At 57.3% G+C, this 114,401-nt stretch carries 107 protein-coding genes and 2 pseudogenes (1 of these 109 running past the window's edge); 67 read left to right on the forward strand and 42 right to left on the reverse strand.

All coding sequences use genetic code 11. From position 1 onward, the window contains the following. Positions 1-640 (reverse strand): annotated as a pseudogene (locus G7W63_RS03675) (hypothetical protein); the annotation flags it as partial. A gap of 814 nt (positions 641-1,454) precedes the next feature. Here G7W63_RS03675 and G7W63_RS03680 point away from each other — a divergent pair. The 4 genes from G7W63_RS03680 (at position 1,455) to G7W63_RS03695 (ending at position 4,627) form a co-directional block, all read left to right on the forward strand. Beyond that, positions 1,455-2,147 carry a transposase gene (locus G7W63_RS03680; RefSeq protein ID WP_166253328.1) on the forward strand — a complete coding sequence of 231 codons (693 nt, stop codon included), beginning with the start codon at positions 1,455-1,457 and terminating at the stop codon, positions 2,145-2,147. A gap of 101 nt (positions 2,148-2,248) precedes the next feature. Beyond that, positions 2,249-2,596: a DUF4174 domain-containing protein gene (locus tag G7W63_RS03685; RefSeq protein ID WP_166253331.1), complete on the forward strand. Its 348-nt coding sequence runs from the start codon at positions 2,249-2,251 to the stop codon at positions 2,594-2,596. Positions 2,597-2,923: 327 nt separating this feature from the next. Then, positions 2,924-3,400 carry a hypothetical protein gene (locus tag G7W63_RS03690; protein ID WP_166253334.1) on the forward strand — a complete coding sequence of 159 codons (477 nt, stop codon included), beginning with the start codon at positions 2,924-2,926 and terminating at the stop codon, positions 3,398-3,400. A gap of 270 nt (positions 3,401-3,670) precedes the next feature. After that, positions 3,671-4,627: a M14 family metallopeptidase gene (locus G7W63_RS03695; RefSeq protein ID WP_166253337.1), complete on the forward strand. Its 957-nt coding sequence runs from the start codon at positions 3,671-3,673 to the stop codon at positions 4,625-4,627. Here G7W63_RS03695 and G7W63_RS03700 read toward each other — a convergent pair. After that, positions 4,593-5,885 (reverse strand): lactate 2-monooxygenase, encoded by a 1,293-nt coding sequence (locus G7W63_RS03700; protein WP_166253340.1) that lies wholly within the window; start codon positions 5,883-5,885, stop codon positions 4,593-4,595. The two genes, G7W63_RS03695 and G7W63_RS03700, sit on opposite strands and share 35 nt — an antisense overlap. 141 nt (positions 5,886-6,026) lie before the next feature. Between G7W63_RS03700 and G7W63_RS03705 the strand changes: the two genes are divergently transcribed. Further along, positions 6,027-6,260, forward strand: coding sequence for a TIGR03643 family protein (locus G7W63_RS03705; protein ID WP_166253342.1), 234 nt, complete (start codon positions 6,027-6,029; stop codon positions 6,258-6,260). Positions 6,261-6,414: 154 nt separating this feature from the next. On the opposite strand, the gene G7W63_RS03710 is transcribed toward G7W63_RS03705, so the two are convergent. Then, positions 6,415-6,582, reverse strand: coding sequence for a hypothetical protein (locus G7W63_RS03710; protein ID WP_166253345.1), 168 nt, complete (start codon positions 6,580-6,582; stop codon positions 6,415-6,417). 388 nt (positions 6,583-6,970) lie between these two features. Between G7W63_RS03710 and G7W63_RS03715 the strand changes: the two genes are divergently transcribed. The 6 genes from G7W63_RS03715 to G7W63_RS03740 all read left to right on the forward strand — a co-directional run bounded on the left by G7W63_RS03715 (position 6,971) and on the right by G7W63_RS03740 (position 14,459). Beyond that, positions 6,971-8,338, forward strand: a complete 1,368-nt coding sequence (locus G7W63_RS03715) for a HipA domain-containing protein (protein ID WP_166253348.1) — start codon at positions 6,971-6,973, stop codon at positions 8,336-8,338. A 4-nt stretch (positions 8,339-8,342) separates the two neighbouring features. Further along, positions 8,343-8,651 (forward strand): helix-turn-helix transcriptional regulator, encoded by a 309-nt coding sequence (locus G7W63_RS03720; RefSeq protein ID WP_166253351.1) that lies wholly within the window; start codon positions 8,343-8,345, stop codon positions 8,649-8,651. A gap of 307 nt (positions 8,652-8,958) precedes the next feature. Continuing rightward, complete coding sequence (locus G7W63_RS03725; RefSeq protein ID WP_166253354.1) at positions 8,959-9,609, forward strand: hypothetical protein; 651 nt, start codon at positions 8,959-8,961, stop codon at positions 9,607-9,609. A gap of 682 nt (positions 9,610-10,291) precedes the next feature. Continuing rightward, positions 10,292-11,221, forward strand: coding sequence for an ABC transporter substrate-binding protein (locus G7W63_RS03730; RefSeq protein WP_166253357.1), 930 nt, complete (start codon positions 10,292-10,294; stop codon positions 11,219-11,221). 107 nt (positions 11,222-11,328) lie between these two features. Further along, entirely contained in the window at positions 11,329-12,381 is a 1,053-nt protein-coding gene (locus G7W63_RS03735; RefSeq protein ID WP_166253360.1) for a quaternary amine ABC transporter ATP-binding protein, read from the forward strand. Between the two features lie 17 nt (positions 12,382-12,398). Further along, positions 12,399-14,459 (forward strand): ABC transporter permease, encoded by a 2,061-nt coding sequence (locus tag G7W63_RS03740; protein ID WP_166253363.1) that lies wholly within the window; start codon positions 12,399-12,401, stop codon positions 14,457-14,459. Between the two features lie 150 nt (positions 14,460-14,609). Here G7W63_RS03740 and rlmF read toward each other — a convergent pair whose 3' ends face one another. From rlmF to G7W63_RS03760, 4 genes are all read right to left on the reverse strand, one after another. After that, positions 14,610-15,578: a 23S rRNA (adenine(1618)-N(6))-methyltransferase RlmF gene (rlmF, locus tag G7W63_RS03745; protein WP_166253365.1), complete on the reverse strand. Its 969-nt coding sequence runs from the start codon at positions 15,576-15,578 to the stop codon at positions 14,610-14,612. 165 nt (positions 15,579-15,743) lie between these two features. Continuing rightward, a complete protein-coding gene (locus tag G7W63_RS03750; protein WP_166253368.1) occupies positions 15,744-18,932 on the reverse strand; it encodes an efflux RND transporter permease subunit in 3,189 nt (1,062 codons plus the stop codon). Further along, positions 18,919-20,073 (reverse strand): efflux RND transporter periplasmic adaptor subunit, encoded by a 1,155-nt coding sequence (locus G7W63_RS03755; RefSeq protein ID WP_166253371.1) that lies wholly within the window; start codon positions 20,071-20,073, stop codon positions 18,919-18,921. The genes G7W63_RS03750 and G7W63_RS03755 overlap by 14 nt, the downstream gene beginning before the upstream one ends. Then, complete coding sequence (locus tag G7W63_RS03760) at positions 20,070-21,320, reverse strand: TolC family protein (RefSeq protein ID WP_166253374.1); 1,251 nt, start codon at positions 21,318-21,320, stop codon at positions 20,070-20,072. Before G7W63_RS03760 ends, G7W63_RS03755 begins: the two co-directional genes overlap by 4 nt. Before the next feature lie 642 nt (positions 21,321-21,962). Between G7W63_RS03760 and G7W63_RS03765 the strand changes: the two genes are divergently transcribed. The 4 genes from G7W63_RS03765 (at position 21,963) to G7W63_RS03780 (ending at position 25,329) form a co-directional block, all read left to right on the forward strand. Next, positions 21,963-22,442, forward strand: a complete 480-nt coding sequence (locus G7W63_RS03765; protein WP_166253377.1) for an FKBP-type peptidyl-prolyl cis-trans isomerase — start codon at positions 21,963-21,965, stop codon at positions 22,440-22,442. Beyond that, a complete protein-coding gene (locus tag G7W63_RS03770; RefSeq protein WP_242634308.1) occupies positions 22,439-24,499 on the forward strand; it encodes an alkyl/aryl-sulfatase in 2,061 nt (686 codons plus the stop codon). The genes G7W63_RS03765 and G7W63_RS03770 overlap by 4 nt, the downstream gene beginning before the upstream one ends. Positions 24,500-24,641: 142 nt before the next feature. After that, the gene (locus tag G7W63_RS03775) at positions 24,642-24,779 is read left to right on the forward strand and encodes a hypothetical protein (RefSeq protein WP_166253380.1); all 138 of its coding nucleotides are present in this window, start codon (positions 24,642-24,644) and stop codon (positions 24,777-24,779) included. Between the two features lie 202 nt (positions 24,780-24,981). Beyond that, positions 24,982-25,329, forward strand: a complete 348-nt coding sequence (locus G7W63_RS03780; protein ID WP_166253384.1) for a hypothetical protein — start codon at positions 24,982-24,984, stop codon at positions 25,327-25,329. 117 nt (positions 25,330-25,446) lie between these two features. On the opposite strand, the gene G7W63_RS03785 is transcribed toward G7W63_RS03780, so the two are convergent. The 3 genes from G7W63_RS03785 to G7W63_RS03795 are packed head-to-tail and all read right to left on the reverse strand — an operon-like array spanning position 25,447 to position 29,039. Further along, positions 25,447-25,971: an MOSC domain-containing protein gene (locus tag G7W63_RS03785; protein ID WP_166253387.1), complete on the reverse strand. Its 525-nt coding sequence runs from the start codon at positions 25,969-25,971 to the stop codon at positions 25,447-25,449. Continuing rightward, a complete protein-coding gene (locus tag G7W63_RS20105; protein WP_278185413.1) occupies positions 25,964-26,353 on the reverse strand; it encodes a nucleoside 2-deoxyribosyltransferase in 390 nt (129 codons plus the stop codon). Before G7W63_RS20105 ends, G7W63_RS03785 begins: the two co-directional genes overlap by 8 nt. After that, on the reverse strand, positions 26,328-29,039 hold the full coding sequence (locus G7W63_RS03795; protein ID WP_166253390.1) for a cation-translocating P-type ATPase: 2,712 nt from the start codon (positions 29,037-29,039) through the stop codon (positions 26,328-26,330). The genes G7W63_RS20105 and G7W63_RS03795 overlap by 26 nt, the downstream gene beginning before the upstream one ends. A gap of 644 nt (positions 29,040-29,683) precedes the next feature. Here G7W63_RS03795 and betT point away from each other — a divergent pair. From betT to G7W63_RS03815, 4 genes are all read left to right on the forward strand, one after another. Next, positions 29,684-31,720 carry a choline BCCT transporter BetT gene (betT, locus tag G7W63_RS03800; protein WP_166253393.1) on the forward strand — a complete coding sequence of 679 codons (2,037 nt, stop codon included), beginning with the start codon at positions 29,684-29,686 and terminating at the stop codon, positions 31,718-31,720. 49 nt (positions 31,721-31,769) lie between these two features. Then, positions 31,770-32,543, forward strand: a complete 774-nt coding sequence (locus G7W63_RS03805; RefSeq protein WP_166253396.1) for a TorF family putative porin — start codon at positions 31,770-31,772, stop codon at positions 32,541-32,543. Positions 32,544-32,583: 40 nt separating this feature from the next. Then, on the forward strand, positions 32,584-34,302 hold the full coding sequence (betA, locus tag G7W63_RS03810; protein WP_166253399.1) for a choline dehydrogenase: 1,719 nt from the start codon (positions 32,584-32,586) through the stop codon (positions 34,300-34,302). Positions 34,303-34,371: 69 nt separating this feature from the next. Further along, a complete protein-coding gene (locus G7W63_RS03815) occupies positions 34,372-34,740 on the forward strand; it encodes a c-type cytochrome (RefSeq protein ID WP_166253401.1) in 369 nt (122 codons plus the stop codon). Positions 34,741-34,821: 81 nt separating this feature from the next. On the opposite strand, the gene G7W63_RS03820 is transcribed toward G7W63_RS03815, so the two are convergent. Then, the gene (locus G7W63_RS03820) at positions 34,822-36,384 is read right to left on the reverse strand and encodes a hydroxymethylglutaryl-CoA reductase (RefSeq protein WP_166253404.1); all 1,563 of its coding nucleotides are present in this window, start codon (positions 36,382-36,384) and stop codon (positions 34,822-34,824) included. Positions 36,385-36,688: 304 nt separating this feature from the next. On the opposite strand from G7W63_RS03820, the gene G7W63_RS03825 reads away from it, so the two are divergent. Then, complete coding sequence (locus G7W63_RS03825) at positions 36,689-37,144, forward strand: metallophosphoesterase family protein (protein ID WP_166253407.1); 456 nt, start codon at positions 36,689-36,691, stop codon at positions 37,142-37,144. Between the two features lie 121 nt (positions 37,145-37,265). Here the strand turns inward: G7W63_RS03825 and G7W63_RS03830 are convergent, their stop codons facing one another. Both G7W63_RS03830 and G7W63_RS03835 read right to left on the reverse strand, forming a co-directional pair. Continuing rightward, positions 37,266-37,832 (reverse strand): NUDIX hydrolase, encoded by a 567-nt coding sequence (locus tag G7W63_RS03830; protein WP_166253410.1) that lies wholly within the window; start codon positions 37,830-37,832, stop codon positions 37,266-37,268. A gap of 66 nt (positions 37,833-37,898) precedes the next feature. After that, complete coding sequence (locus G7W63_RS03835) at positions 37,899-38,891, reverse strand: MBL fold metallo-hydrolase (protein ID WP_166253413.1); 993 nt, start codon at positions 38,889-38,891, stop codon at positions 37,899-37,901. Positions 38,892-39,041: 150 nt separating this feature from the next. On the opposite strand from G7W63_RS03835, the gene radD reads away from it, so the two are divergent. After that, positions 39,042-40,820: a DNA repair helicase RadD gene (gene radD / locus G7W63_RS03840; RefSeq protein WP_166253416.1), complete on the forward strand. Its 1,779-nt coding sequence runs from the start codon at positions 39,042-39,044 to the stop codon at positions 40,818-40,820. Positions 40,821-40,903: 83 nt separating this feature from the next. Further along, a complete protein-coding gene (locus tag G7W63_RS03845; protein ID WP_166253419.1) occupies positions 40,904-42,616 on the forward strand; it encodes a mechanosensitive ion channel family protein in 1,713 nt (570 codons plus the stop codon). Between the two features lie 144 nt (positions 42,617-42,760). Here G7W63_RS03845 and ggt read toward each other — a convergent pair whose 3' ends face one another. Then, the gene (gene ggt / locus G7W63_RS03850; protein ID WP_166253422.1) at positions 42,761-44,539 is read right to left on the reverse strand and encodes a gamma-glutamyltransferase; all 1,779 of its coding nucleotides are present in this window, start codon (positions 44,537-44,539) and stop codon (positions 42,761-42,763) included. Between the two features lie 297 nt (positions 44,540-44,836). Here ggt and G7W63_RS03855 point away from each other — a divergent pair, with 297 nt between their 5' ends. The 3 genes from G7W63_RS03855 to G7W63_RS03865 all read left to right on the forward strand — a co-directional run bounded on the left by G7W63_RS03855 (position 44,837) and on the right by G7W63_RS03865 (position 49,318). Continuing rightward, entirely contained in the window at positions 44,837-45,736 is a 900-nt protein-coding gene (locus G7W63_RS03855) for an alpha/beta hydrolase (RefSeq protein ID WP_166253425.1), read from the forward strand. A 389-nt stretch (positions 45,737-46,125) separates the two neighbouring features. Then, on the forward strand, positions 46,126-48,504 hold the full coding sequence (locus tag G7W63_RS03860) for a DUF6351 family protein (protein WP_166253428.1): 2,379 nt from the start codon (positions 46,126-46,128) through the stop codon (positions 48,502-48,504). Positions 48,505-48,667: 163 nt separating this feature from the next. Next, positions 48,668-49,318 (forward strand): TIGR02117 family protein, encoded by a 651-nt coding sequence (locus G7W63_RS03865; RefSeq protein ID WP_166253431.1) that lies wholly within the window; start codon positions 48,668-48,670, stop codon positions 49,316-49,318. Positions 49,319-49,406: 88 nt separating this feature from the next. On the opposite strand, the gene G7W63_RS03870 is transcribed toward G7W63_RS03865, so the two are convergent. Together G7W63_RS03870 and G7W63_RS03875 are read right to left on the reverse strand one after the other, a co-directional pair. Next, complete coding sequence (locus G7W63_RS03870; protein WP_166253434.1) at positions 49,407-50,153, reverse strand: class I SAM-dependent DNA methyltransferase; 747 nt, start codon at positions 50,151-50,153, stop codon at positions 49,407-49,409. Positions 50,154-50,268: 115 nt separating this feature from the next. Further along, entirely contained in the window at positions 50,269-51,015 is a 747-nt protein-coding gene (locus G7W63_RS03875; RefSeq protein WP_166253437.1) for an NYN domain-containing protein, read from the reverse strand. Between the two features lie 196 nt (positions 51,016-51,211). Between G7W63_RS03875 and G7W63_RS03880 the strand changes: the two genes are divergently transcribed. Beyond that, positions 51,212-51,772 (forward strand): PEP-CTERM sorting domain-containing protein, encoded by a 561-nt coding sequence (locus G7W63_RS03880; RefSeq protein ID WP_166253439.1) that lies wholly within the window; start codon positions 51,212-51,214, stop codon positions 51,770-51,772. 90 nt (positions 51,773-51,862) lie between these two features. Here G7W63_RS03880 and G7W63_RS03885 read toward each other — a convergent pair whose 3' ends face one another. Further along, complete coding sequence (locus tag G7W63_RS03885; protein WP_166253441.1) at positions 51,863-52,420, reverse strand: porin family protein; 558 nt, start codon at positions 52,418-52,420, stop codon at positions 51,863-51,865. 232 nt (positions 52,421-52,652) lie between these two features. Between G7W63_RS03885 and G7W63_RS03890 the strand changes: the two genes are divergently transcribed. From G7W63_RS03890 to G7W63_RS03915, 6 genes are all read left to right on the forward strand, one after another. Then, complete coding sequence (locus tag G7W63_RS03890) at positions 52,653-52,814, forward strand: hypothetical protein (protein WP_166253443.1); 162 nt, start codon at positions 52,653-52,655, stop codon at positions 52,812-52,814. A 431-nt stretch (positions 52,815-53,245) separates the two neighbouring features. Then, a complete protein-coding gene (katG, locus tag G7W63_RS03895; protein WP_423202274.1) occupies positions 53,246-55,435 on the forward strand; it encodes a catalase/peroxidase HPI in 2,190 nt (729 codons plus the stop codon). Positions 55,436-55,708: 273 nt separating this feature from the next. Further along, positions 55,709-56,719 (forward strand): DctP family TRAP transporter solute-binding subunit, encoded by a 1,011-nt coding sequence (locus G7W63_RS03900; protein ID WP_166253447.1) that lies wholly within the window; start codon positions 55,709-55,711, stop codon positions 56,717-56,719. 59 nt (positions 56,720-56,778) lie between these two features. Beyond that, positions 56,779-57,273 (forward strand): TRAP transporter small permease, encoded by a 495-nt coding sequence (locus tag G7W63_RS03905; RefSeq protein WP_166253449.1) that lies wholly within the window; start codon positions 56,779-56,781, stop codon positions 57,271-57,273. Then, entirely contained in the window at positions 57,263-58,567 is a 1,305-nt protein-coding gene (locus tag G7W63_RS03910) for a TRAP transporter large permease (RefSeq protein ID WP_166253451.1), read from the forward strand. The genes G7W63_RS03905 and G7W63_RS03910 overlap by 11 nt, the downstream gene beginning before the upstream one ends. Before the next feature lie 251 nt (positions 58,568-58,818). After that, entirely contained in the window at positions 58,819-60,225 is a 1,407-nt protein-coding gene (locus G7W63_RS03915) for a hydroxysqualene dehydroxylase (RefSeq protein WP_166253453.1), read from the forward strand. Positions 60,226-60,295: 70 nt separating this feature from the next. Here G7W63_RS03915 and G7W63_RS03920 read toward each other — a convergent pair whose 3' ends face one another. From G7W63_RS03920 to G7W63_RS03935, 4 genes are all read right to left on the reverse strand, one after another. Beyond that, positions 60,296-60,661 (reverse strand): hypothetical protein, encoded by a 366-nt coding sequence (locus G7W63_RS03920; RefSeq protein ID WP_166253455.1) that lies wholly within the window; start codon positions 60,659-60,661, stop codon positions 60,296-60,298. 139 nt (positions 60,662-60,800) lie between these two features. Then, entirely contained in the window at positions 60,801-62,711 is a 1,911-nt protein-coding gene (locus G7W63_RS03925; RefSeq protein WP_166253457.1) for a 3-oxoacyl-ACP synthase III family protein, read from the reverse strand. A 327-nt stretch (positions 62,712-63,038) separates the two neighbouring features. Continuing rightward, positions 63,039-63,572, reverse strand: coding sequence for a CIA30 family protein (locus G7W63_RS03930; RefSeq protein WP_166253459.1), 534 nt, complete (start codon positions 63,570-63,572; stop codon positions 63,039-63,041). Positions 63,573-63,623: 51 nt separating this feature from the next. Further along, complete coding sequence (locus tag G7W63_RS03935; RefSeq protein WP_166253461.1) at positions 63,624-63,794, reverse strand: DUF2304 domain-containing protein; 171 nt, start codon at positions 63,792-63,794, stop codon at positions 63,624-63,626. Positions 63,795-64,005: 211 nt separating this feature from the next. Between G7W63_RS03935 and G7W63_RS03940 the strand changes: the two genes are divergently transcribed. From G7W63_RS03940 to G7W63_RS03955, 4 genes are all read left to right on the forward strand, one after another. Next, entirely contained in the window at positions 64,006-65,358 is a 1,353-nt protein-coding gene (locus G7W63_RS03940; RefSeq protein ID WP_166253463.1) for a GMC oxidoreductase, read from the forward strand. Then, positions 65,351-65,734, forward strand: a complete 384-nt coding sequence (locus G7W63_RS03945) for a hypothetical protein (protein ID WP_166253465.1) — start codon at positions 65,351-65,353, stop codon at positions 65,732-65,734. Before G7W63_RS03940 ends, G7W63_RS03945 begins: the two co-directional genes overlap by 8 nt. Before the next feature lie 124 nt (positions 65,735-65,858). Further along, positions 65,859-66,053: a hypothetical protein gene (locus G7W63_RS03950; protein WP_166253467.1), complete on the forward strand. Its 195-nt coding sequence runs from the start codon at positions 65,859-65,861 to the stop codon at positions 66,051-66,053. Between the two features lie 74 nt (positions 66,054-66,127). Further along, positions 66,128-66,568, forward strand: a complete 441-nt coding sequence (locus tag G7W63_RS03955; protein WP_207308877.1) for a CAP domain-containing protein — start codon at positions 66,128-66,130, stop codon at positions 66,566-66,568. Between the two features lie 22 nt (positions 66,569-66,590). Here the strand turns inward: G7W63_RS03955 and G7W63_RS03960 are convergent, their stop codons facing one another. Continuing rightward, positions 66,591-67,373, reverse strand: coding sequence for a translation initiation factor eIF-2B alpha/beta/delta subunit family protein (locus G7W63_RS03960; RefSeq protein WP_166253471.1), 783 nt, complete (start codon positions 67,371-67,373; stop codon positions 66,591-66,593). Positions 67,374-67,540: 167 nt separating this feature from the next. On the opposite strand from G7W63_RS03960, the gene G7W63_RS03965 reads away from it, so the two are divergent. From G7W63_RS03965 to G7W63_RS03990, 6 genes are all read left to right on the forward strand, one after another. Next, the gene (locus tag G7W63_RS03965; protein ID WP_166253473.1) at positions 67,541-68,470 is read left to right on the forward strand and encodes a GGDEF domain-containing protein; all 930 of its coding nucleotides are present in this window, start codon (positions 67,541-67,543) and stop codon (positions 68,468-68,470) included. Positions 68,471-68,644: 174 nt separating this feature from the next. Beyond that, positions 68,645-69,517 (forward strand): glycine betaine ABC transporter substrate-binding protein OsmF, encoded by an 873-nt coding sequence (gene osmF / locus G7W63_RS03970; protein ID WP_166253665.1) that lies wholly within the window; start codon positions 68,645-68,647, stop codon positions 69,515-69,517. Between the two features lie 93 nt (positions 69,518-69,610). After that, positions 69,611-70,708, forward strand: a complete 1,098-nt coding sequence (locus tag G7W63_RS03975) for an ABC transporter permease (RefSeq protein WP_166253668.1) — start codon at positions 69,611-69,613, stop codon at positions 70,706-70,708. A gap of 21 nt (positions 70,709-70,729) precedes the next feature. Then, on the forward strand, positions 70,730-71,677 hold the full coding sequence (locus G7W63_RS03980; RefSeq protein WP_166253475.1) for an ABC transporter ATP-binding protein: 948 nt from the start codon (positions 70,730-70,732) through the stop codon (positions 71,675-71,677). Then, a complete protein-coding gene (locus G7W63_RS03985; RefSeq protein ID WP_166253477.1) occupies positions 71,677-72,423 on the forward strand; it encodes an ABC transporter permease in 747 nt (248 codons plus the stop codon). Before G7W63_RS03980 ends, G7W63_RS03985 begins: the two co-directional genes overlap by 1 nt. A 330-nt stretch (positions 72,424-72,753) precedes the next feature. Next, positions 72,754-73,128: a SpoIIAA family protein gene (locus G7W63_RS03990; RefSeq protein ID WP_166253479.1), complete on the forward strand. Its 375-nt coding sequence runs from the start codon at positions 72,754-72,756 to the stop codon at positions 73,126-73,128. Between the two features lie 44 nt (positions 73,129-73,172). On the opposite strand, the gene G7W63_RS03995 is transcribed toward G7W63_RS03990, so the two are convergent. The 3 genes from G7W63_RS03995 to G7W63_RS04005 are packed head-to-tail and all read right to left on the reverse strand — an operon-like array spanning position 73,173 to position 75,593. Continuing rightward, the gene (locus tag G7W63_RS03995; RefSeq protein WP_166253481.1) at positions 73,173-74,111 is read right to left on the reverse strand and encodes a 5-oxoprolinase subunit C family protein; all 939 of its coding nucleotides are present in this window, start codon (positions 74,109-74,111) and stop codon (positions 73,173-73,175) included. After that, on the reverse strand, positions 74,104-74,841 hold the full coding sequence (pxpB, locus tag G7W63_RS04000; RefSeq protein WP_166253484.1) for a 5-oxoprolinase subunit PxpB: 738 nt from the start codon (positions 74,839-74,841) through the stop codon (positions 74,104-74,106). The genes G7W63_RS03995 and pxpB overlap by 8 nt, the downstream gene beginning before the upstream one ends. After that, positions 74,838-75,593: a 5-oxoprolinase subunit PxpA gene (locus G7W63_RS04005; RefSeq protein ID WP_166253487.1), complete on the reverse strand. Its 756-nt coding sequence runs from the start codon at positions 75,591-75,593 to the stop codon at positions 74,838-74,840. Before G7W63_RS04005 ends, pxpB begins: the two co-directional genes overlap by 4 nt. Positions 75,594-75,932: 339 nt before the next feature. Here G7W63_RS04005 and G7W63_RS04010 point away from each other — a divergent pair, with 339 nt between their 5' ends. Beyond that, the gene (locus G7W63_RS04010; protein WP_166253490.1) at positions 75,933-76,388 is read left to right on the forward strand and encodes a GatB/YqeY domain-containing protein; all 456 of its coding nucleotides are present in this window, start codon (positions 75,933-75,935) and stop codon (positions 76,386-76,388) included. Between the two features lie 61 nt (positions 76,389-76,449). Here the strand turns inward: G7W63_RS04010 and G7W63_RS04015 are convergent, their stop codons facing one another. Further along, positions 76,450-77,217 (reverse strand): SDR family oxidoreductase, encoded by a 768-nt coding sequence (locus G7W63_RS04015; protein WP_166253493.1) that lies wholly within the window; start codon positions 77,215-77,217, stop codon positions 76,450-76,452. Between the two features lie 316 nt (positions 77,218-77,533). Between G7W63_RS04015 and G7W63_RS04020 the strand changes: the two genes are divergently transcribed. Beyond that, entirely contained in the window at positions 77,534-79,027 is a 1,494-nt protein-coding gene (locus G7W63_RS04020; RefSeq protein WP_166253496.1) for a M17 family metallopeptidase, read from the forward strand. A gap of 136 nt (positions 79,028-79,163) precedes the next feature. Here the strand turns inward: G7W63_RS04020 and G7W63_RS04025 are convergent, their stop codons facing one another. Continuing rightward, a complete protein-coding gene (locus G7W63_RS04025; protein ID WP_166253499.1) occupies positions 79,164-80,021 on the reverse strand; it encodes a hypothetical protein in 858 nt (285 codons plus the stop codon). Positions 80,022-80,133: 112 nt separating this feature from the next. Here G7W63_RS04025 and G7W63_RS04030 point away from each other — a divergent pair, with 112 nt between their 5' ends. Next, positions 80,134-80,772: an SDR family oxidoreductase gene (locus G7W63_RS04030; RefSeq protein WP_166253502.1), complete on the forward strand. Its 639-nt coding sequence runs from the start codon at positions 80,134-80,136 to the stop codon at positions 80,770-80,772. Positions 80,773-80,872: 100 nt separating this feature from the next. Here the strand turns inward: G7W63_RS04030 and G7W63_RS04035 are convergent, their stop codons facing one another. The 3 genes from G7W63_RS04035 to G7W63_RS04045 all read right to left on the reverse strand — a co-directional run bounded on the left by G7W63_RS04035 (position 80,873) and on the right by G7W63_RS04045 (position 83,685). Beyond that, positions 80,873-81,415 (reverse strand): DUF6160 family protein, encoded by a 543-nt coding sequence (locus tag G7W63_RS04035; protein WP_166253505.1) that lies wholly within the window; start codon positions 81,413-81,415, stop codon positions 80,873-80,875. A 10-nt stretch (positions 81,416-81,425) separates the two neighbouring features. Beyond that, positions 81,426-82,454: a hypothetical protein gene (locus tag G7W63_RS04040; protein WP_166253508.1), complete on the reverse strand. Its 1,029-nt coding sequence runs from the start codon at positions 82,452-82,454 to the stop codon at positions 81,426-81,428. Positions 82,455-82,518: 64 nt separating this feature from the next. Then, positions 82,519-83,685 (reverse strand): hypothetical protein, encoded by a 1,167-nt coding sequence (locus G7W63_RS04045; protein WP_166253510.1) that lies wholly within the window; start codon positions 83,683-83,685, stop codon positions 82,519-82,521. A 343-nt stretch (positions 83,686-84,028) separates the two neighbouring features. On the opposite strand from G7W63_RS04045, the gene G7W63_RS04050 reads away from it, so the two are divergent. After that, positions 84,029-84,640 (forward strand): class I SAM-dependent methyltransferase, encoded by a 612-nt coding sequence (locus tag G7W63_RS04050; protein ID WP_166253513.1) that lies wholly within the window; start codon positions 84,029-84,031, stop codon positions 84,638-84,640. A 79-nt stretch (positions 84,641-84,719) separates the two neighbouring features. Here G7W63_RS04050 and G7W63_RS04055 read toward each other — a convergent pair whose 3' ends face one another. Then, positions 84,720-85,082, reverse strand: a complete 363-nt coding sequence (locus tag G7W63_RS04055) for a 3D domain-containing protein (protein ID WP_242634310.1) — start codon at positions 85,080-85,082, stop codon at positions 84,720-84,722. 149 nt (positions 85,083-85,231) lie between these two features. Beyond that, a complete protein-coding gene (locus G7W63_RS04060; RefSeq protein ID WP_166253519.1) occupies positions 85,232-85,909 on the reverse strand; it encodes a hypothetical protein in 678 nt (225 codons plus the stop codon). 214 nt (positions 85,910-86,123) lie between these two features. On the opposite strand from G7W63_RS04060, the gene G7W63_RS04065 reads away from it, so the two are divergent. Further along, complete coding sequence (locus G7W63_RS04065; RefSeq protein ID WP_166253522.1) at positions 86,124-86,510, forward strand: cupin domain-containing protein; 387 nt, start codon at positions 86,124-86,126, stop codon at positions 86,508-86,510. Between the two features lie 124 nt (positions 86,511-86,634). Here the strand turns inward: G7W63_RS04065 and G7W63_RS04070 are convergent, their stop codons facing one another. The 7 genes and pseudogenes from G7W63_RS04070 to G7W63_RS04100 form a co-directional block, all read right to left on the reverse strand. Then, positions 86,635-87,027 (reverse strand): DUF1850 domain-containing protein, encoded by a 393-nt coding sequence (locus G7W63_RS04070; RefSeq protein WP_166253525.1) that lies wholly within the window; start codon positions 87,025-87,027, stop codon positions 86,635-86,637. Beyond that, the gene (locus tag G7W63_RS04075) at positions 87,024-89,123 is read right to left on the reverse strand and encodes a TRAP transporter permease (protein ID WP_166253527.1); all 2,100 of its coding nucleotides are present in this window, start codon (positions 89,121-89,123) and stop codon (positions 87,024-87,026) included. Before G7W63_RS04075 ends, G7W63_RS04070 begins: the two co-directional genes overlap by 4 nt. An 86-nt stretch (positions 89,124-89,209) precedes the next feature. Continuing rightward, entirely contained in the window at positions 89,210-90,166 is a 957-nt protein-coding gene (locus G7W63_RS04080) for a TAXI family TRAP transporter solute-binding subunit (protein WP_166253530.1), read from the reverse strand. A gap of 122 nt (positions 90,167-90,288) precedes the next feature. After that, positions 90,289-90,781, reverse strand: a pseudogene (locus tag G7W63_RS04085) (NAD-dependent malic enzyme); the annotation flags it as partial. Positions 90,782-90,804: 23 nt separating this feature from the next. Continuing rightward, positions 90,805-92,436 carry a BCCT family transporter gene (locus G7W63_RS04090; RefSeq protein ID WP_166253533.1) on the reverse strand — a complete coding sequence of 544 codons (1,632 nt, stop codon included), beginning with the start codon at positions 92,434-92,436 and terminating at the stop codon, positions 90,805-90,807. Between the two features lie 68 nt (positions 92,437-92,504). Further along, positions 92,505-93,482 carry an apolipoprotein A1/A4/E family protein gene (locus G7W63_RS04095; RefSeq protein WP_166253535.1) on the reverse strand — a complete coding sequence of 326 codons (978 nt, stop codon included), beginning with the start codon at positions 93,480-93,482 and terminating at the stop codon, positions 92,505-92,507. A gap of 620 nt (positions 93,483-94,102) precedes the next feature. Further along, a complete protein-coding gene (locus G7W63_RS04100; RefSeq protein ID WP_166253538.1) occupies positions 94,103-94,543 on the reverse strand; it encodes a universal stress protein in 441 nt (146 codons plus the stop codon). A 221-nt stretch (positions 94,544-94,764) separates the two neighbouring features. Here G7W63_RS04100 and G7W63_RS04105 point away from each other — a divergent pair, with 221 nt between their 5' ends. Next, positions 94,765-94,926 (forward strand): CCGSCS motif protein, encoded by a 162-nt coding sequence (locus tag G7W63_RS04105; RefSeq protein ID WP_166253541.1) that lies wholly within the window; start codon positions 94,765-94,767, stop codon positions 94,924-94,926. A gap of 104 nt (positions 94,927-95,030) precedes the next feature. Here the strand turns inward: G7W63_RS04105 and G7W63_RS04110 are convergent, their stop codons facing one another. Next, the gene (locus tag G7W63_RS04110; protein WP_166253543.1) at positions 95,031-95,474 is read right to left on the reverse strand and encodes a YtoQ family protein; all 444 of its coding nucleotides are present in this window, start codon (positions 95,472-95,474) and stop codon (positions 95,031-95,033) included. 157 nt (positions 95,475-95,631) lie between these two features. On the opposite strand from G7W63_RS04110, the gene G7W63_RS04115 reads away from it, so the two are divergent. After that, positions 95,632-96,447, forward strand: a complete 816-nt coding sequence (locus G7W63_RS04115) for an enoyl-CoA hydratase (RefSeq protein WP_166253546.1) — start codon at positions 95,632-95,634, stop codon at positions 96,445-96,447. 379 nt (positions 96,448-96,826) lie between these two features. On the opposite strand, the gene G7W63_RS04120 is transcribed toward G7W63_RS04115, so the two are convergent. Together G7W63_RS04120 and G7W63_RS04125 are read right to left on the reverse strand one after the other, a co-directional pair. Further along, positions 96,827-98,593 carry an extracellular catalytic domain type 1 short-chain-length polyhydroxyalkanoate depolymerase gene (locus tag G7W63_RS04120; RefSeq protein ID WP_166253549.1) on the reverse strand — a complete coding sequence of 589 codons (1,767 nt, stop codon included), beginning with the start codon at positions 98,591-98,593 and terminating at the stop codon, positions 96,827-96,829. A gap of 202 nt (positions 98,594-98,795) precedes the next feature. Further along, on the reverse strand, positions 98,796-99,362 hold the full coding sequence (locus G7W63_RS04125; protein ID WP_166253552.1) for a nucleoside 2-deoxyribosyltransferase: 567 nt from the start codon (positions 99,360-99,362) through the stop codon (positions 98,796-98,798). 103 nt (positions 99,363-99,465) lie between these two features. Between G7W63_RS04125 and G7W63_RS04130 the strand changes: the two genes are divergently transcribed. The 18 genes from G7W63_RS04130 to G7W63_RS04215 form a co-directional block, all read left to right on the forward strand. Further along, positions 99,466-99,897 (forward strand): DUF3010 family protein, encoded by a 432-nt coding sequence (locus G7W63_RS04130; RefSeq protein ID WP_166253555.1) that lies wholly within the window; start codon positions 99,466-99,468, stop codon positions 99,895-99,897. Positions 99,898-100,000: 103 nt separating this feature from the next. Further along, positions 100,001-100,219 (forward strand): hypothetical protein, encoded by a 219-nt coding sequence (locus G7W63_RS04135; protein WP_166253558.1) that lies wholly within the window; start codon positions 100,001-100,003, stop codon positions 100,217-100,219. A gap of 486 nt (positions 100,220-100,705) precedes the next feature. Next, complete coding sequence (locus tag G7W63_RS04140) at positions 100,706-100,972, forward strand: Flp family type IVb pilin (protein ID WP_166253561.1); 267 nt, start codon at positions 100,706-100,708, stop codon at positions 100,970-100,972. A 95-nt stretch (positions 100,973-101,067) separates the two neighbouring features. After that, the gene (locus tag G7W63_RS04145; RefSeq protein ID WP_166253564.1) at positions 101,068-101,547 is read left to right on the forward strand and encodes a hypothetical protein; all 480 of its coding nucleotides are present in this window, start codon (positions 101,068-101,070) and stop codon (positions 101,545-101,547) included. 71 nt (positions 101,548-101,618) lie between these two features. Further along, complete coding sequence (locus G7W63_RS04150; protein ID WP_166253567.1) at positions 101,619-103,103, forward strand: TadE/TadG family type IV pilus assembly protein; 1,485 nt, start codon at positions 101,619-101,621, stop codon at positions 103,101-103,103. Between the two features lie 120 nt (positions 103,104-103,223). Further along, entirely contained in the window at positions 103,224-104,051 is an 828-nt protein-coding gene (locus G7W63_RS04155; RefSeq protein WP_166253570.1) for a TadE/TadG family type IV pilus assembly protein, read from the forward strand. Between the two features lie 41 nt (positions 104,052-104,092). Beyond that, on the forward strand, positions 104,093-104,800 hold the full coding sequence (locus G7W63_RS04160) for a hypothetical protein (RefSeq protein WP_166253573.1): 708 nt from the start codon (positions 104,093-104,095) through the stop codon (positions 104,798-104,800). A 21-nt stretch (positions 104,801-104,821) separates the two neighbouring features. Beyond that, a complete protein-coding gene (locus G7W63_RS04165; RefSeq protein ID WP_166253576.1) occupies positions 104,822-105,019 on the forward strand; it encodes a hypothetical protein in 198 nt (65 codons plus the stop codon). 93 nt (positions 105,020-105,112) lie between these two features. Further along, the gene (gene cpaB / locus G7W63_RS04170) at positions 105,113-106,030 is read left to right on the forward strand and encodes a Flp pilus assembly protein CpaB (protein ID WP_166253579.1); all 918 of its coding nucleotides are present in this window, start codon (positions 105,113-105,115) and stop codon (positions 106,028-106,030) included. Positions 106,031-106,069: 39 nt separating this feature from the next. Further along, positions 106,070-107,389, forward strand: coding sequence for a type II and III secretion system protein family protein (locus tag G7W63_RS04175; RefSeq protein ID WP_166253582.1), 1,320 nt, complete (start codon positions 106,070-106,072; stop codon positions 107,387-107,389). Between the two features lie 3 nt (positions 107,390-107,392). Continuing rightward, complete coding sequence (locus G7W63_RS04180; RefSeq protein WP_166253585.1) at positions 107,393-109,123, forward strand: TadA family conjugal transfer-associated ATPase; 1,731 nt, start codon at positions 107,393-107,395, stop codon at positions 109,121-109,123. After that, positions 109,116-109,970, forward strand: a complete 855-nt coding sequence (locus tag G7W63_RS04185) for a type II secretion system F family protein (protein ID WP_166253588.1) — start codon at positions 109,116-109,118, stop codon at positions 109,968-109,970. Before G7W63_RS04180 ends, G7W63_RS04185 begins: the two co-directional genes overlap by 8 nt. Before the next feature lie 11 nt (positions 109,971-109,981). Then, complete coding sequence (locus G7W63_RS04190) at positions 109,982-110,851, forward strand: type II secretion system F family protein (RefSeq protein WP_207308878.1); 870 nt, start codon at positions 109,982-109,984, stop codon at positions 110,849-110,851. Between the two features lie 53 nt (positions 110,852-110,904). Continuing rightward, positions 110,905-111,378: a DUF192 domain-containing protein gene (locus G7W63_RS04195; protein ID WP_207308879.1), complete on the forward strand. Its 474-nt coding sequence runs from the start codon at positions 110,905-110,907 to the stop codon at positions 111,376-111,378. Between the two features lie 101 nt (positions 111,379-111,479). After that, positions 111,480-111,920, forward strand: a complete 441-nt coding sequence (locus tag G7W63_RS04200; RefSeq protein ID WP_166253594.1) for a tetratricopeptide repeat protein — start codon at positions 111,480-111,482, stop codon at positions 111,918-111,920. 65 nt (positions 111,921-111,985) lie between these two features. Continuing rightward, positions 111,986-112,735 (forward strand): TadE/TadG family type IV pilus assembly protein, encoded by a 750-nt coding sequence (locus tag G7W63_RS04205; protein WP_166253597.1) that lies wholly within the window; start codon positions 111,986-111,988, stop codon positions 112,733-112,735. A gap of 50 nt (positions 112,736-112,785) precedes the next feature. Then, a complete protein-coding gene (locus G7W63_RS04210) occupies positions 112,786-113,790 on the forward strand; it encodes an OmpA family protein (RefSeq protein WP_166253600.1) in 1,005 nt (334 codons plus the stop codon). Between the two features lie 60 nt (positions 113,791-113,850). Then, on the forward strand, positions 113,851-114,401 hold the start of the coding sequence (locus G7W63_RS04215) for an OmpA family protein (RefSeq protein ID WP_166253603.1). 940 nt of this gene lie beyond the right edge of the window; the window shows 551 of its 1,491 coding nt (coding positions 1-551); the start codon lies at positions 113,851-113,853; its stop codon lies beyond the right edge, outside the window.

Genomic DNA, 114,401 nt, shown 5'->3' on the forward strand with positions numbered 1-114,401 from the left:
GCTCTTTTTCCTCCAGGCCGGTACTCAATTGCGCCCGGATCAAGTGATCAGAAAGTAGCTTGATGGACGCAGCCTCTTCCGGGGACGGTTCGGATTCTCCTGCAGCTGGCGCCGGAAGGGAGTCGGGCTCTATCGACGACTCCGGTTCGCTCGCCCGACGGGCCGACTGACTGGGCGACTGAAGGGAGGCGGGTTCTGGACTGGATTCACTCGACGCGGTTTCGGCAGTTTCGGGCATGGAGCCAGTTTCGGACACCGAGGCAGGCGGCTCGGCAACGTCTGCCTGAACTGAATCTGTCTGGTCTGGCATGGGAGGGCTCGCGCCTACTTCCGGTTCTTCTCGTGCTGCGGTCTTCGGTAACTCGATAGATGGAGGCTCGGACTCGGACTCATCGATAAATACTGACGGGAGAGAAGGCTCCTCAACGCTCTGATTCTCTACCAGCGCTTCCTTTTGTTCCCCGGTGCCAAAGATCTCAACGGCGCCCCATATTATGCCCCCCACCACCAGAACTAATACGAAGAGCGCAGCGAAGATGCGCCCCCAGTGATATACAACAATTTCTTGGGGTTCTGCGGGCTCGCGTAGGCTTGAGGCCTGAGCTGAAAAAGGTCGCTTTTTCGGTATCGCTGTTTTCACTGGTTGTTCTTCCTTGAAACGGGCAAAGGGTGATTAAAATTTGCGCAACAGCTTCACGTTGCGGATTGCGAAGGTGTCAGACGAAAAGAAAGGGGTAAACTTGCCAGTACGGGAGACAAAATTATTAACAACACACTATAGCAAACTGGTGGAAGTATGAGGTTACCGTGCCGTTAATTCACTCTCGAGGGAGCTACCAGTTTGTTTTCTGGCTGGTGGCCCTGCTCAATCTGGGCGCCCTGGGGTGGCTGCTTGTGGCACCGGAGGCGATGAGTTGGCGACAACAATCGGGTTTTGATCTATCGAAATCGTTGCAGCTGCTTGGCCGGTAACTGGCCAAAAAACTGAACGGATTTATTTATGCGTTATCGGGTCCATAGAACATATTATGGGCGGCAGTTTTACTCGAACATTGTTTTGCCCGGAGCCCGAAATGATCAAGCCTGGTTGCTACAGTTGTCGGAAAAAGTTTGAGCCATCTGAGCTGAGGGTTTCTTACTCAACAAATTACTGTGAGGGCTGTGGCGTGGGGCTATTTGGTGAAGATTATTTCAGTTTCGCCAGAAAGCCCGAGCCAACGACCCGGACGAACCTGGCTGCCCATTTTGCAGTGGTTCTTTTCGGGGGTGCCTGCTGGCTGTTATGGCTTTCGACTGGCGGGTCGTGAGGAGGGAAAACCGGGACAGATCTATTTTCGCAGCTTTTCAATGGCTCAGAGCTAATTTTAGCCACTACCGACCGGCTCCACACTTCGGTTAACATCGTCTGCCAGTGCACAGAATGGATTCTGTGTTTCAAAAGCAAGGAGACGCTGATGCCTAGACAGGCCAGGGTGATCGTGCCCGGTTTTCCCCACCACATTGTCCAACGCGGCCATAACCGTCAGCCGGTTTTCGTCGAACGTCGGGATTTTGAGTATTACCTGGCAAACCTTCAGGAATGGAAGCAGGTCTATGAGCTGGAGGTGTTCAGTTATTGCCTGATGACGAACCATGTTCATCTGGTCGTTCAGGCGAACGACAACCTGACTGCTATTCCTCAATTGATGAAGCGTCTGGCTGGTCGTCAGACACGCTTTGTGAATGCCCTTGAAAAACGCAGTGGTTCGCTCTGGGAAGGGCGCTACAAGATTAGCCCGATAGATACTGATGCCTACCTGCTGGCTTGTTGTCGCTATGTAGAACTCAACCCTGTGAAAGCAGGGATGGTGGATAAGCCTGAGTGTTATGAGTGGTCCAGCTATTCTTCGCGGGTAGGGATCTCACATTGCCCCTGGCTGGATGAGCCCGGCACTTTTCGGGCACTGGCAGGCAGTTACCAGGAGAGGATCGACGCCTTCCGGCACTTCGTTGAGCAGGAAAATGGTTCGGCAGCAGATGAATTGATTCGCACGGCGATCAATAGCAACAAGCTGACTGGTGGCAACAAGTTCGTCGATGAAATTGAGAACCGCATTGGTATCAGGGTTGAAGCTCGTAAGCCGGGGAGGCCTGTCGCGGGAAAATAGGTCTGTCCCGGTTTCGCGCACACTTTTACGTTGCGGCTCATGGAGGGCGCTTTCTGGCAGTGCTGCTATTACTTATTTCGCTGACGGTATACGGAGCGAAGATGAACAACCTGAGCGACTACCAGTGGAAAAACAGGCTGATCCTGGTGCAGGCAGGCGCTGAAACAGAGGGCGCTATTGATGCCCTCAGGGATGCGCGGGTTGAAGTCGATGACCGTGACATTATCTGGTTCGTGAACACCGGGTCGGGTCTGATTTCAAATCAGGCAACGGTGTCCGGCGGCGTTGAAAGAGATGTGACAGAGTTGCTCGCCAAGGCCCGCTCTGAGGATCGGGTGCTGCTGATTGGAAAAGACGGCGGCATCAAGAGCCGCGAACCCGGCCTCAATCTCGACGGAATTTTCCGCCGGATCGATACCATGCCGATGCGTAGGCGCGAGATGGAATAAAACCGGGACAGATTTATTTTCGCAGTCCCGGATTCCCGTCTGCGGTGAGAGCAAAATGCTCTTCGTTATGCCCAGACCGATTCCTCGGATGATCGCTTACTCACGGGCCAAATATGCCAGATTTTCCGGTTTAAACAGTTAATTGTCCTAAGTCAGGGTCAAATTTTTTCCGGGCATTGGGAAACCGGCACAGCAATGCCGTTGGTTTTATATTCTTTGATATTTAAGGCACTTATTTTTACAAACTGATTCAGGAATACGAGGGAGTTGTCAGGGAACGTGTGCTTTTATAGCTGGGCATATGATGTTTTTCATACGGAGGTGCAGATGCTTGGCAAGTTGAAAGCGCAGAAAGAAAGACTGGCGGGAAGCGTGAAAGCTGCATACCCAACAGAGGGCCTTCGGACATTGAAGGAGTCATCACAACAGAAACTCAAGAGCGGGTCCGAGAGGGTTAATGAGAGTTTCAGAAAAGTTTCTCAAGATACCTCGAAAAGCTTTTCTGAACAGAAGAGGAAGACCTCAGAGGTGATGCAAAAGCATTGGCCAGTGGTTGAAAAGCTTCTTGTTGAGGGCTTGCTCGGCACTGCAGAAGAGAAGCTTCGAGATACTGAATCGGTTGTGTATGTTTTCGACAAGGTTTACGAAGCTCTCCCTATGGCTATACGCCTGCTGGTGGGGAGGGATAAATTCATCGGTTACTGCGTAAGTCACCAGGCTCCGCTGCTTGAGAAAATTGATGGCTATCGGGCGGAAAAAGAAGCAGCGGGTCTTAATGACCTTGCTTTGGAAGGGCCTATGTGAAAACCGGGGCAGGCCTATTTCCTGGGGGCTCTTGATTTATAGATCTATTTTCGCAGCTCAGACTCATTTGACGAGATCCGGGAACAGCCAGGGCTCAGCGTGCTCAGGGATAGGAATCGCCCAGCTAAGCGGTGCTGACTTGGTGTCGGACCCCAGCAAGCCTGCCTCTCTAAACCGAAACACGGGACAGATTTGTTTTCTCCACTACAAAATCGATCTGTCCCGGTTTTGGCAGTTTTGATTTGGTACTGACCGAAAGGGAAAAGCGATATGAACACAGCTTCAACAGCCTATCCAATCGGTACGCCCGGCACCCCCTGGGGCGACGTGGAACGGGCGGAGTGGCTGTCACGGCAGACCCGTCAACGCAGTTACGAGTCCGACGTGTTGAGGGTGATCGAGCGGCTGCGTTCGCGCTTCGACGTAGAAGAGTATGGCCGTCTGGACTATGGCGCGGACATTTATCCGCTGATGGCCATCCGCAGCCGTGACTGGCGTGCCGATCGGCCGGTGGCGCTGATTACGGGCGGCGTGCATGGCTATGAAACAAGCGGTGTCCATGGTGCGCTGCAGTTCATTGAACAACATGCCGCGGATTATGCCGGTCGGGTAAACCTGCTGGTCGCACCTTGCGTCAGCCCCTGGGCTTACGAGCGCATCCATCGCTGGAACGCGAACGCGATTGATCCCAACCGCTCGTTTCGTGATGACGGCCAGGCCGGGGAGTCAGTGGCGCTCATGCAACTGGTCGCTTCGACAGACGAGCCAATACTGCTGCACATCGACCTGCACGAGACCACCGATACCGACGAAACCGAGTTCCGCCCGGTGCTTGCGGCCCGTGATGGCAAACCGTTTGAGCCGGGGGAGATTCCGGATGGTTTCTACCTGGTGGACGACACCGAGTGCCCGCACCCGGAATTCCAGCAGGCGTTAATCAAGGCGGTGGAAAAGATCACCCATATCGCGGCGGCGGATGACAACGGCGAAATCCTCGGCTCACCGGCAGCCGCTCGCGGTGTTATTCAGTACCCGCTGGCGCAGCTTGGCCTTTGTACTGGCATGACCAACGCCCGCTACAGGACCACCACCGAGGTCTACCCGGACAGCGACCGGGGGACCCCCGAGCAATGCAACGCCGCGCAGGTTGCCGCCGTGTGTGCGGCGATCGACTATGCGCTGTCAGAGCATCTTACAAGTCCGCACGGCGCAGTGCCTCAGGCGTAATCTCGCTGATGGACTTGCAACCAGAAAGCCCCATGGTGAGCTCGAAATCCGTTTTCAGGTTGGCGATCACTTCCCGAACCCCGGCTTCGCCAGCAATCGCCAGCCCGTAGACCCAGGGACGTCCCAGGCCAACGGCGGTGGCGCCCAATGCCAGTGCCTTGAAAATGTCAGCGCCGGTGCGGATGCCGCTGTCCATGATTACCGGCACCCGGCCGGCAACGGCTTCAACCACCTCTGGCAGGGCCTCGAGGCTGCCGATGGCCCCGTCCACCTGGCGCCCGCCGTGGTTGGAGACAATGATGCCGTCCATGCCATAGTCCACCGCTTTGCGGCCGTCGTCCGGATGTTGGATGCCTTTCAGCACGATCGGCAGGCGGGTGTGGTCGCGCAGCATCTTCAGGTCGTCCCAGGTTAATGAGGTTTTGGAATAAACCGCGATGAATTCCTGTACCGCCGCCATGGCCTTGCCAGAACTGATGCCGTCCAGGGCGCCACCGGGCCAGGATTGGCCGATCTGCTTTAGGTTTTTGAGCGTTTCCAGCGACAGCTTGGGCCTGGTCGAGCTGCCCCGCCGGCTCGGGTTTTTCAGGCTTTCCAGAAAGACAGGGTCGCTGGTGTACTGGGCAATGCCTTTGCCCCGCAGAAAGGGTAGGTAGGCCAGATCCAGGTCCCGGGTGCGCCAGCCCAGCATGGTGGTATCCAGGGTGACCACGATAGCCTCGCATCCACAATTCTCGGCCCGGCTGACCAGGCTTCGCACCAGATCGTCGGATTTGCTCCAGTACAGCTGGAACCAGCGTGCGCCGTCCCCCATGGCGTCGGCTACCTTCTCCATGGGCTGCGATGCCTGGTTGGAAAAGATCATCGGTATGCCCTCGGCCGCGGCGGCGCGGCCAACGGCCTGGTCAGCGTCCCCGTGGGCCATTTCCAGCACGCCGATCGGGCTTAGCAGGAAGGGGCTGGGCAGGGAGCGACCGAAGAGGTTAACGGTGGTATCCCGCCTGGATACGTCGTTAAGCATGCGCGGAACAATACGCTGGCGCTCAAAGGCGTTCCGGTTCGCACGCATGGTGCTTTCCAGACCGGCCCCGCCGGCGATGTAGGCATAGGCCTCCGGGCTCATGGCGGCGCAGCCCTTGCGCTCGAGCTCGTGAAAATCCACCGGTACCAGTGGTTTTTCTCCGCTCAGGCCTTTGCTGTATATGTCCTGCTGGCGGTTAATGGTCGGTGCTCGGCGACCGGCGGGGCTTTTGTCCATGGTGGTGGCACTCCTTGTGGCATTATGTAGTTTTTATGGGGTCCCACTATAGCTCTGGTGGAAAGGGCCTGTAAAAAAGCCCGGAATCTTTTGCCCAACAACCACAAGAATCGGGACAGTCCCATTTTTCAGGGACTCTGGATGTACACCCGAATCATTGAAATGGCTTGGGAAGACAGGACGCCATTTGAAGCAATTACCTTGCAGTTTGGGCTCAGAGAGTCTGAAGTCATCCGTCTGATGCGCCGATGTTTGAAACGCGGCAGTTTTAACCTTTGGCGCTCGAGGGTTGCTGGACGTGCAACGAAACATCTGAAATTACGGAGCCCAGAAGTAGCTAGAGGCTATTGCCCAACCCAGTATAAACATCGGTAATTTACAGCACGCATGGGCAGGCGTTTCCGAGAAAACTGCCTTCCTGCTGAGGTATTTCGATTTGCGAATCCTTTTTGTAATGAAGGTATAAGCATAGGGCGAAAATTAGATCTTTCCCGGTTTTTCCAGGACAAGTGAGGAAACCGGGACCGTTTCAGTTCCCCTTTTTGAATTTTGCTTTGCAATTGCCACTCATGCACATCGTACAGTAGTGCTCACGGTCCTCGTGTTTGCCGTCCTCTGCGATAGTGATGCCGCAGCCGTTGCAGCGCAGGATGGCAACGTCTTCGTCAAACTCTACAATCGCGTGTTCGTAATTCATAAGCCAGTTCGTGAGAAACCCCATCCTTCGATGTGGGGAGGGATAGCTTGTCGGCTAAAGCCGACCCGGCTCTCACACTCCTTTCGACTGAGCTATCAAACGTGAATGGTAAGTGCTGTCCGCGCCTGGCTGTCTCGCACTTTCATCAGAATACGACTCCCGCGCCGGCTCAGACTGCTGGTTAGCGATCACTCTGGGTAAGCTGTTATGAATCCATTGTAATTCAGGGAGTTTTTGTTGGTAGTAGTTGTTAGCTGGCCGGTCTTATGGCCGCTTGATTGGCCGGGCTCGGGCTATTTGCCGCGAATTTCTAAAAATACAAGTAGAATTGTAATAAGGCTGGAGCGTGCTAATATAATTACAATTAAACTTGTAATTAGAGATGACAATGAACCTCACCTTACAAATCCATTGGGAAAATGAATGGCATGACGCAGGGACCGTCCGGTTCGACGAGCCGGAAAAAGGCCTTCTTGGTAGACCAAGCTTTTCCTACGAAACCCAGTACACGCTCAAAGCCCTGGAACGATTAGGCGATTTCGCCATGGAAAACCTGATCGACAAAACGGCAGTTGGAGTGAATTTGCCTTGCCATTTCGGTGGCGATTACTTCAACGGTGAGATTGCCCCGGTACTCCGAGACATCATTCCACAGGGAGCGGGCAGGAGGCTATGGGTGAAGATGATGGGGTACGACCGTGATCCCGAACAGGCCATCGACACACGACTGCTTGCGGAAGGATGCGTTGCGCCGATCGGCAATCTGCGTATCAAGGAAGCCGCCGATGCGTTCGCCAAGCGCCTGGGTAAAGAAACCCATGTCCATCGATTTACCCGCGAAGAGGTCTGTCGGCGTGCCGACACCCTGATTGAGTACGCGCATAATCTTGGCCTTGCCATTGGCGGCGCCACTGGCGCTGGTGGTGACGCGCCCAAGCTACTCATGGTCGAAACGAAAAAGGGCGCGTTTGCCCTTGAGGGGACCGTAGCGGACAGCGAGATAAAGGAACACTGGCTGGTTAAATTCCCTCGCGGAAGAAAGACCGAAGCCGATATCGACGTGCTCAAAGGCGAAGCTGCGATATATCGGACTCTTGAGAAGCGTGGCTTTGATTCAATTCCAAGGACCCACCTTGACGAGTCTCACGGACAATACGCCCTATGGATGCCTCGTTTCGATAGGGAAGTGGTTAACGGTGCCGTTGTGCGCAATGGGGTGGAGTCTATTTACTCCTTGATGGGGACAGTTGGCAATGGATCTGCCCTTTACCACACAGATATTCTGGCGCGCCTGAGACAGAAAACCACCAGGCCGGAGGTTAAGGACGCCCTACTGGCGGATTACCTGGCTCGTGATCTTCTGAACTATGCGGTTGGTAACAAGGACAACCACGGCAGGAACACCGCCATCATTAAACGCGAAAAAGACATTGAGCTGTCCCCGGCCTACGACGTTGCACCAATGATCCTGGACCCCGAGGGGATTGCCCGGATGACTCGCTGGCCAAGGCAATTCCAGAGAGACAATGGTGATCCGGATTATGTCGGCATCATCGATGCCTATGCCGGCGATATCGGATTGGCTGCGACCCTGCTTGGCGACCACTTGGTTAAACTGCAGAACATGGTGGACGATCTGAGATATTTTGGAGCGCCGGAAGCAATGCTTGAGGCTCCTGGACTAAAGTTGGATCTGGTTGGTGAGGTACTCGCGGATATGGATAACTTGCAGCGAACCGACCCGGCACAGAGGTAACCTTATGCCAAAGCTTATGCGGCCTATTAGCAGCGAAGAAAGAATCAAAGCGCGTGAAAAATTGCTGGCTGCGCTGGACCGTGGCGACATCGATCTTGGTACTGCGATCCGCCGTATGCGCGTTGAATGGACAGGGCTGAGCCAGGGTAGGTTCGGTAAGATTGCCGGGGTGTCGGCCAATACCATGTCAGCCATAGAACGTGATGCAGAAAGCGCGACCGTGAAGACGTTGAACCAGATTCTACGTCGCTTCGGCATGCGTCTAACACTGAGACATATTTCAATGGTCGCCAATGAGCAGTCAGAAGAATGACTAAGAGGAAGGCAGGAGAAGATCGAAGCCCGGGCCAGGCCTGTTTTTTGATCTGTTTTTACAGGGGTCAACTTCCCGAGCGGATGCTGGCTGGCCTCAGCAGTTCTTGGCGCCCCACGGATTCCCCGGAAAATAAATCTCTCCCGGATTCCCGATCCTCGGGACAGATTGAACCCCCAATCGCGGTCCCGCTATACCCTGGCCCCCAAGGTTGAAACCAGAAGCACTGACCACACAGTAAAACCTAGGTCACCCGGAGAACCCGCTTCGGCACATTCTGATACTGGACAGCGCGGAAGGAGACATCATGAACAGGCTACCTTTGAGCTTCGCTATCGCATCCGTTCTCGTGGCTGGGACCTCCCTCGCAGAAGAAGGCCCCAACCTTCACCCTGATGACTCATGGATATCACTGAAAGGCACCGTGGTTGAGGTTGATGAGCAGGGTTTTACTCTCGATTATGGCCGCAACACCGTTGAAGTGGAGATGGACAACTGGAACTGGTTTACCGCCACCGGTGAAGCGCTTCAGGGCGATCGGGTCATTGTCTATGGTGAGATTGACGCCGACACCTTCGAAAAATCCACGATTGAGGCGAACAGCCTCTATGTCGAGAGTATGGGGACCTACTTCTATGAGGCCAGTGTGGCGGGCAAAAAGGGCATACAGGCCGTCGACACCGTGCCTCAGACCCCGATTGATGTGGGCGACACCGTTGTGACAGGCACGGTCACGAGCACTGATGCCAGCGAATTCACCCTCAACACCGGGAGCAAAAAAATCACGGTGGATACCAGCGAAATGATCTACAACCCAATGGATGACAAAGGTTATCAGCAAATCGACAAGGGTGAGCAGGTGACGGTGACCGGTGTGATGGAGAGCGACCTGATGGAAACCCGGCAATTGGTCGCGGACAACGTAGTCACGCTTTCTGACGACTCAGCGGAAAAATAGATCTGTCCCGGATTCCCCTAGTTTCCACCAGCAGCACTGATAAAGAGCCCGTTGGAGAACGTCCTCGGACACCAGCAAAAAACGCGCTGCTCTGATATGTGTTAGGCTCTATCCCTGTGATGCGAGTTCCCAAGCGTTTTTCCAATGCTTGGGCCATTCGAGCGCTTCCCTCTGGCGTTATCTCGAAATCTCGTGTTCAGACTGGTGGCCCGCCCGCCCTCGGCCTTCTGTTTCTCCCCGCAGATGTTGCTTTCACGTTATCGCACAACCAGTTAACCCGAGTTTGGGAACGCCTCACTTCGGAGTCTCTTGGCTTGACTGTTACCGGCTAGAGCGGCGCCATGCCTGATTTTTGGTCGTCGCGAACAGCTCTCTCTGTTGCATGAAACGTTGCATGAAATACAGGTGCACGAACTCTGGTGCGCGACAGAAGGTTTAGCCTGGATCAGCTTTGTGTTTTGCCGCTCGAAATTCCGACCGATTCGGAAATGGTGCAACCTGCAAGGTGGTCTTCGGCTGCCCATCGGAAGATGGAGAGTGCCTGAAAAAGATTGTGAGAGGCAATCCCAGTTACCCACAGAACCTCGTCGTAGCTCAGAAATTAACCAAACCGGGTTCGCCACGTACCCAAAGGAAGTAGGTCATTACTAATCAGGGACAGTAAAATTCTCAGGAGATAAAAATGAAATTCTTAAACAAAATCGCTACTGCTGCTGCAGTAGGCTCACTCGCACTCGGCGCTACCATAGCCCAGGCAGACTCGAAAGAGCCTATTGTGATTCCTACCCATAACTGGACCAGCCAGATCACCATGGCCTACGTTATCGGCGGGATTTTTGAAAGCATCGGCAATAATGTCTCCTACGTACCTGCTGACAGCCAGGCGGTCTACGAGTCAATTCGTAACGGCGACGTCACGATTTCCCACGAGGTCTGGCAGTCTACTTTTTCCAAGTCCTTTAATAACGCGCTAGACGCTGGCGGTATCATCGACGTCGGTACGCACGCTTCTGTTACTCAAGAAGAGTGGTGGTACCCGGCGTATGTTGGCGAACTATGCCCCGGCCTACCGTCGTGGGAAGCACTGAACGATTGCGCTGATATTTTCGCGACTGCGGGCAGTGGTGGCAAAGGCCGCTATCTGGATGGCCCGATGGACTGGCATGGCCAGGAAACGCTGGACCGCATCGAAGCGTTGGACATGGATTTTACCGCTAAATTTGCCGGGTCTTCCGGTGCACTTTGGGCTGAACTGGAATCTGCGGCCAAAGACAACCGGGCAGTCGTTGTCTTTAACTGGTCACCCAACTTCACCGATGCCGGTGACGGTGGCAGCTTCGTTGAATTCCCCGAATACACTGACGGCTGCAAAAAGGCAGATGGCGGTGATGGAAAATGCGGTTCGCCACCAGCCGGTTGGTTGAAGAAGGCTGCCCATTATCAGATGCCTAAAAAATGGCCAGAAGCTTATAAAATCTTCAACAACGTTTCCTTTACAAAAGGCGATATCGGCAACATGGCGGCGTTGGTTGATATTGATGGCATGAGCCACGAAGCCGCCGCTGCCAAGTGGCTCGAAGACAACGAAGCAACCTGGAAAGCCTGGCTTTAAGCCATACCCTCTGCCCTGGATGCGCTGCATCCAGGGCACACCTGGTGAATCCTTACTGACCCACCAAACACATCGCTTCGCACCCCTTTTACTATAGGGATTTATATATGTCGACATCAACTCAGCCGGTTATCAAGTGCGAGTCTGTCTATAAAATTTTTGGTGAAAACGCTGCAAGAATTATTGAACAGTCAGGCGGAAAAGTAGAGACAGCCGCACTGCTTGAAGCAGGCTGTGTCATCGGTGTTAACAACGCCTCCTTTGAGGTGCACGAGGGTGAACTACTCGTGGTCATGGGCCTGTCAGGGTCCGGAAAATCGACCCTCTTGCGCTGTATCTCACGCCTGATCGAAACCACTGCCGGTAACATTCACATTGATGGCGACGACCTGCTTGCCATGAATGACAAAGAACTCATCGACATTCGCCGTAACAAGATGGGCATGGTATTCCAGAATTTTGCTCTGCTGCCCCATAAAACGGTGCTGGAGAATATCGCTTTGCCCTTGCAGGTAAAGGGCATGAGCACCAGCGACAGCATGGACCGCGCGCTCGATATGGTGAACCTGGTAGAGCTTGCGGGTCGCGAAAACTACTTTCCGCGCCAGCTCTCGGGCGGGCAACAACAACGCGTCGGCATCGCTCGTTCATTGGCTGTGGAGCCTGATATCTGGTTCCTCGACGAGCCATTCTCCGCCCTGGATCCACTGATTCGCAGGGAAATGCAGGATGAGTTTCTACGCATACAGAGTGCCCTGAAGAAAACCATCCTGTTCGTTACCCACGACTTTGATGAAGCGATACGGCTTGCCGACCGCATCGCCATCATGAAAGACGGTGTCATTGAACAGATTGATACCCCGGCCAACATCATACTCAGCCCGGCCACCGAGTACGTGGCCAGGTTTACCCGCGAAGTTCCACGTGAGCGGGTGCTCTCTTGCCAGACCATTATGGGCAAATACGACGATTCCCAGGATATGAGCGACCTCACTGTATCTCAGGAGGCCATCATTGAATCTGTCGCCAAGCCGATCCTGACTCAGCAAAAACCCGTGGGAGTCACTGACAGTGAAGGCGAGATTGTGGGTGTGTTAAACAGCAAAATCATGGCAAACGTCTTATTTGGGGACGCTAACAGCTTGCCAGTAAATAACTAAGCAGTGAGCCAAACCTGATGCAATATTTTATCAAACATAAATGGGCGCAGTTTGCCGTGTTACTGGCCGTGTTCTATGTCCTTGCAACGGTCATCGATCCCGCCACAGGTGGCAACTGGTGGCGTATACAGGAGACCAGGTTTTGGCTTCTTCCGGACGTCGTTAACAACGCCCTCAGGTTCCTCATCGACGACTTCTGGGTCGTCGATGTTTACGATTCCGAGTTGGACATAACGGAAGAATCGACCGTGGTGAAAGAGTTTACCCGCACAGTGTCAGGTGTGGTTCTCTTTAGCATTAACCTGATTCGTGAGCTTCTGTTAGGGGGCGTCAAAACCGTTGTCGCGTTTACCAGCTGGGAGTTTATCAGCGAACACAAATGGGCCCGGATTCCGGCACTGCCCTGGCCAGCTGTGGCTGCTGGTGCTTTTATAGTGGGCCATTGTCTTGGTGGTCGAAACCTGTCTGTTCTGGCCGGCGCCAGCACCATTTACATTGCTGTATTTGGTCAGTGGACGCCCGCCATGCAGACCCTGTCATTCGTTCTGGTGGCCGTTCCCATATCGTGCTTCCTGGGGTTAATGCTGGGCGCCATCGCCTACAAGAGCAAAGCCTTCGAGACCATTCTGGCACCCCTGCTAAACGTCGCGCAATCGATGCCTCACTTCGCTTACCTGATCCCGGTGGTGATTTTCTTTGGCATTGGTGACCACGCTGGTGCTATCTCAACGGTTATTTTTGCGACCCCTCCGATGATTCGCCTGACCCTCCTGGGCCTGAAAAAGGTACCGCCGGAGGTACTGGAGGCTGGCACGATGAGTGGCTGCAACTCCCGCCAGCTCATGTTCAGGGTGCTGATTCCCTCAGCACGTCACGATATTCTGATTGGTGTTAACCAGGTCATCATGCAGTGCCTGGCCATGGCCGTCATCGCGTCTTTTATTGGAGCAAAGGGCCTGGGCTACGAATTACTTGTGTCCCTGAATATGCTCAAGATAGGCCAGGCCCTCGAGCTTGGTGTGTCTATCGTGTTGATTGCGGTGGTCCTGGATAGGCTGTCCCTGGCCTGGGCCAATAAGCAGGCCGACTACCTTGCGGATTTACCCTTTCATTTGCGCCACAAACACTCGTTGGCGTTCCTGGGAATTCTGATTTTCACCTCTGTTATCGCCTACGTTGCGTCGATGGTCTTCCCGGACAAGGTTAACTACCTTTATTTTATCGATGAAGCACAAGGCTTCAGCACCGAGAAATTCTGGGACGTTATGGTTGATTGGCTCATCACCAACACCTATCAGGGCGTGCAAGGCTTCAACTTCTTCATGATCACCTCTGTCCTGATGCCCATGAAAGAGGCGTTCTTGTCGATGCCAGTCGCGGCAACCCTGTTTCTGGTGGCGGGCACAGGTTATATCGTCGGTGGCCTGCGCTCGGCTGTTATCGTGACTGCTTTTATCGCCTTTATCGCGTTAACCCCCTGGTGGGATCGCGCGCTCATCACGGCCTACATGGCCACGTTTGCAGTGGTCGTGTCTGTCATTATCGGTTGCAGTATGGGCATTCTGTGCTCCCGGAGTCCGCGGGCAACCAGGGTTATATTGCTGGTGTGCGACACGTTCCAGACGTTCCCTTCGTTCGTCTACCTGATTCCGGTCATCATGCTCTTCGGTGTGAGTGATCTGTCGGTGCTTATCGCGGTGATTGTTTATGCCACGATCCCTGCCACACGTTACACCGTGGAAGGGTTGACCAATGTGCCTCAGGCCTTGCAGGACGCTGGCTCCATGTCCGGGGTTAATCGCTTGCAGAGATTATTGAAAATAGAGCTGCCGTTGGCCTTTCCACACATCATGTTGGGCATAAACCAGACGGTCATTTTTGCCTTGTTCATGATTATCATCGGCGCCTTTATCGGAACCGACGACCTGGGCCAGCTCATCATGCAATCGTTGTCGGAAGCCAATGGAATGGGCCAGGGCATTATTCTCGGGTTATGCGTTGCCTTTATCGGTCTCGCAGTGGACCATCTGATACATACTTGGGCGGAGCAGCGTAAACAGGTGTTAGGAATCGCCTGACCGTCGGGTAAAGCTCTGGTGAGACAGAGCGGGACGGGTGTTGCAGAATCGGGACAAACTATTTCCCCTTGAGTCGAGGAGCGAGCCTCGCAAGGAATTTCGTGAAAAAATATGTCTGTCCCGGTTTCTTCGTCTGTTCCCGTTAGCGACTCAGATAAATGTCCAGGCCAACACCCTCGTAATCTTGTTGCCCTGCTTCATCTCTATTTCCCGTAGATCGACTGCACCGATCTTATGAATTAACTTCTTTGCAGGCTTAACATTGTCGGCTTTTGAAACCAGGCTGGTAAACCAGCGGCATTGGGCTGAATACACCTGGCTTTCTCTTATCAGCTTTTTCAGAAACAGCTGTTCACCCCCCTTACACCAGAGCTCTGCGCCCAGCCCGCCAAAATTCAGAGTGGGGGATTCGGTTTTTGCTTTTTGTTCGCTGCGGCTACGAGCAAGGTTATTGAGTTTAAGCTGGCTGCCTTTACGTGCTTCATCGGGCGAGGCATGAAAGGGTGGGTTGCATACGCTGACGTCGAAGAACTCCCCGGTTTGAATGATCCCTTCAAAGATGTGGTTTTTATCGGACTGCATACGCAGCGTGAAACGTTCTTTAAGTGCGGGGTTGCTGGCGATAATCCTGGCCACGTTCTCAAGCGACTGAGCGTTAATGTCGCTGCCGACACACTCCCAGCCGTAAATCTGGCAGGCCAGTAGCGGGTAGATTCCATTTGCTCCAGTCCCTATATCGAGCAGCTTGATGCTGGGCTGCTCAAGCCCGGGCCCAACTTCGGTCCCAAGCCCGGTCTTAATCCCAAGCAGGTCCGCCACGTAATGAATATAGTCGGCTCTGCCCGGGATTGGAGGGCAAAGCGCACCCTCTGGAATGTCCCAATCGGCAATGTTGTAGTATCGCTTCAATAACGCGGCGTTGAGTGTCTTTACGGCCAATGGGTCGGCGAAATCAATGGAAAGGTCGCCATGAGCGTTCGGTTTCACATGAGGCGCTAGTGCGGGGTGGCTTTTTACCAGAGCTGGGAAGTCATAGCCTTGGTTGTGCAGGTTCCTCGGGTGTAAACCTTTGCGAACAGGCTTGGCTTGTTTTTTTTCACGTCGATGGAAGGTGCTCACAGTTATAGGCCCGAGGCTTGGGGTTCAAAGTAGAGTGGAAAAACCGGGGCAGATTTATTTTCAGCTTCTCTATGGCTCAGATCTAACTTGAGTCATTACCGCCCAGTTCCACAATTCGTTTAGCATCGCCTGACCGCACAGAATGGATTCTGTGTTTCGTTTACCTTAATCTGCTGATCTGCCACTGGCGGCATGGAAATAGAGTAATGGAATCAGTACCAGGGTGAGCAGGGTGGAGACAAGAACCCCGCTCGCCAGGGTAAGGCCCAGTGGTTCGAGTGAGGGCTCGAAAATGAGGACCCCACTTCCGAACATGACGGTGGCGGCAGTCAGGATTATGGGGCGTGTGCGCTGTGCGCCTGCCTGGACGACGGCTTCTTTGAGATCCATGCCTTCGTCCAGCCTCTTCTCGATGAAGTCCACCAGCAGGATGGCATTGCGGGTCACTATGCCACCCAATGCGATAACGCCAAGCACGCCCGTGCCGGCGATGTTGATGCCCCAGGCCCAGTGTGCGGGAATCACACCGATGAAGATCAGGGGGATAGGCAGCATGATCAACAGGGGCAGCCGGTAGGAGCGGAACCAGCCGGCCAGCAATACGTAAATCAGGATCATGACAACAAGCGCTGCCACCCCGAGGTCCCGGTAAACATCCCGTGTCATCTCCCATTCCCCTGACCAGTAGAGCAGCGGTTCGCTGGCTTCATCCGGTGGGGCAAGCCAGCGTACCTCGGTGTTTTCGACGCTGACGGGAGACTCCAGTTGTACCGTCAGGGGTTGCGCCTGGGAACGGTCCAGATCGGCAAACACCGTTGTTACCGGCATAAGCCCACGGCGGAAGAGCGCGGGTTCCCCATCGGTGTAGTTGAAATCGACGATGGACTCCAGGGATACCGGCTGGCCGTCAACGCTCATGACGTACAGGCTTTTGATGGCCCGCTCCGTTTCCCTGTCCGGCTTTGCCAGCCTCAGTATGATCGGAATTGGCTCCCGCGAATTCGTCTGTCCGGCCCAGTTGGCGAGTGTTTCTCCCTGGATGGCCAGATAAAGGCTACGGGTCACTTCTGCAGGGATGACGCCGAATGTTGCTGCCCGTTCGGGATTCACCTCCAGATTAAGAGTGGGGAGAGGTTGTGAGGGGCTTTGATCGGTGGCGATGACGCCCTTCTGTTCACCGAGCCATTGCTCAACCTGCCTTGCGACCGAGCGGCGAGTTTCCGGGTCCGGCCCATAGATTTCGGCTGTGATGGCCCGGTCGCTGCTGGGACCGGATGGAATGCGGCTGATATGACCTTTTCCGCCGTAGGGTGCCAGCCAATCACTGAGCTCATGTGCAATTTCCCGGCTGACTTCATAACTCTGACGGTCCCGCTGCTGTTCCGGGACCAGTATCACGTGCAGCGTCAGGTCGCTGGGGGCCTTTTGCTCCGGTGGGGAAAGTGTTTCGGGTGGATAGATCAGCGGGGCTGACAGACCCGAATAAATAGTGACCCCGCTCACTTCCGGAACCGCGCGCAGGTGGCGGTTGATTTCCGAGGCGACCGTGAGAGACTCGGTCAGAGTCGAGGCTGGCGGCAGCTCAATATTAACGGCAAAAAGGTTGCGGTCCAGCAAAGGGGTCAGGCCAATCTGGACGGTTCGAAAAGCAACCAGGGAAAAGCTGGCTATAAGCAGAATGACAAGCCCCAGGTAGAACGCCCAGCGCAGCCAGGAGGCAGCCAGGAACGGGCCCAGGATTCGGCGATAGCGGGCAACGAAAGGTGGTTCGTCGGGTTCCTGATTTCTGGAAGGACCGTTGTCCCCGCTGTCTTCGCTGTTAGTAGTATTACGATTTACCTTCAGCAAACGAAAACCAAAATAGGGCGTGATGGTAAGAGCAATCAGGAGCGAAAACAGGACGGCCGCTGAGGCGCCTATGGGAATTGCGCGAACATACTGGCCCATTTCTCCGGTGATGTAGGCGGTGGGCAGTAGTGTGGCCACGACCAGAAGGTCTGCCAGGATCGTCGGATTGCCCACCTCGTTTACGGCTCTGACCGTTAACTCGCGGGTTTTTTCTCCCGCACGCTGAAAGTGACGGGACACGTTTTCTAGCATGACCACCGCATCGTCCGAGAGAATGCCGATGGCCAGAATCATGGCGGCTATGGATACCGGGTTCAGGGTAAAGTCGAGATGGTGATAGAGGTAGGGAACGACTGAAAGTGAGGCCGGCATCATGATGGCAATAATCACGGCAGCGCGCCAGCCAAGTCCCAGCCAGATGATACCTACAACAACCAACGTGCCGGTCAGTAGCTGGAACAGCACATTGTAAACACGCTCTGTAGCATCTCTGCCGGCATCGTGGGTGATATCCAGCTGGACATCAGCAGGCAGGGTGGTATCGGCAAATTTCGTCAGTCTCTCCTGTACCTGGCGGGTAATGTCGCTGACATTCATGCCTTCGAGTGTGGTCACCGCCAAGGTGACCGCAGGAAAAGGGACCGATTGCCCCTGTTGCCAGTGCAGAACCGCCTGATTTTTCTCCACCCGGCCCATTCGGATGTCCGCCACTTCGTCCAGATACACAGGTCCGCCGCTGTCATTGCCTACGGGTATGCGGCCAAGCTGGGCCGTGCTGGTAAAAACCATCCCCGCCTGCAGGTCTGTCACTGGCTTGCCTTCCAGTCTGCCTGCCGGCACCTGACGGGTTGCGCCGGCAACGGCTTCGGCCAGCTGGTTCAGGGGGATTTTCCGGGCAGCCAGATCCGTTGGGCTGGGCATGATCTCGATCGCTGCCCGGTCACCACCAAAGCGCCCGATATCCCGTACGCCGGGGATAGTGAGAAGGTCCGTTGCGAGTTCGCCGGCTATGTCTTCAAGACGGCCCGGGTCCAGGGTCTTGCTGGAGATAGTGGCCAGAAGAACCACCAGTCTCGCCTCTCCAAAGGTCTGGATTTTTGCCGGGCCGGCCATTTCGGGCAGATCGTTTGCCCGGGCCTCAAAGACTTCACTGAGTCTGGAATAGGCCGTTGTTTTTGCAGTCCCGGCCTCGAATTCAACGGAGAGAAGCGCTGCATGATCGGAACTGCTGCTTCGCACTTCGGTGACTGACGCAATTTCACGGACCCAACTGGCCGTCCGGCGGGCTAGCTGCTCATCAACCCGTTCCACACCGGCGCCTGGCCAGGGAAGGAGCACCAGGGCTGTAGGAACGTCAATGTCCGGCCGGTCTTCACGGGGGGTGATCAGGAGCGCATAACCGCCCAGCAGGAAACAGGCGATAATGAACAAGGGCACTACCGGGGAGTCCAGCAACCGGTTGGCAATATGCCCCGCCAGACCCAGGCGTACCTTATCTTTCTCCATGGACTGCACCCGGGTTATCAATGATCACTGGCTGGCCGTCCTGAAGATCGGGAGATGGATTCAGAACCACCAGATCGCCCACCTCAAGTCCCTGAGTCACTGGAATCAGGCCACTTATGTTCGCCGGGATGGTGGCTGTTTTGACCCATCTCAAATTGATGACTGCTGATTCGCCGGAAGCCTGGTCATCCGGCCTTTTCACCACCAGCGTTCCGGTCAGCTGCCCCCGCTGGATGAGAGCCTCTTGCGGCAAGCCTACCCAGCCAGCGCCCTGCTGTTGCCGGTCCGGGTCGGCAGCTGGCACGATCACCGAGACAACCTGCCCCGGCGCGAGGGTGGATGTGTCTGGGTCGAGGGCAAGCCTCAGCCGCTGACCGGTGCTCTTGTTGTCCAGCGCGGGTATCACGCTGACCAGTCGTGCCTCGAGCATTTCCCCCTCTGGTCCCGCGATGACTGAGAGGGATTGTCCCTGGGCCAGAGCGGCGGCCTGGTTACTGGAGACGGGTACCTCTATCCTCATTGTATGGCGGTCCTCCAGAACCAGCAGCGGCTGCCCGGGGCCGACAAAACTGCCAGTGTCTACCAGCTTTTCGGCTACCAGGCCGTCAAACGGAGCTGTCAATCGGGTATAGCTGAGATTGGTCTGCTGGGCTTTGAGTTCAGATTGCGCTGCCTTTTGCTGTGCCTCTAGTTCCCTGAGTCTGACACTGGCCCGTTCGGTGCGTACCCGGGCGATCAGATCCTCTTCGTACAGCCTCTGGAGCCGCTCATTGTCCAGTCGCGCCTGCTCAACCGCGGCCTCCGTTGCCGTGATCTTTTCCCGGGCAGCGGCAATGGCCGCTTGTATGTCTCTGGCGTCGATGGTGGCAAGCAAATCGCCTGCTGCTACCTGGTCCCCCGGTTCCCGGGTAACGGATGTCAGGGTGCCGGCAATTCGGGTACTCAGTATTGCGCGGCCACCCGGTCGGACAATACCTGGCAACTGGCGGGTTGTCGGGTAATCCCACTCACTGATTTCAGCCACGGTAACCGGCTGGCTTTCCGGCATTTCTTCCGGGCCGGGTGGCGCCTGGTCAGAACAACCTGTTATTGCCCAGAAAAAGACAGGAAACAGGGCCAGAAAGCGAGGAACAGCAGTCATGGCAATTGCTCCTGAACAGCCAGAATCGGATCGTAACCGTTCTGAAGATGATAATTCATGCCGGCAAGGACAGCCTGGTACCGTGCTTCGATAAGGGCTATGCGTTGACGGTCTAGCCGCGCCTGGGCCGCAAGCAGGTCGGTCATCGAGCCAATGCCCTCTTCATAGCGCCGTAATGCGAGCTGTTCCGCCCGGCTGGCGGCTTTGGTCGCCTTGCCAGCGGCATGCCAGCCGGCCCAGCTGGCTTGCCAGCGGCTCATGGCAACGGCCTGCTCCCGCTGAATCCGGCGTCTAACTCCCTCCAGCTCCACCTGTGCGTGCTGCTCCTTCGCCCTGGATTCAGCAATTCGGCCCTGACGGCCAAAGCCATCAAAAAGGGTCCACTGAATGTTGATGGCGACGAACCAGCCATCTTCCGCTCCATCGAGGGGCTCGTTGCCTTCAACCCACTGTTGCCTTGCCAGCAGGTTTACACTGGGGATCCACTCCGCCTCAGACGCGCGGGTGTCTGCCCTGGCTGCCTTGACAGCTGTTTCTCTTGCCTTCAGGTCTTTCCGGGCGAGACCCGCATCGAGGCTAACCGGAGGTGAGGGCTGGGGCAGGGATGTTGAGAGCTCCAGCTCCTCCTCCGCAGGCATTCCCAACAGCGCTTTCAGTTCAAGCCTTGCTTGCTGCCTGTTTGCGTATGACTGTTCCAGGCGCGCGCCCATTGCCGCCAGCTCGGCATCTGCCTGTTCCGTATCCAGTCGTGACGCCAGACCTTCCCGATAACTGCTATGTGCCAGGGCGGCCGCCTTCCTGGCCGCATCACGGGTCGTGCGGGTGGCTTCCACATGTTCCTGCGCTCGAAGGATATTGAAATAAAGCCGGGATACTTCCAGGCGAATAGCCTGGCGCCCCCACTGTTCAGTCTGACGCCTGGCATCCACTTTCAATGATGCCGCCTGGCGCAACCGGATGGCATCGGCATTGAACAGGGGCTGAACCACCTGCACGCCGGTCACGGTGCCTTCCACTGGCCCAAAATCCATGCGCTGGATAGTGGGAGGGATGCCCAGAGTAGGCACCGGGACCCCGGTAATCAGGGACGAATCCGCTCGCAGCCAGGAGGCATCGGTGCTGATGGAGGGAAGATAGGCCTGGCTGGACTGCTGATGAACAGCTTCTGCCTGCCGGGTTTCAGCTGCAAGAGCCTGCAGCGTGATCGCTTCCTGGCTCGCAATCTCCAGCGCCTGGGTCAGTGACATGGCACTGGTGGCCGCCGGAACCAGAAGGCTTACCAGTGTTAAAGTCCATTTATAAAACAACGGAGCTCCCTTTTCGCCGTTTTACTTCGGATCTACGTTGGTTTCTGTGTTTTCGAAATTCAGTGTGGAAATCCGTGTTGCAACAAAGGGTATCAATTTTTGGGGTTAGCATCACCGCTACCCGGTGTTTAACTATACTTGGCGAGCCATGAGAAAATCGGGACACCCATTAGCCAGCCGCAGGCAATAGGCCGCACCAAGCCCTTGGCAGGTATTCTGCCTTTTAAACTCAGCGGCTCACTGCTGCACACCCTTGCTTTCAGTTTGTGTATACCGATCAATCCGCTCCAGACACCTATCAGGATCAAGGCAGAGCGAATACAACGGTTGCTCCTGCCCCTGGCATTGCTGCCCCAGAAAATATCGTTGGGTCCCGTGTTCATGCGTTACAGAATCAGTGATTCACCTTTCGCTACCAGCCTGCCCCGGATGATCGGCTATGGGAGGCTGGCCGCTATCGGAATTCCTGAGGCTCGAACGATTATAAAGATTTGCTAGACAGATCGAGACAATTTCGAAGCCCCTGGAGTCAGCCCCACTACCGGCTATAATGGCGTACTTTTAACTTTCCCAGAGAACTCTATGCCAATCGAAAAGAACCAAGTAGTCCTGTTCCACTACAGCGTCAGTGATGACCAGGGCACGGTCGTTGAAGACTCCCGTGGCGGCGAGCCGAACGCTTACCTGCATGGCCATGGCGGCATTATCCCGGGTCTGGAAGAAGCCCTGGAAGGTCGCGAGGCGGGCGAAAGCTTCAGTGTTACGGTCAGCCCGGAAAAGGGCTACGGTCCCCGCAAGGCCGATGCCATGCAGCGTGTGCCGATCAAGCATTTAACGGGTGCCAAACGCTGGAAGCCGGGCATGATTGCCCAGGTGAAAACCGAGCAGGGCCCGCGCCATGTGCTCGTCGTCAAGGTCGGCCACAAATTTGCCGATGTCGACACCAACCATCCGATGGCAGGTAAAACCCTGGTCTTCGATATCGACATCGTCGACGTACGCGCCGCCGAGCCGGAAGAGATAGCCCACGGCCACGCCCATGGGCCGGGTGGGAACCATTGAAGGCTTCTCTTCAGGGGAAAACCAAAACCTGGGCTGTCTTCGGACAGGTCCTCCTTGTCGTCAGTGTTGCGCTGGCGGTCGCCAGCTGTGATGTCCGGCCGGGTCCGTCGTCCGAAGCTAACCCTGCCGGCCACAGCGCGCCAACGGCCAGCACAGCCAAGGCCAATCAGCAGGTGCTCGATCAGCGGCCGTTTGAGAACCGTAGCGATTTTGCCAACGCCCGGCGCGGACTTGTTGCCCAGGACCCGGAGCTGGTGATTGAGCAGCCCGGCGGCGGTGAGGTCTGGAACATGCAGAGTGATGCCTTCATCGACAGTGAGGGCGAGAACGCCCCGGCTTCGGTGAACCCCAGTCTCTGGCGACAGGCGGCCCTCAACAACATCCACGGCCTGTTCGAGGTGACCGGGGGGCTCTACCAGATCCGGGGATATGATCTGGCCAACATGTCGATCATCGAGAGCGATACCGGCTGGATCCTGGTGGACCCGCTGACTGCCCGGGAAACCGCCAGCAAGGCTTTTCTCTTTGCCCGGGAGCATCTGGGTGAAAAACCGGTTCGGGCCATCCTGTTCACTCACAGTCACATTGACCACTTTGGCGGCGTACAGGGCATTCTTCAGCATCTCTCGGATGAAGAGAAAGCCAATCTGCGGATCGTCGCACCCGCCGGCTTCGAGGAAGAAGCTACCAGTGAGAACATCATCGCCGGCCCGGCCATGACCCGTCGCGCCATGTACATGTATGGCAAGCGGCTCGGGCGGGATGAGCGCGGTCATGTTGGCACCGGCCTGGGCAAGGGGCCGGCTTTCGGTACCTTTGGCTTCGCCCGTCCCACTGAGCTGATCCGTGAAACCGGCACCGAGCTGACGGTGGACGGTGTTCCGATGGTGTTCCAGATCGTGTCCGGCTCCGAGGCGCCGGCTGAGTTCACTTTTTACCTGCCCGAGCAGAAGGCCTTCGGCGGCGCCGAGCTGGTCAGCCGGAACATGCACAACCTTTACACCCTGCGGGGCGCGAAGGTTCGTGATGCCCGGCTCTGGAGTGGCTTTATTGACGATGCCAGAAGCCGGTTTTCCGAAGCCGAGGTGTACTTTGGCAGCCACCACTGGCCGCTCTGGGGACAGCAGGAGATTCAGGAATTTCTGGCGGTGCAGCGGGACACCTACAAGTTCATTCATGACCAGACCGTGCGCCTGATGAACCAGGGCGCCACACCCCGCGAGATCGCCGACCAGCTGCAGTTACCACCGGAGCTGAATCGGGATTTCCACAATCAGGGTTACTACGGCACGGTGTCCCACAATGCCAAGGCCGTGTACCAGCATTACCTGGGCTGGTTCACCGGCAACCCGGCCCAGCTCAACCCGTTGCCGGAGCGTGAATCGGCAACGCGGACAGTCGAGATGATGGGCGGCGCTGAAAGAGTCCTGGAAACTGCCCGGCGGGATTTCGACTCGGCTGTGGACATGAATGCGGAAGACGGCCGGAGCACCTATCGCTGGCTGGCGGAGCTACTGAACCAGGTGGTTTTCGCCGAGCCGAACAACGAGGACGCCAAAGCGCTGCTTGCCAGTGTCTATGACCAGCTTGGTTACCAGGCGGAGTCGGCTCCCTGGCGGGATTTCTACCTGACCGGCGCTTACGAATTGCGCCATGGCGCGCCGGAGGAAGGCCTCAAGCCCGCCATGATGAGAGATGTGCTGCTGAATACGCCGGTGGCGCTGTTCTTCGACAGCATGGCGGTGCGCCTGAAAGCCGAGGAGGCGGCAGGGGAAAATACCACCATCAAGATCACCTTCACGGACCTCAACGAGAGCTATCTGCTGACCCTACAGAATTCGGTTTTACACAACCGTCTGGTCAGGGCGGACACGCCGGCAGACGCCACTCTGACACTCACACGCCCGCTGTTCGTGGACCTTCTGGTGGGCAATGCCGGCTTGAAGGAGCTTCTGTTCAGCGACGACATCAGCTTTGCGGGCAGCCGGCTCGACCTGATCGGATTTTTCAGTATGCTGGAAAAACCCGAGGGCCGGTTCAACATCGTGCTGCCGTGATCATCACGACCCATTAGCCATCCGCGGGTAATGGGCAGCACCAAGCCCTTGGCAGTTTCAAACTCAGCGGCTCAGTGCTGCACATCCTTGCTTTCAGTTATTGGATACGGACAATGGTGTTAACCGGGGTTGGGGGTGAAAGATGAGAGCACTAATTCTGGTGGTGAGTTTCCGTTTTGCATCCGCGGCACTGGCCGACTGTACCTATAACGGCCGGTCCTACCCGGTTGGCACGGTGATAGGCCCTCTCGTGTGTCAGCCGGATGGCACCTGGAAATAGGTTTCCGTATGCGGGAGCCGGAGCAATGAAAAACTCTCAACTGTGTCCGCGCGCCTGCAAACCCTGCTGAACGCCAACCTGGTCGTCAGACAAAGGGAACGAGGCATCTCTACTACAGGCTGGCGGATCAACACGTTGTTGAACTGATCGAAAACGCTCTCGAGCACGCGAAAGAGGCCAACATTACGGAAGGAGGACTAACATGAGCTGCAATACTCATCAAGACCACCCACATGAACATGGTCCTGGCTGTGGCCATACGGCCATTGAGCATGGCGATCACGTTGATTACCTACATGATGGCCATTTGCACCACCCCCATGATGATCATGTCGATGAGCACAAGATCGAGTTATCCGATGCCAATCCGGATGCCTGCACACCAAACCACACCTGTGCGGGGCACGATCAGGATCACGTTCACGGTCCGGACTGCGGTCACGAGGCGGTGCCCCATGGTGACCATGTCGATTACCTGGTGGATGGTCACTTGCATCATCCCCATGGGGATCATTGCGACGACCATGGACCGGTAAACGTCACAGGTTAAGTACGGCTGGACTAAAAATTACATCCATACCGGAGCGGGCCATTACAGCATATCTTTTGATGACAGCTCGCTTCGGTCGACCATCTCGCCCACAATCGTGACTATGGCATCTCACCATCAGGACCAAAAGTGACCAGGCGAATTCGCCAATTCATCAGCAGCCTGAACCTCGTCCCCAAGAGCAATGTCACCCGCTTCAAGCACTCGCGTTGTAATACCCTCATGCCCGCGCATGGCGTTGTAACCGCCGGGGCCCAGCGATGTTTCCATTTTACTGCAGGGGTGGCAGAGGCCTGTGTATTCCAGCACCACATGTCCGATGCGGAATCGCTTGCCTTTCAGGGCGAGCAGGTTCAGGCCAGATACCACAATGTTGCGCCGGAAAACCTCGGGTTCGATGCTCTCCCGTTGCAGGCAGGAGGCGATGACGAGCAGGTGCTCTTTCTGGATCAGGGTCACTTGACGCTTGCTGGTCTCGCGGCCATTGAATCGATCGCCTTGCAGGCCTTTGCCGGGTGTGACTGATACGCTTTGGAGCGTTTTCATGGCCTCATCACGAGCGGGGCGGATGCCGATCCATTCAACCCGGCCGGTTTGGGGTAGGGTGTCGAACAGGATCTGAAGGGAAGTCTGTTCAGGCATTGGCCAGCGCCCGCACACAGCGGCGGAACAGTTCCGCCGAGAAGAACCGGTGTTCCCTTGACGGCTCCGCCACGAATAACTGACCACCGGAATCGCTGATTCCCCCTTCGATCATCAGGTTGTCACTCATCTCAAAGTCCTCAATGGTGTGGCCCAGTTCGTCCAGACCGGTTGAGCCCGCCCGTTCCTGGTAGAGACGACTATCCAGGCTGAATCCGAAGGCGGGCTTGCCCTGTCCGATCATGTAGCCTTTTTCGTATACGGTGCCCGGGTCGAGGCGGGCACAATCATCCCGAGAATCATCGGGTCTGGCCGGAAGCCCTGCGCAAAGCGGGTAGGCCGTTGAACTAAGCCTGCTATTTCTGGATAGGAGGTGAGGCATCCTGCGCGTACCCCACTGAGCCGGCACGGGCTCGCCGCTTCCTGATCAGGATCTTATGCAGCTCCTCCACAACGAGAAGGCTCATAGCGAATGCGAGCAACTGCAACCATTCGTCCACTGAAATTGGCTGAATCTGCAGGACATCGGAAAGCCCCGGTGTGTACATGGCGCCAATGTGGGCCAGTTGCGCGAGGGGAACAGCCAGCATCAGGAACGGATTACCAAGCAGGGAGATACTGAAAAGGGAGCGGAACTCCGAGCGGCTGTTCAGCGCGTGGATGTTGCCGAAGAGCACCATCAGCATCAGTGTCAGATTACGGGCTTCCTCAATACTCTGACCCTGATCGAGTGTCCATTGGAAGTTGAGGAATGCAACGAGACCCATCCATGATCCCACCACCAGGACATGCTCAATAAGTGGTTTATCGAACACGGGCTCCTGAGGCGAACGCGGCTTTACGGACAGTTCGCCGCCTTCTTTCGGTTCGAATGCCAGGGCCACGTCCTGGAAGCCGTTGGCAACAAGGTTAAGCCAGAGTAACTGTACCGCGATCATGGGCATGGGCAGACCGGCCAGTACACAGAAGAAAAAAAGCAGGATCGCCGAGAAACCGGTGGCAACCAGCAGCCCGATAACCTTGCGGATATTGTTGTAAACCACCCGCCCCTGCTCAATGCCCGCGACAATGGAGGAAAAATTGTCGTCGGTAACGATCAGGTCCGCGGTTTCCTTGGCCACATCGGTACCGCGCTTGCCCATGGCTATGCCCGCATGGGCCTGCCGCATGGCCGGAGCATCGTTGACGCCATCACCGGTGACCGCGACAAAATGTCCGTCCCGCATGAAGCTGTCCACAATCTGGGCTTTCCTGGCGGGTTCTATGCGGGCGAATACCCGGGCCGGACGAATGAGCTGGTCCACCACCTCCTGGCCCCGGGCAGTGGCTTCGTCAAGCATTGGGCCCGTCACAACCGTGGCGTCCGCTTCACACAGGCCCAGTTCCAGGGCGATCGATTTTGCAGTTGCAGGGTGGTCGCCCGTGACCATGGCCACTTCAATGCCGCCGGTGCGGCATTTTTCGATGGCGTCAAAGGCCTCATGGCGGAGCGGGTCGATCATGGCGACCATGCCGAGAAAGATCATATCGACCATTTCATGGTCGCCGGCTGACGAGGTTTTCTTCGCCAGGGCGATAATCCGATAGCCCCGGGAAGCGAGCTCGGTGAACTGGCTTTCGAGGGCTGGTTTGTCGATTTCTACAGAGTCGTCACTGGTTGCCATGCGGTTGCACATGGCCAGCATTTTTTCAGGGCTGCCTTTGGCATAGATGACGGCTTGATCGCCAATGCGGTTGACCACAGCGCTGTAGGCCTTCTCTGACTCATAGGGGATCAGGGCCAACTGTTCCTGCCGGGTTCGCAGGTCAGTGATGGACATACCCAGCTTCTTGGCCATGACCAGGAAGGCAATGTCCACGATATCACCCTGGGAAACCCACTCGCCGCCGCTGTAGTCCAGATGGCTTTCATTGGCGAGGACGCCTGCGACACAGAGCTCCCTGAGGGCATGCGGCCCCGTCGTTTCCACCTGGGCTCCGGCAGGGCCTGTGACTTCCCCGCCCGGGGCCACGCCCTCGCCAGTGACCTCGAACTGGCGTCCATCAGGCAGCATCAGCTTGCGAATGGTGAGCTCGTTGACGGTCAGGGTGCCGGTCTTGTCGGAGCAGATGAGAGTGCAGGACCCCAGGGCTTCCACAGCCACAAGCTTGCGGATGATCACATTGCGCTTTGCCATCCGGCTCATACCGATGGCGAGGGCCACGGTCAGTGCCGCAGGCAGACCCTCGGGAATCACTGAAACCGCCAGGCCGATGGTCATCAGAACCATGTCTTCCATGGAATAGCCGCCATCCAGGATCATCAGGCCGGCCAGCGCGGCAATGGCCACCAGAATGCCGAAGGCAACAGAGTAGGTGAACTTGCGGATCCGGATCATCAGAGGCGGTTCGGCAGATGTTTTGCCGGTGACTCCCTTGGCAATCTTGCCAAGCTGGGTATCCGAGGCGGTAGCGATCACCCGGCCACGTCCGCGTCCATGGGTGACAATGCTGCCCGCAAAACACTGGTCAACGCGCTCTGTGAGCGGCGTGCTGTCGTCGCTAGCCGCACCGGCATTCTTGGCGACCGCCAGGGATTCCCCTGTCAGCATGGACTCATCCACCGCCAGGCTACTGGCGCTGAGCAATTGGATATCAGCCGGTACCTTGTCGCCTGAGGAGAGCAAGACAACATCGCCTGGAACGATCTCTTCAACTTCAACGGTTACAATCTGGCCGTCCCGAAGCACATGCGCCGTACCTTTTATCATTTGCTTCAACGCGGCGGCCGCCTGCTGGGCCGAAAACTCCTGGACTGTGCCGATAATTGCATTGATCAGCAGGACGATCAGGATGAAAACCCCGCTTGGGGTCTGGCCGAGCACAAATGAAACTGCCGAAGCGATCAGCAGGATGTAAATGAAAGGGCTGAGGAATTGCCGCGCAAAAAGCTTTACCACACCCGGCATGGGAGGGGCGGGCAGCCGGTTGTAACCAAATTTCTCCAGGCGTGCACTGGCTTCCTGGCGGGACAGTCCGCTGTCAGCGGAATCCGGTGTGGTGGGTGGCTCTGGCGCTGCACTGTTCATAGGGAAAACCGTGACAGATTTATGGTTCAGCTTACAGGTAACGGCAACAGCATTTGCCAGTATGGCCGGCTTTTCATCCTGAAACGATTAAGCACTGAAAAATAAAAGACTTGCTTTAAGCTGGGGCGCCTTATCGGCAGCCTGAAAAATTATGATGCACCTTATTCAACATTGACAGACTTCCCCATCTTGCCAAAGATTAAAAAAGGAATGGCAGGGAATGACTCGGTGGCTTTTTCGCCGTAACGGTTGGGAGGGCCTGGAATGGAAAATCTTGGCGATGCTTCTGCCATTACACCGGAGGGTTTGCACAGCCTTCTTGAAGTACTGACCGAGCGCGGCTACGAGGTGGTCGGGCCAAGAATCCGTGACGGGGCTATCATTTATGACCAGCTCTCCTGTGTTGACGATCTCCCCTCCGGCTGGACCGATGAGCAGGACGGGGGGGGGATATGCCTTTTACTGAAGGCAGGCAGTTCGGTCCGAGCATCGAGAACAGGTGGCGGGCGCTTGATGACCAACCCGTCTGAACACTGTCTGTCTTCACGGCAGATGTCGAGGTTCCGAACCCGACAGGCCGTCGCCGCCATAAACGGGGTCGTTTCCCGAGCACTGGCGGGCAGCGACAACAAGGGGGCTCCACCATGGAAGAGCAGGCGCCGGCGGAAGGAACCCGCGACCGACTCAATCCCATTGTATTCTACGGCTCAGTCATTGGCATTGTGCTTTTTGCCCTCTGGACCATGTTCTTCACGGACATGGCGGAAGGCGTTATCAACACGGTGTTGGGCTGGGTATCCAATACCTTCGGCTGGTACTACTTTCTCACGGTAGTGGCCTATCTGGCATTCGTGATCATTATCGCCAGCTCTCGCTTCGGTGATATCCGGCTGGGCCCGGACCATTCCAGACCCGAATTCAATATCGTCTCCTGGGCCTCCATGCTCTTTGCCGCCGGCATTGGCATCGATCTGCTGTTCTTCTGCATTGCCGAACCGGTGACACAGTTCCTGGCGCCACCCCAGGGGGAAGGCGGCACCGTTGAGGCGGCCCGCCACGCCATGGAACTGACCTTCCTGCACTGGGGCGTCTCCGGCTGGGGCATCTATACCCTCGTGGGGATGTCCCTGGCCTACTTCAGCTATCGGCACCAGCTGCCGCTGACCATTCGCTCCGCCCTGTATCCCATTTTCGGCCGGGGCATCCATGGCCCCATTGGCCATGTGGTGGACATCGCCGCGGTGCTGGGCACGGTCTTTGGTATTGCCACGAGCCTGGGCATAGGCGTCATCCAGCTGAACTATGGGTTGTCTACCCTGTTCGATCTGCCCGAAAGCACCTGGGTCCAGGCCGTGCTGGTACTGATGATTGTGGTCTTCGCCACCCTGTCGGCGGTGAGCGGCGTGGAGAAAGGCATCCGCCGGCTATCCGAGTTCAATATGCTGCTTGCCGCCTGTCTGGTCATCTTCGTGCTGATTGCGGGACCCACACTCTTCCTGCTCAATGCGCTGGTGATGAACGTCGGCGATTACATCACCGGCTTCATCGACCTGTCGTTCAACACCTACGCCTATGACCAGCCCACGGAGTGGCTCAACGGCTGGACCATCTTCTTCTGGGCCTGGTGGATTGCCTGGGGGCCCTTCGTGGGGCTCTTCCTGGCCCGTATTTCCCGCGGGCGCACCATCCGCCAGTTCACAATAGGCACCCTTATTCTGCCCATGACCTTCATGATGGTGTGGATGTCCATCATGGGTAACAGTGCCATCGATATGGTCATGGATGGCGCCGAGTCCTTCGGCGAACAGGCCATGAGCAACCCGGCGTCGTCCATCTACCTGTTCATGGAAAGCCTGCCTCTGGCGAGCATCACCACCATCGTCGTCTCCATCCTGGCGCTTGTATTCTTCGTCACGTCCGGGGATTCAGGTGCGCTGGTGCTGTCGAACTTCACCTCCATTCTCACGGATGTGAACCATGACGCTCCGGTCTGGATGCGCATTCTCTGGGCCACGGTTATAGGCCTGCTCACCCTGGCCCTGCTGATGGCGGGCGGGCTGACCGCGCTACAGAGCACGGTGGTGATCATGGGATTGCCGTTCTCGGTTGTGCTTTTCCTGATGATGTGGGGGCTGTACAGGGCCCTGAAGACGGAATCACTCAAGCAGCGCAGGCCACGTCTGGCCCCCTCGGGTGCCCCTGTCGGTCCGGATGGCAATGCGCCCACTTGGCGTCAGCGCCTGACCCGGGCCATGAGTTTTCCGGATCATAAACAGGCCATGCGTTTTCTCGAGGGGACTGTAAAACCGGCCATGGTGCAGATCGAGCACGAGCTGCGCGAACGGGGCCTGAAAACCGGGATTACCGGCATGGACGACGAACCCTGGCATCTTGAACTTAACGTGGACCTGGGTGAGGAAGGACGGTTCACCTATCAGGTCTGGCCCCGGGCCGCGGCCATGCCTGCCTTTGCCATTCGGCCCCATGCCAAACACAACACCTATTACCAGCTCGAAGTGCATCTTGAGGAAGGCGGTCAGGGCTATGACCTCATGGACTACACCCAGCACCAGATCGTTGAGGACATCCTGGACCAATATGAGCGTCATCTGTTCTATCTGGAGCGCCGCCGGGAAGCCCCCGGCGATGTCTCCATGCCAGGACCCCACAGCAGGGAATAAACCAACCGCTGGAGGGGAGGTCTCCGGCGGTAATCACCAGGAAAATCCCATGGGCATCGAAAACGCACACCACAGCAATGTTTTCTCAGGCACCGGATTCGGTTCCCTGATGGGGCTTGTCGCCATGGCCCTTGGTTCGCCCGTGCAGGCGCAGACGGACGAAGGGACCAGCTTCGGCACATTCGGAGCCAGTGTCACCATTGCCAGTGACTACATGTTCCGGGGCATATCGAACTCCAACGAGGAGCCCCAGATCCAGGGGGACATTAACTGGTCACACGGTAGCGGTGCCTACGTTGGGGTCTGGGCCACCAACACCAACTTCGGTGGCCCGGGCAACAGCATGGAGCTGGACCCCTACATCGGGTTTGCCGGCAGCATCGGAGACACCGGGCTCAACTACGACGTGGGCTACTGGCTCTATACCTATCCGGGCTCTGAATCCGACTTCGATTACAGCGAACTTTACGCTGTCGGCACCTGGACTAGGGGAGATCTGAGCATCAGTCCCAGCGTCTGGTACGCCCCCAACTATTTCGGCGAGGACTTTCTGGACGAGGTGGAAGGACTCGCCTACGATCTGACGCTGAGCCATGCCCTACCCTGGGAGGTGGGTGCGTCGGCCCGAATAGGGAAACAGACCTTCCACAGCGGCGGTGATGGGCTGGACTACCTCTACTACGATATTGGCGTAACCCGAACGGTTGGCGAGTTCAGTCTGGGCCTTCGCTGGCATGATACTGATGACGTCGACGCTGCCCTGATCGGCGACACGGATCTGGCCGAGGGGCGTTTCGTCATCGACATTACCCGCAGTTTCTGAGCCCACCTGATGGACAGACCGGCAATTGCAGGAGCAGATCATGACTGAACAGGACTTTGATCGGGAATTCGATCGGGAATTCGATTACATCATTGTCGGGGCCGGCTCTGCGGGTTCCGTATTGGCGGACCGCCTGAGCGCGGACGGCGCCCACGAAGTGCTGGTGCTGGAATTCGGTGGCAAGGACAATTCCGTCTTCATCCAGATGCCCCTCGCCTTTTCCATTCCCCTGAACAAGCCGCGTTTCGACTGGGGTATGCACACTGAAGAGGAGCCAGGACTGAACAACCGCACACTCCATCAGGCCCGAGGCAAGGTGATCGGCGGCTCCTCCTCCATTAATGGCATGGCGTACGTCCGGGGCTGCGCCGGCGATTTCGAGGAATGGGTGGAGCTCGGCGCGAAAGGCTGGAGCTACGCCGATGTCCTGCCCTACTTCAAGCGGGCCGAGGGCTGTGTCTACGGTGCCGATGCCTACCGGGGCGCTAATGGTCCAGTGGGAATCTGCAACGGCAACAATATGCAAAACCCACTTTACCGGGCATTTATCGAGGCCGGAGAACAGGCGGGTTACGGCAGGACGGACGACTACAACGGGTACCGCCAGGAAGGTTTCTGCCGCATGGACATGACCGTACGCAACGGCGTGCGCGCATCCACTGCCAACGCCTATCTCAAGCCTGCTTTAAATCGCGCCAACCTCCACCTGGAAATGCATGCGCTGACCCAGCGCGTGATCATGGATGGCCAGAGTGCTGTTGGCGTGGAGTATAAGCAGCGGGACAAGACGTTCCGGGTACGTGCCCGGAGGGAAGTCATCCTCTCGGCCAGCGCCTTCAACTCGCCAAAGTTACTCATGCTCTCCGGTATTGGACCGGCGGCGCAGCTGCGAGAGCATGGTATTGACGTCGTACATGACCTGCCCGGGGTGGGCGAGAACCTGCAGGATCACCTTGAAGTCTGGGTCCAGCGCCGTTGCACTCAAAAGATCACCCTCAACGGCTGGCTCAACCCGATCGCCCAGGGCTGGATCGGTGCCCGGTGGCTGCTTACCAAAACCGGGCTCGGAGCGAGCAACCAGTTTGAATCCAATGGCTATATCCGCAGCCGCCCCGGACTCAAATGGCCCGACCTCCAGTATCACTTCCTGGCGGGCGCCATTGCCTACGACGGCTCAAGCGCGGTAAAGGGCCATGGCTTTCAGGCACACCTGGGGGCAAACAAACCCACGAGCCGGGGCCGTGTCTGGCTGCGCTCGGCGGACCCGGCCGACCCGCCCCGGATGTTCTTCAATTACCTTGCCGAGGAAGCGGACAAACAGGCCTACCGTGACGGGCTTCGACTCACCCGGGAACTCTTCGCCCAACCCGCATTCGACCCGTACCGCGGCGAAGAAGTCTCCCCCGGGAGAGATGTGCAGAGCGATGATGAAATCGACGACTGGGTAGCCGAAACCGCCGAAACCGCCTATCACCCCTGTGGCACCTGTCGTATGGGGGAGGACGACATGGCTGTGGTGGACACGGAATGCCGCGTGCGCGGCGTGAACAATCTGCGTGTCGTGGACTCGTCCATCATGCCCACAGTCACCAATGGCAATATTAACGCACCCACCATCATGATTGCCGAGAAAGCTGCCGATCACATACTGGGACGCGAACTCCTGGCACCCTCCGACGCGGATTTTTATTCTGCTGACAGATGGGAGGATCAGCAGAGAGAGGGTTCGCCGGAAAGGAAAGCAGGCTTGGGTGGCTGACAACTGAAAAGGGGACGGATTTATTTCACCCGAAGGCTTTGTGCGGTCGCCTCCCAGGAATCAATCAGGATGATCACAGAGGGATTGGCTATGAAATCTGCAATCACAGCCGCCATATGGGCGAGCATCTTTTGTCTGGGAATTGGATCAGCATTTGCCGACGCCCAGGACATGACCAGCATGCAACTGGCTGAGGAAAAGAAGTGCACGGCTTGCCATGCCATAAAGAAAAGCGAACCGACGTCGGTAGCGCCATCCTTCCTGAGTATCGCGCAACGATACTCGATGGACGAATCCGATCGGCTGGTTCAGGTTGTGCTGACCGGCGGCGAGGATCACTGGGGCCGCGCAGAAATGCCGAATATGGGTGATATCACTGACGTCAGCCGTAGCGAGGCAGAAAAGCTCGTGAAGTGGATTTTGGAGATGGAAGAGTAAAGCAACCCGCACAGAGCCTCAGACAATGCCAGGGCGTGAGTGCGGGTTGGGCTTGAGCGCGTAACTGGGTCAATCAGACCATCATTGGCGGCCAGGGTCGTTGCGGCCATACTGATCATGGCTCGATACCCAGTCCAGGGATGAAATCGCAGCCCCCAGCGAAATTTCGCCGGCAAGCACGGTGCCGGCAATGATTTCTGCGAATTTTCTCACCTTGCCAACGCCCGCGCAGCCCATGATTTTCAGACCTTCCTGCTGAGTGGGCAAACCTGTTCCACCGCCACAGGTACCAACGATCAGCGAGGGCAGTGTGATCGAAATGTAGAGGTCTTTCTCAGCCGTGAGCTCGGTGTAAAGCAGGCCGGTTGAGGATTCCGCCACATTGGCTACGTCCTGTCCGGTCGCGATGAATATTGCTGTGATCGCGTTGGCCGCATGACAGCCGTTGTTGTTGGCGCCGGAAATCAGGGTGCCGATATTGGCTGCTTTGGAGTGTCGGTAAAGGGACTCGGTGTCGGCATCCATTACGTTACGCAATACGTCGCGCCTGACGGTCACTTCCGCTGTCACGCGCTTTCCACGGGTACGCATCGTATTGATCATTGATGCTTTCTTGTCAGTGGCGAAATTTCCTTCCAGGAAGAACTCTACAATCCTGTCCTGCTGGTAGTTGCTCATGATCCAGTTGCAGGCCGCAAAGGTGGCTTTGCCGACCATGTTCATGCCAGCAGCGTCGCCGGTGGTAAAATTAAAACGCGTAAATGCGAACTTGTTGGTCAGGTAGTAATCGACGTATTTCAGTTTTACGAATGGGTCAGACTCACCACAGACTTCCCTGATTTCGTCGGTTTTCCCGGCCAGCCAGTCGGCGAACCGCCTGGCGCTGGCTGCATCCTCGAAAATGAAAACCGGTGCTCGCTGCATGTTGTCGCCAACCACCGCGCATTTCACTCCGCCGCTTTCATTGATAACTCTCATGCCACGGTTATAGGACGCCACCAGCGTTCCTTCCGAAGTGGCAAGGGGCACATAGAATTCGCCATTGGCGTTCTCTCCCTCTATCCGTAACGGACCGGCAAGACCCATTGGCACCTGAGCCACCCCAATGAAGTTCTCAATATTGCCCCGGGCAGCATGGGTATCAAATGAGCAGGCAGAAATATGCTCAAGCGTAACGCCGGTCCGGTCGCGCACGAATGCCTGGCGAGCCTCGACGATTGAGCTGTCGTAGTCGTCTTCATCGTCCCGTGGGATGGCGTCGGGAGACCTTCCACGGCCACCGAGTTCGTCTTCGACACTGAATTCAAGAAGTCCAAACTCCTCGGTTTCAAATGCCAAAGTCAGTTGGTGGCGGCCTTCCTCAAGCGGCTCCGTAGCGAGATCAAAGATCAGCAGGGTGCCGAGCGGAAAGTTCATCGGGCCATCGGCTCCGACTTTTTCCGCGTCCAGGACATCTCCCGAGTCAGGAGTGATATGTATCCGCTCAAGACCAAGCGCCTCGCCGTTGAGCTCGAGCCGCTTGATGCGTGTCAACTTTGCTGGGGCCAGACGATTTTTGAGGGAAAAGCGAACCCCGCTATCGGAATTCCTGAGGCTCGAACGATTATAAAGATTCGCTAGGTTTACTTCGGAGCTGAGTGACATTTCCCTGTCCTCCTTCGCTGGGGCGGCAGTCAGGATCTATTCCCGCGCTGGTCGTCTAATCCTACATCAAGGAGTCTGAGGCGGGAATGCTCAGAGACAGGGAGCAGAAGCAATGACAGCAGTGAAACCGGGACAGATCTATTTTCTGTTGTTAGCAGGAAAGAGTTTTACCAAATCGAGCGCCAAAGAGGCCAAGCCACCAGAAGACCTGTATTTTTATAATTACTTTCAGCCGAGAAAAAGGAAACGCTGTAAGTTAACCTGACACAGAAGAGTTAATTGAAGGGCTAGAGGGGGCGTAGGCATGCAAATTGGCGTCATTGCAGATACCCACAGCAAAATGCGCCCCGAAGCCCTGGAGGCATTGGAAGGCTCGGACCTGATCCTGCACGCCGGTGACGTTGGGCGGGACGAGGTTCTGGACGCGTTGGAGGCGATCGCGCCGGTGGTTGCGATTCGTGGCAATATTGATAAAACAGGCCGCGCAGTGAACCTGCCCGATGTCCAGCGTCTGGAATTTCTCGGCCATGCTTTCTACATGCTCCACGACGTCAAAACCCTCGACTTCGATCCCCAGGGCCGTTACCGCGTGGTGATCGCCGGCCACTCCCACAAGCCCCGTAACGAATGGGTTGGCGACGTGCTTTACTTCAACCCCGGTGGCGCCGGGCCCCGGCGTTTTACTCTACCGATCACGGTAGGTCGGCTTGAGGTGTGTGCAGATCGTGTGGCGGGTGAAATCATCGAGTTGCCGGTCTGATCAGTTCGGCCCGGCTTCTGCTGTACCCAGGCGTTGTCGAAAACATTAGCTCGCGGGCTGTAACGACGCCGGGAAATTGAAGACTTCGAACACTTTTTGGTCAGTCGCAGCCATCGGTTTTTCAGGTCATCCCCAGCAGCTCCTGCAGCATGCTGTAGCTCAATCCCCATATGCAGACCCCCCGGTAGCAGCAACAGGGCATGTTCAGGGTGCCGAGGCGTGTGCGCCAGGGAAGCTGGCTCTGGTTCTCTCGGGCGGCGAGATAGTCCAGGGGAACCCAGACCACCCGCTCGACTTCATGGTTGAGCGAGACGGTCTTTGGCCCCACCCACTCGAACACATAGGGGGTGACCACCATGGGGCGCCAGCGGCTGTGGTGGCGGGTGATCAGGTCTGATAACCGGCCCTGATAGCGGCCGTGGTGGTGCAGATCAATGCCGGTTTCTTCCTGTGTTTCTCGCTCGGCGGCGGCCCGGGCGGAGGCGTCTTCAGGTTGCAGCCGCCCACCGGGGAAGGCCATATCGCCGGACCAGGGGTCGCCCTCCCGATGGGCCCGCTGGATAAACAGCAATTCCTTGCCGCCGGATTCCGACCGTCGGAGAATCAACGCGACGGAGGCCCGGGCGAATCTTCGCCGGAACGGTATTTTATGAGGGCGCATTCGGCTGAGCCAGGATTTAGCGCGCACAGAAATCGTTCCTCTGGTGGTGGGGGCTATAGTTAAGCATATTCCCAGTCTCGGGGGATTGCCTGATCACTCCGGCGACCACACCTCCCCATGCTGCATTACCCGAAATTCCAACTCGCTGATCCCTTGTCTCTCCAGTGCCATCCGCAGCCGCCTTGGTGGCTCGTCCATGGGTTCGTCGGTCAGTGCGAAGGTACCCCAGTGCATGGCTATGGACTGGCTGGCGCCAATGTCCTGGTGAATCCTGACCGCCTCTTCCGGCGCCACATGTACCGGGGCCATGAACCAGCGGGGGTCATAGGCGCCGATGGGTAGCAGCGCCAGGTCAATGGGCGCAAACAGTTCGCCAATGACCTGAAATATCCGTCCATAACCGGTATCACCGCCGAAATAGAACCTGAAGCCGTCCATGTCCAGCAGCCAGCTACACCAGAGCGAGGTGTTGGTGTCGGTGGCGGTTCGTCCACTAAAGTGCTGGGCTGGCAGGCAGAAGGCTTCGTTTTTGCTGTCCAGTGGCGTTGACTGCCACCAGTCCAGTTCCACCAGATTCTGTATGCCGCACTTCTCGAACCAGCGTCGCAGGCCGATGGGGATACAGAAGCGCAGGTTATCACCGAATCGTCGGTGCAGCTGACGCACCGTTGCTTCGTCGAGGTGGTCGTAGTGATTGTGGGATACCAGTACCAGGTGGATCGGCGGCATGTCCGCCACCGTCAGGGCGGGTGGCGTAAACCGCCTCGGCCCGACCAGACGGAAGGGGCTGGCCCGGTCCGATAACACCGGGTCAGTCAGTACGTTCAGGCCCCGATACTGGAACAGGAATGACGCATGCCCAAGCCAGGTCAGTTGCGGCGCTGCCGGCGGGTCAATCAGCAAGTGGACGTCGGGACGCAGTAGCGTGTAGCGTTTACCCTTCGGGAAACGGCGGCCGGGGGCGAGTTGCCAGCGCAGAAAATCTCCAAGTCCACGGCGCGGAACAGGCTCCAGGTTTCGGTACCTGCCGCCGTGGCAATGGGGTTCGGCGGCGAGGGCGGCGAGGCGTTCACGGTCGATGGTCATGTCTCGGGCTCACTGGCAAAAACCGGAAAAAAAGTTTTTGGGCTCTCAGGTAACGACACTGGTATTTGCTAGTATGGCTGCCTTTTCATCCGGATAGCGATCAGGCACTGCAAAATGAATGCTTCACTCAAGATGAATGCTCCACTCTAGATGAATGTTCCTTTCAAGCTGAGGCCTTACCAGCAGGAGGCGGTGGATGCCACCTTGAGGCATTTCCGCCAGTCCGATGACTCTGCCGTTATCGTGCTGCCGACCGGTGCCGGCAAGAGCCTGGTTATTGCCGAGCTGGCCCGTCTGGCCCGGCGCAAAATTCTGGTGCTGACCCACGTCAAGGAGCTGGTGGAGCAGAATCATGCCAAATACCAGAGCTACGGGCTGGAAGGCGGCATCTTCTCCGCCGGGCTGAAACGCAGGGAAAAACAGCATCAGGTGACCTTTGCCAGCGTGCAGTCGGTAGCGGCGAATCTCGATCAGTTCAAAGATGAATACTCGCTCGTCATTATCGATGAGTGCCATCGGGTCAGCGGTGAGGAAACCAGCCAGTATCAGCGGATCATCGAGCTGCTGCGGCAACAGAACGATGCCCTCAAGGTGCTCGGGCTGACCGCCACACCCTATCGTCTGGCCATGGGCTGGATCTACCGCTATCACTACCGGGGTTTTGTTCGCGGTTCTGGTGAAGAGCAGGACAAACCCTTTGTGCACTGCATCTATGAACTGCCGTTGAGCTACATGATCAATCGGGGCTATCTCACCCGGCCTGAGCTGGTGAATGCGGCGGTGGCGCAATACGATTTTTCTGCGCTTTCCCAGGACCGCTTTGGCGAATACGCCGAGAAGGATGTCAACCAGCTGCTGGGCAAACACAAGCGGGTGACCCGCGCCATCATTGAGCAGGTGATGGAATTGGCCGCTGAGCGCAAGGGGGTGATGATCTTTGCGGTCACGGTGGACCATGCGAGGGAGATCACCGGTTATCTGCCGGAGCAAGAAACTGCCCTGGTGACCGGCGCGACCGATCTGAAGGACCGGGATTTGCTGATCCAGCGCTTCAAGCAGCGGCAATTGAAATATCTGGTCAATGTGTCCGTGCTCACCACAGGCTTTGATGCGCCCCATGTGGACTTTATTGCCATTCTCCGCCCTACCCAGTCGGTCAGCCTGTATCAGCAGATTGTTGGCCGTGGTCTTCGTCTGGATCAAGGTAAAACCGACTGCCTGGTGATTGACTACGCTGGCAATCAGGTGAATCTGCATCACCCGGAGGTGGGCGAGCCGAAACCCAACCCCGACACTGAGCCGGTGCAGGTGTTCTGCCCGGGCTGTGGCTTTGCCAACATCTTCTGGGGCAAGACAGACAGCGAGGGCAGTGTGATCGAGCACTACGGGCGCCGTTGCCAGGGTCTGCTGGAGCCTGCGCAAGGGACTGAACCCGCCAGGCAGAATGGGCGCCCGCAACAGTGCGATTACCGTTTCCGTTTCAAGGCGTGTCCCCACTGCGGGGGCGAGAATGACATTGCGGCCCGCATCTGCGGGCATTGCCACCAAGCGATTATCGACCCCGATGATCAGCTACGGGACGCCCTGAAACTCAAGGATGCCATGGTGATCCGCTGCGCCGGGATCACGTTAGGCATTATTGATGGCAGCAAACTGAAGATCTCCTATCACGGTGAAGATGGGGAAGAGCTCAGCGAGTCGTTTGATTTCAGCAAGCCGGCGCAGCGCCACGTCTTTAACAAACTGTTCGGACGTCGTTTGGCGAATGGCCAGGCACCGAAAGCGTTCAGCCGAGCGAAGGAGGTGCTGGAGATGCAGGCCCAGTTGCCGGCGCCGGATTTTGTGATCGCGCGAAAGCAGAAGCACTATTGGCAGGTGCAGGAGCGGATTTTTGATTATCAGGGTGGCTATCGTAAGGCGTGTAAATAGCTCCGTCCCGGTTTTTCCTCGGCGTTGTCTTTCTTCTATAGTGATATGGACAATGGATTCAGCTCAATACCGGTAAGACGCGAATGAAAAAACATGCGATAGGGTTGCTGGTCGTTGCTCTCATGTTTTCCAGCCTGTGCGTGGCGCAGACGGAAGACAAAGAGTTGCGATGGTTTACCATCGATTCGGTGAATGTCGGGCTCGATGAGCCCCCCGAGGCGGTCAAGCGGCAGACGCCCCGCGAGTCGGTCCGGAGCTTTCTCCAGCTTACCAAACAGCAGGACTTCGACGCGGCGGTGCACCTTCTCAACCTTTCCGAGCTCAGCGCTGCAGAACAGCGCGAGAAGGGGAGTGAGTTAGCCAGGCAACTTGCCGCCGTTCTCAGGCGTGGCGAGTGGATCGATACCTCTGACTTGTCCGGCCGGCAGGATGCCGCCATTGTAGATCCCTCGGGGAAAAATCCCCGGGCTGGGCAACCACGACGCAGTCTCCAGCTCGCCTCACTCCGTGCCGAAGGGCAGTCCTATGATATTCGCCTGGCCCGATACCGGGTGGGCGAAGAGAACCCCGTCTGGTTGATCACGCCGGACAATCTGTCCTCTGTCCCTCTGCTTTATGAAGAATACGGCCCCTCCTGGCTGGAAGAGCATGTGCCGCAGCGTTTCAAGTCAACGTTTGGCGCGCTCCAGATCTGGGAGTGGATCGCTATTCCAGTTTTCCTGCTGGGCGTAGGCTCGGTGGGGTGGCTCGTTCATCGCTTGGTTGGCCTGGCGGCCCGATGGCTACCCTCCGGCTCACCCAGCATCTTCGCCGGCGAGATCAAGCTGCCCATGGCGTTAGTTGTCATGACGCTCGTGGCCCAGGCCCTTCTCAATTACGTGGTGTCCTTCTCGGCCGTGGCGACGACGGCTTTACGCATACTGCTGATCACCATCCTGGCCTGGGGCATCGGAGTCATCGCGCTGCGTTTCGTGGACGTCATCCTGCTGAAAATAAAGCGACGTCTGGTGGGAGAAATCGATGACACCAAACCCCGGGATGAACGCAAGTTATTGACATCGCTCTATGCGTTGCGTCGAGGCATCATCCTGGTGGCGGTTGTCGCGGTCACCATCTACATACTGTCGCAGATCGCACTTTTCGAGGCGCTGGGCATCACCCTTCTGGCCTCGGCCAGTATCCTGACGGTTCTGCTGGGCATTGCCGGTCAGGCGGTGCTGGGTAACATTCTCTCTTCATTTCAAGTGTCGCTCGCCAAGCCCATACGGATTGGTGACCTGATCGTCTTCGAGGATAAATGGTGCTATGTGGAAGGCATCTTTTATACGTTCATTCGTTTGAGAACCTGGGATGAACGCCGTTTGGTTGTACCGGTCCAGTACTTCACTTCGAAGCCCTTCGAGAATCTGTCGGTCAAGAGTGCCAAAATGTACAGGATGATTGAGTTGGCGCTTCATCTGAATGCCGACATCGAATGCCTGAGGGAGAAATTCAAGGAGTTCGCCGAGGCAGAAAAAAACGTCATCGAGCACCACAAGCTCTCGTGCTTTGTCACTGCACAGACTGAGGCGGTCCAGAAGGTCTCATTCTACCTCATGACTTCCGAGCCCTTTGCCGGCTGGGAGGCAGAAATGAATGTCCGTGAGAAGTTGCTGGGATTCATCCGCGACAACCATCCCGAGTGGTGGCCGAGAGAGGTGGTGGTCGCCAGCCACCAGGACATCGCTCGCGGGGAAGGGCCAACTGCCAGCCCGACGGTCGTGGCAGACGGCCCCAGCACAGAAGACTCAACGTGATGCGCTATTTTGATCGGTTCAGGCTGGAGGGGAAGGAGCGCAGGTTCGAATCCTGACTTGCCGACCACAATAGCATTGCGAAAAAGGACCGGCCCATAACCTGGCCGGCCCTTTTCGTTCAGAGAAAGACTTACGTATTGCGGCCTAGCGCCCTCCAATTGCACCGTCACGGCGCATGTCGGCTCCGCCAACAAGACCGCTCGGGGTGACCTGTATCAGCGACAACCCGCTGGTCAGGGTCGTTACACCAACCGCATGCCCCCTGCCGTCTTCCAGATCGGACTCAAGTGCCGCGACGTCATAGACCAGCGTCACGCCCGGGATAGGTGCCTCCAGAACGGTTGCTGAGGTTGAACTGCCACTGTTGGTATTCTGGTAATGGGGCACATTGATGGCTTCCTGTGGGTCAAGTCCAAAATCAAACACGTTCATGATGGTCTTGGCGGTGTAGCCAATGATCCGGAAGCCGCCCGGCGAGCCGGTGACCAGCGAAACCTGGCCATCCAGATCAAGGACAATGGTCGGAGCCATTGAACTGCGGGGCCGCTTTCCGGGCTGTACCCGGTTGGCAATCAGTTCGCCGGAACTGGAAGTGGGCTGGAAGCTGAAATCGGTCAGCTGGTTGTTGAGCAGAAATCCGCGGCCAGCCACCATGACGCCATTGCCGAACGAGCTCTCGATGGTCGTGGTCATGGATAGCGCATTGCCAAACCGATCGACAATGGAGACGTGGCTGGTACCCGCGCCTGGCTCATCGATGCCCGGAGCAGAGGGGTCAAACACACCGGGGGGCGTACCCGGATCAACCACGCCAAGGTCATTCTCTCCAATCAGCGAAGCGCGGGTTTCAAGGTATTGCTTGTCCAGCATGCCCTCAACCGGAACGGTGATGAAATCGCTGTCGCCAACATACTTGTTCCGATCGGCGAATGCGATGCGCATAGCCTGGGTAAAAAGATGCACCACTTCCTCGTCCAGAGGATTCTTGCCTGCCAGATCGAAATTCTCCAGCACACCCATGATCTGACCGACGGCCAGCCCACCGGAAGATGGAGGCCCCATGCCGCAGACATTATTGTCACGGTAAAGGATGCACACCGGTGGCCTTTCAATTACCTGATAATCGGCCAGGTCGGCCAGGCTCATCGAGCCGGGAATGTTAGGATCGTTCTGGACGGCGCTAACGACGTCCTGCGCGATAGAGCCAGTGTAGAAGGTATCAGCTCCATCACGAGCCAGCAGCTTCAGCGTTTCGGCATAATCCCTGTTTTTGATGAGTGTACCGGCAGGCTTGGCCGCGCATGTCTCACTGTCAACAAAGTAGTTGAAGGCGGTTGGGTCACGGAAAAATAGCCGATCCTCACAGGAACTGTTGCGGGCCAGGAGGCCGGCAACCTGATCACTGGTACGCTGGGTCAGAGAAAAACCTTTCTGGGCCTGGGTGATCGCCGGTACGAACAGGCGCTGCCACGGGAGCCGGCCATATTGCGTGTGCATGTACTCCATCATTCGCGGCACGCCCGGCACGCCTACGGACAGACCACTCTGCCAGGCATTGAAAAAGCCGATTGAATTGCCGTCCTCATTCAAAAAAAGTGCTCCATCCACGGCCGCTGGTGCGGTTTCACGGGCATCGATGGTGGTTGTGGTGCCGGTCGCAGCATCGTAATAAACGATGAATGCTCCACCCCCAAGGCCGCTGGACTGGGGCTCCACCAGGCTGAGCATGGTCTGCACCGCAATCATGGCATCTGCCGCGGTGCCCCCGGTTTTGAGAATTTTCGCGCCGGCTGCCGTCGCCAGCGGGTTTGCCGTGACGACCATTTCGCGCTCGGTGGTTTGCGCCTGTGGCAGATCGGTTGCCCATGCCGCGGGTACAGCCAGCGATAGACAGAATGCAGCAGTCAACAATCGTTTTTTCATTGTTATTCTCCTGTGGCCGAACTCTGCCTGGCCGCACTATTGGGTGAATGGTGCTGTTCGAGAATCGGTTAGCCCGATACGGTGCATCTGACGCAATTGCTGAGCCACGAAAACACAAAGCATTAAGGTTCAGATGGCTTCGGTAATTGCTGGCATAGCCGTGATATGAAGAATGTTAAATAATGTAAAATAACTCGACGTTCTTTTGCCCTGCCTGTCTGCCGATCAGCAGCACTTGCGTGCGGGTAGAAAGCCACAGCAAAATGCTTCTCAACCTTCACGCATGAGCGCTGATCAATGATCGAAACGCCACTGGAATTCGAGAGCCACGGCATAACTTGTCGCGGTGTGCTTTTCACGCCGGATGCCGACAGCAGGAACTTGCCGTGTATCGTGATGGCGCATGGTTTTGGGCTGACTCATGCCAGCGGTCTTGCGCCATTCAAGGAAGCCTTCTGCAAGGCGGGTTATGCGGTCTTTGCCTTTGACTATCGCCATTTCGGCGAAAGCGATGGCCAGCCCCGCCAGGCGCTGAGCCCCCGCAAGGAGGTGGCTGACTGGCTGGCGGCCCTGAACTGTGCACGGAAGCTGGATGGTATCGACGGAAGCCGCATTTGCCTGTGGGGAACATCGTTTTCCGGCGGGCTCGTGATTGCTGCCGCGGCACAGGATGGAAAGGTGCAGTGCACCATTTCCCAATGCCCGATGATGGATGGTCTGGCGTCTCTGCTGGGCGTAATCGGTTATGCCGGCATCACGCAGGCGATGCGGCTGACCTGGCATGGAACAGTAGATTGGATTCGCCGTGGACTGGGGATGTCTCCTCGGTATATAACATCTGCAGGCCGTCCCGGGGAGTTAGGCATGATGACGGCTGAGGATTGCCGTGAAGGGTATGTTTCCTTGTTGGCTGATAATGCGTCGAACTACATTGCCGCGGGGGTAAGTTATACGATTCCTCTTTTTCGGCCCACCCGGCTCGCCAGCAAAGTCACCTGTCCCGCACTGGTGCAGATTTGCGACCGCGATACGGTCGCCCCGGCGAATGCCGCGGTTAAAGCGGCCGAAAAAATGCCGAACTCGGAAGTGAAGCACTATTCGGTCGGGCATTTTGATGTGTATCGGGGTGAAGCTCTCGCCCAGTCCATAAAGGATCAGCTTGAGTTTCTGGGGCGGAAGCTTCCCGTTTTCCATTAATTCACTCCCAGCCAGGTCCGCTACCCGCCGTGAGCATCTTGCCGGCCCCTTTTGGGCCGAGCCCAACTGACTGCTGGAGCAGGCGCTGACGGTGCCGGGTGTTCCGGAAAACTGGAAAAGCCGTTTGGTGGAGCACCTGGACTATCCGGCGATTCTTTTTATCCTGAACCTGGGGGGCTACCAGCTCAGGATCTTCTCCACCACCTCAAAAAAACCAACGCCCCCTGGAAAGGTTTTCGTCGAAAATCCAGTGCATTAAACATGCGCTTCCAATGGCGCCGGGGCAGGGTCCGGTTGCTATCTTGCTTCCGTTCCTTTGTATTTTTTCTACTTTTGACCATGCTGATAAATGCACCCAATAAAAAAAGCAAAAGAGAAGGAACCTCGCCATGCTTTCGAAACTGCTGTGTCAATTCCTGATTATCCTGCTGGCCGTGGTCGGGCTGGCAGCCACAGGCCATGCGGCCAATCCCCATTACGATCTCAAAGTACTTTCAAGCGCCCCGGACCAGGTGTCCGGTGATGATGCGCTGGTGCAGGTACTGTTCAAGGACCGCCCCATCAAGTCAGGGCCGGCGCTGAAATCCCGCCTGCGGCAACTGACATTCTGGCTGAACGGCCAGCCCGTTGAACCCGAGATTCGCGCCGGTCGTGATGGCCACGAGGTGCTGGTGTCCGGCTTGCAGCAGGGTGAGAACAGGCTTGAACTCCACCACCGCCGGCAGGGCCCGTTGGCCTCTGTCACCCTCACGGCTCACCCTGTGACGGGGCCCATTTTCTCCGGGCCCCAGCAGTACCCGTTTGTCTGCACCGTCACCACGGAGCTGGGCAAGCAGCCTCTGGTCGATACGGTTGGCGACACCGGTTTTCCGGTACTGGACGAGCAAGGCAACCAGGTTGGTCTGAGCCGGGACTGCTCTATAGAACCCTATGTCACCTTCGTGTACCGCACCACCAGTGGAAGCTGGGCGAGCCTGCCGGTTGATGGCAGCCATCCGGATGACATGGCAACCACGGAGCTGACCGACGGCCGCACCGTGGACTTTATCGTTCGCCAGGAGCGGGGCACCATCAACCGCTTCATCTATAGCTTTGCCACCCTTGCCGAAGCTGGCGACGAGCCCTGGCAGGCGTCCACTTCGAACTGGAATAGGCGGCTGCTGTTCCACTTCCAGGGAGGAGTGGCCATCGGTCATAGCCAGGGCGACATCAGCAACAGCCGGGCGCTGCAGCTGGAGACCCTGCAGCAAGGCTATGCCGTAATTTATTCCACTGGTACCCGAACCAGCACCCATTACAACCTTCAGGTGGGTGGTGAGACTGCACTGATGGTGAAAGAGCACTTCGTCAAACGCTTTGGCGTGCCGGACTATACCGTGGCGATCGGCGGTTCCGGTGGCGGCATCCAGCAGTACGTCTATTCCCAGAACCATCCGGACCTGCTGGACGGCGGCGTGCCCCAGTACTCCTATCCGGACATGGTTACCCAGACCATTCATATCGGTGACTGCGAGCTGCTGGAGTACTACATGGACGCCACCGATCGGGACAATCCCAAATGGCAGACCACCGCCAATCGCAGCTGGCTGGTGGGCCTGAACTCCAACGATCGGTATCCCGATCCGTTTGCCGCGGCCAAGCAGTTGCTGGGCTACAGCACCGCCCCTGGCATGACCGAGTGCATTCCAGCATGGCGCGGCCTTACCCCGCTGGTGATGAACCCGCACTTTGGCCAGGCCGACAACCAGGAGCTGATGCAGCCTGAGGGCGTCATGGACGACGTACACTGGACCCATTATTCGGACGCCAGAAACATCTACGGGGTCGATGAAAACGGCGAACCCCGTACCCTGTTTGACAACGTCGGTGTGCAGTACGGGCTGGACGCCCTGGTGGAAGGCAAGATTACCAGCGAGGAGTTTATTGAACTCAACGCTCGGGTTGGCGGCTGGAAGCAGCCCTCGGAGATGGTCCAGGAAGGCTTTCCGTTCCTGGGCTCATTCTCCGACGTACTCGCTGACCCGACCGCCTTCGATCCTTGGAGTTCGCGCAACATGAATCTGAGCCCGGACGGTGGCGCGACGCCTGCCCCCCGCACCGAGGGCGATATCGAAGCCATCCGCGCGGCCTATACCTCCGGCCTGGTGTTCGACGGCCAGCTGAACATGCCGGTTATCGACTGGCGCCATTACCTGGAGGAGGTGCTGGACATGCACAACAGTCACCAGTCCTTCTCGGCCCGCCAGCGCATCATCAACCGCATGGGCGATGCCGGCAACCAGGTCATCTGGTTCACGGACACCCGCCCGACGGACTACTCCGACCCGGACGAACCGGAGCCCCGGGAGGAATCCAATCCGACGTGGATGGCACTGGAAGTGCTGCATGACTGGATCACCAATATTCAGCAGAATCCGGGCTTGAGCATCGCCGCCAACCGCCCGATTGAAGCTCAGGATGCCTGCTTCAACACCGACGGCACCTTAATCGACGCGGGCGAGGAGGTGTGGAACGGCATTCTCGACAATGAGGCGGCTGGCGCCTGCACCAGCCGGTTCCAGACCTATACCACATCGCGCATGGAGGCTGGTGGATCCATTGAAGGCAGCACCTTCAAGTGCAGCCTGAAGCCGGTGAATGCGGCGCTGTCAGACGGTACCTATGGAAGCGTATCGTTTAATACGGAGGAGGTTGATCGTCTGAACGAGACCTTCCCCAACGGCGTCTGCGATTACGCTCAACCCGATCAGGGCCGACCCGAGGGCTGATATATCGGTGAAGCGCCGTGGGCACCCCTCGGGGTGCCCTCAGACTGCGCAGCCCATGGTTAATGTACGTGAAACGCATCTGCGACCCTCTAGGATGCGCCCGGCTTGTCAGAAAAGCCGCGCACATCCAGACAGGTTTGTTCGCAATGGTTGGGCAGCAGAAATGAAAGCAGTCGGTCTTCTTTTCGTGTTGTTCGTGCTTTACGGATGCACTGCCAAACCCCATGTCGTTGAACCGGATACCGAAGCTGATGGTGAACGTACAGTCAGATTGTACGTTGTCAGCCATGGCTGGCATGTGGGCGTTGCCATAGCCGCTGACCAACTCAACCCTGTGGTTCCGGCACTAAAAGAACGCTTTGATGGGGCTGAGTACTACGAACTCGGGTGGGGTGATAAGGGGTTTTACCAGGCCCCGGAGATTACGACCGGCGTGACGCTGCGGGCCATTGTCTGGTCACGGGGAGCCGTAGTGCACGTTGTGGCTGTGCCCGGTTCGCCGGCTGAATACTTCGGTAGCAATGACCTTGTCCACACCCGCATCAACGCGGAAGAAGCCGAATCCCTGGCGCGCTACCTGGCTAGCAGTTTTACCCGCGATGCCAAAGGTGATCTGGTTGGACTCAAACGCGGCATTTACGGTGAGAGCCAGTTCTATGAAGGCGAAGGCCGTTACCACCTGCTCAATACCAGCAATAAATGGGCGGCGAAGGCGCTAAAGAGCGCGGGAATGGCTATATCGCCAACCTTCAAGCTTACCGCCGATAGCGTCATGGAGTTTGTTGAGGAGAATCGACGCGACTGCACCCGGTAACACCATCAGACGGGAGCTGCTCCCCCCGAGCCAACAGGCAATGCCGGGAGCCCGGAGCAGGTCGGGTTTGCGCTGATCTGTTTTGCCCCTAGGCCTTCACGCAGACAAACAGGGCATTGCCGGACTGACCGTCCCAGGGTTCAATTTTGCCGTAGTCATGCTCGAATACGTGAACCTCGAACCAGGGTTCCAGCAGCTGAATAAGTTCTTCGAATCCGACCGCCACCATGGGATGCTCGTCCTCCCAGGCCTTGCTTAGATCCTGCGTGGATTTCTGGATGCGCAGCTTGAGTGACTGTTGCTCGCCGTAGCCCCGGTATTGCCAGCCTGAACTGAACTTGAAGACACCGTCCCGGTGCTCTGCGGAATGGGTTACAAACAGGTTGTTGTTGATCTTGTTCTTGTCCACCGCATTGAAGCAGAAAACACCACCGGCCTGCAGGGCCTCGTAGACGCTGGCGATGCAGGAATTCAAATGGTGGATGTCACGGTTGTAGTGAATGGAATATAGAAAGCAGGTGATGAGATCGAACGACTGGTCAAAGGCAAAGCTGCCAATGTCTCCCAGGGTGAATCCGGCTTCAGGGCAGCGTGCTTTCGCTTTATCTAGCATAGGCTGGTTGATGTCCAGGCCCTGGCATTGGTAACCGAAGTCGAGGAAATGCCGGATGTGGGGGCCGGTGCCACAGGCCAGGTCCAGGTGCCTGCGACCGCCGTTTCCGAACAGCTGGTCAAGCCTGCGCACGCTGCTGCTTTGTTCCGGGTAGTCGATGTCGGCACACATCAGATCGTAATAACCGGAGAGGTCGTTGTAGAGCTTGGTGGACGATGGCATGACGGCTCACTGGCGGGGATATACGGGCGGCAGGCAGTATAGCAAAGGACAGCCGGGCCGGTTATCTTCGCGGCATTTCTGAGCTGTCCTCAATAAAGCAATTAGCGGGGTAGATCTATTTTTCAGGGCTCTTGACGTATAAGCCGCTTTTATCCCGAACGCTGGTCTCAAATAATTCACTGGCCCGGATGAGATCACTCAGCTTTTTGTACCCGTAGTTCACCGGCGAGAAGGAGCTGTTGTTGGAGATGTATTTACCAACCCGGCCGAGATGAGCCCAACCGTCGTCGTCAGCTGTCTGTTCCACGGCAGTTCGCAGCGTTCGAACCAGAACCGTGTCGCCTCGTAATTGGTTTCGACTCCATTTGGTTTCAGCGGCTGGCTTCGGGCTATCACCAACGGCGGCTTCATCCTGTTGCTCGGTTTCTTCCCTGAGGTTCTCTGTGTAGATGAACTGGGAACAGGCGCTGACAAACGGCATGGGTGTTTTTCGCTCACCAAAGCCGAAGACGGGGAGGCCAGCCTCAAGAATGCGCATGACGAGCGGGGTAAAGTCCGAGTCGCTGGTCATCAGGGCAAAGGCATCCACATTCCCGCTGTAGAGCAGGTCCATGGCATCGATGATCATCGATGCGTCGGTGGCGTTTTTACCGGACGTATAGGCAAACTGCTGAACGGGCCGAATGGCGTTGGCATGCAGTTTTCCAATCCAGCCACCCAGCTGTGGGCCATTCCAGTCTCCATGGGCATGGCGAACATTGACGGCGCCATACTTGGCCAGCTCCTGCAATACCCCTTCAATCGAGTGATGGCTGACGTTGTCGCAGTCGATCAGAAGCGCAATTTTATAGTTGCTGTTCATTATCCCTGGGTTGTCCTTTTCCAACATTATGAAATCAATACTTTACCATGGCTTGTCTTACATCCAACGCCCCTCGTCTTTCTGTGACCTGCACCCAAGTGCCGTATGGCGCTTTTTGTTAAAGTTCGTAACTCTAATAAAAACCTAGGAGTGGGATGTGAATTTTCGGACGATATGTGCAGGTTTGCTTTTAGCCATGGGGTCAGCAGTTGCTCAGGCCACTGAACTCGATTTCGAGGCGCTTAATCCGGGCTCCGTTCCGGCTGGGTACGGCAATCTCACCTGGGATAACTGGGGGCTGATGCCAAAAAGCACCTGCCAGGACGGTTACTGTGCCTCGGTTACTTCAGGCAGTTGGTCCGTATTCAATCAGAGTGGCGACGACGCAACCATCACAAGCACTGCACTCTTTGACTTCCAGGGCGCCTATCTGGCCGGCGCATTCCATGACGACCTTCTTGTAAATGTGAAAGGCTATGCCAATGGACAGCTCGCCCATGAAAGAACGGTTGGCGTGAATACGGTCATTGCCCAGTGGTTTGATTTCGGGTTTACCGGAGTTGATAGCCTGGTCTTCAGCTCCTTCGGACCGAGTGTTCAGTCCGGAGTTTCATCGCAGGGGAGCAATTTCGGGATGGACGACTTTACGTTTGAGCGGGCCGTTGCCGTCACTGAGCCGTCAACAATCGGGCTGTTGGGTGCGGGCATGGCGCTTTTGGTGGGCGTGCGTCGTAAGCGGGCTGACTGCAGAGGTTAGGGAAGAGCGCGAGTAAACTCCTACCTTATTCTCGCCCGAAAAGCTGCCCGAACTAATGTTTTGCTGTTATCCGGGCAGCGTTTGTTGGCATTAGAACTTTATGATCACACCTACCGAGACGCCTGAAATTTCATAACTGTCTTTGTCCAGGTAACTCATATACTCCGCATTGACTAGAAACTGATCGTTCAAAGCCAGGTTGGCGCCAAAGCCATAAGACAGATCCGATTCTGATTCAGAAACAGAGGCAGAACCCCCTGGTCCGCTAACAGAGGCAGTCAGCTCGCCTTTGGTAAAACCGATAACGGCATAGGGGTAGATCGGGCTGTCGTTCGGAATGCCCGCAACTGCGTAGCCCCCGAACAGGTAGTCCAGTTCAAGTTCCGCACTGACACCACCACTACTGAACGACTCATCAGCAACGCCGAAACCAGCACGCAGTTCTGCTGCGAAATAGGGAGTCAGCTGAGCACCAGCCTTTCCTGCTAGCGCCCCCAGATCGAATTCGTTGGAAAAGCCATCTTCTTCGTAGGTCACGAAGACATAGTTGATGCCAACATAGCCTTGTTCAATCGGTTGCTTCGCCTGGGCAGGGCTCACCGCCGCCATGATCGCTAGAGCAGAAATGCCTGATAATACTCTGTTCATATTGTCTCCAAGGAAATAGATCTGTCTCCCGAACACTTGATAGCGTTCGTTTGAGGCGGGGAATGTTAACTTTATTTCATTTTTAACGAAAGCGAATAGCTAACGAGCTGGCTGCAGATAGCTCTGACAGTTAATTCTTACCCTGGTCCTAATCCCGACAATTTTTTTTTGTTTCAGTTACTGTAGAGAACTGAAACTGAAAAATTAGCCAGCACCTAACTTGGGGAACGTGATGAGCAAGAAACCCGTAAAAGCAACCTTAACCACGGCCACGATTGAGGAGCAGACTGCTGCTTTTTTAAAAGCTGGTGGATCTGTTGAATATGTAGGCAAAGGTAAAAGTGGCCAGTTCGCGTCTGCAGGTTCCAAGCAGATTGACCTGAAAAGTAACTAGAGCGAAAAACGGGGCAGGCCGATTTTCTGGTCTATCGAAAAACCAGTTCTGTCCCAGTTGTTCCCGCAACACTCTCCGATACCGCTACACAGAAACCTCTCTGGCAGCCTCATCAACGAGCTGCAGTCCATTTCATGAACATGTAACGCAGAACCAAGCTCCGCAATTTGCTAAACCTATGCCGCCTATAGGTACAACTTTATTGGCCAATCAGCGCCAAGGAGGGTATTGATAACCCACGGGACGAAACCACGTGGCCGGTATGGTTGACGGCTTCGCCCTGAACGGTTGACTGTTTTGAGGGCTTTTAAGAATTGATAAGGCCTTCTGTTCAAGGCTCGAAGGTGTTCGCAAAGTCTGAAGCAATCCAGAGTAGTCGGCTAAAACGCTTTCCAGGCCACCCTTTTTGCAAGGAGAATAATGTGTCTGATATCAAACCCAAGCGCCCGGAGTGGGGTGCACGCACCACATCAAGTCTGCAGGGCAACGAGCATTGGTGGCCTGACCAGCTCACACTCAATATTCTGCACCAGAAACACCCGGACGCCAGCCCGTTTGGGCCGGACTTCAGCTATGCCGATGCGTTCTCGCAGCTGGACGTTGATGAGCTGTCCGCCGATGTGGATGCATTGATGACCGACTCCCAGGACTGGTGGCCTGCCGATTGGGGCCATTACGGGCCGTTTTTCATCCGGATGTCGTGGCACGCGGCGGGCACCTACCGTGCCAACGACGGCCGTGGTGGCGGCGGCACCGGTGCCCAGCGTTTCGCGCCGCTGAACAGCTGGCCGGACAACGGCAACCTCGACAAAGCCCGCCGTCTGCTATGGCCGGTCAAGAAGAAATATGGCGAGAAGATCTCCTGGGCCGACCTGATGGTTTTTGCGGGCAATCGTGCCCTGGAAACCATGGGCTTCCGCACCTTCGGTTTCGGTTTCGGCCGTTCGGATATATGGGCACCTGAGGATGACATCTACTGGGGCCCCGAGACCGAGTGGCTCTCCACCAATGACGAGCGCTATACCGGCACCTGGGAAGACGGCAGTCGCACCCTCGACAATCCGCTTGCCGCGGTCCAGATGGGTCTGATTTACGTGAATCCGGAGGGTCCCAACGGCGTTCCGGACGCCATGAAATCTGCCCAGGACGTGCGTGAGACTTTTGCCCGCATGGGTATGAACGACCGCGAAACCGTCGCGTTGACCGTGGGTGGACACACCTTTGGCAAGATGCACGGCAACGGTCCCGCAGAGGCCGTCGGGGAGGCGCCCGAGGGCGCGAAGATCCACGAGCAGGGCTTAGGCTGGGCCAACAAGAACGAGACCGGCCTCGGCGAGTACACGGTAACCTCAGGGCTTGAGGGCGCCTGGACACCGACGCCGACCAAGTGGGACAACTCCTACCTCAATACCATTTTTGCCCACCAGTGGGAGGTCACAAAATCTCCGGCCGGCGCCAACCAGTGGGAACCGGTTGAGGTCAAGGAAGGCTACTGGGTACCTGACGCCCACGTGCCGGGCAAGAAGAATCCGCCAGTGATGACTGCCGCGGACATGGCGATGATCACCGACCCGGCCTATCTCGAGATCTCCCGGGAGTATCACCAGAACCCCGAGGTACTCGCCGATGAGTTTGCCCGTGCCTGGTACAAGCTTTTGCATAGGGACATGGGACCTCGCGCCCGCTACCTTGGTCCCCAGGTGCCTGGTGAGAAGCTTGTCTGGCAGGACCCGGTGCCCGAGCAGGACGGGCCACTGGTCACCGATGATCAGGTCGCCACGCTCAAGCGGCAGATCGCCGACTCCGGCCTCGCGGTCAAACAGCTGGTTGGCACTGCCTGGGCCGCGGCCTGCACTTATCGGCAGACCGACCATCGCGGCGGCGTCAACGGTGCACGTATCCGTCTTGAACCGCAGATCAGATGGGACGCCAACGTTCGCGCCGGAGTGCCCGAAGTGCTCGACCGCCTGGAGCAGCTCAGGAGCGACTCCGGAACGAACATTTCGCTGGCCGATATGATCGTGCTGGCGGGCAATGTCGGGGTCGAGATGGCGGCAAAGGCCGCAGGTCACGACATCACGGTGCCGTTCACGCCGGGCCGCACCGATGCCAGCCAGGAGATGACCGAGGTCGATACTCAGGACCTCCTCGAGCCGAAGCACGATGCCTTCCGTAACTACACCCAGGAGCAGACCACGTCCATCCCGGACGAGCAGTTGATGGTTGACCGCGCCTTCATGCTGAACCTCAGCGTACCCCAGATGGCCGCGCTGCTCGGCGGCATGCGGGTTATGGGCGTCAACATCGGTGACGAGAGCCTAGGGGTTCTTACCAACCGACCGGGTCAGCTGACCAATGACTTCTTCGTCAGTCTCATCGACATGGGTACCGTCTGGGAACCGGTGGACGAAGGGGAGACCCGGTTCCAGGGCCGGGATCGCAAAACCGGCGACAAGAAGTGGACCGCCTCCCGGGTGGATCTCGTCTATGGTTCCAACTCCCAACTGCGCGCCATCGCCGAGGAGTTTGCCTCCCAGGGTGGCGAGGAGCGAATGATCGACCGCTTCGTCAAGGGCTGGGTCAAAGTCATGGAGAACGACCGCTTCGACCTGCACCGCTAGGGCTCAGGTCCGCAGGGACCAGTCGTTGCAGTAAGCGCCCCGAAGGCTGGATGCCCATCCGGTCTTCGGGTTTTTTTGTGGTGGAGGAGGTGAAGGCCCGTGCGGAAACGCCGGGTGCCGAGTCTCGCGTCCGTCATTTTGTTATCTATTGCCTACCAATGGTTTATTGCCCACCCCTGGTTCCGTTCCTATACTCGCTTAACGGCCCACTGCCTGATGGTTCCGAGGGCCCGTACGAGTGCCCGCACTATTCCAATAAAAAAGGACAACAACATGTTGAAACGTTGCACAATCCTGGCTGCTGCGGCCGCCACGCTCCTGTTCAGTGCTGCCTCCCAGGCTCAATATAAGGAAGAATACACCGTATCCACCGTTCTGCCTTCTGCCTTCCCCTGGGGACAGGCGGCGGACAAATGGGTGGAGCTGGTGAAAGAGCGCTCGGACGGGCGTATCAACATGAAAATCTACAGCAACTCCCAGCTGGTCTCCGGTGACCAGACCAAGGAGTTCTCAGCCATGCGTTCCGGGCTCATCGATATGGCGGTGGGCTCCACCATTAACTGGTCGCCGCAGGTGCCGGAGTTGAACCTGTTCTCCCTGCCATTCCTGATGCCGGACTATGCGGCCATCGATGCCATTACCCAGGGGGAGGCCGGCGAAGCCGTCTTCGCAGCCATCAAGAAGCGTGGCGTAACGCCGCTGGCATGGGGCGAGAACGGTTTCCGGGAACTCTCCAACTCCAAGCGGACCATTGAAGAACCGGCCGATCTGGACGGCCTGAAGATCCGCGTTGTGGGCTCGCCCCTGTTCCAGGATACCTTCACCGCCCTGGGCGCCAACCCCACCCAGATGAGCTGGGCCGATGCCAAGCCGGCGCTGACCACCGGTGCCGTCGACGGCCAGGAGAACCCTTTATCTGTATTTGATGTGGCCCGTATCGACCAGGTCGGTCAGGAATACCTGACCCTCTGGCACTACATGGCGGACCCGCTGGTGTTTGCGGTCAGCAACAGCATCTGGGACCAGTTCAGCGCCGAAGACCAGGAATTGCTGAAGGAGGCGGCGATCGATGCTGGTGAATGGGAGATTGAAAAATCCCGCAGTGAAATCGACGACACCCTGGCTGCCATCAAGGATCGGGGCGTGGAAGTCACCGAGCTGACGGACGAACAGCGGCAGGCCTTCAAAAAGGCCACCGAGTCCGTATACGGAAAATGGACCCCGCGCATTGGCGAGGATCTGGTCAAGCAGGCGCAGGACGCGGTCGCTAACCGCAACCAGTAACAGGACCTGCCCAGGCGCCTGCCATCCCTGGTGGGCGCTGTCTTTGAACCGGAGTCACCATGCCGTCCCGTCCCCCCAAGTTCCGGCCCGACGCCTGGCTGGCCACCATCGCCCTGATAGCGATCTGCCTGATCAGCCTGGGTAACGTGATCGTGCGCTACGCGACCGATGCGTCTTTCGCCTTTACCGAGGAGTTCTCGGTGTTTTTTCTGGTGATCCTCACCTTTGGGGGAGCGGCGGTGGCCGCACGCCATAACCAGCATATCCGCATCGAACTGATCGAACACTTCCTGCCGCCCAAAGCGAAGAAAGTGGTTTTCGTGTTGCAGTGGCTGGGCGGCGTAACGGTGCTGGGCATGATGACCAGGTTCGGCAGCACCTTCGCATGGCAGGAATATCAGTGGGATTCACTGTCGCCGGGCCTGGGGTTGCCCAACTGGGTGTATGTGATCTGGCTGCCGCTGCTGTCGGTCGCCATTATCATTCGCATGACCCAGAACCTCATTGACCGTCTGCGAGGCAAGGAAGAGCCGGAGGTGATCCATGAGTCCTGACCTGCTGATGATTGGAAGTTTCCTGCTGGCGTTGTTGCTGGGCATGCCGGTGGCTCTTGCCCTTGGTCTTGGCGGCGTGGTGGGAATTGTAGCGGGTCTGCCGCCCTCCATGCTGGGCACCTTCGGCACCAATACCTATAACAGCGTCGCCAAGTATCCGCTGATTGCCATACCCCTGTTTATCCTGACCGGCCTGATCTTCGAGCGTGCGGGTGTTGCAGCCAGCCTGGTGCGCTTTGCCCAGGCGATTATCGGCCCCCGCCATGGCGGCCTGACGGTGGTGGCCGTGATCGTGTGCCTGATCATGGGTGGCATGAGCGGTTCCGGCCCGGCCGATGCGGCTGCGGTGGCGATGGTGATGCTGCCGAGCATGCGCAAAGCCGGTTACCCGATGCCGTTTTCAGCGTCGCTCATTGCGGCCTCGTCGTCCACGGCCATTCTGATTCCGCCGTCCATTGCACTGATTCTCTATTCCATCGTGGTGCCCGGCGTGGATCTGCGGGCGCTGTTCGCTGCGGGCCTGTTCCCGGGCATTCTCGCGGGTATTTCACTGCTGGCGCCGGCCCTGTACTTCGCCCGAAAGTACCGTTGGGAGGATCCGGAAGCGGTCGAACGTCCGCCGCTCTGGCCGAGTTTCAAGGCCGCTTTGCCAGCGCTGTTTGCGCCGGTGATCATCCTCGGCGGGCTTCGTTCCGGGCTTTTCACACCCACCGAAGCCGCCGTGGTAGCGGTCGCTTATGGGGTGCTGGTCGGGTGCGTGCTCTACCGCAATCTCACCCTCAGGAACCTCTGGGGCCTGATGACGGAAGCGGCGGTTACTTCCGGCGTGGTCATGTTCATCATTGCGCTGGCCGGCATCTTTGCCTGGGCGGGTACCACACTCGGCACCTTCCAGCATCTGGCCGACGCCCTACTGTCCCTTTCCGAGAACGGCTGGGTGCTACTGGGGCTGGTGATGGTGCTGGTGCTGATCGCTGGCATGCTGCTTGATGCGATCTCCATCTACCTGATCCTGATCCCCATTGTGTTGCCACTGATGAATCATTTCGGCTGGAACCCGATCTGGTTCGGCATCCTGCTGGCAATGAACATCGCCATCGGCCAGTTCACGCCGCCGGTCGCCGTCAACCTGATGGTCACCACCCGCATAGCCAACATCCGCCTGGAACATACCATCGGCTGGGCCCTGGTCTTCACCGCTGCCATGGCCGTCAGCCTGGTGCTGGTGATGCTGATTCCGGGCATCGCCCTGTGGTTACCTGAGAAGCTGGGGTATGTAGTGGGGCCCTGGTAAAAGGGCCCGATCAGTTGCATGTCCTTAGTTATATAGCCATCGGCCATCCAGCAAGCATGCGTTTTCCAGAACTGCAAGAGCAGTAGAAGATTGCCTTTCAGAGCAGAAGAGCAGCGTCCCGATGTTTTCTTCGTGAACTACAGAATTGTGAAATGGTCTATGAGACCATGATTGGAAAGGCCTGGATAAAGGCATTGACTGAGCTTGTGAGAAAACCGTTAGGGATCTATTTTCGCAGAGGATAGTCAACCATGCAGCAGAACATGGACGTTCTTATCATTGGCGGCGGCGTCGCTGGGCTTACTGCTGCCATCGGCTTGATCGACCAGGGCTTCAAGGTCACGTTGATCGAAGGTAGCGACAGCCTGGGCGGCCGGGCCCAGAGCATGACGGACCGCACCACCGGCGAGCGGGTCGATCTGGGGCCCCACGTCATGGTTACCCAGTACCGCAATATGCTGAAGTTACTGGAAAATCTGGGCACTGAAAAGCAGGTGGTCTGGCAAAGACGTCCCCACTTAATTCTGGTAGATAAGCCGGAGCCGGTAGTTATGCGACTCCGAAGTCTCCCCGCGCCGCTTCATTTCGCGCCCAGCATGCTGAACGTGCCGCAGGTTTCGTGGGCCGACCTCTTCTCCAACCGCCGCGTTCTCTGGCAGCTTATGCGCCTGGACGAGGAGGGGATCCTGGAACTGGACGAAATTAATGCGGAGCAACACCTGCGGGAAATGGGCGTTAGCGAGCGGGCATTGGACTGGTTCTGGCGGTCGGCAGCCATGACCATCATGAACGCTCCGCTGGAGCTATGCTCGGCAGGGGCATTGCTTCGTTTTATCCGGTACCTGGGCGGGCGTAACGACTATCAGGTCGGTTTTGCCGGCGAAGGTCTGGGGGATCTGTTCGCGCCGGAGGCAGCCCGACGCATACGGGCGTCGGGCGGGCAGGTGCTGCTGGATACGTCAGTAGCAGCGCTGGTGACCGAGGATGGACGTGAGCTCAGGGCCAGGTTCTGCATTGTGGCGACTCCTCTGGAAAGTCTGCTCAGCTTGGTTCCTGACGATTGGCCGCTCCGCTACGAGACGTTTGCGAACCTCGACCGATTCAAACCGAGCCCCTATATCTGCACCTATCTCTGGTTTGCCGGTAAACTGACGAAGGAGCCTTTCTGGACCAAGGTCTGGTCACCGGACAATCTGAACTACGATTTCTACGATCTTTCCAATATCAAGCCATCCCTGGCTGGCAAGTCTTCCGTAATAGCCTGCAACTGCATGTACAGCTTGAAGTCGGATCTACTTACCGACGAAGAGATTGTCAGCCGAACGCAAGCCGAGGTTGCCGAATATCTCCCAGCTGCAGCCCAGATGGAAATTCAACATGCGCGGGTCCACCGGGTCCCCATGGGGATACCTGTGCCTGCACCTGGCACCGAGAAAGCAAGACCGGATACGACCACACCAATACCGGGACTATACCTGGCAGGCGACTGGATCAACACGGGCCTGCCAAGCTCCATGGAAAGTGCTGCAAGGTCGGGCTGGATGGCTGCCGAGCAAGTGCTGGCAAAGATTGGCCGGCCCTGTGCTCTGGCGCAGCCACTACCAAAGCTTACGGGTCTGGCTTGGGCCCTAGGCCGAAAAGGAGGCAAGCAGGGCTGACGCGAGAGCGGTCGCTCGCCTCAATGCGTTGGCCAGTAGAGATCCCAAAGTAGTCCTTGCCATTGCTACCCTACTGGTCGTCCGCTTTCGGGTCAGTAGACTCAGGTTCATTGTATTTGGATTTTTTAGCTTCCTGGTGCCGCTCCGTATCCTGGTGTTTGGGCGAAGCGTCGTGGCCCATGCTCTGCTCTCCTACATCCCTTTCACTGCCGTCCTCGTGCACTTCGTGGTCACTAGGAGCAGGTTCATTGTATTTCGACTCAGTGGATTCCTGATGGCGCTCCGAGTCCTGGTTTTTGGGTAGAGCATCATGGCCCATGCTCTGCTCTCCTATATCCCTTTCACTACCTTCCTCAGCGGCGAACAAAGCAGCTGAACCCAAGGTTATAGCCGGCGTGACCAATGCAAAAAACGCGAGTGAATGCAGCTTTTTCATAGGATTTTCCTTCGACTCGGTTGTGTCAGGTGGACAAAATGTCCTGTGTGACCGAACCCCGGATCTACATTCAGGGTATGGGTCAGTTGATGCGCTAGCGCGCTAAAATGCAATAGAAGCAAGTCGCTGAATTGACAATTTATGTATTGAACGCCTCCTTGATATCTTCAATTGACGAGTGCGCCTTCGTCGAAGACGGGCTCATGGCGAGGGTGGTGCTCACCTCCGGTGCAACCATCGCCGGGTCCAGCGACAGGATAACGTAGCCTCCTACGGCTCCGGCGCCGAAGCCTGGGGCAAAAACCAGCGAGCGTTTGTTGATCGCTCCGTCGAAGACAGCGTCAGCGAGCGCGATCGGAATGCTGGCCGCAGAGGCGTTGCCGACCTCGGAGATGTTGAAATAGATGTCTTTACCGTCGATCCCCTGGGCTTCGGTGATCTCGGTGATCATGTTCTTGTTGGCCTGGTGAGGCACGATGATGTCGATCTCAAGGCCGAGTCCGGAAAGTTCGCCCATCATCTGGTTCAGGTAGCGCTTGACCAACGCCTTGACCTCGGGGCCATAGACGGTGATGTCGTTGTCGAAATCGTGATTCGGCCAGATGATCGAGTTCACCTGGCTGGCGGGCCCGCTGGCATAGGTCTGGATCACATGAATGTCACGTTCACCGTCGGACGGCGCAATCACCACAGCGGCGGCTCCGTCACCAAAGATCATCCGCGACGGCCGGGCATTACCGATCTTGTCCGAAAACTTCTCCGCCAGGACCAGCAGGACTGGGCGTTCGATCTCCCGCAGCAAGCGGACCGCCTCGGCGACGCCGTAGGGGAACCCGGCGCAGGCTGCAACAATGTCGGCCGAGCAGTGGGTCTGCAGAATACCCAACTGACCTGAGAGCCAGGTGGCCGTTGACGGTATCAGTCGGCTCGAGGTACAGGAGCAGAACAGCACCGCACCGATTTCCTCGGACCCGCGACCGGCATGTTTCATCGCTGCCCGCGCGGCCTCGAGGGCGATATTCTCCAGGGGCTCGGCGGTATAACGGCGCCTTTCGATGCCGGTTTTGTCGGCGATTTCCTTCGCGCTCATCGGCGACCATGAGGACGGGGAGTTGCGCACGACATCCTCGTTTGAGCAGACGACCTCACCCTTGCGGATGGCCAGCGCCTCGATCTTCGGTTGGATCGGCGCATCGTCACCGATCACCGTCGGCGGATAGGGCCTGACGGGCTCGACTGCAGCATCTGGCGTCGGGGCCTGCTTCGCGACGGTGGTACCCTTCTTTTCGCGGTTGATGAATTCGAGCACGTGGCGGTTTTTCGGATAAAACAGCACGACGATATCGTCATCCTGCATCTCGGCCAACGGCTTCAGTCTGGCCTGGCTCCGGTCCCAGGGCTGTTGGTTATGCAGCACCATCGACCAGCGCCGGAGTGCCTCGAGTTCGGCCTGCTGGTCTGTGACGTCGAGGATGTCGTCGATGCTGAAGCGCGGGTGGTCGGGATTATAGTTGCCGAGGGTGGTCGTGCTGGCATCGGCAGTGGCAAGCGCTTCAGCAATCGTGGCTTTGATCGGCGGCAGTGACGTTGCATGATAGAGCTTGTTTGAGAAGCAGTCGAAGAGCCTGTCGAACAGCTCGTCTTCAGCCGCAGCGTTCCACTTCGCCGGTAGCTGTGCGTAGGCCTCTCGGACGCTTTCGGTCTTGGCTTTCCGCCCCTCCCAGGGCTGCAGCAGAGGCACGAAGATATCGTCGCGGTTCCGCGGGACATCGCGCCAGCGCATCGGCTGCTTGTCATACATTACCAGCGCGTACCGGTTCGCCCAGAAAAGATGCAGGCCGATGTCGCGCAACAGGTCGTAACGGGTCGCGTAGCCTCTAGCTGCCGCGCGCTCGGCGATTTCTGTGCCGGTCGGCGCTTTCACTTCGAAGTCGCGCCGAATGATCGCCTTCAACTGGTCGAGATCGCTGATGGTCGAAAAGTCGAGTTCGGTAAAAATGCTCGAGGGAAACACCAGCTTCCCGTGTCTGTTCAGTCGGAACGGTTTCATGATAGCTCCTTGCTGGTACCGATAGCTTGTAGGAAGCTGTATTTCTGCAGCTTCTGCCTGCGTCTCTGCGGCCTCGGAAATGAAACCTTGTCCCGATAATTCGCCAGTTTTTTAGTCTTGTGTCTAGGCAGTATAGCCGCCCGTGGCCCTGCGGGTTATCCATCGGGTGCTTAATCCAATCCGGACCCAAAAATGGGACACCTTGTGAGAGGTTAGGGAGCGCTGGGTCTAGAAGAAGGGAGCGCCGGGTCAGGAGAAGGCAACGCGGGGTTTAGAAGAAGGCAACGCCGGGGATCAAATGATTTCTGTTGAAGAGCCCGCTGAGATTCAGAGAAAAAAGCCGAATCGCCGCACGCAGACGTCAACGTCGAAGGCCGAGCCAATGGCGACGACGGCAACACTTCTGATGTTCGCAGGCTGCAGCTCAGCGTCGGTACGGTGGGCCTGCAGCTGGGAGTAAGGTACAACGAAACGGGTCCGGCGCGGCTCCGCCTGCAAGGTACAACGAAAGGATTGCCAGGGCTTTTCCAGTTGATCGGTCTTTACGTGCAGGTTGTAGTCATGCGCCCCGCCCAACAATTCGATGAACAGGCCGCCGTAGTCGGCTCGCAAGTGATCAGGCTCGATCTCGAGCTTCATCTGCAAGAACCCGCCGTTGTTCTCGAGCCGGGTACGGCCCGACAGACAGGCGCAGGATGAGCCATATCGGTCTTCCTGTCGCAGTGTGCCACTGGAAACGCCGCCCATAACCTGATCGCTAACCAGGGTCCAGGGCGAAGGTCCATCCTGACCAGCGCGATAAACGTCGACCAGTCGTTCAGCACGGACCTCGGGGCCTCGGGTCTCCAACCGTTCATTCATAGTCTTGTAACCATCCAGATCCAGGATTCCGGTTGCTTTGCCGAAAACAACTCAATGACGCGGGCCATCGTCATCCGGAGACGAGCTGTCATACGGTTTGACGTAGTAATCCTTTTTCTCCACTGTTTTCACTTCCGGATGTTCAATGCGATTTTTGCGGCGGCCCCGATAGAGCCAGTAGACCACGGCGGCGCCGATAATAATCAGGATGATCCATTTCACGTCCGTTCCCTCCCTGGTTGTATATCTTTTATTCAGACATTTGCACGGTGGCCCGTCAATGCCAAAACCGCAAAACCGGACAGCCCTGATTACTAAGGAGTCGGTCCCGGTAGGGTTAATCAAAAAATTAGGTGCTTTTCACACCGGGTGTCGTCAATACTGAACGAAGTGCGCAACCTTATTGCGCGGTCTGGCAGGGAAGGCGGTATCTGTGATTCTGAATAAACCCAAGCAGCGTCATTACGACGTTGTTATCCTCGGCAGTGGTCCCGCCGGCATTACCACGGCGCTTGAGCTATCCAAGGATCCCGCCCTCAGAATTGCCGTTATCGAGAGTGGGTTGCTGGAGCCTCACCCAACCATCCGGACTCTGGCCAATGTTGATTTAAACGGCGATTTTCCCCCCGATTACTTTCCCATGCACACCCAGCGCTGTTTTGGGGGCACCTCGACCATCTGGGGTGGATTTTGTGCGGTGCTTGAGAGGCGGGCCTTCACTGCCCAGGAGTGGCCTATTCCTTATGAGGAGGTTGACCGCTGGTATCCTGCTGCTGCGGAGATTATTGAGCTCCCAGAGAAGGCCTATCGTCAGCCGACGGACGCCATCGAAGGCACATCGGAACTGGTCTACAAGCCCTTCTACCTGAGCCCGCCGGTCCGATTCAATGAAAAATACCATGCCTTTTTCCAGCACGACCCCCGCGTTGACCTGGTACTCGGCACCACCGGGACACGACTGGTAAGCCGGGGGCGCAGGGTCACAGCTCTGGAGTTGCGGGATTCTTTGGCGCCCCGGCTCCCACCAACGGTCGTGTCGGCTGACCGGTTCGTACTTGCCTGTGGTGGGGTGGGCAATCCGCGGGTGCTGCTGCTGTCTGACCTGGTCGGTCAGATGCCTGTCGGCCTGGGTCTGATGGAACATCCACACCTCTACGCGGTGGCCCAGATGTTTCTGGATCGGGACCGGCTGCCAATTAGCACGGAGAAAGACCCGCGTGTGGTGCATGCTTTGCAGCTGGCAGACAGCTATTGCATCGAGCGCGGGGTACTGTCGTTCAGTGCTGATTTCAATGTGGAGCAGATGGCCCCGACCGTGCTGTTGGGCAAGCGCCGAGAGATGCTGCTTACCCCGGTCACCCTTCGGACCGAGATTGCCCCGGATTTCCGGAATGCCATAAGTAGCAGCGACCAGCGCGATTACCTTGGGCTGCCGTTGCCACGGGTCGATTTCCACTACCGTTACCGTGATCTTGCCCTGGAAGGCTGGCAACTGTTCGGTGAGGCCCTGCTGCGCTCGGGGTTGGGACGGCCTTCTGTGCTGCAGCCCGAATTCAAAATACGTGATGGAGGCCATTTGATGGGTACGACACGGATGGGGCACTCGATGTCAGATTCCGTAGTCGACAGCAACTGTCGCGTGCACACGACGGATAACCTCTACGTGGCCGGGTCGTCGGTTTTCCCGGCCGGCGGCGCCTCCAACCCCACCTACACCATTGTGGCAATGGCCTTGCGCCTGGGCGCGCATCTTGCCAGCCTCTCAGGAGGGAATGCTCATGGATAGGCGCACCCTGATTGTTGGTCTTGGCGTTGCAGCCACGTGGTTCAGTATCAGCGGTTGTGCTGGGCTTGTGTTCAGCGGGCGTTCCTCTGAGCGTGCTGGAACAGCGGCGGTCAAAACGCCTCTGGATAAACAGCTAGCAGAGCTCGCAGACCCGTTTTTTCACGATTACGCGACGGGAAAGTCTGTGGATACGCTCTTCTCAGAGATGGCCCGAACCGGCGTAATCTCAACACAGCACGGCATAAACCATGATAAGTTGGCCAGCATGGCGCGTTATGAGCCCCTTAGGCGCTATAAGGGATTTTATTACACCCAGACCGAACTCGACCTATATGCGCTGGCCTACCTTGACACCGACACATACCCGGCCAGTTAACCGGGCTGGCCGCACAGGCAAAAGGTAGGCCTGGGAATGGTTTTGGTGGTTTACAGGTATCCCGTCCTCTTCTACTCTCAAAGGAGGACCCTCGAATAATGTTGAGAAAGCGGAGGATATGCTGATGAGTAAAGCGCTGAACGGGAAGTTCACTTCGAAGGACCAGGCCAAGAACGTTTGGGACGATCTGATCGGGTCGGACATTCCTCAGGATAATATTTTTATTGATCACGACGAGCAGGTGATCAGGGTAATGATCCCAACTGAAGAGCGAAGAGAGATAGAGGAAATTTTTGATCGCCACGGATTGACCTATTGAAAAAACGGAACAGATTGCTCTTTTGCTCATACACTGTCGCGATGCTTGCTTCTCTTGCATTGTCCGGTTCTCTTGTGGCCGCCGAATGCGAGATTGACGAGACCGACCAGGCTTTGCTGGATCGAGTAAATGAAGCCCGCAGCCAGCCCCGGCAATGCGGCGATGAGGACTTCGGGGCGGCAGAGTCGCTGTCGTGGGACTGCAAGCTGGAGGAAGCCGCCCGGGCCCATTCTGAGGCCATGGCAAAGCTGGAATTCTTCAGTCATATCGGCCCTGATGGTGTTCAGATCGGCGAGCGGGTGAAGAACCGGGGCTATAGCTGGATGGCCGTGGGCGAAAACATCGCCGGGGGCCAGAAATCGGTCGACGATGTTGTTGACGGGTGGCTCTCAAGCCCGGGACACTGCTCGAATATCATGAGTACCAAATTCACTGAAATGGGGGCGGCAAGGGTCGAGACCCCGGGCTCACAATATTCCCCCCTCTGGACCCAGGTTTTTGCCCGGCCGCGTTAACCTGCACCACATGGTCAAGTCCTCACTCTGGCAGGTCATCGTCGCCCTTGAACAGGCAGGTAGTTGGGCCAAAGGGAACGGCTTCGAACAGGTCGGTGGAAAATATCAGGCTATCAACCCGCTTGCGGGGATCACCCAGAACGAAGGTGGTTTTGCCGGCACGATCCATTGCATCGGCGATGCGTTTGCTGCCGAGCTTGTTGACGAATGCTTTGCTGTTGTACTGATCGACACCTAACCAGGCCGCGTCCATTGAGGATGCGAGCTCAGGTACCTCATCGTCCTCAACCAATTGCACGGTGACATCCAGCTTCTGCAGATCCCGGTACTGAGCCACGCCCTCGGCGCCGGGCTCTGATCGCGTCTGCCAGACCTTCAGCCCGCCGTAATGCCCGTCAACGCGTCTGACGGCATCCAGTAGCATGCCGCTGCGGCTGTGGAGCAGGATGTTGCGGTTACTCCAGTTGCGCGCGTCAATCAGCTGGGCCGCCACCCTGCGAGGCAGGTCGGTCCAATGCCGTTCATAGTCGTTCAGGGTCTGGAAGAAGGCTGGACCTACGGCGGGTTCCAGCGTATCGAGCAGGTGGTGCACCACCGCCATCGATTGATCGACCTGCCTGAGCCGGGTAAAAGCGCGATTCAGTAGTCGCTCGTCAGGGTGTTGATCTTCAAGGCTATGGAAAGCAGCCTGTATACGCTTCACGAGTTGCGAAGAACCACTCTCCTTGTCAGCCACGATGTCTTCTATCTGCTGCTCAAACGTCATGGAATACCCCACTTGATAGCGATTGACGGACGTTCTCATGTGCCTTTTGTTTCCCGTTAGAGCTGATTAGCGAATGTTCATCCGCTAAAAACCAATGGCGACGTATGATAGGCGGACGAAATTTATCAGTTCGCGCAACATAGCGGGTGCCTGCCCCAAGTTCGCCGGGTGGGGACACCGATGTGTATCGCGTTGGAGATCAGACGATGATGCGCCCGCTGAGGACGCTTGACCAGTACCTCGGTCGACTCAAACCCGCCGGTAGACTGACCGTCGCTCTACTTGGGGTTCCTGTAGTCGGGGGCCTGGATTATCTGACTGGCAACGAAATCTCCACATCCTTGCTTTACCTGGGCCCCATAGCCCTGGCGGCCTGGTACTCTGGTCGTCTGGCCGGATCTGCGGTGGCTGTCCTCTGCTGTATAAGCTGGTTTCTTGCAGACCTGGCTGACGGTACTCAGTACTCACATCCGGCGATTCCGTACTGGAATTCTCTCATACGGCTAGGCTTCTTTTACATCACCGCTGTTTTGCTGTCCAAACTCCGCTCTAGTCTTCGCGACCGTGAGCGTCTTGCCCGAACCGATAGTCTGACCGGACTGTATGTGAGGCGGGAGTTTGATAGCAGGCTCAAACATGATCTTGCCATGGCCCATCGCTCCGGCAGCGCGCTCACGCTCGCGTACGTGGATGTGGACGACTTCAAAGCTGTGAACGACATCCACGGTCACGCCGGCGGAGACCAGGTGTTAAGGACTATTGGCCGGATTCTGGGCGGCTCCGTTCGCGAGGCTGACACGGCCGCGCGGGTCGGTGGTGACGAGTTTGCCCTGATTCTGCCCAGTACGGATGGCCCAGGGGCCCGGCAGGCTATTTCCACCCTCACGCAAGAGCTTCAGGATGCGCTCAGGGCAAATGACTTCGAGGTCACCTGCAGCATTGGTGTAGTGACGCTTCTGGATCCGGCGATATCGCCGGAGCAGGCGATCGCAGCTGCCGATGAACTGATGTACCAGGTCAAACTCCAGGGCAAGGGTGCGGTCGCATTCAACGTGCTAGGGGAGTCTGCCCGACCGCATACAGTACGGAAAAGCGGGACAGACCTGTCTTCGCCGGAGCGTAAAGGTGAGCGCTAGCAGCATACGCTAGCCAAAGGGCCAAACTCGCCTTGCGATCGTGGCAGTGTCCAATAGACTGTTATTAACTGCTTAGCTTCTATGGCAGCCTGAAGAGACACATTCGCCAACGATCAAAAGGAAATGACCGTGCCCCCTAGCTCCCGTTTACCCTGCGCCGCCGCACTGACGTTCATGCTGATCACCGGAACTGCCATGGCCGCTGACCCGGTCGTGGTTTCTTCCAAGATTGATACCGAAGGTGCCGTGCTCGGCCAGATGATACTGCAGTCCCTGGAAGAGGCGGGTATCCCGGTGGAGAACCGGCTTCAGCTGGGTGCGACCAGCATTGTGCGCAATGCCATCAAGGCCGGTGAGATTGATCTTTACCCGGAGTACACCGGCAATGCCGCCTTCTTCCACGACCAGGCCGACCGGGATATCTGGAAAGACGCCGACAAGGCTTACGAAGAAGCTGCCAGCCTTGATAGGGAGGCGCACGATATTGTCTGGCTGGAGCCGGCCCCGGCGAATAATACCTGGGCGATGAGCGTGCGGGGTGACCTGGCCCGGGAGCACGACCTCAATACCCTCGAAGACCTCGCTGACTATATCAACGAAGGCGGCGCCTTCAAGTTTGCTGCCAGTGCCGAGTTTGCCGAGTCCGCCAGTGCGTTGCCCGCGTTCCAAGAAGCCTATGGTTTCAAGCTGGCGTCCGACCAGTTGCTGATTCTCTCCGGCGGCAATACTGCGGCCACACTCCGGGCGGCTGCCCTAAATGACAACAACGTCAACGGCGCCATGACCTACGGGACCGACGGCGGCCTTAATGCCCTCGACCTGAAGGTGATGGAAGATACCCGCGGTGTGCAACCGGTCTACCAGCCTGCGCCCGTCGTGCGTGCCGAGGTGCTGGAAAGCTACCCCAAGATCCGTGAAGTGCTGGAACCCGTATTCGAATCTCTGGACCTGGAGACCCTCCAGCGTCTGAATGGTGAAGTGGCGGTGAACGGGGCGCCGGCCAAAACCGTTGCACGGGACTATCTGGATTCCCTGGGCCAGGACTGAGGGTTGGCCACCCCGGGGCATGTTTCAGGCCAGGCCTTGCCTAACCGGGTAATCCCGGCGCTAGGGTTGCTTGCCCTGGCGCTGGTATGGCTAATGGAGCTGGGCACCATCCAGCCTAACCGTATCGTACCGGGTACCGGCCATGGCCTCCTGTCGGCAGTTGGCTGGCTCGGGGCTGGGTTGGTGACGGGAGCACTGGCTGGCGCCATTGTATTGTCCTTTTTGTCACTGCGTCGGCGCTATTGGCTTCTTCTTGGTGTCGTGGGTCTTTCACTGGCATTGATGCCGTTGTTGCTGGATGTGTTTGCCCTACGGCATTTGCCTGAGAATGCGCCCTATGCGCGTTCGTCCATCGGGGCGGGATTCTGGTGCCTGTTGTTTCTGCTTTCGCTGATGCTGATCGAGATCCTTGGCCGCCTCAGGGCAGGGCGATCGCTCCAACTGATGCTGCTGGTGGTGATCGCGACAAGTTGGCTTCTGCTGCTGGGGGCAGAGGGGCTTGAAAGCCTGTCGCTGGTAAGGGAGTTCAACGCCCGGCCTGACCAGTTTGAGCAGGCGCTTCGGACTCATCTGGCCCTTGCCTTCGGTGCCGTGGCCATCAGTGCTGTCGTGGCCTTCCTTCTCGCCCTCAAGATGATCCGCAGTCCCGGCTGGCAGCGGCCCATCCTCGGTGCCGTCAGCTTTCTGCAAACCATTCCCAGCCTGGCGGTATTCGGCCTGCTGATTGCGCCGCTCAGTGCGCTGTCGTCGGCTTTTCCGGCTCTGCAGTCGCTGGGCATCCGTGGCATCGGCTGGGCACCGGCTGTGCTGGCACTGATTGCCTACAGTCTGCTGCCCATGGTGCGCAATACCTACGTGGCGATTAACGGCGTGCCGGAACACCTGGTTGATGCGGGCCGGGGGATGGGCATGACGGAGCGACAGCTGTTCCTGCAGGTGAGATTACCGCTGGCGCTGCCGGTGATAATCGAGGGCGTCCGCATCACAACCATTCAGGCCATTGGCCTGACCGCGGTTGCGGCCCTGATCGGCGCTGGTGGCTTTGGTGGTTTTATCTTTCAGGGGTTGGGGGAGGCGGCCATGGACCTGGTATTGCTTGGCGCTTTGCCCACCATCGGCCTGGCGCTGCTGGCCGACGCCCTGCTTACCATGCTAGCTGCCAGCCTCAGGCCGACCCCGGCGACGACCTGATATGGAAAAGGAGCGGTGCGGATGATCGAACTGAAAAATGTAACCCGTCGCTTCGGCGAGACAGTCGCGGTGGACAACATCAACCTGACCATCGAAACCGGCGAGGTCTGCGTGCTGGTGGGCAGTTCCGGCTGTGGCAAGTCCACCACCCTGCGCATGATCAACCGCCTGCTGTCCCACAGCGATGGTGACATACTGGTGGATGGCCAGGACATCACCACCATGAATCCCCAAAAGCTGCGGCTGAACATGGGGTATGTGATTCAGGGCACCGGGCTTTTCCCCCACTGGACCGTGGCCCGCAATATCGCCATGGTGCCCCGTCTCCTGAAGTGGCCGAAAGAAAGAATCGACGCACGGGTCGACGAGCTCATGACGCTACTGGGTCTTGATCCGGCCATCCACGCCGATAAATTCCCCCAGCAACTGTCCGGTGGCCAGGCTCAACGGGTGGGTGTCGCCCGGGCATTGGCAGCGGACCCCAACATCCTGCTGATGGATGAGCCTTTCGGAGCAGTGGACGCCATCACTCGGGAGAACCTGCAACTGGAGATGCTGCGAATCCAGCAGCAGGTCCGCAAGACCACCGTGTTCGTGACCCATGACATTGATGAAGCCCTGAGACTGGCCACCCGTATCGCGGTGATGGACCAGGGGCGGATCATCCAGCATGACACCCCCGAAAACATTCTTCGCAGACCGGCTTCTGACTTTGTGGAAAACCTGGTTGGCAAACAGGACCGTGGCCTGAAACTGATGAGCCTGCGGCCGGTGCGGGACCTGATGACAGCCCATGCCACCCCCAGGCCGCCTGAAGCCGGGGCAGAAGGGCTTAAAGAGGAAGACAACGTTCGGCTGGCCCTGTCGGTCATGCTCTGGCGGGACCTGCCCCAGCTTGCGGTTATCAACGCCCGGGGTGAGGAAACAGGGTTCATTACCCGCGATAGCATCATTGGGGCAGGCGCCTGATGCGCGTCTGGCTGCCACCGTTTCTGCTGATTTTGCTGCTGTGCGGGCTGAGCCTTGCCATGCCCATGCTGGAACCGGTGTTTCACTGGATGCAGCCCGATAAGCAAAGCGTGATCTATGACCGTGACAGCTTTCTGTTCCTGTTGCAGAACCACCTGATGTTGGTTGGGATATCTGCGGCCGTCGGCACGGTTGCCGCGGTTGCCGGCGGCATCATCGCCACCCGGCGGTCGGGCCGGGATTTCCTGCCGTTGATTAGCCAGGTGGCCTCCATCGGCCAGACCTTTCCGCCGGTCGCTGTCCTCGCGCTGGCGGTACCGGTGCTCGGCTTTGGTGAAGCACCGATTCTGGTGGCGCTGATCCTTTACGGCCTGCTGCCTATCCTGCGCAACACGCTAGCGGGCATCGAGGGTATCAACCCTGCGGTGCGGGAGGCCGGGCTGGGTATGGGCATGTCGCCGCTGCAGGTGCTGGTCCGGGTCGAGTTGCCGTTGGCAGGGCGGGTCATACTCGCTGGCATCCGCACGTCGGTTACCATCAATATCGCCACTGCCGCCATCGGCTCAACGGTAGGCGCGCGCACCCTCGGTGATCCGGTGATTGCCGGACTGGTAAACGGCAATACCGCCTACGTTCTGCAGGGCGCGATTCTGATCGGGCTGCTTGCGCTGACTGCCGACAGCCTGTTTGAGGCACTGGAGCGAACCTGGGAGCGTAAGGTTTCACCGACAGCAACCGTAGCGTGAACGCAGATCTCAATAGCCTGCCAACCGCAGCTGCCATATTTGCCTCCTTCCTGTGGGTGAGCTGCACGCGCTATCTTACCCAACGAGAGGCGAGGCCGGTGCCGCTCATGGCTGCCAGGGCAGTTGGCCACTAGGTTGGCCTGAAATAGCCATGTTCGAGGGCGGTAGCACGCAGTCTTTTGATCCCGAATTCAGGGTCCGGACTCCGGGCCAGTGTGTTGGCTTGTGCTGTCACTGGTATAACTACTAGTCTTGATAGTAAGCAGGCCTGAGAGGTGTTCAGGCTCTTCAGCCATGAACGAATCGAGTGATGTTCAAGGGGAGGGCACCATGTTAGACGTTGATCTGGATGAAAACGAAGGAATAGCAATCTTTCGGCCCGAGGGTTCCCTGGACCAAGCCGATTTTGACTATGCGGCCAATCTGGTGGACCAGTATCTGGAAAAGCATGAGGCCTTGAGGGGCCTGATCATCAGTACCCGTGACTTCGGGGGTTGGGACTCATTTTCGGCTTTGGTACGGCACCTGCGTTTCGTGCGTAACCATCACCGGCAAATCGGCCGCGTTGCTCTGGCCACGGATTCTGCAGTCGGGCAGCTGGGGGAGAAGCTTGCCGATCATTTCGTCGCTGCCGAAATCAGAAGTTTCCCTTTCGACGACATGGTCGAGGCCCGGCGCTGGGTTCTGGAAGCGCCGGTAAAATAGCTCTGTCCCGGGTTTCCCTTAAATAGCTCTGTCCCGGGTTTCCCTTAACCGAAAACCTGCATGAACCGCCGTTGCTGTCGCAATGCATAGTCGCTGCCAACAGCCCGGAGCCGCACCCTCTGCCCCGGCAGGCATTGGGCCAGGCGGCTGGCGGCCAGCGGCGTCAGGTTGCCCAGGCGGGGGTAGCCGCCAATGGTCTGCCGGTCGTTCAGCAGTGCGATGGGTTGGCCGTCCGGCGGTACCTGGACTGCGCCCAGCGAAATCCCTTCCGATACCATCGAGCTGATAGAGCATTGAAGCCTGGGTCCGGTTAGCCGAACCCCCATGCGATCCGCGCGCTGGTCCACCTGCCAGCCGGTGTTGAAGGCATCAAACAGACTGCGCCCAGAGAAGGCTGCGACCTGAGCCCCTGGTATCAGGTCCAGGGTGTTGGTCTGGCGGTAATCTGGTTGTTCCGATTCCGGCGCTACCTGATCCGTCGGGGTGGCGCTGGCCTGGTTCATCGTGAGCCTGTCGCCTTCACGCAGACTGTTCCCCTGGCCGTCAAAGCCTCCGAGCTGTTCCCTCGGGACACAGGCGACACTGCTCAGCACGGGCTCACCACAGAACCCACCGGCCACGGCCAGATAGGCCCGCAAGCCATTTTCAGGCGTACCGAACCTCAGCGTATCGCCGGCATTGATAGCTAGGGTTCGCCATCGGGGTGCCGGTTGCTGGTTGTGGCTGATGCCCAGGTTGGCACCGGTCAGCGCAATGGTCAGATCCCGCTCGGCCACCAGTTCCAGGCCACCAAAGGTAATTTCCAGCGCCGCCGTTCCCCAGGGGTTGCCAGCAAGGCGGTTGGCCCAGGCCCAGGCATGCAGGTCTGCCGGGCCGCCCTGGGTTACGCCCAGCTGCCGGACCCCGAAACGGCCGGCGTCCTGCAGCAGGGCGAGAGGGCCGGCGCGGGTCACGCGGAACCCGGTCAGACTGTTTTCATTCATCGTCCGGCCCCCCGTAAGTGGCTGGGGTGTTATCGGCGGTATCGCCGCCCAGTGACTCGAACTCCTCCTGATCCACGGGCACGAAACGTACCCGGTCGCCAACCCGAAGCAGGCTGAACCCGTCACGATTGCGATCAAACAGGCGGGCCGGGGTTCGACCGATCAGGTTCCAGCCGCCGGGCGTAACCACAGGGTAGGCGGCGGTCTGCTGGCCGGCAATGGCGACGCTGCCAGCGGGTACCTTTTTCCTCGGGGTGTCCAGGCGCGGGCAGTTGAGTGAGGCGTCCAGCAGGCCCATAAAGGCAAAACCGGGGGCAAAGCCCAGGGCAAAAACCCGGTATTCCCGGCTGCTATGGGCGTCGATGACTGACGCCACCGACAGCCCGGACAGGTCCGCAACCCGCTGCAGGTCGGGGCCAGCCTCAGGGTCATACCAGGTGGGCAGTTCGTGGAGCTTTCCCCCAGTGTCGGCTTCGGCTGGCTTGAGGATAGCCAGTAAGCCTGTCAGCTTTTGCCTGGCTTCGCAGGGCGTCAGGCGGAGCGGATCAAACACCACCAGTAGCGTGGTATAGGATGGCACCAGGTCCACCAGGGCGTCATCGAATGCTGCCTCGCACTCCTTGGCGAGCGCCGTCAGCCACAACAGGTTGTCTACCTCGATACTGTCGAACAGCCGTACCATCCAGCCATCAAGGCCAGCTCTTTCAAGGCAGGGTAAACGTGACTTCATGGTTGCCCGCCAAGCGCGTTCAGCATGTCACGGATAGCGCGCACGGAGGCCACCGACTCTTCGTTATCGCCATGCACACACAGTGTGTGCGCGTTAAGGATGAGCTCACTGCCGTTGCTGGTTGTCAGTGGTTGGCCAGTGGCGATGCGCCGGGCCTGGTCAAGAATAATGTCGGGGTCGTGGTGCACCGCGCCGGGCAGTGCCCGGGAAACCAGGCGGCCATCAGCATCATAGGCGCGGTCGGCGAAGGCCTCGAACCATAAAGTAATGCCGTGCTCCTGTGCCAGTTGCTGTATCTGGCTCGTATCACGAGTTGCCAGGGTCATCACTGGCAGGTCCGGGTCATAGGTTTTGATAGCCAGGGCAACGGCGGCAAAGACCTCCGGCTTGTGGGCCATGTCGTTATACAGGGCGCCGTGGGGTTTCACATAGCGGACTACGGTGCCTTCAGCACGACACATGGCTGCCAGGGCCCCTACCTGGTAGAGCACCAGGTTCTCGATTTCCGCAGCTGAACAGATCATGGAACGTCTTCCAAAACCGACCAGATCCGGATAAGCCGGGTGGGCACCGATGCCAACGGAATGTTCTGCCGCCATGCGAACTGTGCGCCGCATGACGTCCGGATCAGAGGCGTGAAAACCGCAGGCAATGTTGGCCAGGTCCACATGGGGCATGACATGGTGATCCAGCCCCATGACCCAGGACCCGAAGCTTTCCCCCATGTCGGCATTCAGAAGTAAAGGTTTCATGGTGTCCTCTTATTGGCATAAACCTGTTGGCATAAACCGCCATGTTGGCTCAGAAGATGTTCGAGCGCTCGTACTGTTTGGGCCACTCGGTGTTTTCCGCTTTCAAGGCCGCCTGCGCGAAAGCTGCCCAGTCTGGCGATAGCCCTAGCAGCTCAGGCATAGATAGTGCACCGCTCCCCCGATGAGCGTAAGCAACCGGAGCCGGCCGGAGCTGGCAAGGCCGTCTTCCCATCCGTGTTAATAATTGAACCTTCGTGGATTTTCGGTTACATCTTTCACTTGGGCCTGACGCGGAATCATTTCCGCCATCCCTTTAACTTAAAGAACAGGAGCTCGGCAATGGCGGAATCATCACTCAAGGAACAATTGGGCAACGCGGTGAAAGACGCGATGCGAAACAAGGATAAAACCCGCCTGGTCACCCTGCGCATGGCCCAGGCCGCGGTCAAGCAGATCGAAATCGATGAACGCCGGGAACTGTCCGATGAAGACGTTCTCAAGGTGCTGGACAAGATGCTCAAGCAGCGCCGGGATGCTGCCAGTCAATACGACGCCGCTGGTCGTGAAGAGCTGGGCGACAAGGAGCGGGCGGAAATGGTGATCATTGAGGAGTTCATGCCCAACGCCCTGACCGAGGATGACCTGGACGCCCTGATCCGCATGTCGATCAGTTCGACCGATGCCCAGGGGATGCAGGACATGGGACGTGTCATGAACGACCTTCGCCCTCAGGTACTCGGCCGGGTGGATATGAGCCATCTGAGCCAGAAGGTGAGGGCTGCGCTGGCGGGTTGAGAATCGGCTGGCGCGGCCTGATGCTCTTCATTTGCGTCCCCAAGAGGTTCTGCTCAGGCGGCTAATCCGTGTAGATCATCTTCCGGGTCATGCCGCCGTCGACCACGAAGTTCTGTCCGGTCACGAAACGGGCCTCGGGTGATACCAGATAGGCCACCATGGCCGCGACGTCAGCGGGTTCGCCGACGCGGCCGCTGGGGTGCTGCTCATGGTCGGAGGCTGACAGGGGCGTCGGCTTGGCGGGCGCATTGGCCTGCCAGCCCCGGACATCGATCCAGCCCGGGCTTATGCTGTTGGCCCGCACTTCCGGGCCCAGACTTATGGCCAAAGCGTGGGTGAGGGCGATCAGGCCACCTTTGCTGGCGGCATAGGCCTCGCTATGGGGCTCGGACTGCAGGGCGCGGGTGGAGGCTATATTAACGATGCTACCCTGGCTCTCGCGGAGATGCGGCACCGAATGTTTTGCCATTAGGAAGGCGCCGGTCAGGTTAGTGTCGATTCGCCGCTGCCATTGGGCAAGCTCAAGCGTCTCTATGGGGCCGGTGTCCGGATCCGCGATTCCAGCATTACTGACCATCGCGTCCAGCCGTCCACCCCATTTCACGGCTTCCGCCAGCGCTGATACCACCTCGGGCTCCCCGGACACATCCGTTTTGATCAGGTGCAGGTTCTCGGGGTTTCCGAAGTCCTCTTTGCATGAGCGGATGGCCTCTGCATCCAGGTCCAGGACCACCACCCGCCAGCCCCTGTTCAGGAAATAGCTGGCCATGCCCTTGCCGATGCCCTGGGCACCGCCGGTTATGAGTATGACGGGGGATTGATTTGCCACGGTTTTGGCTCCTTGTGATCAGAAAGTAGTAAGCCGGGCATCCGGTGCTGTGAGCTGCCAGTCAACGATACCACATTAACAAACGGGTCGACGCGGGCTTGAGAACAGGCTCGTACCCGGCAGATTCAGAAGCCCTGGCGGCGGCCGGCAGGCTCCCAGGCAGGCCGAACCCATTCGCTACCTGCATAAGCAAAAGCTATGCTGGAGGTACTACGGAAACGCAAGTTCCTTCAGGTTGTATCTGCTCTTTCCGGACGTGGTTACGTCTGCGCTTTCATAACCGCCCTACCGCCCGTTTGAACCCAAGGCCAGCACAATGAAAACGATACCCGAACTTCCTGCCTTCCCCGACATTGCACTCGAAACAGCCCCGTTACAGGCCGATTCCTGGGCGCCAGAGGAGCGCGCGGCGCTGATAATTCTCCTGCCGGAGGACACGACTGAAGCTTTTGCGCAGACGCCCTGGGCTGACTTCCTTCGCGATCGCCTGGGCGACTTGCCAGACAAAACCAATCCGGTGGTACTGACCGCACCATCGGGTGTTCGCACCGCCATCGGGTTCGTTGCACAAGGGACTTCCAGCTTCAAGACGCTGAGTCTGGCGAGGAAGCTGGTGGCGCCCCTGCTCGCTGAAAGACCTGAGCAGATCCGGCTGATCTCCCTGCTCGAGAATACTGCAGTGGCCGGGGCCGCGGCAGAAGCTGTGGTGTCAGCGGTCCATGCCGCCTTGTTCAGTTTGCCGAAAATCAGCGGCAAACCGGATCAGCCTGCCACCCTGAAACGGCTTGTATTTACCGGCGAGTTCGCCACTGCGGATTTTCACTACGCGACCGCGACCGCTGAAGGCAACAATCTTGCCCGCTGGCTGACTCACCTGCCAGGCAATTACCTGACCCCCGCTCTTTATCGCGACTATATTCAGTCGCTGGCCGCTCAGGAGGGCTGGCAGGCAGACTTTATTGACCAGGACAGGCTCGAATCTTTGGGTGCCGGCGCTTTCCTGTCGGTGGTTGAGGCAAGCCCCAACCGTGATGCCGGCATCATGCACCTCAAATACCGGCCCGAAGGGGCAGAAGGGCCGGCGCTGGCGGTGGTAGGCAAAGGTATCTGTTTTGATACCGGCGGCGCCAACCTGAAGGTGGGCGGCGGCATGTTGGGCATGCATGGCGACATGCAGGGCAGTGCCGTTGCTCTGGGCACACTCCTAGCCTTGACCCGTCTGGGCTTTAACCGGCCGGTGGACTGCTGGTTGCCCCTGGCGGAAAACCACATCGGACCCAATGCGGTGAAATGCAACGACGTGATCACTGCCCTGAACGGAACCACTATCGAGTTGATCAACACCGATGCCGAAGGGCGTATGGTACTCGCCGACACCCTGACCCTGGCCTGCCGTGAAAACCCTGCCGCAATTCTCGACTACGCCACCCTCACGGGGGCAGTGGTAGCGGCGCTGGGAACCCGCATGGCGGGCGCCATGACCAATCGCCCGGACTGGGTGGGTGCCATAATTGATACCGGTCAGCAGTGTGGTGAGCGGGTGTGGCCGATGCCCTATGAAGATGACTACGACGAAGACCTGAAATCAAAAGTAGCCGACACACTGCAGTGCCGGAAAACAGGCGCTGGAGACCATCTCTATGCGGCGCGTTTCCTGGGTAGTTTCGTCAGCGAGACAGTTGGTTGGGTCCATGTGGATATGGCCTCATCAGGTACCCACGAGGGCGGCCTTGCCCATATACCGACCGATCTTCAGGGCTATGGTGTGCGGTTCGGCGTCCAGTGGCTCCGTTACCTTGCACATCAGTAGATGAAACCCTGGGCATGAGCCTGATTGCCCTGACCGGTATGACCATCGGGGCGAAACCGCTTCCGGGATGACAGGCAGGGGTTCCGGGAGTGCATGGCAGCGCCCCTTTCGGAGGCGCTTTGCCATCTTGCCTGCATTACCAGCCGAACCTTACGCTCCCCAGAAGGGCGTCCCCCAGACGTTGATCGCGGGTGCCCGTCGCCAGATCCCGATACCTGACACGGGTATCCACACTGACCCCAAGACCCAGGACCACCGTAGGCCACGCCCCTTCACCCATGCTTATGCGGTATTTCAGCTCCGTTCGCCACTCGCGCAGATAGAGTGCGCTTTCAACCTGGCGGGCCTGGTCAAGTGTTGCCCAGCGGTCCCCCCTGCGTTCCAGTGTAAGCTCAAATCGTCTGCCAGGACTCTGCCATCGCAGCATGACAGGCAGGTCCACCAGCCAGTGGCCAATGTCAGTTCCCCGCTCCCAGCGCGCCCGCGGAATCCACTGGAACGACCCAAAGCGATGGTCGCCGCCGAAGCCCAGACTCAGGGGCGAGTCTTCGCCCAGGTTCCGGAACATCGCCACTCGGCCATTAATCACGTCACCATGAACATCCTGGTATTTGAACATGTTTGAGGTACCGGCGAAGCCTGCCCGGGCTTCCACGCGGTAAAGCCGGTTTTGCCAATGCCCTCCGACCATAAACCGGTGCAAGTGGCCATTGTGAGCCGGCTTACCGGTCCCGATGCCCAGCGGCTGGTAATCGTAATCAACAGCAAACCCACCTGTATCATCCTGGTGATGCCAGCCCATTCCTCGCTGGGACCGGCTCACTTCATTAGCTGATGGCCCCTCGTTCGGCCAGTCGTAAGGCTGCCACTGACGGTACAGCAGGTAGACGTCTCCGGAGGCCTGGACAGCCCGCGGCAGGGTAAGGACGACGACAAGAATTGCCGCCAGAGGTGAAAATTGCGAAAACCGGGACCGCTTCGTTTGCTGATTCATGGCTTCCTGCCTTCTCGCCGCTCCCTTGAATTACGTGTTCCGTGCACTTAACTATAGAAGATAGTCACGTCGAACAGCTGATCAAACTGATCGGTTGACAGGGAGAACCGCGATGCACGTATTCATTGCCGGAGCCAACGGTAAAATCGGCCGCCACCTTTTGCAGGAAATGGCAGACAGCGATCATGAGGCGCGGGCGATGATCAGGGATCCGGACCAAGGGCCCGAATTGCAGCAACTGGGTGCCACGGAAACTGTGCTGGGCGATCTGGAGCAGGATTGTAGCGAAGCCATGAGAGGCTGCGGTGCGGTCATTTTTACGGCCGGTTCAGGGCCACACACCGGGCCGGAAAAAACCGTGGATGTGGATCAGGACGGCGCCATCCGGCTGGTGGATACTGCCAGGGCCATGGGCATAAAACGCTTTATCCTGGTGAGCAGCATGGGTGCCGGGGAGCCCGAAAAGGGGCCGGAAAAGCTCCGTCATTACCTGCAGGCCAAACACAACGCTGATGAGCATCTGAAGGCGAGCGGGCTGAATTACACCATTGTTCGTCCGGGCCAGCTGACCAATGATAACGGCACGGGAAAGGTTACCATGACTGCCGGGGCGGAAGAATTCGGCAAGATTCCACGGCAGGATGTCGCCCGGGTTCTGCTGGCGGTTCTGGATTCGGACAACACCGCCAATCGGGTCTTTGGCGTGGTGTCCGGCGACACGCCGGTGGCGGAGGCATTGACCAAACTGTAGCTGGCCGGGGCGCCTAGAGATCGATCGCTGCCGCTTTGGTCAGAGGCGTCGCTCTGTCCCGGACTGATCAGTCCTTCCTTCGGTCTGTCAGACTGGCGGGTCAGTCGCCCCACATGCGAACGGTGCCGCCGGTATTGAAGTTGCCTTGAATGTTGATCTCGTTTAACAGCTTGGTGCCGGCTTCGGGGGTGCCACTACCGTTCAGGTATATATCTTTGAAGCTCAGGCCATCGCCGACGAAATTGATCCTTTCCGGCAGTCCCACCAACATGGCGCCATCCTCTTCCACGTCTATGGTCAATGGTCCTGTCACGTCCATCGCAAGGGACATCTCATTGGCGAAGAAATGGGCTTCACCGCCACCGCCATGTTGGCGGGTAACGTAGTCCAGTTTGAAGCCGATGGTGCGACGACCGTCGCTTTCGTCCTCGGGGGTGGCCTGATTGTCAACACTGGCCGGGCCATGAGCGTTCATTCGCAGATGGGGAATCTCGATGGAAATGCCGCTCTGGCCAGACACCCCGGCAAGCTCACCTTCCGGCATGGGGCGCAGTTCTGCCTGGGCAGAGGTTGACAGCGTCAGAGCCAGGCTGATGCAGAGCACCGGGAATGTCACCGGGCGGTTCGTGTCGTGGTCGTTCATGGTGCTCTCCTCACTGGCCGTCCAGGTTGAAAATCAGGTGGTCCAGGGTGACCCCCTGAATGCGGGACTGGCTGGCCTGGCCCCTGGTCATCTGGGTTTCCATGGTGAGACTCGCTTTCGGGAACTCAGCATCGTAGGCCAGGCTGGCGGTGTCGGGATGGCCGGAGGCACCGGGTTGCAGCGTTTCCCCAAGACTGCCTGTAAACGGTTGCGGATCGCTGTAGGCGAAACGCCAGCCCCTGGGCGTGGCCTCAATGGTGGCCGAGGTCATCTGCAGGTTCTTCAGGGAGAAATCTCTGATGACCAGGTCCCGGCTGGCGCTGAACTCGCCGTCGCCGGCCCCCGGCTCGAACAGCATCCTGTCGAGGCTCACCTCCTCCAGGTTGACATTAAGCAGCAGGCCCTGCCGCGAGGGCGCCAAAGCACTGCCGTCGTCCACCTTCGCACTCCGGATCTTGTAGCCCGCCGGTATACCGCTGACATCCAGATGGCCGGTGAGGGCCAGATTCTCGAGGCTGATATGTCCGAAATCCAATTGATCTGACGGCGTACCGCCGGCGGCGATATTGCGGTCATTCGGGTCGACCGCATCCGGATTGCCATAAACCGCCTGGAAAGCCAGGTCTACGTTGCTCCAGGCTGCCTTATCCGGAAATCCGATCCGCAGGTACTCGCGCTCACCTAGGCTCTTACCGTCGGGGATGATCAGGCCTAGCAGGACGGAGTTGACCGAGGCGTTGGCGCTGGCCGTACCAAGGGTCAGGGGTGAAGTCAGGGTGCCGATATTGTCAGCCGTGAACTGGAACTGTTTCAGCCCCAGGGAAGATCCGTCCGCCCCCACGACATTGATGCTGCCGGCTTCAGCCTCGCCAGGCACAGGCGTGCCGGAGAGCTTGATGTCCTCCAGCACGAAGTTGAAATTGCCCTGGGCTTGAGCCTGGCTCATCTGCTCATCACTGAGCTCTTCCATGGCAAGGGCCGGGCCTGAAACCAGCCAGCAACCCAGAGCCGCTGTCAGGACGCCTCTTGTTGTTCTCATGATCTTCTCCTTTTGGCCCTGCCGGGTGGTGGCCGTTGGTGCCAGTCGCGGCTTGCAGTCAGGCTCAGAAAGTCGGGTGATACCTTTGCCGTGGATTGTCGTCACCGATTCCCAGCAGGATCTGGGACAGCGCGGCCGTGGTATTGGTATGGGCTTCCACATAGCCCGCGGTCCGGTCGTTGGGGTCGTTAAAGGGCATCACCATGTTCCAGCCCGGCAGGTCGGCGCGGCTTTGGGGAATGACGCCCTCCAGGTGCTGGGACCATAGGGCGCCATTGACCGAGCCGTCCTCGTTAACGAACGAGTTGCCGCCGCCCTGGGTCATGGAAATGTAGAAATTTTCCACGTTGTGGAAGTCGAGACTGACCACATGCTCAAGGTTCAATTCTTTACCGCCGCGTGCCTGGAGCGAGGGGTCGATGCCGAGCGGCTCAGTAATGGGTTCAAGCAGTCCGGTGATCGGGTCGAGCACGCCCGCAGCCGGCTCCAGGGGGCCGCTGGTATTGTTGGGCACGCGACCGCCGGGCGGCGGGTTCTGGGGATAGTTGCCGGTGCCATCGGGCGGCTGACCCGTACCAACCGTGACGAAGGTATCCCGGGTGCCGGTGCCATAGAGCTGAGAGAGAATGACGCCCCCGAGCTCGGGTATCAGACTTACGGTTTGGATATACCCGGAGCTGGAGTCGATGGTGGCCGGCGAATGGCCCTCGGCCTTGCCGAAGCCGATACGAATGCCGCGGATGGTATCCGGGCCGTTGGCATGGTGCTGCTTCTGGATCTCGATATAGGGATCCTCGAAATAAAACGGGTCCTTGGCGGAGTTGCCGAAACCGAAATTACGCAGGCTGTTCTCAGGGATGCCCTGGCCATCGGCGGTCTTGTAGATGGAGTTGTTGCTTCCATTATAGTCGCCCAGGGTGAATTCCTCGGCGTAGGCGTGCAGCTCACCGCTGCCATTGATCTGTACCCGGTGAACGGTGGCGTCCACCTGTTCGGTAACCGTGCGGGTTTCCTCCCGCGTGTGGCCCAGCAGCGTGGGGGTGTACTCCACGCCGGTAAGCTGGCTGAGTTCGTAGTTGATGTCCGTGGCTGAATACTGCAGCGCGGTACCGCCCGTAACGTCGCGCATTTCCTGATCGGCGAGAGGTTTCAGTTCAGCCACAGTCGCATTAGCTGCAAGTAACAGTGGACTGATCAGGGAGAGGGTACGCAAGGAATCCAGGTTGCGCATCTGGCTGTGCCTCCTTTCTTGTTTTACTGCTGTCCGGTGCCTGCTACTGCCACACGCGGGGCACGTCCCATTAAACTTCGTTAACCATTTGGTAACGTAAATCCCTGTTGGGGCAAGGTTTTTAGTGACCCCATGGTTCCTGATCGGCCACAGTTTTCCATTGACCCAAATGCCTGAGGCAATGTCAGTCGGGTCAGTTATAAAGGGCAGCGGCGATCCGGACGGCCATGGATGTCCGCCGGTTGAAGTGAGATTTTCAGTGTGGACAATAATTGACGGCAGGCTGTTCAGGACTCATTGTAGAGCTCATCGATAATCCATAGAACCAGGTTGAGGGAGCAGCATGGGCGAGGAAAGTATCGGCTCTGAAGAAAACACAAACCGGAGAACCAGCCCGGCAGCTTTCTTTCGAGGATTCCTGCGTGAGCCCGGTCAGGTGGGCTCGGTCATTCCGAGTTCCCGATTCCTGGAGCGCCGGATCATCAATGCCTCAGGCCTCAGCCACGCCCGGCGGGTTGTGGAACTGGGTCCGGGCACCGGCGGCACAACCCAGGCCTTTCTCCGAAGCCTCGGTCCGAACGCGCATCTGCTTTCTATCGAGCTCAGCCCTTTTTTTCATGAGCTGCTCGGTGACATAACGGACCCACGCTTCACCAACCACCTGGGCAGTGCGGACGATCTGGCAGAGATTCTGGCATCGCACCAGCTGAGTCGACCAGATGTAATTATTTCCGGTATTCCCTTCTCAAAAATGCCGGAAGCCGTCGGCAACCGGGTGGTACATGCTGTGGAGGACAACCTTGCGGAGGGCGGTCGCTTTATTGCATATCAGTTCCGTAGTGACGTCGCGCGCATCACCGACCCGATCATGGGGCCTCACGAAAGCTGCACTCTGGAAATGCGCAACATTCCACCCATGCGGGTCTATCGCTGGTTTAAGGCCGGGGCTGGCTGAGTCCGAGGCGTTAATTGCCTCTGGGAAGACAGGGCAGGGGCGTGTTACGGTCATCTGAGCTCGGGGTTGGGCAGTCGGCTCACCATGAAATGGTGACGGTTTGTTTGCCCCACTCCCGGGCAGCCTCTACGTCTTTTCCCATGTAGATATCGATTTTGTTTTTCCAGCGCTTGTTCATCTTGTCCCTGACAACGTATGTGCCGGGCAAGCCTTCAATCGTCACTTTTGTGCCGTGCGTCAGACCGTCTTCAATCAGGTCCCTGGACACAGCGATTGCTTTCATTCCCGGTTTGAGCGTATCCCCCCATGCGGTGAGGGTGGGGTCGCCGGCTGTCTGGCTCTTCACGGAATTGTAGGCGGTCGCGGTAACTTCCCGCGGATGGGCGCTACCAAAGCTTGGCAAAATGAGGACAAGGACTAATGTCGAGAGTGTAAATCGCATAATTATCCTGCATCTTGGGAGTTGCCTGAATATACGCATACTCATTGTCCTCAGACGACCTGCCCGCAATCATTAATCAGTGCTTTATGCAGGCCGATGCCGTGAATGATCGGTTGCGAGTTCATTATTTTACACCGTTTTGCTACTGTTTAACCCGCCCAAAGCCGGGCCCGGAAGCGACTTCTGCGCCAGAGCAACGCCAGCCAGAGAGCATGGGCATTAATCAGTACCGCCAGTATCCACTCGAAGGCGTCGTCTTTCTGGCTGTAGAACTCCGGCGCCACGCCGTTGAGTATTACTGAGAGGATCCCTACCCCCAGGGCCAGCTGGCAAAGATTCAGCAACCTTGTGCCCGCGCGCTCCCAATGCGGGTGGCTGCGTAAGCCGGCGGTTACGAGCAGTTCGCAGATAAAGGTGAGTGAGAAGTAAAGCACCACGCCGATTCGGCGTATCAGGTTGAAACCGTCCCCCTCGTGTCCCAGCGCGAGGGTGTAGGCCCCCAGTGAAATGCTGGCCACCAGCCCCAGCCCGGGAATCCAGGCAACGCCTCTGGTATGAATGCCGAGCTGGCGTAGCCAGCGGCTGTTCAGCCACCAGAACAGGATGCCCAGCAGGGCGGCGGGCAGCATGGTGCCTTTGAAGATAAAATAAGAGGTACCGTAGCGGCCAGTGCGGCTGATGCTGGTGCAGCTGTCCCAATAGGGATTGCAGAATCCTATCTGCCCCTCCAGAACTGACACGGTAAAGGTAATATGAATTGTCAGCAGGGGGACAAGGCTTGCTGCGAGCGCGAGCCACCAGAGAGGGAAGGAGCGATGGTCTGCCATGGCTGAGGGGGCCTCCTGGAACTGAAAGCCGATCTGGAGTTTTATCCTATTTGATCATTCTCCCTATGGGGAAGGTCAATGAGTTTCCGCATGACGCGCTCTATAGCCACATACGTCATCGCCGGCACAATGATGTGTGCTATGTTTCTATGAGCTGCCGAGCGGTTCGTATGAAGTAAGAGCAGCCAGTTGGAAAACCATGGAGGTACTCTCTATGCGCATTGCAAAAGAGGATATACCTGTTCGGATTGATGTACCCGGCGCTAAAGCTCGCCAGCAGACTGGCTTTGGTGATGTGTCGGGCTACGGCAAGATGGGAGCCGAGTTCTTCTCATTTGGTGCCGGCACCGATATCACTGAGCTATTGCACGGGCTGGAGAACGACAGTTGCCAGAGCCCCCACTGGGGCTACGTGGTCGAAGGGGCGATCACGGCGTTATACAGTGATGGCAGCGAAGAAACGTCGCGACGCGGTGACCTGTTTTACTGGCCTCCCGGGCACAGTGTCAGAGCAGAAGAAAACACCGATATCGTGATGTTCAGCCCGCAGCACGAGCATGGCCTGGTTATTGACCATATCCGGCACCAGGTCAGCGGCTGAACACAGGTATTGGCACTAACGCTGCCATTGGGCTTCAGCTATCCCTGCAGAGAAGAGAAGGCAATCTTTCTTCCCTGCAGGTCCACGTATGAGCACTGCCCGACTATATCGGTAGCGGTTCGTGCTACTGCGGCTTTAATGTAAATCCAGCCAAAGCCTCGTCTTCCAACGCTGAAAAATCAACGCACTTGCCCGGTTCCAGCGTGTCTGGGTCCAGCCGGCACAGTCGCCAGTTGTCTGGTGTCGTTCGCGAGTTGGCCAGTGAAAGGAAAGGTACAGTCAGGGCATCTCGCGGCGCCCATTCGTACCATCCGTCCACAAGTCGGGCATGGGGCGCAGGATCAACGCCGGCGCCACTGCCTTTAACAAATGTTTTTTGCAGTGACAGCTGTTGGTTCTGGATACCCCAATGCTCGATCCACTGGGTTTTCTCTACCGAGTGTGTCCAGCTGAGGGAGAACAGTGCGCCCGCCAGGCAGGTGGCTGTTTTACCCGCCACCAGTACACAAAGGCTCATGCCGCGCGCATGTTGACGGGGGCGGAGCGCTTCATGCGCCAGACGAGCAGGAAGAAGGCCGCACTGAGGGCAAAGCCGATCTCGTCGGTGATGGGCAAGGCGGCAATAAGCGTGAAGGCGGCCAGCATCGACAGCACACGCATCCAGATGGGCAGTTTAATGCCTAGAAAACCGATCACTGCTGCGCCCCAGAGGCTGATGGCAAGCATGGTTTTGAAGACGATATAGATCACCGCCGGGAGGTAGCCAAAGGACTGGGCAAGCGGGCCTCCGTCCTGCAGCATCAGTGCCGGGGTATACACCGCCATGTACGGAATCACAAAGCCGGCGGCGGCAATCTTCACCGCTTCTATGGAAATGACCAGTCCCCGTTCCTTGGCAATGGGTGCCGCCGCGAAGCAGGCCAGCGCCACCGGCGGGGTCAGGTCAGCCAGAATGCCGAAATAGAACACGAACATGTGGCTGACAATCAACGGCACACCCAACTGCTCAAGGGCAGGGCCGGCAATACTGGAAGTGATGATGTAGTTGGGGATGGTCGGAATCCCCATGCCCAGGAGCAGGCAGGTGACCATCGTCAACACCAGGGACAGGAACAGGTTGTTTTCGCCGACGGCGACCACGAACTGGCCGAAGGTGTTGGCGGCACCGGTCAGCGTCATGGTGCCGATGATGATACCCACCATCGCGCAGGCCACGCCCACCGGGAGGGCGGCTTTGGCGCCGTTTGCCAGTGAATCACGGCAGGTGGCCAGGGTTTCACGTCCGCCTTTGCGGAAGGCGTTGATGACGATCAGGGCAAGAATGGCACTGGCGATCACCCAGATACCGAATTGCAGGAAAGCCGCGCATACCAGGCCGAGGCCAATCCAGAACAGCACCCGGATAACCCTGCCAGGCAGGCCAATGGCAATGGACGCCCCCAGAATAAGCACCACGGTAAACGCAAGGCCGACCGTACCCGCAAACAGCGGGGTGTAACCGCCGATAAGGAGCCAGACCAGGGCAATCAGCGGAATGACCAGGTACCACTGTTTTTTCAAGGCTTTCAGGGGCGAAGGCAGGTCTTTTTTGTCCATGCCCACCAGGCCGCGCTTGCCGGCTTCAAGATGCACCATCCAGAAGGCGCCAAAGAAGTAGAGAACCGCCGGAATGATCGCCGCTTTGACGATTTCCGAATAGGGTACGTTCAGGGTTTCGGCCATGATGAAGGCGACTGCGCCCATCACCGGTGGCATCAGCTGGCCCCCCATGGACGAGGTGGCTTCGACGCCACCGGCAAACGCGGGCTTGTAGCCGAACTGTTTCATCAGCGGAATGGTGAATTGCCCCGTGGTCACCACGTTGGCTACACCGGAGCCGGAGATGGTGCCCATCAGGGAGGACGACACCACAGCCACCTTGGCGGCGCCACCCTTCGCGTGCCCCACCAGGCCAAGGGCGAAGTCGGTGAACAGCTGGATCATGCCGGCTTTTTCAAGAAAAGCGCCAAACAGGATGAACAGGAAAATGTAGGTGGCCGACACGTAGGTCGGAATGCCGTAGATGCCCTCGGTGCCATAGGCCATGTGTTCAATGACCTGGTGGAAGTCATAGCCACGGTGATCAAGGGGCGCCGGTAGATATTGCCCAAACAGGCAGTAGGCGAAAAAAGTGCCGCAGATAATGGGCAGGGCCGGTCCCATCAGTTGCCAGGTGGCCACGAACACGGTGGCGATGGCAACGATACCCAGAACAATATCAAGTTCGGTCGGGTCGCCGGCCCGAAGCAGCAGGGGCTCATATTCAAGCCACTGGTATCCGGCAACCAGCACGGCGGCGAGCGCCAGGCTCCAGGCGATCACTTTGAACATTGCCGATCTGTGGATCGCGATCAGCGGGAAGGTCAGCAGCAGCAGAAAGCCCACGTGAAAGGCCCGCTGAATCTGGCTGGGGAAATCAACCAGGTGGGCAGCGGTGGCAATCTGGAACGCAGAGAAAGTAACTGCGATCCAGAACAGCAGACGACCCTCAAAGGAGTAGGTGAAGCCAGCAGTAGTAGCATCCTGGAATTCAGCTCCGGCGTCTAAAGACCCGGTTTCGGATTTGGTGGACATAGACTGGAGCCCGAAAAAGACAACGATAACTCTGGAAGTTCAGAGCCGCACCCCGACAGGGTGCGGCCTGGTAGACCATTCAAATGTTAATCGAGCAGCCCTTTTTCCTGGTAGAACTTCTCTGCGCCCGGATGCAGTGGTACAGGCATGCCCTGTAGTGCGTTCTCAAGCTTGATGGCTTCTGCGGCTTTATGGGCTGAGCGAAGGGCCGACAGGTTTTCCCAGAGCAGCTTGGTCATCTGGTAGGCCGTTTCATCGGAGACATCTGAATGGGTAACCAGAAAATTCACCACGGCAGCGGTGGGCACGTCTTCGTCCTGCCCGTCGTAGGTGCCCGCCGGAATGGTACCGGCAACGTAGGGAGCCCCCAGCTTGGCAACGATTTCTTCAGGCACGGCCACCACGTTGATATCCATGGCTGTGGACAGGTCTTTGAGGGACGCCACGCCCAGGCCGGCTGACTGCAGAGTGGCGTCCAGCTGGCGGTTCTTCATCAGTTCGACGGACTCGGCGTAGGGCAGGTACTCTGTCTTGCCCAGATCGTCATAGCTCATGCCGGCGGCATCCAGAATGGCCCGGGCGTTCAGTTCGGTTCCGGATTTTGGCGCACCCACTGACAGACCTTTGCCTTTGAGCTGTTCAAGGGTGGTGATGCCGGATTCCTCTGAGGCAACTATCTGCACGTAGTTGGGGTAAATGGCGGCAATACCACGCAGTTTATCCAGTGGTTGTTTGAAGCCTGCCTCTTCGTTGCCTTCCCAGGCTAGTTTCACCGAGTCACCCAGCGCTATGCCCAGCTCGCCCCGGCCCTGCTGCAGCAGGTTCAGGTTTTCCACCGACGCCTTGGTAGCCTGCACCTGTGTGCGGGCATCGGGAATATTGTCGCCATAGACTTTGGATAGCGCCACGCCGATCGGGTAGTAAACACCAGACGTTCCACCGGTCAGGATATTGATGAACTCTGCATTGGCTGAGGTTGCTGGCAAGGCCAGTAGGGTAAAGGCGGCTGTCAGTACTGCGGTTCTTGCTTTACGGAGCACCATGTTGATCATCCTTGTGACACATATTTATTTTTGTATTTTGGTTGCCTATTGAATATCAGCGAGAACCTTCGAAGTTGCAAGAAATTGAGCCTGATTCCGTGCTAGACCAATGGCCAATAGAGCCCGGTTTCATGGTCGCCTAAACCCAGAATGCTCGCCGTCAGTGACCACGATGACTTTGACTCTTTCCTTGGTGGCGCTGCGCAGCAGGTAATCCATGTGCTCCCGGTCAGGCCAGGACACAAACAGGCCGCGATGGTTGCGGTAGATATTGGAGAACTCTTCACAGGCATCGCCCACGGTGGGGGTGTAGATGATCGGAAGCATTTCCTCCAGATGATCTTCTAGGAGGTAGTAGAACAGGGTTTCGTTGTCGTCCTGAATCGCCCGCAGTGTGATGTGTCGATCCAGGTCGGTCCGGCATAACTGGTACTGCTTATACGCCCGCTCCGCCTGCTCCTCGATGCTTTCCACGTTCTGGGGCAGCAGTCCGATAAGGTTGAAGTCCACGCGCTCCTGCTGGGAAAAGGCACTGCCCTTATTGAGTAGCGGCATCTCCAGCAGGGTTGGGCCGGCGTAGGGGATGTATAGGGGGCGTTTCTCCCTGTAGTTCATGATTACCTCGTATCCGGAGAAGGTCAGGTTTTTTCTTTATGTTTTTGATCCTCAGATACTTCAGTTGCCTCGCGCCCGGCGTCATCCAGGTCGGCCCACGGTTCGCGTGGAGATTCTGTTCTGTCTCCGGCCCGGGCTGCATAATCTTCATACTGCAGTGCACGGGTCAGCCCGAAAGCCATAATCAGTATTATGACGGAGAACGGCAACGCGGCCATAATTACAGCGGCCTGCAAGGTTTCGAGACCACCGGCAACGAGCAGGACCACGGTCATCAGCGTCAGAATGAGCCCCCATATTATGCGATGTACGGTTGGCGGGTTCGGGTCGCCACCCGAGAGAATGGTGTTGATTACGAGAGTTCCAGCATTTGCTGAGGTCACGAGATAGGTCGCGATCAGAATTACCAGTCCCATAGTGACCACCTGACCAATCGGACCCAACCCCATCGATTCGATGGTCACAAACAACGCCCGCGCTTCGTCCTCGGATACGGCAGCGATAATGCCGCCATCTCCGAATAGCTCCTGATACAGTGCGGTACCGCCGAACAAACCGATCCAGATGATCGTAATGCCTGTTGGCACCAGCAATACGCCCATGACAAATTCCCGAAACGTACGACCACGGGAAACCCTGGCGATGAACATTCCGACAAACGGTGCCCAAGCCAGCCACCAGCCCCAGAAAAATACTGTCCACTCCGATTGCCAGCCGTCGTCCCGGGTGGCATTGGTATGAAACGTCATTTGCACCAGGTTTTGCATGTAATAGCCGGCAGACTCGAGAGTGATCGCAAACAGGTACTGGGTCGGGCCGAAAATCAGGATAAAAAGGAGGATCACAATGCTCAGCCAGAAATTCAGCTGTGAAAGAGCTCGCACTCCCCGCTGCAGTCCAGAAACGACAGAAACAGTTGCGACCCCCATGATGGCGACGGCTACTGCAACTTGTATTGGCAGGGTCTGTTGGAGGCCGAGCACCTCTTCCAGGCCGGAATTCATTTGGCGCACCCCAAGACCCAAAGTCGTGGCAATGCCAAAAACCGTCGCAAAGGTAGCCAACACGTCCACCACATCGCCCAACCACCAGCGTGTGCGAGTCCCTAAAACGGGGTTGAGTCCTGATCGGATGGTCAGCGGTTGATTCCTGCGGTACGCAAAGAAGGCGAGTACCACAGCAACAAAGGAGAAAACCGCCCAACCATTCAGCCCCCAATGGAAATACGTGAGGCTCATGGCTACTCTGGCGGCTTGCGGGGTCAGGCCCGCTTCAAATGGGTTGTGCTCAAACTGAAGAATTGGCTGGGCCACCGCCCAGAACAGGATGCCTACTCCAGTCCCGGCGGCGAACAACATCGCAACCCACGAAAAAAATGCAAACTCCGGCTGCTCGTCGTCCCTGCCCAACCTCACGTTTTTATATCGGCCGGTACCCAGCCAGATCATGAACATCAACAAAAACGCGACAACGAAGACGTAGTACCATTCCAGAAACGGATTGAGAAAAGTTCGAGCGCTGCCAAGTACTTGGGACACATCTTTTGTGAACAGGCTTCCCAGGGCCAGAACGGTCATGATTAAAACCATAGCCGCTATTGTTACTCTGGCGTTCATTCCTTTCAGGATGCCAGAATTGGCCTGATTGAATGCCATGGGTGAGCCTCGTGCTTCGATCTCGCTGGCCACCTGCCCGTGTGGTGAAACAGGTGGCCGTCAGTACACTAATCCGGACGACCAGCGCGGCCTGCAGCTGCTGCGGCTCCAAGGCCCAGAAGCGAGGCTATGAAAAGCCACCACGCGGCCGACGAAACGGCACTCTGGATATCATCCACTGTGTCGGTCAGACGCTCCTGCAAATCGGAAATCGTCTGGCGAAGGGTCTCTACCGCAGAATCGAATGCGTTCTTCACTTCGTCAATGATCGCCTGGGTCTGGGTATCGTTGATGCCTAGTCGCGTCTGCAGGGCATTTCTGGCCTCGTCGATATCCTCCTTGTTGATGACCGCATTCTCTCCTTCAATCAGCTGGTCCAGCAGGCGGTTCACCTCTTCCTCGAAAGAGGCAGGTTTCGCGGCGATGTCCGACAGCGTTGAGGTGAGGAGAGATCGTGCGCGCTTCATCTCCTGCTCACTAATCACCTCCCGGAAAGCCTCACGGGCCTCGGAGCGCAATCGGGAGGGTGTCACGCCTGCGTTTTCGAGTACTTGCTGGAGCTCAGGTGGCAGATTCTCCATTGAGATCGTGTCGGCGATCTCAGATAGGTCCGGCAGCGCAATGTCATCGGGTATGATCGCCTGAACCGCGGTACCGGTGGTTTTTGCAGTTTGGGCAACAAGCGCTGTGGACGAACTGATCGCCGACGTCCCGGCGCTCAAGCCTCCGAACGCCACGATGAGAGTGGTCAGAGCCCAGACCGCCGCACCCGCAAGCATGGCAGCGTTGGTATCGGCCGGGAACATAAACCTCGCTGCGGTATACCCTCCGGCAGCAAGGGAAATGATTTGCGTGATGATGAGGTAGATAGCTGCGCCGAACCCAAGGCCTTCTCCGATCGCCTCAAGGCTTGCGACGCCGATAGCAAGACCGAGAAGGGTGAACAACACCATTAGACCCAGTGCCACGATCGTGCCGGAAATAATCGCGGTCAACGTGGGCCGGTTCGCGTTATATGGTTCGGCGTGAAGGGTAGTGTCTGTCATGTGAAACCTCATTTGCAGTGGATCAGGAAAATGTGATGCGCTATTCGGACAACATCAATCCATGGATAACTGCTTAAATATCAGGAATCTAAAGCGCTAGCGCGGAGCGTCAATTCTGTCCGTGAGCGGTTTGGGCAATAAGTGAATGTCGGATTCCAAGCCAATCATGATCAGGCTGTGTCTTGCCTGCCGAAAAAGCCGAGTGCGTTGGCGGGGAATGATACGCTGCGCCTAAGATGGCGGAATGCCTGCTGCCGCATTCTATGCGCTCGCAGGCGTCATCAAGGTGCTTGACTACGGGGTGGCCAATGTTGGTCATGAGCGCTCCTTGCCCGTTCTGGTTTCGCCACCAGTGTGCTACAACGATTGGCGTGCAAAAAGTATAGGCACCCAACTGTCCGGACTTCAAGCGGATTCACCTAAGCACACGGATTTGAATGTAGGGATCGGGGCTTAGGTCTCCGGTCCAGCTTCAGTCGGGCCTTTTTTTAAACAGATCTTTCCCGACCCAGGCTTGCAGCTTTTTGCAGTTATAGGACCATTAGGATCCAGCCAGAGGGCCGCGACCATGGTCAGAGTCGGTTAGTTACCGATAACGAGGCAACTTTGGCCGCCTACCGTTACTCGCTTACAACCGTAACCGGCCCGTTGGCGTGCCGAATCACCTTTTCGCTGATACTGCCCAGAGTCAGTCTGCGTACCCCCGAATGGCCTCGCCTTCCCATAACCATATGGGTTCCTGGGTGGGCTTCAAGATATTCGATAATCTCATGGGCGGGGTCACCCTGGAGCAGGACCTCTTCAGTAGGGTCGGCTATCCCGCTGACCGTTTCTCTCGCGGCATCGAATATTCTGCGCCCATAGACCTTTTGTTCCTCCTCAATGTCGGCGGGCCAGACCCCACTGATAACCAGTCTCTCCACTTTCGTGTGCGGAAATACGGTCAGGAGCTTGAGTGGGTTACCGGTGGCTTTCGCAAGCTCGGCTGCCATTTTTGCCGCATGTAATGACTGGTCTGAACCATCGCAGGCGACCACGATGGATGAAGTAGCGTTGGCCATGATCCTTCTCCCTTCCTTTTTGGGTATAGGACCAACCTAACACCGATACGGGACCTGTATGGTTGACTCAGGTCATACCGACACAGTTTCCCTTTCTTATACAGAAACAAGAGACTGAAAAAGTGGAGCTTGCCGGCCAGCCAGGAAAATATCTTTCAGGTTGACCAGATACTGGCAATAACATATATTTAGCATGCATGTTAAAACTATGAGGAACTTCAATGCCACTTTCATTCGTAAACATATTCAGAAAAGAAGAAGCAGAAGCTGAATCCAGCGCAGCGCAAGCTGTTGATTCAAAAGAGAGCGTAGAGGCGAGGCAGGAAGAGGCTCAAAAAAAGGGTAAACATGGAGAAGACGTCTGCTGTGGCGGTTGCTCGTAATCCTGGCAGCCATCTGCCCAACTGGTCGGGTCTCGAATCTTAAACCCCGGAGTACTGGTCCGGGGTTTAAAATTTCAGGGAGACATATACCTTCGGAATAACGGCTACATCGCAGTTGTAACGTATTTCAATACCTCCACCACCTGCTCCGGCGTCTGTGCCCACGCCATGGCGGCCGCATCCACTTCCTTGAGCGGGTGCACAATATCCTCGTTATGCAGGGTTATGTAGGGCGTACCCATCGCCGCACAATAGCCGGCATCGAAGGCCGCATTCCACTGTTTGTACTTGTCCCCGAAGCGAATGACCGCCAGGTCACACTGTTCAAGCATGGTCTTGGTGCGGATGCTGTTCACCTTGGAGGACTGGTGATCACGCCAGAAAGGCAGGTCAGGTTTGCCCAGAACGTCGCCGGCGGCATCGCTGGCCTCGTGATTGGTAATCGGTGCCGTAAACTCCACCGGCAAACCGGCGGCTTCTGCCCCAGCCTGAATCTGTTCACGCCAGTCAGTATGGATTTCACCGGATAGATAGATGGTCCAGATCATGTCGGTCTCCTTGGTCTGAAACAGAATTGTCATCGCAAAGGCCAGTAAGCGGCCCGGGAAAATGAAGACAGCATTATACGTGAGCCGGACTTAATGTCTGGCATCCAGTCCGGGTAGGGGGTAAAAAGAACAAAAGGATCCGCAACCGGAGGCAAACATGGTCAACCCCATAAACAACCCATCGGGCCTTTCATCTGCCCCCTCGATTCATCAGAGTACTGAAGACGGTATCACCACCCTGACACTCAATGAACCGGAACGCCGCAACAGCCTGTCCATGGCCATGCTGGAGGCTTTGTCTGAGGTTCTGGAGACGGTCGCCAACGACGGCGTGACGCGTGTGATCATTCTTGGCGCCACAGGCAAGGTGTTTTGTGCCGGCCACGACCTGAAGGAAATACAGAGCCAGTTTGACCAGAAAGCAGCGCTTCAGAAGCTCTTTGAGCTCTGCAGTAAAGTCATGCAGCAGATCGTGCAGCTACCGCAACCGGTCATTGCCAGGGCTTCCGGTGTGGCCACGGCGGCAGGCTGCCAGCTGATCGCGAGCTGTGATCTGGCGGTTGCCTCAGAGGCTGCCAGGTTTGCGACACCCGGTGTCAACATAGGGTTATTCTGCTCGACCCCGATGGTGGCCCTATCCCGCAATGTGTCCCGCAAGCACGCCATGGAAATGCTGTTAACCGGCGAAATGATCAGCGCCCGGCGTGCGGAACAGATCGGGCTGGTCAACCGGGTGGTTGCCGAGGAAGACCTCGACCAGACCATACACAAAATGGCTGCCACCATAGCCGCCAAGTCCAGCCATACGCTCAGAATCGGCAAAGAGGCCTTCTACCGGCAATTGGAAATGGATCTGGCCGAAGCTTACGAGTACACCTCCAAGGTCATGGCAACCAATTTGGGAACCGACGATGCACAGGAGGGTATCTGTGCGTTTCTGGATAAGCGTGAGCCTGAGTGGCGGGACAGGTAGTTGTTCAACGATGTTCTGGTATCGCTCCGTGAAAGCTGGAAACAATCCATTGGACGAATTTGGTCGTTAGATATGTTGATGATTGAATTTTCAGCAAATCGACGCGAGGACTGCTTATGGCCACTATTATCGCCGGCCGTTTTGAAAAGCAGCAGAGAGCGGATGAACTGATCCGGGCATTCACATGTCCGAGGCATGACTAATAGTCTTGCAGTCGCGAATGTCAGGGCAGGTAATTGTGCTTTTTTGGATAGACCTGAGCCTGAGGTGACATGTCGTTAGTCATTAGGCCCAGAGAGCTGTCCAGACCATCACTCAAATGCACTGGACTCCTCGCCGGTCACAGCCAGCGAGGAGTCCAGTCAGCTTACAGGGAACGTCAGTTACATGACCCGGCTTCGTAGAAGCCTTCTGAGGTTTCCTTTACCCAGGTATAGGTTCCTGAAAGCGCGCCCAGAGTGTTGTCGCCTCCAGTGGTGTAATAACCGAGCGCGTAGTAGGCCCGCCCAGAAATGTCGTGGTTGAGGTTGGTGTCGTTCCAGTTCTGGCAGGTGAAATCACCGCTACCGCCGTCCCCATCACCGTCGCCATCACCGTCGCCATTGTCGCCACCGCCGGAGGCACTGCAAGCAGCAGGCTCGCTGGCATACCACAGCCCAGGCTCGCCTTCATGCAGCGTGACACTGCTCCAGGTGTCGAAGGAGCCGCCAATATCAATCTCATCGCCAGAGGTCAGCGCCCTCAAAGTGTATGAGCCACCAGCATAGGCGCGGTCTGCCGAGATGTGGCCACTCGGAGAAGCCGTTGCCTGCTCACAGGTTTCGATAGGGGCATTGGGGTCGACCACTTCCACTGTCCGATCCTTTGTCGTGGTATTCGTGTCGCTATCGGTGGCGAGGTAAGTGCAGGAGTAAGAACCAGTGGCTGAAGTATCCACCTCGCTGCAATTGGCGTTTACGGTAAGGGAGCCGTCCTCGGCGTCCTCAGCTGTAGCCCCCGGGTCTGTGAAAGTGGTGTGGATGTTAATGGTCATAGGGTTATCGCCGATCAGTGTGATCACCGGAAAGCCCTGTGGTTCCGCACCATCGCGGCTGTTGCGACTGAAGAAATCCCAAATGATGTCAGGGTAGCTTGGGCCCGTTTTGACCGACCATTTGCCGTTGTTACCCTCTTCGCCGCCCACCCAGTAGTGACCATGGTTGGTGTCCTGGGTGTTGGGGGTGGCTAGGGGGCCGTCGAGGTAAACCGTTTCCACCAGGGACCGGCCGCCCAGGGTTCCGTCCTCGGTATAGCGGGTGTGCTGGCAGCTGTAATTGTTCTGGTAGAAGGGTGCACAGGCGGTAGCGGAGGCCTTGGCTTCGGCAGGAGTGTCAAAGGCCGGATCGTTGAAAACCATCAGGTGAGCATCGCGGGTATTGTCAGCGGCAGTTTTGATTACAGTGCAGTCGTTCTTGTTCTGCAGGATCATGATGGGGATGGGATAGGTGTCATCCAGCTCGTTTTGCATGTCTGATGCTACCTGCGCAACGCTGTGAAAAGTGGCGCTCCCAGGGCATTGACCGGACAATGAGACTGATGCCGCATCTTCACTATAGGGCAGTCCCGCTGCAGGTGCTGCGGCTGCCCAGTATTCATTGTGTGCGACTGCCGCCACGGTGGCCATAGCGCCCCCGGAAGATAAACCGGTGATAAACCGGCGGTTAGAGTCGATGCTGAAATTGCCTTCTACGGCCTGTGCTATCTGGTGCAAGTCCTCCACTTCGCCTGCCCCTTCATGGCGATGGTGATCAAACCAGAAACCCCAGCAGTTCTCGTTCCTCAGCCCGTCGTAACTGGTGATAAACGGTGCCACCAGAATGAATCCGTAGTTGTCGGCTGCGGCAGTGAGGCCCCAGTCGTTCAGAACGTCGTCGTTGGTCAGTTTGCACCCATGCAGAGCCATTACCATCGGCGCTGGACGGGTGAGATTGTCCGGCACATAGACCTTGTAATTTCGGGCACGGGATTGGTTGTAGTCCTGTTGAGGAAGGGTGTAGGAGTATGTTTGACCGGCAGTCACCGGTGCTGATGAGATCATCAGAAGAGCTGACAGGGCAAGCGTGATCAGCGCGAATTGCCCTTGCGTTGGAATGGACGAAAAGCTCATTTTTGCAGGTTCCTTTTATTGGATTTGTTTTCCGGCAAACCTAAATGAGCAGGTAACGTGCCAAGTTGTTAAGTAATTGATTTTTATAAAGTAGAGTCAGTGCTTCACCAAGAGAGGCGTCTGGGTTTCTGGACAGTCGTCCGGGAAGCAGGACAAATCCGGGAAGCAGGCCAATGTCGGGAAGGCGGCGGAAAAGTTCGTTTTATATGGGCGGATATTTGCTCATGACTCGCTCTAATGCCGCCACACACTTCCTGAACGCATCCCGAGAAAAGTGGCTGTGATCGCCAGAATATTCCGCCACAACAAGCCCACCACCGGATTCAACCATGCCGCACTCAATCATCAGATTGTCGCAGAGTTCAAAGTCTTCAATGGTGTGGCCAAGTTTGTCCTGATGTGATGATCCGGCGCGCTCACGGTAGGGTCGGCTGTCCATAGTGAAGCCGAAAGCCGGTTTGCCCCGACCGATCATATAACCCACTTCGAAAACGGTGCCGGGATCTGCGCTAATGCCCCGGAAAGGCGTCAGGTTCGCGATTATGGCATCGCAGCTGTCCATCAGGTCCCGGTTTGCCCGGTAGATCCGGAAGCCGCGGTCTGGCTTCAGCTCGTTTTCAGCAAACACCAGATCGGTATCCAGCGGGTCCACTCCTTCAAAGCCATGTTCGCTGAGTATGCGTTTTTTCTCGCTTACAATGGCCTGGTGGTTCTGTGCAGGAAAGAAAACTTCGGGACCGGCGAGGTAAATGCGCTTTTGTTGTGTCATTAATTTTCCTTCTCACTATATAACCCATGCAGACAGCATGCTAAAACGTCTGGCCCGCGCGAGCCATGTTTCTTGAGCGCACGAGTTTGAAGAGAGAAAATCCATGATTATTTGCGGAGTTGAATTGACCGGCAGTGATGCGGTGGTGTGTTTGCTGAACCTGGATCGTGGCCAGTTCAACCTGCCCGAATGCAAGGTCCGCAAGCTGACCCTGAACAAGAACCATACCCGGGAGGACCTGAAACAGTTCCAGTCGGCCTTTGCTGAACTGATGGTCGAGTACGGGGTAACCAGTGTTGCGATCAAGGAGCGGATGCCAAAAGGCAAGTTTGCCGGCGGCGCCATCAGCTTCAAGATGGAGGCAGCCATTCAACTGATTGATGGTATTGAACTGGAGGTAAGGGTGCTGCCGCCGGCGCTGATCAAGTCCACGCTGGCTGCCGATCCTCTGCCGATTCCTTTTGCCGCGACCGGGCTGAAGGCCTTTCAGGAAATTGCGTTTATTGCCGCCTATGTGGGGCACATGGCTAAATAAAGCCCCGATTTGATACAGCCAAGGCTCCCCTGTATTTGTCCGTACTTGGTTTAGCGAACAGTAATCCTCATTAACCGTTTATTGATAACCGGAGGATGTTTTTATGGCTGCTTCAGAAAAGACTGATCAAACCCACGATTCTGCGCCTGAGCGTCGGGACCGCAAATTCGCTGTCTCCGCAAACAGGGGCAGGGCCAGCCATAAAGTTCGTTATGTGGAAGCTGGCGGCGCGACCGTGGATACCGAAGACTGCACGTTTTGCCAGTCAGTTCCGGAGCCATCCGGTGGGCAGGAGAAAGGGAAGCCGGAGAGTAAAGACTAGGCGCTCTATAAAGACCGCCTGTAGTGCTATTGCTCTGGAGCAGCCCTCTCTGCACCAGTCTTAAGCCCCTGTCTCCGCCAATATCGGCTGGTTTGTGCGATATTGCCCGAATCCTCGTGAGTCTCTTCTTAAAACCTCGCCAACCGTATTTTTAACCTTGCGGGCTCGTAATAAACGAATAAAATGCCGCCAACTAAGCATCGGAAGCTCAGTATCAGCTCGGATTCGCCAGTCATTTGACGTGGTCGCAATTTCTACGAGCGAGATAGTGCAAACAAGGATGTGTCCCCAGAGTTACTTTACGACACTTCCCGTCAGTTGAATCTGCTTAGCCGGTTTTTATACGGACGTACATTTGCTGCGTCCGGTTTCTCAAGAACACGCTGCTCTAATCAGGCAGCCTGAAAAGCGGTGACAGCGGGGGACCCTGCCGCACCGTGCTATCGATAAGGGCGCGGGAGCCCGATTAAAACAAGGAGTGTTGCCATGAAAGGAATTCAGAAAAAGCGCATACGCGGTCAGGGAATGACCGAGTACATCATCATCGTTGCTCTCATTGCCGTTGCTGCCATCGGTGTTTACCGCCTCTTCGGCGATACAGTACGCCAGCAAATGGCCGGCCTGGCGCAGGAAATGTCCGGTAAAAGTGGCAAAACCGCGTCGGACAATGCCATCAAGTCGGCGGCCGACGCCCAGTCCAAGGCACTTACCAAGAAAGACCTTTCGAACTATTACAAAGATAACCAGAACTAGGTTCTGAGTCGGGGCGGGACCCAGGGCCCGTCCCGTTTTCCCTCAGGGCTCTGTTTGATCATTGCTAAGACACCTACTCCGGAGGCTTTACGCCAATGAACAGAAAACTCGGACTTTTTGCTTTGTTGATGTCCTGGGGCCAATTGAGTTTAGCGGCGCCTTATGGTGAGTGGGGGCTAATGGGGTGGGCTGATACTGAAGGAATACCTATGAATGAGGTCCAGCCTGGGATGGCGATGCCGGATGAGAGCGAAGTGGGTTTCCCTGCTTATCCAGGTGCCAAGGTAATGTTTGTCGTTCCCCTTAGTCCTGAAATCTGTTCCGTTGCATTAAGAACGCCCGCACCTGTCAACGCAGTCTGCGATTTTTATGAAAGTAAATTTAAAGCTGCTGACGGCTATACCGTTCGGTCAAGAGACGAGGAGTCTTGTCTTTATTCTACGGACGAGATCAATCACATCGGAGGCATCGTAAGTCTAAGCCCGGACCCGATTTATTCATCAAAAAACGGAGACACTCTCGTAGGCATAGACTTTCACCCTAAGGGTAATTTTGCCTGTCCTATTGACGAATAATTACCACCTATAAGAGCGAAGCTCAGCCGATTTATTGGTTAGGTCAGGGCGATCTACAAGGAATGTAGGAAATGGAATCACCGCGGAACCAGTGGCTTATATGTAATGCGGGAGATCAACGAGGACATGTCGCTGTATACAGCCTTGCCATATTGATAGTAATGATTTTGGCATCAGGCTATATCTTTAATTCCGGACAGGTCGCTAATGAAAAAACGCGTCTACAGAATACCGTAGATGCAGTGACCTTTAGCGTTGCGGCAGTTGAGGCCAAGGATCTGAATTTCAAGGCTTATACTAATAGGGCTATGGTCGCGAATCAGGTTGCCATTGCTCAGACGGTTAGTCTTGTCTCCTGGGCCCGTTTCACACAGCGTTACTCTGAAAACATCACAAGGGCGCTTTCGTGGATTCCCTATGCAGGAGCGATCTTCGCATCGGTAGGCTCTGGAATTAAAAGCTTAATGCAAGCTCTTGAACGCATTATTTCCTTGTTGACCACTGGGTTAAATGGTCTGGAACAGATGTTAAGTGCTTCCCAATCGGTATTTCATGCTGGAACCCTAGCACTTATTAACGATACGTATAAAAACGTTGTCAAAATGAACGACAAGGATGTCGACCTTTCCTTGGGTTTTAAAGATGCAGTATTTCTTAAGTCTCTTCGTGACAGCCACGGAATGTTTACACGTCAATACAAGCCTCGAAAGGTCGATAAGAAGAGATCTGCTTTTAAAAGTTACGGCATCCATAAACAACGTATGGATGAATTCCGAGAAGTAATTCTTAACTCCCGTGACGGCTTCTCCACCAATCGTTCCTACACCTACTGGGGCGAGATGTGGTTACCACTACCTGGCAAGTTCGGGTCCAAATTCAGAATAGATAAGGCCGGAGGCACTGAGTTGCTGGCGCCAAAATACAGTGGTGATCCGAATTATTATACATGGGCAGCCATGGATACCCTGTCCGTTCATCGGGGAAAAGGGAAGCTTAAAAGGAGTGGCTGGAAGCTCAAACTTAAATACAAATTCAAGGAGCTCTTCCCGGTGGGTTGGGGCGCGGCTCAGACAGGAAAACGCCTCAACTTCGCGAGCTTTCAGGGCAGTAACTTCGGTTCAACCTGGAAGACAAACCGAATCGCGTCCAAATTTGCCGTTGGTGAGTTTGGGGCCGCGAGACAGGTAGGAACCTTCAGCGGTTTGCAGCCTTTTTATGATATTCGGCAAGACGGCCTTCTCACTGAGGCGCCGGGCGTCACGTTGCTCCTCGCCAAACCCCACAAAAAAGGCAAGATCAACACGCTCAAGCACACCAGTGTTGGTGAAAACTCGAGCCGACTGAACCTGGAAGAGAAAGGCGGCATGTTGAACGGGCGTCTCGCCAGTATTGGCCGAGCAGTGCCTTATTTCTCCCGACCGGATGATGTGAGTGTGTTCAAGCGAAAAGATCGGTTCCGGGAGTACGGCAATCTCTACAACCCCTTCTGGCAGCCTAAGCTTGAGCCGGTCAGAGATAAGGGCAAGATTCTGCGTCTGGCCGCGACGCTCCTGTAGCCCGGCCGAGGGGCCGGGTGCGAGTTATGGAAGGGCGTCGATGGAACGGCGCTGGAGGAAGTTACCGGTAGATTTGCCGGGGGAAGCAGGGAAGCGTGCATGAAAGATGCAGAGAAGAGTATGAGACAGACCAGTTGGGGCCAGCGTGTGTGTAGGTATAAGCGTCAGCGCGGCCAGGCGATGGCGGAATTCGCGGTCGTGGCAGCGTTTGTGCTGGTACCCATGAGCCTGGGCATGGCTTTTTTGGCCAAACTTGGTGACAGCCGCCATCAGATGCATGAAGCGGCCCGCTATGCGGCCTGGGAGAGGACCGTCTGGAGTGCGGCTGACCCGAGGGTCAACCATAAGGCCAATAGCCATGTGTTGAATGAGACCTTGGCGAGGGTCGTTGGTGAACCGGCTGCCCCGCTGGACAGTAAGGCGGATCGCCTGGATGTGAAGCCTGCAGACCGCAAGTTCGCTCCTCTTCTCTATGTCGCTGACTCGCCAACAGGAAAGCGCCGCGCAATTTTCAGGGAAGACAAAGGCAAGTTCATGGATCTGGCCTTCAAGGACGATAAAGCGCTTGCAGGTAAGGCGGCTAAGGCCTTCGGCAGCCTTGCAGCACGTGGCTTGTCGGTGAGCGACAAGGGACTGCAGACATCCACCTTCAGTTGGGAACACGAGTGGATCCCGGCGCTGGACTTCGGTCAGCCCCGGTTATCGGTCGGTAGCCACAATACCATCATGACCGAAAGCTGGAACGCCGGCTCTCCCCAAGAGGCCAAGCGAAGAATCAAACGGATGGTGGCAACCTCCCTGTTGGCCAATTCTACGGTCAAGAAGGGCCTGTCAGCCATGTCCAAGCTTGGGTTCAAGGAGTTCAAGCAGCTGGACCTGGGCAAGATTGATGTGGACCGGGTGCCCTGCCAGCGCCTGACCAACCTCACGAAGCGACCGAAGTGCTGAGTCTCGAAAGCTAACGGATAACATTGAACGTGGATGCAAGGATGCATAAGACAGCGTGTAGCAACAATCTTCGGGCCCGGTTCTGGGCTTCTCTCATCTTCTTCATCGGAACGGCATTGGCGCATGCGGAGCAGTGGCCTGAATTTCCGGTTCCTGATGGTGCCAGGATATCGGTCGTGGGTGACCAGATGAAGGTTAACGGCGTACCCATGCAGATGTTTGAGCTGACCAGTCGGGAGAAGCCAGAGGCCGTGTTGGATTTCTACCGTCAGACCTGGCGTAAACCGACAATCGACGGCGCGCCCGGGTACTCGGAGATCGAGATGGGCGGATGGCAACTGATCAGCCGGATCGAGGAGCCCTACCTGTTTGCGGTACAGGCGGGTGAGTACACCATGGGCTCTACCGTGGCGTTGCTCTCACTGTCCACCCTTCCTGTGGCTAAGCTGGACCATGAGCTTGGGAAGGGCTTTCCCAGCCTTGGCGGTACCGAGTTTGGCCTTGATGTATTCAGTGAGGACCCGGGCAAGAGTGGGCGAACGCTGCAGTTCCGTAATAAGTTCTCCGTTGCCCAGAACTACCGTTTTTACCTGCGCCAGTTCGAGGGCAAAGGCTGGGAGCTGCTGACAGACCAGACCTCCGGCCCGAACGAGGCGGTGCTGATGATGGGCCGTGGCAGCAGTGAACTCAACATGACGTTTGTTCGCCAGGCAGGCGACACTCACATGGTTGCAGTGCAGACCCGCTAGAGATTAACCGGAGTGAAGCGCATGGATGGCAATAGACTGATCAGCAACCGCGAGCGCGGTGCCTCGACCACGGAATACCTGATCGGTACATCGGCGATGGTGGCGGCCCTGTTCCTGCCCGTGCCCGGGCTGGGTGGAGAGTCGGCCGTGACCCTGCTGATCAATGCCTTCAAGGATAATCACCACGGTTATATCTGGAGCATGTCATACCCTTTTTAGAAGTACACAAGGATGTATAAGGGCGGTCTGAATCAATTTCTTGAAAGTGATTCAGGACACGGAAGCTGATGAAATCCAACGGATGGACGTAGTATGGGACAGTCAATCAAAACCGGCGGTTTGCTGATGGCCGCCGTTGCCTTCGCCGGCCTCGCCGGCTGGGGTGCTCTGCAGTATCTAGAACAGCGAGAAGCCGAGCTGCGCAATGCGGCTGAAAGCCTCGGTGGCCCAAGTGTCGAGGTCGTGGTAGCCGCCATGCCGGCGGAGATTGGCACCACTATTTCGCTTGAGAACATGGCCATTGCCGACATCCCGGCCATGTATCTGCCTCAGGACGCCATTACTCCGGCCCAGTTTCAGGAGGTTGCCGGCCGCGCTTTGGTTGTCGGGCTTGACGAGGGGCGACCCTTGTTGCGCTCCTATATAAGCGGGCTTTCCCATGTAAACAGCTTTGCCGACCTGCTGCCTGTGGGCGAGCGGGCGATCACTCTCGAGGTGGATGAGCTCAACGCAACCGCTGGCATGCTTCAGGCGGGGGACCGCATCGACCTGCTGCTGATGCCTGAGGCCGAAGAAGAGGGCTCTGCCCAGTCCGGGCCCCACCTGCACAAGCTCATGGAAAATGTGACGGTTTTGGCAACCGGAAACCTGACCCAGTCTGATGCCGAATTTGCGAAAGCCGCCGGGGTGTATCCGGACTCACCCTTCTACGGCACGGTTACCATCGGTGTGCCTGTCTACCAGGTAACGGACGTTCTCATGGCCCGGGAGAAAGGCCAGCTCCATGTGCTCCTGCGTAATACCGGGGATGATGGGTTTGCCGCTTACCCTGGTCATGACCGCTTGAATTCGGGCCCGGGTAGTTCCATTGAAAGCATGGCCGGTGGGGTGGCCGATAACGGCATGCTGCAGGTTGAGCGAAAAAATGCCGATGGTCTGCGAGGCGGAGCCATCGGGAATGCTGCGGGTGAACGGAGATTGCCCCAGCGGTTTCTGGCCAGCGACCTGTAGTCCCTCTGCAGCAGCTGAGTTGTAACAAGGAAGTTAACCATGACTGATCGAATGTTTGTGCTGCGCGGCCAGGCGCTGATGCTGATGCTGTTATGCACTGTCTTTTTCTCTGCTGGCCTGGATGCCAAGACCCGTTATCTGCGCATGCACATGGGCGAAACCCGGGTGCTGGACATGCCAGACGTCAAGCGCGTGGCCGTCGGCAACCCCAATGTGGTCAATTATCGGCCTCTCGACAACGGCCAGCTGGTACTGACTGCGACCGGTCCGGGCGAAACCTCTCTCGAAATCTGGGCGGCTGGTGACCGCCAAAGCCGGCTGGTGGTCACGGTCAGCGAGGCAAACCTGTCACGGAAGCTGCATTCAGCCCGCGAAATTGCCAGTAGCATCGACGGTGTAACCGTGCGTGAGGTGGACGGCCTGATGGTACTGGACGGCCGGGTTGCACAGAGCGACCTCGGTCGTCTCGAGATGCTGATGAATGCTCTGCCGGGGGCCGTCAATCTGACCCGCACCCAGGATTTCAGTATGGATCGAATGGTTCTGATGGACGTGCGTATTGTTGAGGTTAGTAGTCGTGCGGCGCAGCAGCTCGGTATTCGCTGGGGCACGGTTGCAGCGGGCCCAACGATTGGCTTCCATGCGCCGGTGGTGACCAATTCGCAGTTTTTTGTTGTCACCGACACCGCAAACGGGCTGGCTGGTGAAATTGGCGACGCGGTCATCGGCGCCGACCAGAACTTTTTCAGTTACCTGGGGCTGACCAGCGGCCTTGGCTCGCAGATTGATCTCATGGCAGAAACCGGCTTTGCGAAAATTCTTGCAGCCCCAAAGCTGGTTACCCGTAGCGGTGAGGTTGCAGCTTTCCATTCCGGCGGCGAAATCCCGTACCAGACCGTTGACGAGCTCGGCCGGCCGATCATCCAGTTCCGGGACTTCGGCATCAAGCTTGATATCGAGCCGCTGGCCGACGAAGACGGCAATATTCTGGTTCGCCTAGGCACCGAGGTGAGCAGCATTGATCGCGCCAACCAGATAGGGGACACACCGGGACTCCGGACCAGAGCTGCCGAGAGCGTGATCAATGTCGTGGACGGAGAAACCATTGTGATCTCAGGCCTTGCATCGACCTCTTTAAGCAATCAGGTCACCAAGGTGCCCTTCCTTGGTGACATTCCGTTTCTCGGTGCGCTCTTCCGGTCGACAGAAAAGGTGGACGAGCAGACCGAGATCGCCGTCTTTGTGACCCCGCAGCTGATGACACCGGAGAGCGAGCGCAACAAACGCATGCTGGAAGCGGCCCGTGACGAGGTACGTCCCCTGGTCGAAGATCGCCTCAATCAGGCCTTTCTGGAGTGAGTCATGTTTGAGATCAATGTGAGCACCCGCAAGGGGCGAGGAATTCAGCGCATCCACTGCTCGGATGAGCAATGCCGGATAGGGCGGGACAAGGACAACCTGGTGGTACTGCAGGGCTGGAAAGTGGCCGGAGTCCATGCCTGGCTGACCTCAAAGCCTGAGGGCGTGTTCATCAGCGACAACAAGACCCGGACCGGCCTGACGGTCAATGACAAAAAGGTCGGCGAGTACGGGCCCCTCGGGGACCAGGATCTGGTTGCCATCGGCGACTATCACATCCGGATCCGGCAAGCCGAGGCCCTGGCGGATCCGCTCATGGCCATATCACCAAAAGCAGCCACAGAGGCCGCCGAATCACCTCGTGAAGCTGGTGGCGAGGCATTGGCTCCGATCCTGACACAATCTGTTGGGCCGGCTGTCGACTATGCAGACGGCTCCACTACCAGCGGACCCGTCGATGCCCTGTATGCACCCTGGCGTGCTGTGGTTCGCGAACAGCTGGTCAAACTCATGGATTTGCGGAGGCTCAACGTTAATGAGCTTTCGGACACCGAGCTTCGGAGTATTTCCCGGGAGGCCATCGATGAAATTATCTCGGGTCTTGCTCTGCCAGCGGAGGTTGATCGGGAGGAACTCGCCCGACAGACCCTGGCCGAGGCGGTGGGGCTAGGGCCACTGGAACAGCTCCTGATGCAGGATGATGTCAGCGAGATCATGGTCAATTCGGCGAAGGAGCTGTTCTTCGAGCAGAACGGCCGCCTGCAGAAATCCGCGGTCACCTTTACCGATGACCGGGCCGTTCTCAGCGCAATCGAGCGAATCGTTGCACCGCTGGGGCGCCGGATCGACGAAAGCTCACCGATGGTTGATGCACGCCTTGCTGATGGCTCTCGGGTAAACGCGGTCATTCCGCCGCTGTCCCTGAAAGGTCCCTGCATCACAATCCGGAAGTTCATGAAGGACAGGCTGACGGCCCAGCATCTGATTAATTTCGGATCCATTAGTCCTGCCATGGTGAAATTCATCGAAACGGCCGTCACCTGCAAACGTAACGTGGTGATTTCGGGGGGTACGGGTTCGGGGAAGACCACTTTGCTGAACATGCTTTCCAATTTTATTCCTGACGATGAACGCATCATCACTGTCGAAGATGCCGCGGAACTCAAACTGACGCAGCCCAATCTGGTGGCACTGGAGGCTCGGCCACCCAACCAGGAAGGCAAGGGCTCGGTTTCGATCCGGGACCTTGTCCGAAACTGCCTGCGTATGCGTCCGGACCGTATCGTTGTTGGCGAGTGCCGCGGGGGGGAAGCCCTCGACATGCTACAGGCCATGAACACCGGTCACGATGGTTCACTCACAACCATTCACGCCAACTCTCCGCGGGATTGTATATCCCGCCTTGAAGTGCTGGTGCTGATGAGCGGGATCGAGATGCCGCTATCGGCCGTGCGTGAGCAAATCTCCTCGGCGGTGAACCTGATCGTACAACAGACCCGGTTTTCCTGTGGCAGCCGCCGGGTGACCTCCATTGCCGAGGTAACCGGGGTCGACGGCAATACCGTCCAGCTGGCGGAGATCTTCCGTTTCCGTCAGGAGGGTTTCGACGAGCGAGGTAAGGTCAAGGGCCAGTTTGAAGCGACCGGGATCATTCCGGAATTTTATGAGGCGATGTCCCGGCGCGGAGCAAGAGTCGACCTGAGCATTTTCCGCAAGGAACAGGACCATGGGTAATGGTGCATTGCTCGCGGTAAGCGGCGTAGCAGGTCTTGCGTTTCTGCTTGCCTGGTGGGCTTTCCACAGCGTTACCAGCGGCATCGCTCGCCATCACGAGACCTTCAAGGAAACCGCCCGGGCCAATCTCGCCGACGCCTTTATCTTTATCGAGCCTGAGAAGCTATACATCGCCAACATCGTCTTCCTGATTGGCGGCTTCCTTATTACCTGGCTTCTAAGCGGCGCCTGGCCCGTGGCGCTGATGGCGGCTTTCCTGGTGGCTTTCCTGCCGCGGTTTGCCTATGGGTTCATTAAAAAGCGTCGCGAGAACCGCTTCCTGCAGGACCTGCCGGATGCGCTCAGCGCTCTCGCCAGCATGATGCGCTCCGGTGCCAGCTTCAATATTGCCCTTGAGCACCTGGTCAACGAAGTCTCGGGCCCCATCGCACAGGAATTTGGCCTGCTACAGCGTGAGCTCCGTATGGGCGTGGATTACAACACCGCATTGGCTGCCCTCTGTCAACGTATGCCCCTGGCAGAGCTGCAGCTGGTGGCCTCGGGTATCAAGATCTCCCGGGAGGTCGGGGGCGAGCTTTCGGAAACCCTGGCGCGGCTGGGTGAGACCATCCGGAGGAAGGTCGAAATGGAAGGCAAGATAAAAGCACTGACGGCTCAGGGTAAGTATCAGGGCATGGTGATGGCGGCGCTGCCGATATTCCTGGCGCTCGCCATTTACCACATTGAGCCCGAGGCCATGGCACGCCTGTTCACCGAGCCGCTCGGCTGGGCAACCTGCGCCATCGTCGTGGTGTTCGAATTGCTGGGCTACCACTTCATTAAAAAAATCGTGTCGATCGACGTCTAGGGAAACCACTCATGTCGATAAAGATTCTGCTGGTGCTAACAGTTTCAGTGTCCTGCCTGCTGATGTTTCTGGCCATTCGAAATATCAAAGAGGCCGTGCCAGAAGACGACCGCAGTTACATGGACCCGCTGCCACCTATGCTGCGTCTGGCCTGGCCTCTTGTGCGTCTGTTCGCCTTCTATGTAGGCGAACGCCTGCCGACCGATTGGCTCGAGCGCTATCAAAATACCATCCGGCGCTCCGGTGTTGCCTATCTGATGAGTGCTGACGAGTTCGTTGGCCTCAAATGTCTGGGCGCCGCGGCCGCCACCGCCATAGCCGGACTCATCCTGTCGACATTGGAAGCATTGGATCCGCTGTATCTGGGCCTGGCGGGGGTCGTCGGTTGGGTGCTGCCGTCGCTTTCCCTGCGGGATCTGCGGAAGAAGCGCGAGAAAGAGATCCTCAGGGCGCTGCCCACTTATCTGGACTTCCTGACCATGGCGGTGCAGGCCGGGATGAACTTGTCCGGGGCACTTCAGCAAGCCGTGGAAAAAGGCCCGGAGGGTCCCCTGAGAGGCGAGCTTAATAAGGTGGTACGGGACGTCCGCGCTGGCATGTCCAGGATTGATGCCCTGAAGGCCATGGCTGAAAGGCTGGACATTCGGGAAGTGAATACGTTCGTCACTGCCGTCGCACAATCCGACAAAACCGGGGCCAGTATCGGGGATACCTTGAAGGTCCAGGCAGACCAAAGGCGGACAGAGCGCTTTCAGAGGGCGGAAAAGCTGGCCATGGAAGCGCCGGTGAAACTCATTTTTCCGCTGGTGGTTTTCATTTTTCCGATGACCTTTCTGGTGCTCGGTTTTCCGATCGCCATGAAGTTCATGTACGAGCTTTGAGCACCATCCATGAGATCAAACGTGCGATGACACCAAACGTGGAGCATAGACCGGTGAAGCAAAGGAATGTGTTTGCCCGTTATCCCTCAATCCGATTACTGGCCGGCCAGAACGCTGTAATCGAAACCTATCTGGCCCGAACCTGGCCCCGTCGTTTTCGGGGCCTGCTGGGCAAGAGAGCGCTGTGTCAGAACGAGGGCCTCCTGCTGTCACCCTGCCGCTCGATACATACCTTCGGCATGCCCTACGCGATTGATGTGGTCTTTCTTGATGAGCAGGCGCGGATTCTGGCCATTGAACCCCATGTTCAAAAGGGCCGGGTGCTCAAGTGCAGCCCCGCCCACGCCACTCTGGAACTGCGATCCGGAGCGGCCCGTCGGCACGGACTGCAGGTTGGCCAGTGCCTTCGGGAAGCATCGATCGGGCAGAGCCTGGGACGGTTAGGGAATGGAGGACCAGCGGGTTCACTGACGGATAAGGAATATTTGCGGACTGAGATACTGGAAACAGAAGAGAACATCGTTTGAAATCAGCCGGCCGAACGGTGTTCAGCCTCGAACGAAAGCGGGAAAGCAGCAAGTGAAAGAACGGAATCAGTGAACATGAACCCCATCAGGAGCAGTACCCCATGACCGGAATACGGGATTTTCACATCTGGCTCGTCATTGTGTTGGCGCTGGTCTTACAGGGATGCGCCACAGGACCCGCGGAAAAACCCATACTGGATATTTACGACACCGCGGAAGCTGACTATCGCCAGGGACTGTTGAGCCGGGCTGAGGCAGGCTACCGGAAAGTTATCCAGGCCAAGCCGACGTTTTACGACCCCTGGCTGCGACTGGGCAATATCTATGTCCGGACCGGTCAGTATGAGGCGGCCATCCTGATGTTCGGGGAGTGCACACGAATCCAGCCCAACGACATAAGGGGCTGGAACAACCTGGCGCTGACGCGGGTAAAGCAGGGTATCGACATTCTGGACCAGGCCAGCGGGTATTTTCCGGACGAAAGGCCCGAGCGGGCACTGCTTGACCGTACCAGGCTCAACCTGGTCAGTGCTGCCCAGTAAACGGCCTACCTAATGGATCAGTCAGGGCGCGAAGGCCGACCAGAAGCGACGCAAGGAAGCGACAAATGCAAAGTAAAAAGGGAGCTTTACGGAAGCGCCAGGGAGGCTTCAGCCTTGTTGAACACATCTGGCTCTGGCCAGTGCTGGTGATGCTGACCCTGGGCTCAATACAGCTGGGTCTGCTCTTCAAGGCCCGGGCAACGGTCAATAACGCCACCTTTCTCGCGGCGCGGGAGGGCTCGATCAATCACGCCGACAAGTCAGTCATGCGTAACACGCTCGCCAAGGCCATGGCCCCGCTGTATGTCAAAAAAGCTCCGAACCTGGCCAAACTGACCCGAAGCCAGGTGGAACAGGTGGCGGCTGCGATAATCGGAAAGGGCGCCATTCAGGTGATCTCACCTACGCCGGAGATTTTTCGGACCTTCGCGGTAAAACAGTACAGCCTTGAAAAAAGCAGGGGGAAAACCCGGGAAAGACAAACGCTCCAGATCCCCAACGACAACCTGAACGTGCGCAGCAGTGCCACCAGAACCGTCAAAGTCAGCGGTAATAACGTCGCCATCAACCTGCAGGATGCCAACCTGCTGAAGATCAGGGGACACTGGTGCTATGAACTGGAAGTTCCCATGGTCAACGTGCTGATCCGCAAAACCATGCGCACTCTCGGGTCGGCCTCGCATCCCCATTGGGCTAACTGCGAGGCTCTCTCCCTTGTCGATGGCAAGCACCGTATACCGGTGAGCGGCCACAGCATTGTGCGTATGCAATCCCCTGTCCGGTGTAGCGATACCCGCTGCAATAACCTGAAATAAACGCCGTGCCCCGGCCCCGATTTATTGGACTGAACGCCAAGGAATTAGCAATGAACATCATGAAGGGACTTGTTGTGCGATACCTCATACTGGTTGGTGCTGTCATCGCTCCCGCCGCTTATGCCACGGAGACGGGCTTTGCGCTGAAGCTTGATCAGCCCGGCGAGCAGGTCAGGTTGGAAGAAAAGAGCTTCGCCAGGCATGCAATGATAGCGGGCCCCATGGACTACCGTGCTGCCACGGCAGCGGGGGAGCGCGAGGGTTATATACCTGAAACGGAAATCGTCACCGAAGGCAGCCTGCGCCGGGAAGTGCTCGACTTTGACCGGCAGACCAGCGCCCATGCCTTGTTCCAGCGGGCAGAGCGGGCAATGACGGCAGCGGGCTACGACATTGATTACCGGTGCGAACGGGCGGCCTGCGGAGATGCCCCGGGATGGACGCTCTTCTATCCTTCACAAGTCGACGGTCGAACCGATGCTCAGTATTACCTGTTTGCACGCTTTCCCGCCAAGGGGCCCGCGGAAACATACGTCGCCCTGCATGTAACCGATATCGGTACCCGGCCACGGGTGGCCATTGATCAGGTGACCGTTCTGTCTGATAACCCTGAACATATTGCCGCCTATGGCCGGTTAATGGAGACCATGATCGAGAGTGATGCTCTGGCCGGCCCCCTGGTTGCGTTCGGGTTCGACAGCGCGCTACTGGATGATCGCAGCCGCCTGATCCTCAGAGCGGCGAAGCAGGTCCTTGAGAGGAACAACCAATGGACACTGGACCTGGTCGGCCATGCCGACGACCGGGGGGATCTGGATTACAACCTGGGTCTTTCACAGCGCCGTGCAAGAGCGGTACACGACTTCCTGATTGCTGAAGGTATTGCCGGTGAGCGCCTTTCAGTTCGAGGCGAAGGCGCTGCAACGCCGGTCAGCACCACCACCGAACAATGGCGATCGGCCCAGCGACGGGTCGACCTGTTCAGGTCGGATGGGCTCAAAGGTCAGGCCGCCAGCCAGAGCGAATTGCAGACACCGGCTGAAACCGGCTCCTGACAAGGGCTTCGATCTGTCGACAGAAGATTTTCGTGACATCAACATCAGCAAGGATATGCCATGTGGTTTAAGCCGGTTTTCTATGCCTTCGTCTTGGTTCTCGCCTGGAGTGCCACCGTTTTGCCTGCTGCCGCTAGTGAAGGGGGTGCTGATCACCCGTTGGTTGACCGCCACCCGGAGGCGGAGATCGACAGCTACAGCAAGCAGGGCTACGTGGAGTACCGGCAGTTGGTGGGGCCGCTCGGCGTACGGGAGGGCTGTTGCGACATCGAAGAGGAGAACACCCCGCTGAACCGGATTCAGGGGGAACTGACTCGAATCGTGTACTCTGTGCCAAAACGCCTGAGTGCTCTGGAGCTGTTCGAATCCCACCGGCAGTCGCTGGAGAGTGCCAGTTACGAAATCCTCTTCCAGTGTGTGGACAGTGCCTGCGGCGAGTTCCGCGATTATCAGATGCTCAACGGGGAGCTCAATGTGGTCTACGGCCTGAGTTACCTGGCCGCCCGCAGCGCGGACGGTTCAACCCATGTGGCACTTGCCTTCGTTCCCGAATCTTCCTCATCGGACAGCTGGGAATATGCCGTGGATGTGGCGGAAAGTCGCCCTCTGGT

Source organism: Marinobacter salicampi (genome assembly GCF_011074795.1).
Classification (GTDB): domain Bacteria; phylum Pseudomonadota; class Gammaproteobacteria; order Pseudomonadales; family Oleiphilaceae; genus Marinobacter; species Marinobacter salicampi.

Excerpts from the sequence above, each read along its gene's own strand:
- G7W63_RS03680 (WP_166253328.1), top strand. The coding sequence starts at position 1,455 with ATGCCTAGACAGGCCAGGGTGATCGTGCCCGGTTTTCCCCACCACATT.
- G7W63_RS03685 (WP_166253331.1), top strand. The coding sequence starts at position 2,249 with ATGAACAACCTGAGCGACTACCAGTGGAAAAACAGGCTGATCCTGGTG.
- G7W63_RS03690 (WP_166253334.1), top strand. The coding sequence starts at position 2,924 with ATGCTTGGCAAGTTGAAAGCGCAGAAAGAAAGACTGGCGGGAAGCGTG.
- G7W63_RS03695 (WP_166253337.1), top strand. The coding sequence starts at position 3,671 with ATGAACACAGCTTCAACAGCCTATCCAATCGGTACGCCCGGCACCCCC.
- G7W63_RS03700 (WP_166253340.1), bottom strand. The coding sequence starts at position 5,885 with ATGGACAAAAGCCCCGCCGGTCGCCGAGCACCGACCATTAACCGCCAG.
- G7W63_RS03705 (WP_166253342.1), top strand. The coding sequence starts at position 6,027 with ATGTACACCCGAATCATTGAAATGGCTTGGGAAGACAGGACGCCATTT.
- G7W63_RS03710 (WP_166253345.1), bottom strand. The coding sequence starts at position 6,582 with ATGAATTACGAACACGCGATTGTAGAGTTTGACGAAGACGTTGCCATC.
- G7W63_RS03715 (WP_166253348.1), top strand. The coding sequence starts at position 6,971 with ATGAACCTCACCTTACAAATCCATTGGGAAAATGAATGGCATGACGCA.
- G7W63_RS03720 (WP_166253351.1), top strand. The coding sequence starts at position 8,343 with ATGCCAAAGCTTATGCGGCCTATTAGCAGCGAAGAAAGAATCAAAGCG.
- G7W63_RS03725 (WP_166253354.1), top strand. The coding sequence starts at position 8,959 with ATGAACAGGCTACCTTTGAGCTTCGCTATCGCATCCGTTCTCGTGGCT.
- G7W63_RS03730 (WP_166253357.1), top strand. The coding sequence starts at position 10,292 with ATGAAATTCTTAAACAAAATCGCTACTGCTGCTGCAGTAGGCTCACTC.
- G7W63_RS03735 (WP_166253360.1), top strand. The coding sequence starts at position 11,329 with ATGTCGACATCAACTCAGCCGGTTATCAAGTGCGAGTCTGTCTATAAA.
- G7W63_RS03740 (WP_166253363.1), top strand. The coding sequence starts at position 12,399 with ATGCAATATTTTATCAAACATAAATGGGCGCAGTTTGCCGTGTTACTG.
- G7W63_RS03750 (WP_166253368.1), bottom strand. The coding sequence starts at position 18,932 with ATGGAGAAAGATAAGGTACGCCTGGGTCTGGCGGGGCATATTGCCAAC.
- G7W63_RS03755 (WP_166253371.1), bottom strand. The coding sequence starts at position 20,073 with ATGACTGCTGTTCCTCGCTTTCTGGCCCTGTTTCCTGTCTTTTTCTGG.
- G7W63_RS03760 (WP_166253374.1), bottom strand. The coding sequence starts at position 21,320 with ATGTCACTGACCCAGGCGCTGGAGATTGCGAGCCAGGAAGCGATCACG.
- G7W63_RS03765 (WP_166253377.1), top strand. The coding sequence starts at position 21,963 with ATGCCAATCGAAAAGAACCAAGTAGTCCTGTTCCACTACAGCGTCAGT.
- G7W63_RS03775 (WP_166253380.1), top strand. The coding sequence starts at position 24,642 with ATGAGAGCACTAATTCTGGTGGTGAGTTTCCGTTTTGCATCCGCGGCA.
- G7W63_RS03780 (WP_166253384.1), top strand. The coding sequence starts at position 24,982 with ATGAGCTGCAATACTCATCAAGACCACCCACATGAACATGGTCCTGGC.
- G7W63_RS03785 (WP_166253387.1), bottom strand. The coding sequence starts at position 25,971 with ATGCCTGAACAGACTTCCCTTCAGATCCTGTTCGACACCCTACCCCAA.
- G7W63_RS20105 (WP_278185413.1), bottom strand. The coding sequence starts at position 26,353 with ATGCCTCACCTCCTATCCAGAAATAGCAGGCTTAGTTCAACGGCCTAC.
- G7W63_RS03795 (WP_166253390.1), bottom strand. The coding sequence starts at position 29,039 with ATGAACAGTGCAGCGCCAGAGCCACCCACCACACCGGATTCCGCTGAC.
- betT (WP_166253393.1), top strand. The coding sequence starts at position 29,684 with ATGGAAGAGCAGGCGCCGGCGGAAGGAACCCGCGACCGACTCAATCCC.
- G7W63_RS03805 (WP_166253396.1), top strand. The coding sequence starts at position 31,770 with ATGGGCATCGAAAACGCACACCACAGCAATGTTTTCTCAGGCACCGGA.
- betA (WP_166253399.1), top strand. The coding sequence starts at position 32,584 with ATGACTGAACAGGACTTTGATCGGGAATTCGATCGGGAATTCGATTAC.
- G7W63_RS03815 (WP_166253401.1), top strand. The coding sequence starts at position 34,372 with ATGATCACAGAGGGATTGGCTATGAAATCTGCAATCACAGCCGCCATA.
- G7W63_RS03820 (WP_166253404.1), bottom strand. The coding sequence starts at position 36,384 with ATGTCACTCAGCTCCGAAGTAAACCTAGCGAATCTTTATAATCGTTCG.
- G7W63_RS03825 (WP_166253407.1), top strand. The coding sequence starts at position 36,689 with ATGCAAATTGGCGTCATTGCAGATACCCACAGCAAAATGCGCCCCGAA.
- G7W63_RS03835 (WP_166253413.1), bottom strand. The coding sequence starts at position 38,891 with ATGACCATCGACCGTGAACGCCTCGCCGCCCTCGCCGCCGAACCCCAT.
- radD (WP_166253416.1), top strand. The coding sequence starts at position 39,042 with ATGAATGTTCCTTTCAAGCTGAGGCCTTACCAGCAGGAGGCGGTGGAT.
- G7W63_RS03845 (WP_166253419.1), top strand. The coding sequence starts at position 40,904 with ATGAAAAAACATGCGATAGGGTTGCTGGTCGTTGCTCTCATGTTTTCC.
- ggt (WP_166253422.1), bottom strand. The coding sequence starts at position 44,539 with ATGAAAAAACGATTGTTGACTGCTGCATTCTGTCTATCGCTGGCTGTA.
- G7W63_RS03855 (WP_166253425.1), top strand. The coding sequence starts at position 44,837 with ATGATCGAAACGCCACTGGAATTCGAGAGCCACGGCATAACTTGTCGC.
- G7W63_RS03860 (WP_166253428.1), top strand. The coding sequence starts at position 46,126 with ATGCTTTCGAAACTGCTGTGTCAATTCCTGATTATCCTGCTGGCCGTG.
- G7W63_RS03865 (WP_166253431.1), top strand. The coding sequence starts at position 48,668 with ATGAAAGCAGTCGGTCTTCTTTTCGTGTTGTTCGTGCTTTACGGATGC.
- G7W63_RS03870 (WP_166253434.1), bottom strand. The coding sequence starts at position 50,153 with ATGCCATCGTCCACCAAGCTCTACAACGACCTCTCCGGTTATTACGAT.
- G7W63_RS03875 (WP_166253437.1), bottom strand. The coding sequence starts at position 51,015 with ATGAACAGCAACTATAAAATTGCGCTTCTGATCGACTGCGACAACGTC.
- G7W63_RS03880 (WP_166253439.1), top strand. The coding sequence starts at position 51,212 with ATGGGGTCAGCAGTTGCTCAGGCCACTGAACTCGATTTCGAGGCGCTT.
- G7W63_RS03885 (WP_166253441.1), bottom strand. The coding sequence starts at position 52,420 with ATGAACAGAGTATTATCAGGCATTTCTGCTCTAGCGATCATGGCGGCG.
- G7W63_RS03890 (WP_166253443.1), top strand. The coding sequence starts at position 52,653 with ATGAGCAAGAAACCCGTAAAAGCAACCTTAACCACGGCCACGATTGAG.
- G7W63_RS03900 (WP_166253447.1), top strand. The coding sequence starts at position 55,709 with ATGTTGAAACGTTGCACAATCCTGGCTGCTGCGGCCGCCACGCTCCTG.
- G7W63_RS03905 (WP_166253449.1), top strand. The coding sequence starts at position 56,779 with ATGCCGTCCCGTCCCCCCAAGTTCCGGCCCGACGCCTGGCTGGCCACC.
- G7W63_RS03910 (WP_166253451.1), top strand. The coding sequence starts at position 57,263 with ATGAGTCCTGACCTGCTGATGATTGGAAGTTTCCTGCTGGCGTTGTTG.
- G7W63_RS03915 (WP_166253453.1), top strand. The coding sequence starts at position 58,819 with ATGCAGCAGAACATGGACGTTCTTATCATTGGCGGCGGCGTCGCTGGG.
- G7W63_RS03920 (WP_166253455.1), bottom strand. The coding sequence starts at position 60,661 with ATGAAAAAGCTGCATTCACTCGCGTTTTTTGCATTGGTCACGCCGGCT.
- G7W63_RS03925 (WP_166253457.1), bottom strand. The coding sequence starts at position 62,711 with ATGAAACCGTTCCGACTGAACAGACACGGGAAGCTGGTGTTTCCCTCG.
- G7W63_RS03930 (WP_166253459.1), bottom strand. The coding sequence starts at position 63,572 with ATGAATGAACGGTTGGAGACCCGAGGCCCCGAGGTCCGTGCTGAACGA.
- G7W63_RS03945 (WP_166253465.1), top strand. The coding sequence starts at position 65,351 with ATGGATAGGCGCACCCTGATTGTTGGTCTTGGCGTTGCAGCCACGTGG.
- G7W63_RS03950 (WP_166253467.1), top strand. The coding sequence starts at position 65,859 with ATGAGTAAAGCGCTGAACGGGAAGTTCACTTCGAAGGACCAGGCCAAG.
- G7W63_RS03960 (WP_166253471.1), bottom strand. The coding sequence starts at position 67,373 with ATGAGAACGTCCGTCAATCGCTATCAAGTGGGGTATTCCATGACGTTT.
- G7W63_RS03965 (WP_166253473.1), top strand. The coding sequence starts at position 67,541 with ATGATGCGCCCGCTGAGGACGCTTGACCAGTACCTCGGTCGACTCAAA.
- osmF (WP_166253665.1), top strand. The coding sequence starts at position 68,645 with ATGCTGATCACCGGAACTGCCATGGCCGCTGACCCGGTCGTGGTTTCT.
- G7W63_RS03975 (WP_166253668.1), top strand. The coding sequence starts at position 69,611 with ATGGAGCTGGGCACCATCCAGCCTAACCGTATCGTACCGGGTACCGGC.
- G7W63_RS03980 (WP_166253475.1), top strand. The coding sequence starts at position 70,730 with ATGATCGAACTGAAAAATGTAACCCGTCGCTTCGGCGAGACAGTCGCG.
- G7W63_RS03985 (WP_166253477.1), top strand. The coding sequence starts at position 71,677 with ATGCGCGTCTGGCTGCCACCGTTTCTGCTGATTTTGCTGCTGTGCGGG.
- G7W63_RS03990 (WP_166253479.1), top strand. The coding sequence starts at position 72,754 with ATGTTAGACGTTGATCTGGATGAAAACGAAGGAATAGCAATCTTTCGG.
- G7W63_RS03995 (WP_166253481.1), bottom strand. The coding sequence starts at position 74,111 with ATGAATGAAAACAGTCTGACCGGGTTCCGCGTGACCCGCGCCGGCCCT.
- pxpB (WP_166253484.1), bottom strand. The coding sequence starts at position 74,841 with ATGAAGTCACGTTTACCCTGCCTTGAAAGAGCTGGCCTTGATGGCTGG.
- G7W63_RS04005 (WP_166253487.1), bottom strand. The coding sequence starts at position 75,593 with ATGAAACCTTTACTTCTGAATGCCGACATGGGGGAAAGCTTCGGGTCC.
- G7W63_RS04010 (WP_166253490.1), top strand. The coding sequence starts at position 75,933 with ATGGCGGAATCATCACTCAAGGAACAATTGGGCAACGCGGTGAAAGAC.
- G7W63_RS04020 (WP_166253496.1), top strand. The coding sequence starts at position 77,534 with ATGAAAACGATACCCGAACTTCCTGCCTTCCCCGACATTGCACTCGAA.
- G7W63_RS04025 (WP_166253499.1), bottom strand. The coding sequence starts at position 80,021 with ATGAATCAGCAAACGAAGCGGTCCCGGTTTTCGCAATTTTCACCTCTG.
- G7W63_RS04030 (WP_166253502.1), top strand. The coding sequence starts at position 80,134 with ATGCACGTATTCATTGCCGGAGCCAACGGTAAAATCGGCCGCCACCTT.
- G7W63_RS04035 (WP_166253505.1), bottom strand. The coding sequence starts at position 81,415 with ATGAACGACCACGACACGAACCGCCCGGTGACATTCCCGGTGCTCTGC.
- G7W63_RS04040 (WP_166253508.1), bottom strand. The coding sequence starts at position 82,454 with ATGAGAACAACAAGAGGCGTCCTGACAGCGGCTCTGGGTTGCTGGCTG.
- G7W63_RS04045 (WP_166253510.1), bottom strand. The coding sequence starts at position 83,685 with ATGCGCAACCTGGATTCCTTGCGTACCCTCTCCCTGATCAGTCCACTG.
- G7W63_RS04050 (WP_166253513.1), top strand. The coding sequence starts at position 84,029 with ATGGGCGAGGAAAGTATCGGCTCTGAAGAAAACACAAACCGGAGAACC.
- G7W63_RS04055 (WP_242634310.1), bottom strand. The coding sequence starts at position 85,082 with ATGCGATTTACACTCTCGACATTAGTCCTTGTCCTCATTTTGCCAAGC.
- G7W63_RS04060 (WP_166253519.1), bottom strand. The coding sequence starts at position 85,909 with ATGGCAGACCATCGCTCCTTCCCTCTCTGGTGGCTCGCGCTCGCAGCA.
- G7W63_RS04065 (WP_166253522.1), top strand. The coding sequence starts at position 86,124 with ATGCGCATTGCAAAAGAGGATATACCTGTTCGGATTGATGTACCCGGC.
- G7W63_RS04070 (WP_166253525.1), bottom strand. The coding sequence starts at position 87,027 with ATGAGCCTTTGTGTACTGGTGGCGGGTAAAACAGCCACCTGCCTGGCG.
- G7W63_RS04075 (WP_166253527.1), bottom strand. The coding sequence starts at position 89,123 with ATGTCCACCAAATCCGAAACCGGGTCTTTAGACGCCGGAGCTGAATTC.
- G7W63_RS04080 (WP_166253530.1), bottom strand. The coding sequence starts at position 90,166 with ATGGTGCTCCGTAAAGCAAGAACCGCAGTACTGACAGCCGCCTTTACC.
- G7W63_RS04090 (WP_166253533.1), bottom strand. The coding sequence starts at position 92,436 with ATGGCATTCAATCAGGCCAATTCTGGCATCCTGAAAGGAATGAACGCC.
- G7W63_RS04095 (WP_166253535.1), bottom strand. The coding sequence starts at position 93,482 with ATGACAGACACTACCCTTCACGCCGAACCATATAACGCGAACCGGCCC.
- G7W63_RS04100 (WP_166253538.1), bottom strand. The coding sequence starts at position 94,543 with ATGGCCAACGCTACTTCATCCATCGTGGTCGCCTGCGATGGTTCAGAC.
- G7W63_RS04105 (WP_166253541.1), top strand. The coding sequence starts at position 94,765 with ATGCCACTTTCATTCGTAAACATATTCAGAAAAGAAGAAGCAGAAGCT.
- G7W63_RS04110 (WP_166253543.1), bottom strand. The coding sequence starts at position 95,474 with ATGATCTGGACCATCTATCTATCCGGTGAAATCCATACTGACTGGCGT.
- G7W63_RS04115 (WP_166253546.1), top strand. The coding sequence starts at position 95,632 with ATGGTCAACCCCATAAACAACCCATCGGGCCTTTCATCTGCCCCCTCG.
- G7W63_RS04120 (WP_166253549.1), bottom strand. The coding sequence starts at position 98,593 with ATGAGCTTTTCGTCCATTCCAACGCAAGGGCAATTCGCGCTGATCACG.
- G7W63_RS04125 (WP_166253552.1), bottom strand. The coding sequence starts at position 99,362 with ATGACACAACAAAAGCGCATTTACCTCGCCGGTCCCGAAGTTTTCTTT.
- G7W63_RS04130 (WP_166253555.1), top strand. The coding sequence starts at position 99,466 with ATGATTATTTGCGGAGTTGAATTGACCGGCAGTGATGCGGTGGTGTGT.
- G7W63_RS04135 (WP_166253558.1), top strand. The coding sequence starts at position 100,001 with ATGGCTGCTTCAGAAAAGACTGATCAAACCCACGATTCTGCGCCTGAG.
- G7W63_RS04140 (WP_166253561.1), top strand. The coding sequence starts at position 100,706 with ATGAAAGGAATTCAGAAAAAGCGCATACGCGGTCAGGGAATGACCGAG.
- G7W63_RS04145 (WP_166253564.1), top strand. The coding sequence starts at position 101,068 with ATGAACAGAAAACTCGGACTTTTTGCTTTGTTGATGTCCTGGGGCCAA.
- G7W63_RS04150 (WP_166253567.1), top strand. The coding sequence starts at position 101,619 with ATGGAATCACCGCGGAACCAGTGGCTTATATGTAATGCGGGAGATCAA.
- G7W63_RS04155 (WP_166253570.1), top strand. The coding sequence starts at position 103,224 with ATGAGACAGACCAGTTGGGGCCAGCGTGTGTGTAGGTATAAGCGTCAG.
- G7W63_RS04160 (WP_166253573.1), top strand. The coding sequence starts at position 104,093 with ATGCATAAGACAGCGTGTAGCAACAATCTTCGGGCCCGGTTCTGGGCT.
- G7W63_RS04165 (WP_166253576.1), top strand. The coding sequence starts at position 104,822 with ATGGATGGCAATAGACTGATCAGCAACCGCGAGCGCGGTGCCTCGACC.
- cpaB (WP_166253579.1), top strand. The coding sequence starts at position 105,113 with ATGGGACAGTCAATCAAAACCGGCGGTTTGCTGATGGCCGCCGTTGCC.
- G7W63_RS04175 (WP_166253582.1), top strand. The coding sequence starts at position 106,070 with ATGACTGATCGAATGTTTGTGCTGCGCGGCCAGGCGCTGATGCTGATG.
- G7W63_RS04180 (WP_166253585.1), top strand. The coding sequence starts at position 107,393 with ATGTTTGAGATCAATGTGAGCACCCGCAAGGGGCGAGGAATTCAGCGC.
- G7W63_RS04185 (WP_166253588.1), top strand. The coding sequence starts at position 109,116 with ATGGGTAATGGTGCATTGCTCGCGGTAAGCGGCGTAGCAGGTCTTGCG.
- G7W63_RS04190 (WP_207308878.1), top strand. The coding sequence starts at position 109,982 with ATGTCGATAAAGATTCTGCTGGTGCTAACAGTTTCAGTGTCCTGCCTG.
- G7W63_RS04200 (WP_166253594.1), top strand. The coding sequence starts at position 111,480 with ATGACCGGAATACGGGATTTTCACATCTGGCTCGTCATTGTGTTGGCG.
- G7W63_RS04205 (WP_166253597.1), top strand. The coding sequence starts at position 111,986 with ATGCAAAGTAAAAAGGGAGCTTTACGGAAGCGCCAGGGAGGCTTCAGC.
- G7W63_RS04210 (WP_166253600.1), top strand. The coding sequence starts at position 112,786 with ATGAACATCATGAAGGGACTTGTTGTGCGATACCTCATACTGGTTGGT.